This is a genomic window from Vibrio albus (genome assembly GCF_003144035.1).
Lineage (GTDB): Bacteria > Pseudomonadota > Gammaproteobacteria > Enterobacterales > Vibrionaceae > Vibrio > Vibrio albus.
Genome location: NZ_QFWT01000007.1, coordinates 114,950 through 230,292, shown reverse-complemented (window position 1 = coordinate 230,292; position 115,343 = coordinate 114,950). Strand labels below are relative to the sequence as shown.

General features: G+C 43.2%; 105 protein-coding genes and 8 pseudogenes (1 of these 113 cut by a window edge). 45 read left to right on the top strand and 68 right to left on the bottom strand.

Going from position 1 to position 115,343, the window contains the following annotated elements; all coding sequences use genetic code 11:
* The 5 genes and pseudogenes from DI392_RS14015 to DI392_RS19640 all read left to right on the top strand — a co-directional run.
* Positions 1-432, top strand: partial view of a methyltransferase family protein gene (locus DI392_RS14015; protein WP_089110951.1) — the 3' portion only. The gene continues 30 nt to the left of window position 1, outside the view; only the last 432 of its 462 coding nucleotides appear in the window; the start codon falls outside the window, past its left edge; the stop codon is at positions 430-432.
* Positions 433-637: 205 nt separating this feature from the next.
* Positions 638-1,753, top strand: coding sequence for an FUSC family protein (locus DI392_RS14010; protein WP_109320331.1), 1,116 nt, complete (start codon positions 638-640; stop codon positions 1,751-1,753).
* Between the two features lie 123 nt (positions 1,754-1,876).
* Positions 1,877-2,800: an IS5-like element ISSpu11 family transposase gene (locus tag DI392_RS14005; protein ID WP_055647290.1), complete on the top strand. Its 924-nt coding sequence runs from the start codon at positions 1,877-1,879 to the stop codon at positions 2,798-2,800.
* Positions 2,801-2,935: 135 nt separating this feature from the next.
* Positions 2,936-3,712: pseudogene (locus tag DI392_RS14000) on the top strand (M48 family metallopeptidase).
* Between the two features lie 10 nt (positions 3,713-3,722).
* Complete coding sequence (locus DI392_RS19640; protein ID WP_089110950.1) at positions 3,723-3,896, top strand: hypothetical protein; 174 nt, start codon at positions 3,723-3,725, stop codon at positions 3,894-3,896.
* A 181-nt stretch (positions 3,897-4,077) separates the two neighbouring features.
* On the opposite strand, the gene phnC is transcribed toward DI392_RS19640, so the two are convergent.
* The 6 genes from phnC to DI392_RS13970 form a co-directional block, all read right to left on the bottom strand.
* Entirely contained in the window at positions 4,078-4,857 is a 780-nt protein-coding gene (gene phnC, locus DI392_RS13995; RefSeq protein ID WP_281259830.1) for a phosphonate ABC transporter ATP-binding protein, read from the bottom strand.
* Positions 4,858-5,326: 469 nt separating this feature from the next.
* Positions 5,327-6,355: an IS630 family transposase gene (locus DI392_RS13990; protein WP_054645368.1), complete on the bottom strand. Its 1,029-nt coding sequence runs from the start codon at positions 6,353-6,355 to the stop codon at positions 5,327-5,329.
* A gap of 311 nt (positions 6,356-6,666) precedes the next feature.
* Positions 6,667-9,894: a type I restriction endonuclease subunit R gene (locus DI392_RS13985; RefSeq protein ID WP_041154773.1), complete on the bottom strand. Its 3,228-nt coding sequence runs from the start codon at positions 9,892-9,894 to the stop codon at positions 6,667-6,669.
* Between the two features lie 16 nt (positions 9,895-9,910).
* The gene (locus tag DI392_RS13980; protein WP_109320330.1) at positions 9,911-10,840 is read right to left on the bottom strand and encodes a COG2958 family protein; all 930 of its coding nucleotides are present in this window, start codon (positions 10,838-10,840) and stop codon (positions 9,911-9,913) included.
* The gene (locus DI392_RS13975) at positions 10,840-12,075 is read right to left on the bottom strand and encodes a restriction endonuclease subunit S (protein WP_041154774.1); all 1,236 of its coding nucleotides are present in this window, start codon (positions 12,073-12,075) and stop codon (positions 10,840-10,842) included. The genes DI392_RS13980 and DI392_RS13975 overlap by 1 nt, the downstream gene beginning before the upstream one ends.
* On the bottom strand, positions 12,065-13,768 hold the full coding sequence (locus DI392_RS13970; protein WP_041154775.1) for a class I SAM-dependent DNA methyltransferase: 1,704 nt from the start codon (positions 13,766-13,768) through the stop codon (positions 12,065-12,067). Before DI392_RS13970 ends, DI392_RS13975 begins: the two co-directional genes overlap by 11 nt.
* A 109-nt stretch (positions 13,769-13,877) precedes the next feature.
* Between DI392_RS13970 and DI392_RS13965 the strand changes: the two genes are divergently transcribed.
* The 6 genes from DI392_RS13965 to DI392_RS13940 all read left to right on the top strand — a co-directional run bounded on the left by DI392_RS13965 (position 13,878) and on the right by DI392_RS13940 (position 20,706).
* Positions 13,878-14,474, top strand: coding sequence for a tyrosine-type recombinase/integrase (locus DI392_RS13965; protein WP_041154776.1), 597 nt, complete (start codon positions 13,878-13,880; stop codon positions 14,472-14,474).
* Between the two features lie 93 nt (positions 14,475-14,567).
* Complete coding sequence (locus DI392_RS13960) at positions 14,568-15,986, top strand: SIR2 family protein (RefSeq protein ID WP_014232712.1); 1,419 nt, start codon at positions 14,568-14,570, stop codon at positions 15,984-15,986.
* Positions 15,983-18,022 carry an ATP-binding protein gene (locus DI392_RS13955; RefSeq protein WP_014232713.1) on the top strand — a complete coding sequence of 680 codons (2,040 nt, stop codon included), beginning with the start codon at positions 15,983-15,985 and terminating at the stop codon, positions 18,020-18,022. The genes DI392_RS13960 and DI392_RS13955 overlap by 4 nt, the downstream gene beginning before the upstream one ends.
* A gap of 257 nt (positions 18,023-18,279) precedes the next feature.
* On the top strand, positions 18,280-19,584 hold the full coding sequence (locus DI392_RS13950; protein ID WP_109320329.1) for a DUF3644 domain-containing protein: 1,305 nt from the start codon (positions 18,280-18,282) through the stop codon (positions 19,582-19,584).
* Between the two features lie 48 nt (positions 19,585-19,632).
* Positions 19,633-20,169, top strand: a complete 537-nt coding sequence (locus DI392_RS13945; protein ID WP_041154778.1) for a hypothetical protein — start codon at positions 19,633-19,635, stop codon at positions 20,167-20,169.
* A 96-nt stretch (positions 20,170-20,265) separates the two neighbouring features.
* Positions 20,266-20,706 carry a hypothetical protein gene (locus tag DI392_RS13940; RefSeq protein ID WP_041154779.1) on the top strand — a complete coding sequence of 147 codons (441 nt, stop codon included), beginning with the start codon at positions 20,266-20,268 and terminating at the stop codon, positions 20,704-20,706.
* Between the two features lie 255 nt (positions 20,707-20,961).
* On the opposite strand, the gene DI392_RS13935 is transcribed toward DI392_RS13940, so the two are convergent.
* The 4 genes from DI392_RS13935 to DI392_RS13920 form a co-directional block, all read right to left on the bottom strand.
* Positions 20,962-21,684: an NYN domain-containing protein gene (locus tag DI392_RS13935; protein ID WP_041154780.1), complete on the bottom strand. Its 723-nt coding sequence runs from the start codon at positions 21,682-21,684 to the stop codon at positions 20,962-20,964.
* Positions 21,685-21,746: 62 nt separating this feature from the next.
* On the bottom strand, positions 21,747-22,466 hold the full coding sequence (locus tag DI392_RS13930; RefSeq protein ID WP_032073007.1) for a hypothetical protein: 720 nt from the start codon (positions 22,464-22,466) through the stop codon (positions 21,747-21,749).
* A 145-nt stretch (positions 22,467-22,611) separates the two neighbouring features.
* Positions 22,612-22,872, bottom strand: coding sequence for a hypothetical protein (locus DI392_RS13925; protein ID WP_046224235.1), 261 nt, complete (start codon positions 22,870-22,872; stop codon positions 22,612-22,614).
* Positions 22,873-22,891: 19 nt separating this feature from the next.
* A complete protein-coding gene (locus tag DI392_RS13920) occupies positions 22,892-23,137 on the bottom strand; it encodes a hypothetical protein (protein WP_046224236.1) in 246 nt (81 codons plus the stop codon).
* 231 nt (positions 23,138-23,368) lie between these two features.
* On the opposite strand from DI392_RS13920, the gene DI392_RS13915 reads away from it, so the two are divergent.
* On the top strand, positions 23,369-24,463 hold the full coding sequence (locus DI392_RS13915) for an ATP-binding protein (protein WP_046224237.1): 1,095 nt from the start codon (positions 23,369-23,371) through the stop codon (positions 24,461-24,463).
* Between the two features lie 36 nt (positions 24,464-24,499).
* Here DI392_RS13915 and DI392_RS13910 read toward each other — a convergent pair whose 3' ends face one another.
* The 11 genes from DI392_RS13910 to DI392_RS13845 form a co-directional block, all read right to left on the bottom strand.
* Entirely contained in the window at positions 24,500-24,775 is a 276-nt protein-coding gene (locus tag DI392_RS13910; protein WP_014386655.1) for a hypothetical protein, read from the bottom strand.
* 208 nt (positions 24,776-24,983) lie between these two features.
* Positions 24,984-25,310 carry a hypothetical protein gene (locus tag DI392_RS13905; protein ID WP_226977600.1) on the bottom strand — a complete coding sequence of 109 codons (327 nt, stop codon included), beginning with the start codon at positions 25,308-25,310 and terminating at the stop codon, positions 24,984-24,986.
* Positions 25,311-25,393: 83 nt separating this feature from the next.
* Complete coding sequence (locus DI392_RS13900) at positions 25,394-26,026, bottom strand: hypothetical protein (protein WP_128740502.1); 633 nt, start codon at positions 26,024-26,026, stop codon at positions 25,394-25,396.
* A gap of 303 nt (positions 26,027-26,329) precedes the next feature.
* On the bottom strand, positions 26,330-26,629 hold the full coding sequence (locus tag DI392_RS13890) for a hypothetical protein (RefSeq protein WP_046224239.1): 300 nt from the start codon (positions 26,627-26,629) through the stop codon (positions 26,330-26,332).
* 360 nt (positions 26,630-26,989) lie between these two features.
* Positions 26,990-27,244: a hypothetical protein gene (locus DI392_RS13880; protein WP_046224241.1), complete on the bottom strand. Its 255-nt coding sequence runs from the start codon at positions 27,242-27,244 to the stop codon at positions 26,990-26,992.
* A gap of 215 nt (positions 27,245-27,459) precedes the next feature.
* A complete protein-coding gene (locus DI392_RS13875) occupies positions 27,460-27,879 on the bottom strand; it encodes a hypothetical protein (protein ID WP_342749707.1) in 420 nt (139 codons plus the stop codon).
* Positions 27,857-28,141, bottom strand: coding sequence for a hypothetical protein (locus DI392_RS13870; RefSeq protein ID WP_104975143.1), 285 nt, complete (start codon positions 28,139-28,141; stop codon positions 27,857-27,859). Before DI392_RS13870 ends, DI392_RS13875 begins: the two co-directional genes overlap by 23 nt.
* Positions 28,134-29,060 carry an RHS repeat-associated core domain-containing protein gene (locus tag DI392_RS13865; protein ID WP_226977601.1) on the bottom strand — a complete coding sequence of 309 codons (927 nt, stop codon included), beginning with the start codon at positions 29,058-29,060 and terminating at the stop codon, positions 28,134-28,136. The genes DI392_RS13870 and DI392_RS13865 overlap by 8 nt, the downstream gene beginning before the upstream one ends.
* 346 nt (positions 29,061-29,406) lie before the next feature.
* Positions 29,407-33,519 carry an RHS repeat-associated core domain-containing protein gene (locus tag DI392_RS13855; RefSeq protein WP_109320326.1) on the bottom strand — a complete coding sequence of 1,371 codons (4,113 nt, stop codon included), beginning with the start codon at positions 33,517-33,519 and terminating at the stop codon, positions 29,407-29,409.
* 535 nt (positions 33,520-34,054) lie between these two features.
* On the bottom strand, positions 34,055-35,140 hold the full coding sequence (locus DI392_RS13850) for an AAA family ATPase (RefSeq protein WP_046224244.1): 1,086 nt from the start codon (positions 35,138-35,140) through the stop codon (positions 34,055-34,057).
* Entirely contained in the window at positions 35,137-36,141 is a 1,005-nt protein-coding gene (locus DI392_RS13845; protein ID WP_236579302.1) for a hypothetical protein, read from the bottom strand. The genes DI392_RS13850 and DI392_RS13845 overlap by 4 nt, the downstream gene beginning before the upstream one ends.
* A 454-nt stretch (positions 36,142-36,595) precedes the next feature.
* Here DI392_RS13845 and DI392_RS13840 point away from each other — a divergent pair, with 454 nt between their 5' ends.
* Complete coding sequence (locus tag DI392_RS13840) at positions 36,596-36,970, top strand: hypothetical protein (protein ID WP_052715035.1); 375 nt, start codon at positions 36,596-36,598, stop codon at positions 36,968-36,970.
* A gap of 25 nt (positions 36,971-36,995) precedes the next feature.
* Here DI392_RS13840 and DI392_RS13835 read toward each other — a convergent pair whose 3' ends face one another.
* From DI392_RS13835 to DI392_RS19780, 5 genes are all read right to left on the bottom strand, one after another.
* Positions 36,996-37,178: a hypothetical protein gene (locus tag DI392_RS13835; protein ID WP_032073051.1), complete on the bottom strand. Its 183-nt coding sequence runs from the start codon at positions 37,176-37,178 to the stop codon at positions 36,996-36,998.
* A gap of 1 nt (position 37,179) precedes the next feature.
* Positions 37,180-37,515, bottom strand: coding sequence for a hypothetical protein (locus DI392_RS13830; RefSeq protein ID WP_181382977.1), 336 nt, complete (start codon positions 37,513-37,515; stop codon positions 37,180-37,182).
* 93 nt (positions 37,516-37,608) lie between these two features.
* The gene (locus DI392_RS13825; RefSeq protein ID WP_014386860.1) at positions 37,609-37,851 is read right to left on the bottom strand and encodes a hypothetical protein; all 243 of its coding nucleotides are present in this window, start codon (positions 37,849-37,851) and stop codon (positions 37,609-37,611) included.
* A 25-nt stretch (positions 37,852-37,876) separates the two neighbouring features.
* Positions 37,877-38,827: a DNA-methyltransferase gene (locus DI392_RS13820; RefSeq protein ID WP_046224247.1), complete on the bottom strand. Its 951-nt coding sequence runs from the start codon at positions 38,825-38,827 to the stop codon at positions 37,877-37,879.
* Between the two features lie 39 nt (positions 38,828-38,866).
* Positions 38,867-39,130: a hypothetical protein gene (locus DI392_RS19780; RefSeq protein WP_226977602.1), complete on the bottom strand. Its 264-nt coding sequence runs from the start codon at positions 39,128-39,130 to the stop codon at positions 38,867-38,869.
* Positions 39,131-39,509: 379 nt separating this feature from the next.
* Here DI392_RS19780 and DI392_RS13815 point away from each other — a divergent pair, with 379 nt between their 5' ends.
* Positions 39,510-39,785 (top strand): hypothetical protein, encoded by a 276-nt coding sequence (locus DI392_RS13815; RefSeq protein WP_032073047.1) that lies wholly within the window; start codon positions 39,510-39,512, stop codon positions 39,783-39,785.
* A gap of 4 nt (positions 39,786-39,789) precedes the next feature.
* Here DI392_RS13815 and DI392_RS13810 read toward each other — a convergent pair whose 3' ends face one another.
* The 13 genes from DI392_RS13810 to DI392_RS13750 form a co-directional block, all read right to left on the bottom strand.
* A complete protein-coding gene (locus DI392_RS13810; RefSeq protein ID WP_032073046.1) occupies positions 39,790-40,305 on the bottom strand; it encodes a hypothetical protein in 516 nt (171 codons plus the stop codon).
* Positions 40,302-40,754: a thermonuclease family protein gene (locus DI392_RS13805; RefSeq protein WP_228209261.1), complete on the bottom strand. Its 453-nt coding sequence runs from the start codon at positions 40,752-40,754 to the stop codon at positions 40,302-40,304. The genes DI392_RS13810 and DI392_RS13805 overlap by 4 nt, the downstream gene beginning before the upstream one ends.
* Before the next feature lie 67 nt (positions 40,755-40,821).
* A complete protein-coding gene (locus DI392_RS13800; RefSeq protein ID WP_017086025.1) occupies positions 40,822-41,244 on the bottom strand; it encodes a hypothetical protein in 423 nt (140 codons plus the stop codon).
* A gap of 184 nt (positions 41,245-41,428) precedes the next feature.
* Positions 41,429-43,003, bottom strand: coding sequence for a hypothetical protein (locus tag DI392_RS13795; RefSeq protein ID WP_046224250.1), 1,575 nt, complete (start codon positions 43,001-43,003; stop codon positions 41,429-41,431).
* An 18-nt stretch (positions 43,004-43,021) separates the two neighbouring features.
* Complete coding sequence (locus DI392_RS13790) at positions 43,022-43,897, bottom strand: DsbA family protein (RefSeq protein WP_032073044.1); 876 nt, start codon at positions 43,895-43,897, stop codon at positions 43,022-43,024.
* A gap of 12 nt (positions 43,898-43,909) precedes the next feature.
* Complete coding sequence (gene sppA / locus DI392_RS13785) at positions 43,910-44,872, bottom strand: signal peptide peptidase SppA (protein ID WP_014386852.1); 963 nt, start codon at positions 44,870-44,872, stop codon at positions 43,910-43,912.
* A gap of 2 nt (positions 44,873-44,874) precedes the next feature.
* Positions 44,875-46,011 carry a hypothetical protein gene (locus DI392_RS13780; protein WP_146194536.1) on the bottom strand — a complete coding sequence of 379 codons (1,137 nt, stop codon included), beginning with the start codon at positions 46,009-46,011 and terminating at the stop codon, positions 44,875-44,877.
* A complete protein-coding gene (locus DI392_RS13775) occupies positions 46,011-46,304 on the bottom strand; it encodes a hypothetical protein (protein ID WP_014386850.1) in 294 nt (97 codons plus the stop codon). The genes DI392_RS13780 and DI392_RS13775 overlap by 1 nt, the downstream gene beginning before the upstream one ends.
* Before the next feature lie 10 nt (positions 46,305-46,314).
* Positions 46,315-46,788 (bottom strand): hypothetical protein, encoded by a 474-nt coding sequence (locus DI392_RS13770; protein ID WP_014386849.1) that lies wholly within the window; start codon positions 46,786-46,788, stop codon positions 46,315-46,317.
* Between the two features lie 81 nt (positions 46,789-46,869).
* The gene (locus DI392_RS13765) at positions 46,870-47,391 is read right to left on the bottom strand and encodes a hypothetical protein (RefSeq protein WP_046224252.1); all 522 of its coding nucleotides are present in this window, start codon (positions 47,389-47,391) and stop codon (positions 46,870-46,872) included.
* Positions 47,392-47,564: 173 nt separating this feature from the next.
* Complete coding sequence (locus DI392_RS13760) at positions 47,565-47,969, bottom strand: hypothetical protein (RefSeq protein WP_014386847.1); 405 nt, start codon at positions 47,967-47,969, stop codon at positions 47,565-47,567.
* Positions 47,959-48,348 (bottom strand): hypothetical protein, encoded by a 390-nt coding sequence (locus tag DI392_RS13755; protein WP_014386846.1) that lies wholly within the window; start codon positions 48,346-48,348, stop codon positions 47,959-47,961. Before DI392_RS13755 ends, DI392_RS13760 begins: the two co-directional genes overlap by 11 nt.
* 54 nt (positions 48,349-48,402) lie before the next feature.
* Entirely contained in the window at positions 48,403-49,254 is an 852-nt protein-coding gene (locus tag DI392_RS13750) for a hypothetical protein (protein WP_014386845.1), read from the bottom strand.
* Between the two features lie 361 nt (positions 49,255-49,615).
* On the opposite strand from DI392_RS13750, the gene DI392_RS13745 reads away from it, so the two are divergent.
* Positions 49,616-50,077 carry a hypothetical protein gene (locus DI392_RS13745; protein ID WP_014386844.1) on the top strand — a complete coding sequence of 154 codons (462 nt, stop codon included), beginning with the start codon at positions 49,616-49,618 and terminating at the stop codon, positions 50,075-50,077.
* Positions 50,078-50,940: 863 nt separating this feature from the next.
* On the opposite strand, the gene DI392_RS13740 is transcribed toward DI392_RS13745, so the two are convergent.
* Together DI392_RS13740 and mobI are read right to left on the bottom strand one after the other, a co-directional pair.
* Positions 50,941-51,231, bottom strand: coding sequence for a hypothetical protein (locus tag DI392_RS13740; RefSeq protein WP_014386843.1), 291 nt, complete (start codon positions 51,229-51,231; stop codon positions 50,941-50,943).
* 24 nt (positions 51,232-51,255) lie between these two features.
* A complete protein-coding gene (gene mobI, locus DI392_RS13735; protein WP_014386842.1) occupies positions 51,256-51,810 on the bottom strand; it encodes a conjugative transfer protein MobI(A/C) in 555 nt (184 codons plus the stop codon).
* Positions 51,811-52,282: 472 nt separating this feature from the next.
* Here mobI and DI392_RS13730 point away from each other — a divergent pair, with 472 nt between their 5' ends.
* A complete protein-coding gene (locus tag DI392_RS13730) occupies positions 52,283-53,260 on the top strand; it encodes a ParM/StbA family protein (RefSeq protein WP_014386841.1) in 978 nt (325 codons plus the stop codon).
* Positions 53,261-53,273: 13 nt separating this feature from the next.
* Positions 53,274-53,549 carry a hypothetical protein gene (locus DI392_RS13725; RefSeq protein WP_014386840.1) on the top strand — a complete coding sequence of 92 codons (276 nt, stop codon included), beginning with the start codon at positions 53,274-53,276 and terminating at the stop codon, positions 53,547-53,549.
* 76 nt (positions 53,550-53,625) lie between these two features.
* On the opposite strand, the gene DI392_RS13720 is transcribed toward DI392_RS13725, so the two are convergent.
* The 4 genes from DI392_RS13720 to DI392_RS13705 are packed head-to-tail and all read right to left on the bottom strand — an operon-like array spanning position 53,626 to position 55,643.
* Complete coding sequence (locus DI392_RS13720) at positions 53,626-54,153, bottom strand: FlhC family transcriptional regulator (RefSeq protein WP_342749706.1); 528 nt, start codon at positions 54,151-54,153, stop codon at positions 53,626-53,628.
* A 37-nt stretch (positions 54,154-54,190) separates the two neighbouring features.
* A complete protein-coding gene (locus DI392_RS13715) occupies positions 54,191-54,796 on the bottom strand; it encodes a hypothetical protein (protein ID WP_014386838.1) in 606 nt (201 codons plus the stop codon).
* 1 nt (position 54,797) lies between these two features.
* On the bottom strand, positions 54,798-55,340 hold the full coding sequence (locus DI392_RS13710) for a transglycosylase SLT domain-containing protein (protein WP_014386837.1): 543 nt from the start codon (positions 55,338-55,340) through the stop codon (positions 54,798-54,800).
* Between the two features lie 45 nt (positions 55,341-55,385).
* Positions 55,386-55,643, bottom strand: a complete 258-nt coding sequence (locus DI392_RS13705) for a helix-turn-helix domain-containing protein (RefSeq protein ID WP_032073043.1) — start codon at positions 55,641-55,643, stop codon at positions 55,386-55,388.
* Between the two features lie 702 nt (positions 55,644-56,345).
* On the opposite strand from DI392_RS13705, the gene DI392_RS13700 reads away from it, so the two are divergent.
* Positions 56,346-56,732: a hypothetical protein gene (locus DI392_RS13700; RefSeq protein WP_109320325.1), complete on the top strand. Its 387-nt coding sequence runs from the start codon at positions 56,346-56,348 to the stop codon at positions 56,730-56,732.
* Positions 56,733-56,782: 50 nt separating this feature from the next.
* Here DI392_RS13700 and DI392_RS13695 read toward each other — a convergent pair whose 3' ends face one another.
* The 6 genes from DI392_RS13695 to DI392_RS13670 all read right to left on the bottom strand — a co-directional run bounded on the left by DI392_RS13695 (position 56,783) and on the right by DI392_RS13670 (position 66,755).
* The gene (locus tag DI392_RS13695) at positions 56,783-60,424 is read right to left on the bottom strand and encodes a conjugal transfer protein TraG N-terminal domain-containing protein (RefSeq protein WP_014386834.1); all 3,642 of its coding nucleotides are present in this window, start codon (positions 60,422-60,424) and stop codon (positions 56,783-56,785) included.
* 6 nt (positions 60,425-60,430) lie between these two features.
* The gene (locus DI392_RS13690; RefSeq protein WP_014386833.1) at positions 60,431-61,870 is read right to left on the bottom strand and encodes a conjugal transfer protein TraH; all 1,440 of its coding nucleotides are present in this window, start codon (positions 61,868-61,870) and stop codon (positions 60,431-60,433) included.
* A gap of 1 nt (position 61,871) precedes the next feature.
* Positions 61,872-62,876 (bottom strand): conjugal transfer protein TraF, encoded by a 1,005-nt coding sequence (traF, locus tag DI392_RS13685; RefSeq protein ID WP_245884063.1) that lies wholly within the window; start codon positions 62,874-62,876, stop codon positions 61,872-61,874.
* A gap of 119 nt (positions 62,877-62,995) precedes the next feature.
* On the bottom strand, positions 62,996-64,510 hold the full coding sequence (locus DI392_RS13680; protein WP_014386831.1) for a UvrD-helicase domain-containing protein: 1,515 nt from the start codon (positions 64,508-64,510) through the stop codon (positions 62,996-62,998).
* A 56-nt stretch (positions 64,511-64,566) separates the two neighbouring features.
* Positions 64,567-65,118 carry an Lcl C-terminal domain-containing protein gene (locus DI392_RS13675; RefSeq protein ID WP_014386830.1) on the bottom strand — a complete coding sequence of 184 codons (552 nt, stop codon included), beginning with the start codon at positions 65,116-65,118 and terminating at the stop codon, positions 64,567-64,569.
* Positions 65,118-66,755, bottom strand: a complete 1,638-nt coding sequence (locus DI392_RS13670; protein WP_046224259.1) for an Lcl C-terminal domain-containing protein — start codon at positions 66,753-66,755, stop codon at positions 65,118-65,120. The genes DI392_RS13675 and DI392_RS13670 overlap by 1 nt, the downstream gene beginning before the upstream one ends.
* A gap of 350 nt (positions 66,756-67,105) precedes the next feature.
* Here DI392_RS13670 and DI392_RS13665 point away from each other — a divergent pair, with 350 nt between their 5' ends.
* Together DI392_RS13665 and DI392_RS13655 are read left to right on the top strand one after the other, a co-directional pair.
* A complete protein-coding gene (locus DI392_RS13665) occupies positions 67,106-67,921 on the top strand; it encodes a hypothetical protein (RefSeq protein WP_032073040.1) in 816 nt (271 codons plus the stop codon).
* 385 nt (positions 67,922-68,306) lie between these two features.
* Positions 68,307-69,389: a hypothetical protein gene (locus tag DI392_RS13655; RefSeq protein WP_032073039.1), complete on the top strand. Its 1,083-nt coding sequence runs from the start codon at positions 68,307-68,309 to the stop codon at positions 69,387-69,389.
* A 67-nt stretch (positions 69,390-69,456) separates the two neighbouring features.
* On the opposite strand, the gene DI392_RS13650 is transcribed toward DI392_RS13655, so the two are convergent.
* Positions 69,457-70,350 (bottom strand): DNA replication terminus site-binding protein, encoded by an 894-nt coding sequence (locus tag DI392_RS13650; protein ID WP_046225205.1) that lies wholly within the window; start codon positions 70,348-70,350, stop codon positions 69,457-69,459.
* Between the two features lie 341 nt (positions 70,351-70,691).
* Between DI392_RS13650 and DI392_RS13645 the strand changes: the two genes are divergently transcribed.
* The 7 genes and pseudogenes from DI392_RS13645 to DI392_RS13615 all read left to right on the top strand — a co-directional run.
* Positions 70,692-71,339, top strand: coding sequence for a restriction endonuclease subunit M (locus tag DI392_RS13645; protein ID WP_109320322.1), 648 nt, complete (start codon positions 70,692-70,694; stop codon positions 71,337-71,339).
* A 119-nt stretch (positions 71,340-71,458) separates the two neighbouring features.
* A complete protein-coding gene (locus DI392_RS13640) occupies positions 71,459-72,121 on the top strand; it encodes a hypothetical protein (protein ID WP_109320321.1) in 663 nt (220 codons plus the stop codon).
* 25 nt (positions 72,122-72,146) lie between these two features.
* On the top strand, positions 72,147-72,827 hold the full coding sequence (locus tag DI392_RS13635; protein WP_109320320.1) for a nuclease-related domain-containing protein: 681 nt from the start codon (positions 72,147-72,149) through the stop codon (positions 72,825-72,827).
* Positions 72,828-73,713: 886 nt separating this feature from the next.
* A complete protein-coding gene (locus tag DI392_RS13630; RefSeq protein WP_109320319.1) occupies positions 73,714-74,316 on the top strand; it encodes a DUF6448 family protein in 603 nt (200 codons plus the stop codon).
* Positions 74,317-74,443: 127 nt separating this feature from the next.
* Entirely contained in the window at positions 74,444-74,965 is a 522-nt protein-coding gene (locus DI392_RS13625; protein WP_109320318.1) for an RNA polymerase sigma factor, read from the top strand.
* A 4-nt stretch (positions 74,966-74,969) separates the two neighbouring features.
* Complete coding sequence (locus DI392_RS13620) at positions 74,970-75,500, top strand: hypothetical protein (protein ID WP_109320317.1); 531 nt, start codon at positions 74,970-74,972, stop codon at positions 75,498-75,500.
* Positions 75,501-75,698: 198 nt separating this feature from the next.
* Positions 75,699-75,896 (top strand): annotated as a pseudogene (locus DI392_RS13615) (type I restriction enzyme endonuclease domain-containing protein); the annotation flags it as partial.
* Between the two features lie 211 nt (positions 75,897-76,107).
* Here DI392_RS13615 and DI392_RS13610 read toward each other — a convergent pair.
* Positions 76,108-79,026, bottom strand: a complete 2,919-nt coding sequence (locus DI392_RS13610) for a Tn3 family transposase (RefSeq protein WP_089139187.1) — start codon at positions 79,024-79,026, stop codon at positions 76,108-76,110.
* Positions 79,027-79,297: 271 nt separating this feature from the next.
* Positions 79,298-80,770: a group II intron reverse transcriptase/maturase gene (gene ltrA, locus DI392_RS13605; protein ID WP_089139186.1), complete on the bottom strand. Its 1,473-nt coding sequence runs from the start codon at positions 80,768-80,770 to the stop codon at positions 79,298-79,300.
* 311 nt (positions 80,771-81,081) lie between these two features.
* Between ltrA (DI392_RS13605) and DI392_RS13600 the strand changes: the two genes are divergently transcribed.
* The 10 genes and pseudogenes from DI392_RS13600 to DI392_RS13545 all read left to right on the top strand — a co-directional run bounded on the left by DI392_RS13600 (position 81,082) and on the right by DI392_RS13545 (position 93,691).
* Positions 81,082-82,122, top strand: coding sequence for an IS110 family RNA-guided transposase (locus DI392_RS13600; protein ID WP_089139185.1), 1,041 nt, complete (start codon positions 81,082-81,084; stop codon positions 82,120-82,122).
* A gap of 920 nt (positions 82,123-83,042) precedes the next feature.
* Positions 83,043-85,292 (top strand): annotated as a pseudogene (locus DI392_RS13590) (Tn3-like element ISShfr9 family transposase); the annotation flags it as partial.
* A 158-nt stretch (positions 85,293-85,450) separates the two neighbouring features.
* Positions 85,451-86,185 carry a cytochrome b/b6 domain-containing protein gene (locus DI392_RS13585; protein ID WP_041156839.1) on the top strand — a complete coding sequence of 245 codons (735 nt, stop codon included), beginning with the start codon at positions 85,451-85,453 and terminating at the stop codon, positions 86,183-86,185.
* Between the two features lie 2 nt (positions 86,186-86,187).
* Positions 86,188-86,706 (top strand): helix-turn-helix transcriptional regulator, encoded by a 519-nt coding sequence (locus DI392_RS13580; RefSeq protein WP_041156838.1) that lies wholly within the window; start codon positions 86,188-86,190, stop codon positions 86,704-86,706.
* An 85-nt stretch (positions 86,707-86,791) separates the two neighbouring features.
* Positions 86,792-87,078, top strand: a pseudogene (locus tag DI392_RS13570) (transposase); the annotation flags it as partial.
* A gap of 130 nt (positions 87,079-87,208) precedes the next feature.
* A pseudogene (locus DI392_RS13565) lies at positions 87,209-87,991 on the top strand (DUF4158 domain-containing protein); the annotation flags it as partial.
* Positions 87,992-88,121: 130 nt separating this feature from the next.
* A complete protein-coding gene (locus DI392_RS13560; RefSeq protein WP_109320336.1) occupies positions 88,122-89,453 on the top strand; it encodes a tyrosine-type recombinase/integrase in 1,332 nt (443 codons plus the stop codon).
* Complete coding sequence (locus tag DI392_RS13555; protein ID WP_109320316.1) at positions 89,446-91,188, top strand: hypothetical protein; 1,743 nt, start codon at positions 89,446-89,448, stop codon at positions 91,186-91,188. Before DI392_RS13560 ends, DI392_RS13555 begins: the two co-directional genes overlap by 8 nt.
* Complete coding sequence (locus tag DI392_RS13550) at positions 91,188-93,236, top strand: hypothetical protein (RefSeq protein WP_109320315.1); 2,049 nt, start codon at positions 91,188-91,190, stop codon at positions 93,234-93,236. The genes DI392_RS13555 and DI392_RS13550 overlap by 1 nt, the downstream gene beginning before the upstream one ends.
* The gene (locus tag DI392_RS13545; protein ID WP_109320314.1) at positions 93,233-93,691 is read left to right on the top strand and encodes a hypothetical protein; all 459 of its coding nucleotides are present in this window, start codon (positions 93,233-93,235) and stop codon (positions 93,689-93,691) included. Before DI392_RS13550 ends, DI392_RS13545 begins: the two co-directional genes overlap by 4 nt.
* 321 nt (positions 93,692-94,012) lie before the next feature.
* Here the strand turns inward: DI392_RS13545 and DI392_RS13540 are convergent.
* The 3 genes and pseudogenes from DI392_RS13540 to DI392_RS13530 all read right to left on the bottom strand — a co-directional run.
* Positions 94,013-94,431, bottom strand: a pseudogene (locus tag DI392_RS13540) (bleomycin resistance protein); the annotation flags it as partial.
* Positions 94,432-94,613: 182 nt separating this feature from the next.
* Positions 94,614-95,246: a LysE family translocator gene (locus DI392_RS13535; RefSeq protein WP_109320313.1), complete on the bottom strand. Its 633-nt coding sequence runs from the start codon at positions 95,244-95,246 to the stop codon at positions 94,614-94,616.
* Between the two features lie 631 nt (positions 95,247-95,877).
* Entirely contained in the window at positions 95,878-96,837 is a 960-nt protein-coding gene (locus DI392_RS13530; protein WP_107947007.1) for an integron integrase, read from the bottom strand.
* 74 nt (positions 96,838-96,911) lie between these two features.
* Between DI392_RS13530 and DI392_RS13525 the strand changes: the two genes are divergently transcribed.
* Positions 96,912-97,868, top strand: coding sequence for an IS1595 family transposase (locus DI392_RS13525; RefSeq protein ID WP_109320312.1), 957 nt, complete (start codon positions 96,912-96,914; stop codon positions 97,866-97,868).
* A 376-nt stretch (positions 97,869-98,244) separates the two neighbouring features.
* Positions 98,245-98,934, top strand: a complete 690-nt coding sequence (locus DI392_RS13520; protein ID WP_016898901.1) for a VIT1/CCC1 transporter family protein — start codon at positions 98,245-98,247, stop codon at positions 98,932-98,934.
* 128 nt (positions 98,935-99,062) lie between these two features.
* On the opposite strand, the gene ltrA (DI392_RS13515) is transcribed toward DI392_RS13520, so the two are convergent.
* Together ltrA (DI392_RS13515) and DI392_RS19505 are read right to left on the bottom strand one after the other, a co-directional pair.
* A complete protein-coding gene (ltrA, locus tag DI392_RS13515; protein WP_223195456.1) occupies positions 99,063-100,400 on the bottom strand; it encodes a group II intron reverse transcriptase/maturase in 1,338 nt (445 codons plus the stop codon).
* A gap of 865 nt (positions 100,401-101,265) precedes the next feature.
* Entirely contained in the window at positions 101,266-101,529 is a 264-nt protein-coding gene (locus tag DI392_RS19505) for a hypothetical protein (RefSeq protein WP_146194535.1), read from the bottom strand.
* A 179-nt stretch (positions 101,530-101,708) separates the two neighbouring features.
* Here DI392_RS19505 and glgC point away from each other — a divergent pair, with 179 nt between their 5' ends.
* A complete protein-coding gene (glgC, locus tag DI392_RS13510; RefSeq protein ID WP_109320311.1) occupies positions 101,709-102,965 on the top strand; it encodes a glucose-1-phosphate adenylyltransferase in 1,257 nt (418 codons plus the stop codon).
* 316 nt (positions 102,966-103,281) lie between these two features.
* Here glgC and DI392_RS13505 read toward each other — a convergent pair.
* Together DI392_RS13505 and DI392_RS13500 are read right to left on the bottom strand one after the other, a co-directional pair.
* A pseudogene (locus tag DI392_RS13505) lies at positions 103,282-103,563 on the bottom strand (recombinase family protein); the annotation flags it as partial.
* Positions 103,564-104,010: 447 nt separating this feature from the next.
* Positions 104,011-104,460 carry a Cd(II)/Pb(II)-responsive transcriptional regulator gene (locus DI392_RS13500; RefSeq protein WP_025590161.1) on the bottom strand — a complete coding sequence of 150 codons (450 nt, stop codon included), beginning with the start codon at positions 104,458-104,460 and terminating at the stop codon, positions 104,011-104,013.
* A 170-nt stretch (positions 104,461-104,630) separates the two neighbouring features.
* On the opposite strand from DI392_RS13500, the gene DI392_RS13495 reads away from it, so the two are divergent.
* The 3 genes from DI392_RS13495 (at position 104,631) to DI392_RS13485 (ending at position 108,069) form a co-directional block, all read left to right on the top strand.
* Complete coding sequence (locus tag DI392_RS13495) at positions 104,631-106,835, top strand: heavy metal translocating P-type ATPase (RefSeq protein ID WP_245884061.1); 2,205 nt, start codon at positions 104,631-104,633, stop codon at positions 106,833-106,835.
* A 93-nt stretch (positions 106,836-106,928) separates the two neighbouring features.
* Positions 106,929-107,450 (top strand): disulfide bond formation protein B, encoded by a 522-nt coding sequence (locus DI392_RS20035; RefSeq protein WP_109320310.1) that lies wholly within the window; start codon positions 106,929-106,931, stop codon positions 107,448-107,450.
* Positions 107,437-108,069: a DsbA family protein gene (locus DI392_RS13485; RefSeq protein ID WP_102969726.1), complete on the top strand. Its 633-nt coding sequence runs from the start codon at positions 107,437-107,439 to the stop codon at positions 108,067-108,069. The genes DI392_RS20035 and DI392_RS13485 overlap by 14 nt, the downstream gene beginning before the upstream one ends.
* A gap of 68 nt (positions 108,070-108,137) precedes the next feature.
* On the opposite strand, the pseudogene DI392_RS20030 reads toward DI392_RS13485, so the two are convergent.
* From DI392_RS20030 to DI392_RS13470, 3 genes and pseudogenes are all read right to left on the bottom strand, one after another.
* Positions 108,138-108,431, bottom strand: a pseudogene (locus DI392_RS20030) (ATP-binding protein); the annotation flags it as partial.
* Between the two features lie 223 nt (positions 108,432-108,654).
* A complete protein-coding gene (locus tag DI392_RS13475) occupies positions 108,655-109,290 on the bottom strand; it encodes a recombinase family protein (protein WP_031847521.1) in 636 nt (211 codons plus the stop codon).
* A 473-nt stretch (positions 109,291-109,763) separates the two neighbouring features.
* Positions 109,764-110,180, bottom strand: coding sequence for a DUF2913 family protein (locus DI392_RS13470; protein ID WP_109320309.1), 417 nt, complete (start codon positions 110,178-110,180; stop codon positions 109,764-109,766).
* A 265-nt stretch (positions 110,181-110,445) separates the two neighbouring features.
* On the opposite strand from DI392_RS13470, the gene DI392_RS13465 reads away from it, so the two are divergent.
* Both DI392_RS13465 and DI392_RS13460 read left to right on the top strand, forming a co-directional pair.
* Positions 110,446-111,390 carry a DNA-binding protein gene (locus DI392_RS13465; protein WP_014386794.1) on the top strand — a complete coding sequence of 315 codons (945 nt, stop codon included), beginning with the start codon at positions 110,446-110,448 and terminating at the stop codon, positions 111,388-111,390.
* A 2-nt stretch (positions 111,391-111,392) separates the two neighbouring features.
* Positions 111,393-111,881 (top strand): hypothetical protein, encoded by a 489-nt coding sequence (locus DI392_RS13460; protein WP_032073030.1) that lies wholly within the window; start codon positions 111,393-111,395, stop codon positions 111,879-111,881.
* Here the strand turns inward: DI392_RS13460 and DI392_RS13455 are convergent.
* From DI392_RS13455 to DI392_RS13440, 4 genes are all read right to left on the bottom strand, one after another.
* Positions 111,878-112,666, bottom strand: a complete 789-nt coding sequence (locus DI392_RS13455) for a hypothetical protein (protein WP_014386791.1) — start codon at positions 112,664-112,666, stop codon at positions 111,878-111,880. The two genes, DI392_RS13460 and DI392_RS13455, sit on opposite strands and share 4 nt — an antisense overlap.
* Position 112,667: 1 nt before the next feature.
* Positions 112,668-113,636: a tyrosine-type recombinase/integrase gene (locus DI392_RS13450; protein WP_014386790.1), complete on the bottom strand. Its 969-nt coding sequence runs from the start codon at positions 113,634-113,636 to the stop codon at positions 112,668-112,670.
* Between the two features lie 57 nt (positions 113,637-113,693).
* Complete coding sequence (locus DI392_RS13445) at positions 113,694-114,242, bottom strand: protein-tyrosine phosphatase family protein (RefSeq protein WP_014386789.1); 549 nt, start codon at positions 114,240-114,242, stop codon at positions 113,694-113,696.
* A 150-nt stretch (positions 114,243-114,392) separates the two neighbouring features.
* Positions 114,393-114,674: a hypothetical protein gene (locus tag DI392_RS13440; RefSeq protein ID WP_014386788.1), complete on the bottom strand. Its 282-nt coding sequence runs from the start codon at positions 114,672-114,674 to the stop codon at positions 114,393-114,395.
* Positions 114,675-115,343: the final 669 nt, after the last annotated feature.

The following is a 115,343-nucleotide window of genomic DNA, read 5'->3' as shown; positions in this document are numbered from 1 at the left end:
CTGGCGCTCTTGCTGCTGTTTGCGCTACTGTTGCAACTGACATCCTATTACTTACCCTCTTCAAACCTGCATCCGACCTTTAGTTTGGGGCTCGCTGTTTCTCTGTTGACTGCTGGGCTGGTTATTCCTTTGGCAGGAGTACTGAGCTTCAAACGCCATGGAACCACGCCGGATCCCAGGGTGCCGGAACAGAGTTCGGCCTTGGTGACCTCAGGTATTTACCGCTGCTCACGCAACCCCATGTACCTGGGGTTTGTACTCTTGCTGCTGGCACAGGCCGTCTTTCTCAACAGTCTCTGGTTACTGTTTTTAATCGCCCTTTTTGTTGCTTATTTGCAACGCTTTCAAATCCTTCCGGAAGAACGGGCAATGCAGCAACTCTTTGGTGACAGCTACCGCTTGTATTGTCAAAAAGTCAGACGCTGGATTTAGCTGCTTATCTAGCGAAGAAAAAGCATGACGGAGCCAAAGATGCTTACTCCCAGAGCACTATAGCCGTGACCCAGCTCACAACCATATTATCCGCCGCTAATTCAGCTTCCCAGTTTGCATCTTTAGCTCATCCCCGAGACGCTATCGCCGCGCATCTCTGGCATAATTGCCGCTGACGGTCAACCACATTTTTTGAGACACTGCCATGCCTCTGTTTGCCAGAGCCTCCGCCTTCGCCGATTTTATCTACCGCCATTCCCGTGCCGTACACACGGTAAAACTGGCCTTGGCGCTGTTTATTGCCGCCGCCATCAACGCCATCTGGTCTTTGCCTCATTTTGTCTGGAGTATGGTCACCATAGTGATCATCATGATGGGCCTGCCACAGGTGGGCGGCGCTATCGAAAAATCGCTGCAGCGGGCTGTAGGCACCTGCCTGGGCTCGGCTTATGGGGTCTCTTTGGTGATCTTGATGAACGGCTATTGGGATCTGATGGGGTTGCTGATCCTCGGGGTCAGCATAGTCTGTTATCTCAACGCCGGCCGTTACAGCTATGCCTATCTGGTAGCTGGGTTCACCATGATCATAGTGATAGGTGACGCCAACCACGACACCTCAGAAGCTCTGTGGCGTACCGCCAATATTCTCATCGGCTGCGTGATTGCCGTGCTGGTCTCCCTGTTTGTGCTGCCAATCAAGGCCAAACAGGACTGGCGGGCACAACTGGCAAGTTCACTGAAAATCATGACCCAAGTGTTGGAGCAGCATCTCAATGCCGGCCAGGAAGAGCCGAAAAATGCCCGTAAGTCGCTGGAGACGGCAATGAAGGCGGTGCTGGCGCAGAAAAAGCTGCTGTTTTCGCTGGAATGGGAAAGCCAAACATTAAAGAAAGAGGCCCAGACTCTAACCGAGCTGGCCAACAAACAGATAAGGGTGATCACGCTTTTGGAACTACTGCTGCTCACCCGCTGGAAGGCCGAAGAAGATGCGGCTTATGCCAGAGTTAAGCAGGTGGCCAGTGGGCTGCAGCGAGAGTTCGCCTATCTGGCGGACTATGTGGCCGGCAACACGCCCGACTGTCCTAAACTCCCCTTGGGACTTGGTTATCAATTGCAGCAACAGCTGCTTAAGCAACTGCCATCTGAATCGAGCGACGACTCGCCGGAAGCGGCGCATCAAGACTTTGCGCTCAGCGGTTACAGCTGGCTTATCTATCAACTTGCCCAGGCACTGTTGGCCATTCATGGCGAGCTGGCCAGTCTGGATCTGGCCTATAAGCGCAAAGCATCTGCCCAGCGCCAGTTGGATATTCCCGAGTAATTGGCCGAGTAATCAGCCAATTGCCGGGCGTTACAGTCGCAACGGCTTTGTTTCCTAAATCAGTTGAACTAAAACCATAGCTGGTGATCTGATCGACATAGCCCATCAACTCGCCCATCAATCGTGTCAAAACCTCGATATAAAACAATCAACTGGAAGCAATACAATCAAGCCCTGATCAATCGTGGCTCACTTACCTTCTGGATTGATGAGGACGCTATCGCCCAGTGGAAAGCTAAGGCCGAGCAACCAAGGAAAGGTCGACCACGCGTATTTAGCGACTTAGCCATTACCACCGCGCTGATGGTTAAACGTGTTTTCTCGATGCCACTACGAGCGTTACAAGGCTTTATCAACTCGGTGTTTAAACTGGCTGATATTCCGCTTTCGTGCCCACATTACACTTGCATCAGCAAACGCGCTAAAACCGTCAAGATTGCTTTTAAAACCAAGACGCGTGGCACCATTGAGCACTTGGCTATCGACTCGACAGGCTTGAAGGTTTATGGCGAAGGTGAGTGGAAAGTGAAGAAACATGGCACAGATGGCAAGCGCCGCGTGTGGCGTAAGCTGCATATCGCTGTCGATACCCATAGTCATGAAATTATTGCAGCGGAACTGAGTTTATCCGGTGTCACTGACGCTGAAGTTATGCCGAATTTGCTCAAGCAAACCCATCGCAAAATCCGCAATATCTCAGGTGATGGTGCTTACGACACAAGAGCCTGTCACGATGCCGTTCGTAGAAAACGGGCTTTAGTACTCATTCCACCGAGGGAAGGCGCCGCGCTCTGGGAACAAGGTCATCCGCGTAACTTAGCGGTCAGTTGGCAACAGCTTCATGGTTCAAACAAACAGTGGAAAAAACGGTATGGTTATCATCGGCGGTCAATCTCAGAAACAGCAATGTACAGAGTGAAGCAACTACTTGGTGGCAGATTGAGCCTGCGAAATTATAACGGTCAGGTAGGAGAAACTTACGCGATGATAAAGGCGTTGAACAAACTCACTGGGCTAGGCATGCCTGAAACTTACCGTGTAGTTTAATATTCAAACGATTATGAGGAGCTTTGCTCGCTGAATCGATTTAGGAAACAAAGCCGATTTAGGGGTCGATAAAGCGCAAGTCATTGCCGAAGAAGTGGTGCAAATCACTCGCTTAGGTTTAGCTGGTCACCATTAATGGCATCAACACTCTCTGACGAACGTAACAAAGAGGAATACAGCTTCATCTATGGAGATGAGGCTGTGAGCTATGAGGTGCTGCGTAAGCCTATCAAACAAGGAAAAAAGCGAAGTATTACCATCAAGGTGCAACCCAACTGTGATGTCACAGTTAGTACCCCAGAAGACGCTGAGCTTGAGGACATTCACCAAGCGGTAATGAAACGTGCCAAGTGGATTTATGATGCCCTGAAAGAGTTTCGAGGTCATTTGGAGTACGTGCAGCCCAAACACTACGTTAGCGGTGAGATGCAGTTCTATCTTGGGCGTCGTTATGTATTGAAGATCGTGGAAGATTCAGAAGCCTTACCAACGGTAAAAATGACTCGCGGTAAGTTACTTGTCAACTTGACGAGGTTTAACGATGACAAAACTTCCATGGTTAAAGCTTTGGTGCGCAACTGATACAAGGTTCGTGCTGAACGTATTTTCCATGAGCGCCTATCTGAGTTACTACCTCAAGCGACATGGGTTGATGGTATCCCCAGCTTTCGTGTACTGCCCATGACAAAGCAATGGGGAAGCTGTTAAGCCAAAGGGAACCTGATGCTCAACCCTCATCTAATTAAAGCGCCTAAAGAGTGTATTGATTACGTGATTCTGCACGAGCTTTGTCATATCGCTGAGCACAACCACAGTGAGAAATTCTGGCGCTTATTAACAAGCGTGATGCCTAATTGGAAAGCAGTAAAAGCCCGTTTAGATGGAATGGCGGAGCTGTATTTGAATGAGTAAGGATTGTTGAATGACATGCCCAACTTGTGAAAAGCATATTGGCTGGGATTGGCTCGAAGATGAGTGCATCGAGCCAAACGAAGCCTTTGACTGCCCACACTGTGATGAAACCTTGCGCTATGAATTGGATGAAGGTACTTACCTTGGTGCTCAGCATGTAACGATTGAAGTTGTGGATGATTAGGTAAATTATTTATATCCGAGTGCCTATTCATTTAAGGTGAATAAGTATTTTCATTGTTCCATGAAGGTTTCGATGCATCGAATCTTTACTCTAACCAATAAATGTCCAAAAACGATTCTGAGATTAAATATCCTTTATAAGGAGCAGTGCTTATCCTGTAAGCACTGCTCCTTATAAAGTTTCAATCTTTAATGTAAAAGTGGCGAACTTTATCGTCAGAGTTACAAACTTTGTTGTCCACCGACATCTCGTCCAGGTGTTTCGATTTCAGGTTTTCAGGAGCATCGTCAAAAACGATATGAGCGTTCGAAAGGCCGATGATCCGGTCTGCAAAACGCTGGGCGTATTCCAATTGGTGCAAGGAAATAACCGCGGTGATTCCATCTTCCTGACAAATATCGCGCAGTAGGCCGAGTACCTTTTCAGAAGTGGCCGGATCCAGGCTGGCAACGGGCTCATCGGCAAGAATCATGGATGGTTGCTGCACCAATGCTCTGGCGATTCCAACCCGCTGCTGCTGGCCGCCGGACAACTGATCTACTCGGGAAAGCGCTTTGTCAGCCAGACCTACGCGGTCGAGGCATTGCAGAGCCAACTCCAGGTCCTGCCGGGGCAGGGGAAGCAGGCTTCGCCAAGTACCGTGATACGCAAGTCTGCCTGTCAGCACATTCTGTAACACGGTGTATCGTTCGATCAGCTGGTGATGCTGGAACACCATGGCGGTGCGGCTGCGGTGCTGTCGCAGGATTCTACGGTTGGTCAGTTCACCAAACTCGCCAGACACAACCTTCCCGGTTGTGGGCTTAACCAGGTGATTCAGTGAACGAAGCAGAGTGGATTTACCCGCGCCTGAAAGTCCCAGTAGCACGGTGAATTCGCCCTTGTGAAAGTGAACGTTGGTGGGTTTGAGCGCGAGGACGTTTCCCGGGTAGGTTACGCCCATACTCTCGACTCGAAGCATCACATTGGTTGATTGAGTTGGGGCCACAGTATCACCTTTTGCAATAAATAAGCTCGCCGTATTGCGAGTTACAATTGAACGATAAAGCTGAGAGATGACAACGTCGTGTCACTGATGTGACAGTTTGATGAAGTGCTTTTGGTTCGCAAGGATTTTCCGAAGGGCTCTGTGAAATACATGGAGCTCAGCCAAAGTGGAACGAGCCACCCAGGAGCTTAAGCAACAAAAATTGCGTTCCACCGTCAGTCGGCGAATCTCACGGTACAGTTCGTCCGTGCTGAGTTCATCGAATTGCTTACCGACTATACTCTTGCCTTCGAGGAGGTCGGACGCGCTCTCCAATAGGTCGCGCTTCCAGGTGCTGACTATGGTGGGGTGGATCTGGAAACGGGCAGCAATTCAAGGTGTGGCCTTAAGGGTGGGCAAGGACAGCCTTGCACTTACTAATTCGAAATAAAGTAAGCGAACATTACCCGGAGATATAAGCCAAATCCGGATGGCCAAAAAACGATTTCAATAGTCGTGGCAATTTTTGCAAACGTCGAAGCTGCCGGTAAACAGTGCTCCGAAGTTGTTCTTTGCTGTTAATGATCTTTTTACCGACGTGATGGTATTTGATATAGCCCCAAACAGACTCGTCAGGATTCAGCTCCGGCGAGTACGGCGGCAGGAAGAACAACCTGAGCTTGCCGTCGAGACTCTCAACATAGTCTCGAACCCGACGAGCATGATGAACCGGGTGGTTATCGAGGATCAGGAAAACCGGCTTGTCAACGTCTTGCACCAGAGCCTTGAGGAAACCAAGAAACGCATCGGTGTTCATGTTGCCCTGAATGGTCTTAAAGCGAAGCTCGCCGCGAGGCGAGATGGCCGAGATCAGATTGATGCTGAAGCGACTGCCCGTATTACGGATGATCGGAGTTTCACCCCTGGGTGCCCAGGTGGTGCCACTGTGATAATCAGACCGAATGCTGGCTTCATCGCCGAAATAGATGGTGGCGCCGACTTTTTTTGCTTCCTTGCGAATTTCCGGGTAGGTCTCTTCTTTCCATTGTTTCACGGCCTCTGGCTTTTGCTGGTAGGCCCGATGCAGGGGTTTCTGAGGCGTCAGCCCCAGGTTTCGAAGCAGACGACCGACCGAGACATCGCTTAACCGGACGTTGAACTTTTGCCGGATGAGCTCACGCACTCGGCCCCGAGTCCACAGGGCAAAATCAAACTTCAACTGGTCCGGCGTAAAGGTCGTTATCCAGATATACAGCTCCCGGATCTGAGCACCGCTCAGTTTCTTGGGACGACCGGAAATCTGCTTGGCCTTGAGCGCGTCAAAGCCACCCTCGCGGTAGGCAGCCAGCCATTCATAGATTCGTGCTCGGCTCATCCCCAGCGCTTTGATGACGACTTCTGGACTCTCGCCATCCATGACCCGTTGAACGGCGCGAACGCGAATGGCTTCTAATGTTTTGTGATCAAGTTTACGACCGTCATCGTGGCGCATGTGTGTAAATATCCGATAAGCTTGGCGAACGGAGCCTACATTATAAATGATGTTCGCTTACTTTCGAACCCATTAGTAAATGGCTTTATTTTTTGTTAGCGTTTTCGTTCCATTGGGCGTCACACCCCCTTATAAAGGATATTTAATCTCAGAATCGTTTTTGGACAAAAATCATTTAGGGTCGATACACTAAATAACCCTCTATTCATTATTTAATGTACTCTGACCGAACCAATACCCTCACTAAAGTGGAAGTCAATGATAAATAAATATGCAAAAGGCAAGGTTTTCCCCCCTTGCCTCTATTAAAATTATGCTGCATACCACCCATCAGCTAGCACTTCTGCTTGATCCAGAACCAGCTTAATCGCCTCTTCAGCGGCATCAGGTGGGTACTTCCAGCGGCGTAATAAACGACGTACAAGGTTGCGCATACGAGCACGGACACTCTCACGTTTCTGCCAGTCTACCGTAGCGGATTTACGCAGTTGGTGAGTGAGTTCAATGGCGAGTTGACGAAGGTTGTCATCGCCTAACGTTCGCACGGAAGCCTCGTTGGTGACCAATGCACGGTAAAACGCAATTTCATCAGTGGAAAGCCCCAGCTTTTCCATCATCTCAGCGTCAGCTTGCATCTCTTTGGCCCACTGGATCAGCTCTTCAATTACCTGTGCGGTTTCAATGTTGCGATTATGATATTTCTGCAAAGTCGACATAATACGGTCGGAATATTTCTTTTCCTGCACAACATCGTTTTTCATTCTTGCTTTCACTTCGTCGCGCAACAGCTTTTCTAGCAGTTCTACGGCTAAATTCTTCTCTTTCATATTGGCGACATCTTCCAAAAACTCAGGAGAGAGCAAGCCAATATTCGGTTTATCTAAACCAACCGTTTTAAAGATATCATCCACTCCATCGGCAACCACCGCGTTATTCAAGATCTGGCGCAAAGCAGAATTACGCAATTCATCACTGCGCTTTTTATCAACTGTTGAGTGTTTTAAGAAAGCGGTCTTGATCGCTCCGTAAAAGGCGATTTCACTCTTATAACCATCAACCTCATCCAAGGTATTACACAATGAGAAGGCTTTCATCAACGCAGCCATGACATCAAGGAAACGGCGTTTGCCATCACGAACTTCTTCGCCTTTGCTGTTGCGGTGTGAGAGACCTGAGATATGGTTCACGGCTCCCGGAAGCAGTTGCAGTGGTTTGGTTTCAAAATCCGGACGATAGTTGAAGATGTCACCATCAACAGGCGTGGCAAACATACCGCGAATTACGTCGATTTTTTCCATAAAGACTGCGAAAGCTTCAGCGGTATCAACGGTTGGCTTTCCCTTACCTTGGCTATTGGTATAGGTCTTCAGTGCGTTTTTGAGTTCATTGGCAATACCAATATAGTCAACAACTAAACCTCCGGGCTTATCCTTAAACACGCGGTTCACTCGCGCTATCGCCTGCATCAGGTTATGACCTTTCATTGGCTTGTCGATATACATGGTATGACAACAAGGCGCATCAAAACCTGTTAACCACATATCTCGCACAATAACCAATTGCAATTCGTCATCGGTATCTTTGTAACGTTTCTCGAACAGCTTTTTGGTCTTCTTATCATGGATATGAGGCTGCATTTTGGCCTTGTCAGCAGCGCTGCCTGTCATAACAATTTTGATCGCGCCTTTGTTTGGATCATCGCTGTGCCATTCGGGTTTGATGGCCACGATGGCATCGTATAAATCCACACAAATCTCTCGACTCATGGCAACAATCATCGCCTTACCCGGAAAAGTTTCACAGCGAATGGTAAAGTGCTCAACCAGGTCTTGGGCAACTTGTTTGATTCGCGGCTCTGCACCAACGAGTTTCTCAAGTGCTGACCACTGTGATTTTATTTTCTCGCGACTTTCCGTTTCTTCGTCTTCGCCAATTTCCTCTTCGACCTGATCGTTAAGCGCTTCGATTTCATCTTGATTTATATCGAGCTTGGCTAAGCGGGATTCGTAGTAAATCGGCACTGTCGCGCCGTCATCGACCGCGTCTTGAATATCGTAGATAGAAACATAATCACCAAAGACACTGCGAGTATCTTTATCATCCATTGATATCGGTGTACCTGTAAAACCAATAAAAGCGGCATTTGGCAGCGCGTCACGCATGTATTTGGAGTAACCATAAACATAACGCTGATCAACCACGTTGCCATCTTCGTCTTTAACATCTACTAGGCGAGCTTTGTTGCCATACTGGCTACGGTGTGCCTCATCGGAAACCACCACGATATTCGAGCGTTCAGAAAGGATAGGATGTGCCATTTCTTCGTCGAGTAAAGCAAACTTCTGTACAGTAGTGAAGATGATGCCACCGGATTGACGATTGAGCAGTAAATCGCGCAATGAGTCACGGTCTTCTGCCTGCAGAGGAATCTGTTTTAGCGTTTCTTGCGCCATCGTAAAGGTGTTAAATAGCTGGCCATCTAGGTCATTACGGTCGGTAACCACTACTAAGGTTGGGTTATTCATTTCTGGTTGTTGCAGCAATTTACTTGCGTAACAGACCATCGAAATGCTTTTCCCGCTGCCTTGGGTATGCCAAACCACGCCCGCTTTTTTACTTCCGGGCACCACGGTATTGGCGTAATTTGCCCGTGGCTCAGTAATTTGGTCAGACGTTGTGGCAGCCGTGACGGTTGCCTTAACAGCAGCTCGGACGGCATGGAATTGGTGATAACCTGCGATTTTTTTGATGATCTTGTCGCTATCATTTTCGAACAATACGAAGTAGCGAATGTAATCGAGCAGCAATTCTGGCTTAAAGAAGCCACGCACCATGGTTTCTAATTGGAATTCGAGTAATGGCTTGTCGTCTTCGTCCTCGATGGTTTTCCATGGCAAAAAGCGCTCTTTATTAGCCGTTAACGAGCCGACTCGCGCCGTCCATCCATCTGAAATGACCAGCGCTTCATTGAACACAAAGAGGTCAGCGATTTCTTCTTTATAAGTTTGGATTTGATTGTAAGCATTCCAAATATCGGCGTGATCATCGGCTGGATTTTTCAGCTCAATGACCGCCATTGGCAAGCCATTGATAAAGACAATCACATCTGGCCTACGATTGACTTTGGTGCCTGTGATGGTGAACTGATTAACCACTAAGAACTCGTTATTCTCGCGGTTCTCAAAATCAATTAATCGAACATGAGTATGCTTGGTCACCCATTGTTCTTGCTCCATTACCGAGTATTCAACAGGCACACCTTCGATTAAATATTGGTGAAAGAGTTTGTTGTTTTTAATCAGTACAGGCGTTTGCGGTGTGGCAACGATTTTCGCTACTTCGATTAAGGTGTCACTGGGCACATTTGGGTTTAAGGTTTCCAAGGCAGAGACTAAACGCGCCTGTAGCGTGACTTGCTGATAGTTTTCACGTTCAGGCATATCACCATCTGGTGCGATGTCATAGCCATTTTGGTATTGGTAACCTAGCTCTTTAAACCAATCGAGGCATTGTTGTTCTAGTTGGTCTTCAGTAATCATTAAGCCTTTATCCTTATTATTTATTCCATGTGCTCTTAATCAACCGTCCGGTTTGGTTATAAATGCCAACCTGCTCAATGTAATGGTGGAAATCCCTATTTTCAGAGACGATTCGGTTTGCAGATTGCCAATCCACGTTGACTCTCTCTTGAGCTGGAATGAGTATTTGGCTATCAAACAAAGATTCAGTATCCAGAATCAGCACGCCAATCCCGTGCAAGCTCGACAACATTTGCAGCTCACCTTCAACGTCGCTATTTAAGCCTGTGGCAACAAGGTAGCCGAAATTGGCCCAACTCGAATTCGATACTGCTTGGAAAAAGTATTTTCGTACGTTGCCTTTAGTAAGATGTTTCTTCACTTCAAAAGACCAAAGTCGAACCGAGCTATGATTCCCATTGCGCACACAGCTTCTCACAATTTCATCCCAACCTTGGTCGAGCGGCTCTAGCGCCACCACATCCGGATGTAACCAGTGATTGCCACCGTTGCCATGAGAGTTTTTAGATTTACGCTCGTCAATACGCTGACAGTAAAGGCCCAGATCCTTGCTAAGGTACTCAATCAACATTGGGTAGAGATCGTGTTCGCTTAAGCTTTGCGGCACGAGAGGCGTATCGATGTCTGATTCATCTGCATCGCTAAGATCATCTTCCTGATGAGCAGGTGTAGGCTTCTGCTCCCAGTAATAAACCCGAGGTCTTGGTTTGTCACGAGTGGCGACATTAGGACAAACGATTTTCGCTCTTTCAGTACGTTCCCCACCAATTTCTGCCGCGAGCTGGGCGATAAGCTTGTCTTCGGTGTTGTATCGAGGGTTTGCTTGCTTCTCAGCGATTTCTTCTGGATATCGAAGCACAAATTCTTTGGCTAAATCCCGAGCAGTAAACTTCTTGTCGGGGTTCGCCTTGAGCGTTTCGATAATCATTTCTACTCGGGTTGCCATTATTCGACCTCTGCTAATTCTTGAGCTTGTCCTAACTCGATTTCGCCGGAAAGCAATTTAGGAAGCAAGGTATCTCGCAGTGCTGCAAGATTGATATTTTGCTGTTTATTGTTCGCCACAGTTCTGAAAAATGATGCAAAAACTTCCTCTAGCTTTCTACATAACTCTTCATTAGGAACAACTATCATCAATCGTTCGAAGTCTCTTGGGTAAATATGTGGCTGAGCTGCTCCAGTTTGCATATCAAAAATCTTTTTCTGATTATACCTAAGAGCTACATACTGTAAGAAAAACAGAGGGGTGGTCGATTGGCTTATGTAAGAGCAATCTGAAGCCCAAATGTTTTCAAAATACAAATTTACATACCCAGCGTTTGCACCAGAAGCACTAATAGTTATAGCTGGCCCATCTACATTATGGGCGTTGTGAAAATATGCTGGCTTTAACCCGCCAGCCACAACAGGGACATCACCGTCAACAATGGTTTTCTTGGTGATGTTTTTACCTTTAGTTATTTTCACCCACTCAGAAAATGGTTTTACTTCCCAACCATCTGGGATCAAACCAAGCTCAGACTCAACGAGCTTTTCAGGGAATAGCGAGGCAGTGGCAGCATCCATCCCCTCTGGCAGCTCGCCATTCATTTTGGCTTTAACTGGATCGAAATCGACAAACCACGATTTGAAGATAGCTTGTGCCATTTGTTCTAGGGTTTGGTTGGTTTGTGTATTTAGCGCCATTTTTGAGGCAATATCAGACAATGACTTCGCAACCATATCCTCATTGCCAATTCGAGGAATATTCAAGGCTTTTAATACAGGAATTCGAACATTACTAACTGTGGAACCTGTTCCTTCATTCCAAGCTATCTGCTGCTGGACGTAAGGAGATTGCAAAGCCCAAAATAGATATTGTCCATTTACATCAGATTTTGGACGTAATAATACCTGCCTCTGTCCTAAGCAGCACTTTAAGCCTTCTGGTATCATGCATACTTCACCCATCGGGGCTTCACGCGTAAATACGATATCACCTGCTTTTGGGGCTGCTCGTTTTATTCGTTTTTGATAATCTTCTTCGTTAGTAAAACTAGGAGCGGAAAGATCTAGAACACCATTTTTGATATTCTGATTTCGTAAGACAATAATCCCTTCATCAGTCCATTTTGGTGTTGAATGAGGACAGTCAACTACAAGTTCGCACAATGAATCTAGAGTCGCGGTTTCAAAGCTCATAACCCAACTCCACTAGGTTCTTCTTGATCTCAGCTTCTAGTGTTGCTGATTCTGCAAACTGTTCACTTAACTTACTGGTTAGAACAGTCATCTTTTCAGCAAATGGAACACCATCATCTAGTTCTTCAGCAGCACCAACGTATCGTCCCGGAGTGAGCACAAAATCGTGTTTCTTAATCTCTTCTAACGTTGCTGATTTACAGAAGCCTGCTTGGTCTTCGTAAGCGACACCATTTACTTCCGCACCCGTTTTCCATGCATGGTAAAGGTCAGCGACTTTCTGGATATCATCTTGGGTAAAATCTCGAAGCACACGGTCTTTCATATAGCCAAGGTTACGTGCATCAATAAACAACACTTCACCTTTACGATCACGTAGTTTTCGGCCTGATTTATCGGTACGGGCTTTCTTGTTTTTGGTTAAAAACCAGATACAAGCAGGGATCTGGGTGTTGGTAAACAGTTGTCCCGGAAGCGCAACCATACATTCAACCAAATCGTTCTCGACTAAGGCCGCACGAATTTCACCTTCGTTGTTGGTGGTTGAACTCATCGAGCCATTGGCAAGTAACAAGGCTTGAGAACCATCAGGAGCTAGGTGGTAAAGCATATGCTGCATCCACGCAAAGTTTGCGTTACCCGACGGTGGTGTGCCGTATACCCAGCGCGGATCATTATCATCGACACCCGTATTCCACTCTTTCATGTTGAAAGGAGGGTTAGCCATGATGAAGTCAGCACGCAAATCAGGATGTTGGTCATTGGTGTAGGTACTGGCAGGTTCCTTACCAAAATCATAATCCAACCCACGGATTGCCATGTTCATCGCAGCAAGCTGCCATGTGGTGTAGTTGTATTCCTGACCGTAAATAGAGATTCTTTGTTTTTGCGTGAGTGGGTCAATCTCTTTTTGGTTAGCGCGGCGCTCAATAAACTTCTCTGATTGCACAAAGAAACCGCCCGAACCCATTGCAGGGTCATACACACGGCCTTCAAACGGCTCAATCATCTCAACAATCAGCGAAACGATTGATGCAGGCGTGTAGAACTGACCGCCTTTCTTACCTTCAGCAAGAGCAAATTGGCCTAGGAAGTATTCGTAAATATGACCAAGAATATCTTTGCTGTTAAGCGACTTATGATTGAATGGGATGGTCGCGATGAGGTTAATCAGCTCATTAAGTTTTGACTGATCAATTTTTAGAGCGGCGTAGTGCTTGTTGAGTACACCTTTTAGCTTCTGGTTGTCGCGCTCAATCCCCTCCAATGCATTATCAATCAGGTGACCAACAGACGTGATTTTCTTCGTTTTACCATCAATAACCAAATCGGCACCACCAATAACCATCGGGCCATTGTCTTGCAGGAACTTCCAACGAGATTCTGTAGGCAACCAAAACACGTTTTTCTCTTTGTAGTAATCGCGCTGTTCCAGCTCAATCGCGATTTCTTGTTCAAGTTCTTCAGCCGTGTAACCTTCAGGATCGAGGAAGTACTCGTGATCAGGATTAGCAAAGTCTTGTTTTAGCTCTTCTTGGCGCAACATGAAGGCGTCAGACACGTATTTAACGAAAATTAAGCCAAGCACCGCATGTTTGTATTGAGAGGCATCGAGTGACGCACGGAGTTTGTCTGCGGCTGTCCAGAGCTTACTTTCCAGCTCTTTGAGGAATAGTTGTTCTTGTTCGTTCATTGCTGATTTCTTGAATTCGAAAAATTTACCTTATGATACCAGTAACTAAGCAAACTTCCTTGAGTTCTGCCTTACTTAACAGTGATTTTTATGAAGTAAGGAGCACATTATGGCTGCTTGGAATAAAGGAAAAAGAGTTGGACAGAAGAAAGCGTTCAAATTGGAAGACATTTGGCGCATTCGAATTCGATTGGAGCTTGAGGAACGGTTATTTGAATTGGCGTTGTTTAACCTTGCCATCGATAGCAAACTCAGAGCATGTGACTTGCGTAACCTAAAGGTACAAGACGTTAGCCGCAGTGGTTGTGTGATGTCACGAGCTATTGTGAAGCAACAGAAAACCCATCAAGAAGTGCACTTCGAGATCACGCCTAAGACCCAACAAACCTTATCTCAATGGATTATTAAGAATTGTCTGACGCCAACCGACTACGTGTTCCCAAGCCCACGTCGTCAAGGTCAACCAATCTCTTACCATTACTACACGACTATGGTTAACAGATGGGTAACGGATATCGGTTTAGATAAATCTCAGTACGGCACACATTCGCTACGTCGCACCAAGGCTTCTTTGATCTACGCCAAAACCAAGAACTTACGTGCTATCCAGTTACTTCTTGGACATGCTAAGTTAGAAAGTACGATTGAATACCTTGGTGTTGAGATTGAAGATGCGCTAAGGATTTCGGAGAGTTGCGAGACGTAAGATTCAATGCCAACGGCTTAAGTTGTAAACATTAATGGCAGTTGTTTGTGTCCCCAACACTATATCTTTCATACAAATATAAGAAGTGTATTTATGACTACTCAGCACATTAAAGTTGGCAGTGTTCCCGATATTATTGAGCTAATGCCAAACCCCAATGAGCAAAGTGATTCTTATCCTTTTACCCTCTCAACGAATAGTACATGGGGAGAACAAGGTTCCGAAGTATCGATAGAGAAATTGCGTCAAAATATCGAGCCTTGGTTAACAGCTCTTTTTCAATCCGAACATTTAAATCTATTGATCGGTGCAGGTTTGAGTACGTCTATTCAAATGTCGGCAACAGGTGCGCCTCCTGCTGGAATGGGGTGGATCAGTGATCTAGCCGTCTGTCAAAGCGAAATAAATGCATTCGCTACAAAAGCTGCCACAGCGGCTGGTCGCGATAAAGGAAATATAGAAGATCAAATAAGAGCTATTAATGAACTTATCAAAGGGCTTGAAATTCTAACAGTGTTAAATAACCCACAACCTGAAAACCCTCCAGCTCCTTTTGTAGCCTATAGAGACCTAAAAGCTGATTTAGATGCAATTAAGGGGGAGTTGTCTCGATGTCTAGGTGAGTTTTCAAAATCTGTCAGTAACGGAGAACACTTAATTAAAAGTGCTGAACCAAAACGAAAAGAGGAAACTTTCAACTATCTTGTGAGCTTCTTAATGAGCTTTGCAAGTAGAACCGCTACACGCGATAGATTGCATATTTTTACAACGAACTACGACCGAATTATCGAGGTTGGTGCTGAACTTGCAGGTTTAAGACTCATAGATCGTTTTGTTGGAAGTATCGCTCCCGTTTTTAGATCCTCAAGATTAGAAGTTGATTATCACTATAACCCTCCGGGAATACGTGGTGAACCAAGATATTTGGAAGGAGTGGCTCGTTTTACCAAGCTTCACGGTTCTCTTGATTGGCACGAACAAGATGGTGCGATTAGGCGCTTTGGTTTACCTTTTGGAGCACGCTCTGTTGAACCGTTTTTAGAAGCAGAAGGTCACGAAAGCAATAGCTATGAACAACTAATGATTTACCCTAATTCAGTCAAAGACAGAGAAACCGCAGAGTACCCCTATGTAGAGCTATTTAGAGACTTAGCAGCAGCGACTAGCCGTCCAAACAGTACATTAGTCACGTATGGCTATAGCTTTGGTGATGAGCATATAAACCGAGTAATTGAAGATATGCTTACCGTTCCATCTACCCATCTCGTCATCATTGCTTTCGGTGACCCGCTCGGAAGAATTATGAACTTCATTAGTAAAAGTGGAAGAAAAGCTCAAATCACTTTACTAATGGGTGACCATTTAGGTGACCTCAAAACTTTGGTTGATAACTATCTACCTAAACCAGCCATAGATAAAGCATCAATAAAGATGGCCGAACTACTAAAGCAGCGAGGCTTTATCCAGTCAGAACACTCAGGTAATGCAACTACCACCGAGGTAACACTATGAGTTACTTGCCTATAGAAAGACTAGAGCAGCTACGAATCGGAACCGTTGGTTTTGTATCGCCTAGTGAAATTAGAGTTTCCTTAGAAATTGATTCTCCAGACTCAGTGTCTCTTCAAGGAGGTTCTCCTCGCAACTTTCCCCGGATAAATAGCTATGTACTGATAAACAGTGATGATGGGTTTCTCGTTGGTCAAGTTGAGTGGATCGCAGTAGAACACTCGCCATATCCAAAGAGAAGAGGCTTGCAAGATTTTGGCTTGATAGATCTACCTTTTCCACTAAAAAAGCTCAGTATCAACCCCGTTGGGACATTGAGAAGCGATAGAAAAAACGATGGCTTCAGATTCACTAGAGGAACAGATGCATTTCCTTCGGTTGGTGATTCAGTACTCCTACCTACTGATAAACAATTAAACTCAATAATCGAATCAGGTGAAAACAGAAGGGTTAAAATAGGAGATAGTCCTCTAGCTAACAATGCAGAAATAAAAATCGATCCCGATAGGCTTTTTGGGCGACATATAGCTGTTTTGGGCAATACGGGTAGTGGTAAGTCTTGTTCTGTGGCGGGGCTAATTCAATGGTCTTTGGACGCAGTTTTACAACAGGGAAAGACCCCAAATGCTCGATTCATAATACTTGATCCTAATGGGGAGTACAGCCGAGCATTTGGCCCAAAGTCAAAATACAAGGGTAAGTTATTACGCGTAGAAGCTAACTCTGATGATGGTGAGCTAGATCTTAAAGTACCATCATGGCTATGGAATAGTTCTGAGTGGGGAGCGTTCACTCAAGCAAGTTCAAAAGTTCAACTCCCATTGCTACGACGAGCTTTGAGGGCGATGAGAAATGATGTGTTGTCAGAAGATGACGTAACAATTCAAGCAAAACATTTTTGCGGAATACTTCTCGTTTCAATAAGGCAACTAGCAAGTCAAGGGCAGATATATGTGAATGCTGGCCCTGCCAAAGGCTTAGTTGAAAGTTTAACGTCATGGGAAAGTAGCCTTTTAACACTAAACGAAAAAATCGACAACCAACCTTTCGATAACCTAATAAGTACGATAAATGCGTATCTATCCTCCAGAAGAGGAATACAGTGGCCTGCTAAGCCTGATGTCGGTGATACAGACAGGTTGATTGCTGACTTAAAACAAGCTCATGTTGCACTTGGCGGCGATGAACAAGAACTTCTCCCGAAAAGTGAAGATACGCCTATTCGTTTTGAAGGTGATGACTTCGTAGCATATCTCGAAGCTTTAGCACAAGAAACAGGAACAGAGCAATTCGTGGAATTTCTTTTGACTCGAATTCGCACAATGTTAGGTGACACCCGAATTAGTGCCGTCACTAAAGATTCGGAGGAACCTATCAGTTTAACTAATTGGTTAGATACTTTTCTTGGGAAGGACACTCATGGTGCTATCACAGTTATCGACCTTTCACTCGTTCCAAATGAAATTATCCATCTTGTAACAGCAGTAATCTCTAGAGTGACTTTTGAAGCTCTTCAACGATACAGGAAAATGAATGGAAAACCATTACCGACAGTAATGGTTGCAGAGGAAGCCCATACATTTATCAAACGATACAAAGAAGAAAGTGAGAGTCAGTCAGTCTCTGATGTGTGCTGCAAAGTCTTTGAAAAGATCGCTCGCGAAGGGCGGAAATTTGGTTTAGGTCTAGTAGTATCATCCCAACGACCTTCTGAGCTATCTCCCACTGTTCTGTCTCAATGTAATACTTTTTTATTGCACAGAATTAGCAATGATAGAGACCAAGAACAAGTCCATAGGCTTGTTCCCGATAACATGAGGGGATTATTAAGAGAGCTACCATCACTACCATCACGACATGCAATTTTACTCGGATGGGCTTCTGAACTCCCCGTTTTAGTTCGAATGAAAGAACTTACTGAAGAACAAAGACCACAATCTGATGATCCAGACTTTTGGAACGTATGGTCTAACTCCACAACTGAGCCACGTGAAGTAAACTGGCAGCCAATCGTTGAAGAGTGGCAAAACCGAGATTAATTTATCTGTTAAAATAGCGCCAAAGATATGCCTTACAACACGAATTAAGGTTAACTAATCTAAGGCGCTTTTGTCCCCAAGCTAGGCGTCGTGAGACGTCTCTGGACAATTTTGATTTGGGTCTTGTTTTAGAAGTTCGTTCCTAAAGCTGATGCTACTTTCTAGGAAAATCCCGTTCTTTGATGCCTCTCTCTGAACTGCTCGTTGATATTCAATAATATGCATTGCAATAGTCCCATCATATATTTGAGTGCAAAATGGCTAAAACCGATATGCAGCTATTGCTGTACCAATTCTTACAGAAGCATCAAACTGAGAGTTCTACTTTCACCAAAGAAGAGCTTCTTGAGCAAGTGGGTTGGAAACCCAGTACATTCAAGTCTTACTACGGGAAGGGACAGATCACCCAGTTCTTAGCTGAGATCGAAGCTAATACGTACGAAGCAATAAATGTACTAGACGTAAGTTTCATCGAGTTCAAAAAGCGTTTATCTCAAAGCAAACACTATCAAGAGTTAGGTCATAAATGTAAATCTAACTTAGCGAAAGCTCTGCTCAAAAAATCCAAAGATAATATGATGCTCGCCTTAGAGCTTTATAACAGACCATCACTTGAAAATAAGTTAGATGGATTTGTCATGATGTACTCAACAGCTTGGGAACAGCTACTTAAGGCAATTATCATTGAGCGTGATGGTGAAGAATCAATATTTGAGAAATCGAATAAACAAGGCGTTAAGAAAACAATTTCTTTGCGACAATGTTTGGATAAGTTGTTCAAAGAGAATGACAATGTAAGGAAGAATATCTCTCGTATAGCTGATTGGCGTGATGGTGCAGTTCATCTACTTATGCCAGAGCTTCAAGGATTAGCCTCTCGAATTTTTCAATCAGGCGTTCTAAATTACTCATCCAAGTTTCAAGATTTTGCTGAGATACCATTTATGCAGTCTCAGCATGCTGGCATGATATCTCTAGTTGGTGATTTCAAAATGCCACCAAAAGCGATGTTAAGCTCATTATATGGTAAAGCTGCGGAAGATATTCTTGAATTAGCTCAAACGGTACAAGACGAAATTGAGCAAGAAGATGATATTGAGTTCGCCATACCTATTAACGTATCACTTGTATACGCTCGCAATGAAAAAGATAGTCAGATAATACTTGCTGCTGCTAATGGTAAAACTCAGGACTTGGAGCGGTTGAAAAAAGCTCTCATTGTAGAAAAACGAGTAGACCCAGAGAAAACTCATACTTTTACTCAAAAGACTGCTATTGATGCAATCAATAAAACCCTTCATGCTAACTACGATACCGCAAAGCTAGAGAAGTGTTTAGTAGCTCGAGACAAGAGAGGAAAGCCAACGATAAACAATCATTGCTTCCAAGCAGCATTAAAAAAGCTAAATTGGAAAGCAACGTCTAACAAACACCACCACTACCAAAAGATATCCAATACACACATTTATTCTCAAGATGCGGTTGATGATCTGGTTAGACATATTACAACGAAGGATGACTTTATTAAGCAAGCGAAGGCTCAAGCTTCAAAGAAAAAGTAGCTTTCTGTAAAGCGCTTCATTGTCCTTAAATGAGAAAAGATTAAACCGATGACATACACAATAACTGAACATAAACATCGCTTCTGTGCATGGGCAGCTTCCAGAGCGTCAAGTGTCAAGGAGACAAGGTTTACGGTAGAACAAGGTAAACAACTTATCGAGTCTATAGGTCTAGACACATTGGTTGACAATCCAGATAAACTACCAGCAAGAGTGGACATTGATAAACAGCACCGCCTATGGCGTGAACAACTTATTGCTGAAGCAAGTAAAATAGGATTGACCTTTACTCATGGGGTCGCCGCCAAATTAATCAACATGTACTTAAAATCGGCTTTGGTTTGCGGGGGACATGATTCGCACGTAAAAGTCGTCGATTTGCACCCTCCCATAGATGCTGTGTTGTTGAACGCTTTGTGCCGAAGTAATTTCGGAGGACTGAAGTTTCGCTGGAAAGAGGCTGAGCTAGCAAGGTGGTCTAAATTTTCCTCAGATCAATATGAACAAGTGATCCAATCAATCAGAGAAGTAATGGGCAGCCGCGCGTTATGGGAAATTGAAAAATTCTGGAAAGGGCACCAGTAATGAATGAACTAAGGCGCTTTTGTCCCAGTTCAATTGACTGGTCGAACTTTATAGCCCTAGTATAAGCACTTAACCTGTAGTGCATTAGGAATCTCAATGGAACCATCAAAACCATTATCTTGGGTCAAAGGCTTAAAAAATGCGTATCAAAGTCTTGGTGCCATTCAGCGAGATCAATACTCGTGGGTGGCGAAAACAGATTTAACCTATGTTTTTTCGGCAGAGATAGACCACATACATCCTGAAGACAACAGGTACAATCATAAGGATGGTACTTTTAGTAAAAGGGTTCCAGCCATGAGTATAGCGCTGGGCCACGAGCCATTAAGTATTAGCCATTCAAAAGAGCTGTTTGAAGCCGTCAGGGATGCGTTTTCTCAGTCACTAGAATGCTATGTAATCTTGGTAAAAGGCACTAAATTTGGTACCTCCAAAGGAGGGATTAAAGCAGGTCATGACGACCATTTTTGGATAGTCGAATGCCTAGATGGCACAGTCGAGAATGGTTACGAATTCAAGCTTTGTCGAATACGTTAAATCCTAGCCCAGCGATGTTAACCAAACTCGCATTTGTCCCGAAGTGACTCAAAATCATCGTCAGCATATCTCCGGGCAACTGATTTCTAACTACTCACCTTTAATGAATAATTGTGCAAACACATATATTTCTCTCACATGAATTTTATTGAGGAAAATTTTGAAGCAGGACGACAAGAAATTTAAAGAGCGAAAATGACAATGGGGCATTTTTGAGTTACCCGATTGCAGTATGTCGTCAGCGAAGGCAGCACATCATTTTTGTTTGCTTGCCTTTGTTATCAGCTGAAACTCCATACCAGTGCGTTTAGTGTTACGGGTTCTATAGCGCGTTGGATATTTATCAAAAAAGTCAGATAACTTCTTCAACCCGTAGTTTCGAGGGTCAAAATCTGGCTTCAGTCTCTTTAAGTACTTGCCTATTTCACCTAGTTTTGCCCAGCCCGATTCATCTCGATAGTTCTGCCAAGCTTGATGCATTAATCGCCATAATTCGCGTTCTGAGTCTTGATTAGAGCTTGGTTGTGCCTCCCCAAGATCAACATCAGCGTTTAAGTTCTCTATCGCTACAAAGTCATCACAAGCGTTTTTAAACGAAGTCGGAGTCATCGCTTTTCCTACACCGATGACGTGTATCTCCGACTCTCTTAATCTCGTAGCAAGACTTGTAAAGTCACTATCACTGGATATCAAAGCAAAAGCATCAAACCTTTGGCTGTACAAGAGATCCATTGCATCAATAATCATTAAAGAGTCTGTCGAGTTTTTTCCAGATGTATAGGCAAATTGCTGCTTAGCTTGAATCGCTAACTCATTCAAAGGCTGCTTCCAGTTTTTTAGTTGTTCAGCAGAAAAATCGCCATATGCACGTTTAACGATGATCTGCCCAAAACTAGAAAGCTCTTCAATAATCAGGTTTAGCTTTGAGTGTGGAGTGTTTTCTGAATCAATTAATACAGCGATTTTTCTGTTACCCATAATCCGTGCGTGACCATCCTTTATGTAGTTAGTTGCACTATCCAATTTTATTCCTTCCAAGGTTATTGTTCGCGCTCAAAAACAGTTACTAAGGTGCGACGCCCATTATCGTTAACAATAAGGTATGTGAATTTGGAAGTTGGATGCCCCCAAGCTTCTACATTGTCGGCAGTACCGTATTTTTTCGCTTTATGGGCCAAAACATTTGCAGGCAAATTTCGAATTCTCAACTCAGGATGTTTAAGTCGATTGACTAAACTCGCCCAGGGCTTTTTGGGATCTCCAGTGCTCAATCGCTCTTTATACTGTTCAACAGCGTGAGCGGTAACATAAACGGTCCCCATTGCTGGTGTTTCAACGGCATCATGCGTATTTGCATATTCCTGGCGATTTGCATCTAAGAGCACTGTTACACATGATTTTGGGTCGGCCATGAACTCACGACTTTGTGATACCTCTATTTGCACTCCAGCCATTCGGTTTTGAAGAAATGCTGCAAACTTTTGTGCATGTTTTTTCGTAGATTTACCACGGGCAAGCTTTTTGATTGCTCCCTTTGACACAACGAGTTTGTAGCCAGAACCAGAACCCGGCTCTCGACCCATTACTTTTTCTTCAAAGAGTAGGTATTGAATGGCTGATAATTCTGAAATCAAATCAGAATCTTCATGGGAAAAGTCGATTTTTACATCAAGAATTCCACTGCGTTTAGTGCCCACACGCCAGAATACTCGGCTCGTTTGGTCATCTAGTTTTTCAGAAAGAGTGGTTAGAATCATCATAGTCTTATCTCCGGTATTTAAGATCCCTTCCGGCATCGCCGTAAGGACCTCATTTAGTTAATATTCATACTTACTTTATCATGCTTTTTGAAAACGCAACCCCTCCCCTCCACTTTCACATGTGAAAGTCTAAGTAGAAATCCAGCTAGTACGCCCAACTGTCAAAATCTGTATGGGTGAGAATTTCACCGTCTTTGGCCGGACGAACATAAACACTTCCATAACCCCCTTCTGTTCCAATCGCGTAACACGCAATAGAAAATGCAATTTGAGGGTTAGGTATAGTGGCAACTATTTCTTCATTGATTGTTACGACAGAACAATGACCCGTGTACGAATCTGGCAACTCAGAAATTGCGGTTGCTGCATCGAGCGTTTCACTTCCATCCGATATCAGAATGCTCATATTTAGCTACCAAACTGTACTAAAATCCAAAGAAACTACCACCACCAGCAAGTCCTGCCGAATCGCCAACAACAGCAGCATAAATGGCAGCAGCTATTGCCGCAACGATGACAAACTTAACGATGGCAAAGCCAAAAGAGAACAGCCTCCATATTAAAAAGAACCCAATCACAGCAGCAATCCAGCGCCAATCAAAGGGTATATCACCTAAAGAACTATCAAGGGCTCTCTGAACTTCATATAGCCAGCCGTTTATCATATCCATAAGATCAATCTCCAGAGCATCATGCTCTTAGTGTACCGACATGACATTTTTTTAAGAGATGAGAACTTGCCCTTTTTTGTGCAAATTGAGGGACATGACAAAGAGCTACTTAGTAAAAGAGTGATCTGCTTTAGGATGGCAATCCTATTTGTGGTAAGTTGTGTTAAATTATCTACCACAATTCTATTTTGTGGTATCATTGATAACACAATTTACCAAAGGAGCACGACAATGGATATCTGGCACTATCCTCGTACACAGCTTGCTACGTTTATCCTTAACGGGATGGACAAAGGTCTTCTTCAACGTGTTTCAATCTTCGCTCCACGTAAGCGAGGAAAAACTCAATTCATTCAAAAAGATATCATTCCTATGGCTCGTGAACTTGGTGTCTTACCTATCTATGTAGATTTTTGGATGCAAAAAGACGACCCAGAAGGCATCTTCATTAAATCCGTCATTGATGCTTGTGAAAGGAATGAAGGATTTCTACATAAGCTTGGCAAAGCTCTCAACTTCAAAAAGTTAGGTTTTAGTGCAGCTGGTGGCAAAGTTGAAGTAGAGCGTTCTCAGGGAGAACTGAGAGCTGACTTGTTCGCTGTATTTCAACGCTTAAACGAGCTGGATATGCCTGTTTTACTGTTGCTTGACGAAGTTCAACATTTGGCTACTCGCAAAGAATTTGACTCGTTTACGGCAGCTCTACGCAGTTTTGTAGTGAACAGAGAGGATAACAACGTCAAATGCATCTTCACAGGTTCAAGTAGAGAGGGGTTAAGTCGCTTATTCAAAGACAACAAGGCTCCATTCTACAACTCCAGCCAAACCCAGATATTTGAAGAGCTGGATATGGATTTCGTTGAATTCGAGTTGGCCGCATTCAAAAATGTCACTGGTGGTGTCGAACTCGACAAACACAAAGCCCTAGAAATCTTAATCAAACAAAATCGCGCTCCCGCTCGGTTTGTTGAAATGTTAAAGAATATGGCCCTGAACATGGTTCATGACCTAGATATTGGTGTCCATCGTTATGACGTTGATCGTATCGAGTCAGAGGACCACTTTTCAAAAACATACGAACAACTGAAACCTATCGAAGTGGCGATCCTAAAGCTTGTTGCTGCCAATGAGTCAAAAGGTCTTTATACCAAAGCAGGACTAGACAAAGTAAAAGCTTTCACTGGCGACCCAGAAACAGACGTTACAAAATGGTCGGTGAAAAATGCAGTCACACGATTGAAGTCGCTTGAGCTAATTTACAGCCCAGAGCGTGGGAAGTTGGAAATTGAGAACCACGATTTTCGTGATTATATTCTTGAAAAATAAGTGCCTTTCGGCATGTTAAGACTATTAGCCCATGCTTCATGCGTGGGTTTTGTTTATGAGTTGTACTTCTATATTCTCAAACCCCATGTCTCTAACCTGATTTACCAGGATATCAAGCCTCCACACTCTCAAGTCACTGGTTCTTCCATGTCTAATTGCATACGCGATTCCTTTACCACTATCAATCCCAACCAAATGAAACTTGTTAGGATGCAGTTTAGATTCCTGCGCAATTAGTTTGGTCATTGTTCGAGTCTCCGCGAGACGGCGGAACTCACCTTCTTTTACTTGATGAAAAACGACTCCAGACATACATATCACCATTATGTTGACTACATATGCTCATTATGTCGATTTAAAGGGGGAAATCAAAGAGGTTTTATTGCTGGGGCACGATAAGTAATAAGCTGAGGTTCGAAGCAGAAACGCCATCAGCCAGGTCAGTGATGTAATTTTGCACAAACTTTAACTAATTGTCCAAAGTCTCAAACACATCCCCCAGCAATATAGCACAATTAGTTCAACTGACAATATTAGCCCCTACCAGTTGAAGCGTGTCAGTGAGGGAACCACCACTAGCATCAAGCCCTAAGCGGTCAACGGTTTCACTACTAACAAGAGCTTGTACAACATTGGCAAAGTCGCGTGAGCTTAATTGTTCAATACTAAGCTTTGTCTTACAGCTACTTTCCACTGCGGCCTTGTATTGAATGGTGTATTTCGCGTTAACTGGGGCCATAGAGTGCATCGCCATTAGATACGCATCAACTTCTGTTTTAGGGAAAACATCCGCTTGAGCTGAAAATGCAGTTAACGTCGCTAGCAGTAGTCCAATTTTCTTCATCATTCTTGTTCCTGTTACATTGTTCAAAGTGGCATTATTTACTCGACTGATTTTCAAGCTAAATATTACATTCAGTCAAGCACTTATCACTTTTCGAACATGGGTAGTAATTCCTGAACGCTTTTTTCACAAGCGGCTTGTCTACGGCCACTTTCGTAAAAGTAAGCCCATAGACTTTGTGGCATCCCCTCAAGAAACTCGATAGGAAAAGGATTAGGTGTTTTAGCCCAATAGTTTTGCTTCTGGTCAGAATAACCTTGTCGTTGCGCATCTTGCTGAAATAACGTGTACAACGCTTTTAGTTCATCATCATTATAGAAACAATGATAATTACCACCAACTAGTTGGTTAGTCCCTAGTTCTATCCATAGAGGATACCGGGAAGAACTACCGAAACAAATTAACTGATACTGTGGCTTCGATTGTCTTACCTCATCTTCACAAAGCTCTACTTTGCTGGTGGTAAATGTGTCTTTCCCTATTAAAAATGGATTGTATTGATACTGACTAGCCATTTTATCTCCTTGATATTCATATTCGCGCTGGGTTTGCCCGGTTCCGGCATCCACCTCGGCCAATAACTCGCCATCGAGGCCGTAAACATAGAGCACATCTACGCCACCAGCTGGCTTAACCCGCCTTATGTTCCAGCGAAGAACCTCATCACTTCCGCTGGGTAATGGAATAGGTGCCCACCCTTGTCGAAGAACAAGAACCAAATAGAAGCTGCCACACAGAGTACCCCCGCAAGAATCATTTCTATTGATGTTCTCGAATAAATAGTAAGCCTGCTCCTATTATCGAATTTAATCACCCTGTGTTTAAATAAAGCCACACACCCAACATATATACATCTTATCCCTGTAGGAAACGCAATAAACACAACGCCAACCGTCATAAATGTATATAAAAACATATCTACCCAGTTATTGATTTCCATAAGCTGTCCCCAAAGCCGCGCTAATAAATCGCCATCTAGGCCATAAAGATAGAGCACATCCACGCCACCAGCGTCACCCGCCTTATGTTCCAGCGAAGAACCTCATCACTTCCGCTGGGTAATGGAATAGGTGCCCACCTTTGTCGAAGAACAAGAACCAAATAGAGAACGCGATTGCAAAAACTCCCACACCTACAATCTCAAAAACATTCTTGCCAAGACGATAAATGTCTGTCCCTTTGTCATACTTGATTTTTTTATGCTTTATCACACCTGCGATACCCACATAAGTAAAATTTATTCCCAACGGAATAAGAACCACAATTACCCCTATGAAGTAGGCTGTATATAGGTAAAAATCTACCCAATTATTGATTTCCAAAAGCTGCTCCTCTTACCGCCCACCTCGCTTAGCGAAATACCCTAGCTTTTTCAGGCCAGGCAGATATTTTCTTTTAAACATCAGCGCTCCTGGAACAATGGATAATGCGTAGCAGACAAAAAAGTAGACGAAGTATATGTCGTCGGCTTTAACCATGTTACGAAATTCGCTTGTGAAATCTGCGCTCCAAAACAATGGCGATACAAGAAGTGCAGCAAAAAATAAGTATGCCGACCCTCCTCCTATCACCCTAACTACCTTTGCAGATCTTCCTGTCATAGAAAGGATACCGGCATAAGCAATAAATCCAGCGACAAACACCAGCGAGTACGTCAAAAAAAAGCGCGGTATTAAGCCAGATCATTTCCTGGCACCATTCTTTTTCTGTCTGATGAATTGGAATAGAGCTTGGATTCCACCAACTCCGCCCATGACAGCCCCTATAATAAAAAACGCCCAAAAAACCATTTCGTACTTAGATTCGTTCTCATATAGCTCAAATATCTGCGCAAGCCATTGCGCGATAAATCCTCCAATTGACCCAATCCCCACTCCTATAAGAAAGATGGGAACAACAAATATCAAAATGAATGTTGTAATGCTTCTATTTTTCATAGCTGAAACCCTTATGGTAGATTGGCAATCACATTACTTGCTACGTTCCCGGATGTAACACCCAGCGCGACCCATTAGGCCATAAAGATAGAGCACATCTACACCACCAGCAGGCTTAACCCGCTGGTGGGCCAGTCAGCTAAAGAGAAATCCGACACCAACACTTACCAATATCAAACTGCCGTTGGAACAATGCCAGAGCCTGAACCACACCATCAACTGCCTAAAAAAAATGTCATTACTTCCATTGGATAGAGAAATAAATTTCCGCCTTTAGCAAAAAACAAATACCAAACAGAAAAAATAGCGGAACCCCCCCCAGCAATACATACTTCAAGTACGTTTCTTGCAAAGAAATACTTGTAGTGCTTTCTTTCATATTTAGGTAGTCTCATTTTTATTAGGTTCTTCAATGTTAACCAAAGAAAAATAGCCCCTACAGGTAGGATAATCACCACCACCCCAAAAAAATAAATTGTGTATATAATAAAATCGAACCAACTATTGATTTCCATAAACAGTCCCCAAAGCCGCGCCAATAACTCGCCATCTAGGCCATAAAGATAGAGCACATCCACGCCACCAGCAGGCTTAACCCCGCTGGTGGGCCAGTCAGCCAAAGAAAAATCCGACACCAACACTTCCCAATAAAAGAAGAGAAAAAACAAACTGAAACAAGGTTATCTTGTTCCGGAGATAGTTATTTACAAGCAAAGGAATTGGTGTCACAACCAAAATAAACACGCCTGCTTTAGCTATCAGGGACATTATATCCCCAACTCCATTGTTAACCTCGTTAACATAGAGCAATGCACCAATAGCAAAGACAACAATCAAAGCTATCAGGCTATATGCACCAAATATCACAATCTTCTGAAAAAACTTTTCACTATTCACCTGAACACCCACATTTATCTTTTGATCCAAACGATGCCGCAATCCCACCAGTGACACCACCCGCTACAACACTTCCTGTTATTGCCCTGCCATCAGCATTGAAGACCTCTTGTGTTTTTTTGTGCTTATACAGGAACAATGTGTACCATCTGCGCTCTGTCACAGTAATGTATTTACTTGGGAACAAGGATTTACCTAAGACTTGTCCGGCCTTACCAGATAGCGCAGCTATTCCGCCAGCCATCCCCATACTTGAGTAGCTAAACTCATCTCCAACGAAATATTGCTCTGCAACATTACCCGCTAAAGCAATTAAGGCTCCGTCGATTACAGATGCTCCAGAGCTAATCGCACCAGCACCAGCACCTATAGCGATAGAAGCTAGATATTCAGCTCCTGAAATACTTCCACATTTATATTTTTCCCAGTAACTAAAAGCAGAAACCCCTCCACCAGCAATAAATCCCGCTAACTGTGGAACAAACTGCCCGGTGGGATCACTCCATACCAAAGGATTTCCACGCACATACCCATAGGTATCCATTCCATCGAACAAGCCAAGGCGGTCTGATTGCAGGTAACGCCCCAGAGACGGGTCATAGTACCGATGCCAGTTGTAGTGAAGCCCAGTCTCTGCGTCGTAATACTGGCCGGGGAAACGTAAGTTGAATTTGATTTGTTCTGTCGTGACAGTCGCTTTGCCGAACGGAGAGTAACTGGCTTTCCATACCGTGGCCCCTGTTTCATCGGTCAATGCTTGCGGCGTACCCAAATGATCGTTATGGACGTGATAAACAGTGCCATCCACCAGGTAAGCCACCAGCTGGCCGTCAAGCCAAACATATTCGCGCTGGGTTTGCCCGGTTCCGGCATCCACCTCAGCCAATAACTCGCCATCGAGGCCGTAAACATAAAGCACATCCACACCACCAGCGTAACCTGCCTTATGTTCCAGCGAAGAACCTCATCACTTCCGGAAGGTAATGTAAGAGGTGGCCACCTTTATCGAAGAACAGAAACCAAATAGAAGCTCCAATACAGAAAATACCTAAAAGAACTAGCTCTATAGATGTGTTTGCATACACTGACACATTGCTATCTTTTTTGAATTTCACAATCTTGTATTTAAATAGTGCAACAAGACCTACATAAAGGCATCTTATCCCTAATGGAATTGCTATAAGCAACCCACCTAAAGTCATGAATGTGTACAAAACAAAGTCAAGCCAATTATTGATTTCCAATTGTTGTTCCCCCAGCAGAACCTATAGCCGAACCATACGATTCGTAGTTAAAACTAACCCTTTTTTCAAATCCACCCCGATTATGTCTCGTGGTCTCAAAATATTTTTGCCTAATATTCCCCCTCCAAAACCAACTGCTCCACCAAACGAGCCAAGAATTGCACTTCTTCCTACCTGATATAAATCAAGGCTCTTTTGATACCTTTGATCACAACCAGAAGACTTTTCAGTTAACTGAATATACATATTGCCAATAGCGCCTGATGATGCACCAAAAAATACAGCTCTCCTTAGAGTGCTTCCAAACCCTCCAAGTGTCCCCGTAGCACCAGCCACAAGAAGTCGCCCCGCATCAAACGAACCAGTTTGATATTGTCTGTATCCTTCAAAGCCTATGTTAACCATTGCCCCAATAATTTGCGGAACCCATAAACCAGTAGGATCGGTGTAAATAGCAGGATTATTCAATGCATAGGCATAGGTGTTAATCCCACCAGCCAGCCCTATTGGGTCACTGGTGATATACATCCCTGTATTCGGGTCATAGTAGCGATGCCAGTTGTAGTGAAGCCCAGTCTCAGCGTCGTAATATTGGCCGGGGAAACGTAAGTTGAACTTGATTTGTTCTGTCGTGACAGTCGCTTTGCCGAACGGAGAGTAACTGGCTTTCCATACCGTGGCTCCGGTCTCATCGGTCAATGCTTGCGGCGTACCCAAATGATCGTTATGGACGTGGTAGACGGTGCCATCGACTAGGTAAGCCACCAGCTGGCCGTCAAGCCAAACATATTCGCGCTGGGTTTGCCCGGTTCCGGCATCCACCTCAGCCAATAACTCGCCATCGAGGCCGTAAACATAAAGCACATCCACGCCACCAGCTGACTTCCTCACTCGTTGATGAGCACTGTTATAGTGATAGATTGATGTTTCGCCATTGACCGTAGCCTCAGTCAATCTATTGAAAGCATCATAGACAAAGACATCCGTTCCTCGGCCAATCGTGTTTCCGTTTGCATCATAGCTGTAGGTGATCGAGCCAATACTTGTTTTGGTTAGGCGATTGCTATTGAACACAATGCTGTACGAATCTTTCACGCCGTCGCGGTAGATAGCCGTCCGGTTGCCGTTGTAGTTGTAGGTGTACTCTCGGGTCCCGTAACCACCAGTAGCCTCAATCAAGCGGCTCAGCTTGTCGTAATTGAAAGTTTGGCTATAGCTACTATCCATTAAGTCTGTAATTGAATCGACATTGCTATTGGCCGTATAGAGATAACTGCGGTGCATTGCACCAGCAACCTGTACAGACTCCAATTGATAGTTCATGTCGTAATGGCGCTCTTCCCAAAGCCCATTTCCATGAGTCAGATCAGTTACAGGCCCAAAAGGTTTCCGTACCAAGTCAGAGACTAATGTTCTGCTGTTAACACCATTCTTCAATGTAACGCCAATGACCTCACCAGCTACATTTCGCTGATATACCGCTTTGCGGCCACTCGGGTACTCGATACTCACCAACTGCCCTGCACCATCATAGGTGTAATTGGTTAACAAGGTGCGGCCATCCACAATTAGTTCTTGGCTGGCTATCTCACCACTGGCTGTGTAACTGTATTTTGATACGCCAGAAGCGTCTGTAATGGAAGTAAGCTGCCCTACCCCATACAGCGCTTCTGGCTCATCGTAGCGGAATGTCACACTAGCATTAGGTTGACCATCCACAGTGATTGAAGAAAGGCGATTAAGCGCGTCGTAGTGATAAGTGAAAACCTGACCTTTGGCATCTGTTTTACCGATCAGGTTTCCAGCCTTGTCATAAGTGTAATGAGCCGTGCCTGTGTCTGGGCTTTGTACTGAGAGAACATCGCCATATCCGTTGTATGAATAGTAAGTTCTCCGCCCTCTTGGATCAGTGACTCTCGTTACTAAGGCATTATCGTTATACTGCATTGCAGTGGCGCGGTTAACAGGGTCAATTGATTGGAGCAGGTTGCTAAAACCATCATAGCGGTAGGCATAAGCATTTCCAGAAGGATCAACTTTGCCAGTCAGGTTGGCTGTCTTGTCATAGGAATAGGTATAAACATTGCCCGTTCCATTTGTTGTTGACGAAAGCCAACCATTCAAAGTGTAACTATGCAGTTGCTTCCAGTGAGCAATACCACTGTTATCTTTCAGCTCAACTTGCTCAATATTTCCTAGTAAATCTCGATTAATGCTTTGTCTATTTCCATTTGCATCAATCACGGCCATAAGCTGCTGAGCTGCATCGTACTCATAAGTGAAAGTGCTGTTGGTTGGTAAGGTGATAGATACCAAGAGTCCTGATTCATCGTAAGAGCACAATGTAGTTCCGTCTGGACCAGTAGAAGAAATCAATTGACCTAACGTGTTGTAGTTAAGCGAGTAGCTTACTCCATTGGCATCTGTGACGCTCTGAGCCCTTCCATGAGCATCGTAATTGTCAAATGACACTACGTGCCCAAGAGAGTTGATAACTCGGCTTAGGTTGGCTTGAGCGTCGTATTCAAAGCGCGTTACATCATCAACATCCACCCGAGGACCATCCACTGATTTCAGTTGTCCAGGAACACCGAGAGAGTCTGGATAATATTCAAATGTCCACTGCCTGACATCTGAGTTGGTTCGGTCAATCAATTTAAGCGTTAACAGCCGCTGGTGGTCGTCATAGGTAAATTCTTGGACCAAGTATGACGATGTAATTTTGGTTGGTTTTGGGAACTCTGAATGCCATTGTGTTGTGATCGTATCACCAGTCGAGCTTGTCCTCGAAATTTCAAGTCCTCTTTGGTCATATTGGTAAGAGAATGATTGGCCTTCTTCATTGATAATAGACTTCAACTCACCGTTGGCATCGTAGCCAAACGACTTCGTACCACCAGCAAAACCAGTACATGCAGCACCCTGTATACTGTCAGGCTTTAGTTTTCCGTTATAACGACTAAACAGATAATGTTGTTCGTGACCTAGAGCATTCGTTACCGTAACCGAGCCATCAGGGTTGTATGTAACACTTGTCCTATCAACACCACTGCTATGTTCGCTAAGAACAGCGCGACCCGAAGGATCATAAGACCACGTAGCAAATCTGCTTCCCTTTTCATCCGTAAGGCCAGTCAAAAGGCTTGGGTTTAAACTGTCTTCATAGTGGTAACGTCGCTGATTGGCATCCGGTTTATGCACTGCAACTAACAATTCATTCGAATAATCGTAAGAGAAGATTTGTCCAGCAGGGTCGATCATCTTTATGATCTTCCCTTGATCATAACTAAACCTTAAAGTCCGGCCAAAACTGTCAGAAACAGAGTCTAACTTACCGTTGGTATAATTCAGATCCAGCTCATTTCCCGATGGATGAACAATACGTATCAACTGACCATTACTATCATATAGTTCGACAACACCATCAGCTCTCTGATATCTCCAACCAGAATCTTTGTATAACCGATCATCACTTTTCCATGTTGTCATCCAAACCGCATTTGTCCGGTAGAATGCTAACTCTTTCCCATCTGGCCGATGCAAGACAACCATATTCTCTCCGTGACTTTCTTTGTCAAAAATCACTTTGTTTGAATAGTTGTGGCTCCATCCAATACCAACATCGCTTTGTTTACCACTCAACGCTAACTGGCTGTTGTAATGTCTTGTGAATACAAGAGGCTCCATACCAGCGCTTACATAATCGGTTTCTTGCTGATATTTATTACCAGTAGCTAGGTTGATAGGGTTTCCAACGCACAATTCTGTCTCTGGTTTACCAAGATCTCTATTGAGAAGTGGAGAATCAGTCATCTCCCCAGGAATTATGAATTTTGTCAGTGTAGTTCCAGAGAGAGCTCCAAAGTAACAAGTGTCAGGGTCATAACTACCTGGAGCATCACTACGATGCATACACAGCCATGAGATTAGTCTTCCATCACTATACGTTTCACTCGGGTATAGCTTTTCACTCACATAGCTGTGTGTGCTTGCGAGCTCGTTAATTCTATAGTCCCTTAAAAATTCATGCGCTTGCTCTGGGAGATCAAATCTCATTGCATCAATTTCTGAACTACCACTGGCATTGATACGCCACTGAGCAGAAACAGCACTAGGAACTATAAGTGCTAACAAACAAGCTCTTGCAATTAAGTTAGTATGAAAATGATCCACTGGTTTCTAAAGTCCATTAATTACCTTCTACACGGACTCTATTATCAACTTAATCAAAGAGATTAACTTCATGCTTAACTGCCCTATACGGGCGCATACAGACATGAAACAATGGCTAATATGGAAGCGGGTTTTAATTGAATCGCTCGACTTTGTTTTACTGCTCATAGCAGTGAAACGAAGTTGAGTGATCAGCGAAGCCGCATCAGCGGTGAACGCTACTGATCATATATAGATCCATAGGATCATAAGATCATGCAGCGTGTTAGGTAGCTTAATATCAGGAAATTTCCTAACTTTAAGCTTTGTTTCTGTAAGCTAAAGCTTAATATTAGGAAATTGAAGCTTAATATTAGGAAGTTCATCTCTATCACATAGCTTAATATTAGGAAACACACCTATATCTAAGCTTAAAATGAGGAAACGCCTTAATCCGTATATATAGCTTAATTTTAGGAAAAAGGCGTTAAGCAATAGCTTAATTTAAGGAATTGGATTACTTGGAGGACTTACCAGTACGAAGTTCGGAGAGCTCTGATGCCATGCCACCACCAAATGGGCCATGACTGGTTTGTTGGGCCAAGCGCTTCGATTCCTCAGATAGAAGGGAGTCATCTCTGTGTATCAATCCTGGCTCTTCTGAAAGACGCGATAACCGTCTTTTAACTGGTTTATCTGCTCCTGGCTTTTTCTCATTATCACTATCACCGTCTAATTGATCATTTCTAAGTTGGATAACGACTTCTTGATCAACGTGCAATAGTGAATTGTTACTCCAGTGCAGCCTTATCGGTTTTCTCCACTGCTGGTCAAAAGGCACATAGTTAGCTTTGATATGACGCAAACGAGTCTCTTGTACCGTTCCATCTTTCTTGTCTATCAACTGATCTAAATACAGATGAAGTTTTGACTTTGAGAGAGTGGAAGATAAACCAGAGCCAGAGACGCTGTTGATTATCTCCTTTCCTCTGCTCACATCTTTTGTCGGATGGTGAACAACAAGAACCGCGACATTCGCTTCATTGGCAAGCCTCTCCAAAGCAATTCTGATGTAATAGTCATCATCTACTACGTCAGCTGAGCCAATTGCATCACGCAATGTATCTATAACTACCAAGTCGTACCCTTTGGCCGTGGCAATAAGTTTTTCCAGTGCACTGGATGCTTCTTCCCACTCTTTAGTATGTTTAGATGAGCCTGAACTACAAATTGGATCAGAATGCTTGTATATCCCAATGCTCGATTTTAATCGGTCTTTGATGCTGGTGGAGAACTCAGTCAAATGTGCTTTGATACGCGGAAGTGTTCCGGGCAAGGAATCTTCGATCGGCCATATCAAAGTTCTAAGCACTTTGTTTTCCTCATCCCGTACACCAATTAATGGGTACTCTGGCAAAGCCATCTCATAAGCTATTGATAAAGACAAATAGCTCTTACCAGAATCAGGTGGAGCGATCAGAAATCCGACACTGCCTCGAAACAAACCTTTCAAAATCTGTTCTTTGTTGGAATTGGCTAAACTTTCATTAATGTCTTCTTCGCTTAGAGCGATAACATCCTCATTGTGGAGTGTTGTTGTCATGTCGTTACCTCTTCTTTCTCTTCATCGCCCAGGTACAACAGCATAATATCTTGCTTACCATCGTCACGTACTTTCTCTTGGAGTAGCAATCGGAAATCTCGCAATAACACATCCTTTTTCAAAATGACTTCGGCCATAGTGTTATTGATATGGCGACTCAGATGCTGTTTAGACACTCTAACCTTGTTGGCATAGTAATCTTTAATAAGGTGACTCAGATACTTACCATGTACATATTCACGCTTATGAGCATCAATATATTTACAGAAGTCAGTAACAGCATGTTTGCCCGTTAGCTGCGGGTAGACTTTTAAAAAACGTTTCCGGCTAATAGCTCCCTCTTGTCGCAAAGACGCAGTGAAAGTCTTATGCACTCCAACTATGAAGTGAGTGATCGTATCTGCCCTGATAGATCCTTTATTTTTAATCCCATCCAGAACCAGCAATGGAATGTAGTTGCTGTCCACCAGCTTCATTCGCGTGTGGTAGTGAGGTAGCGTTTCACCATCCTTCTCGTAATCCAAGACCAGTAACATTTGTGATAGCCTTTGAAGTCTTGTCATTACTGTGTTCTTGTTGGCCTTTTGATTTTTCAGGTTCAAGAACTCAAACAGTGTTGTGAAGTCACAAAGGAAGTAGTCGTATACCCCACTAAACATTTTTGTATCGAGAAGGTTGTGGTATTGGTGTGACAACTTATCCAGTTCGACATTAATCTGCGCGAGCTCAATAGCCTGGCGAAGCGTTAAGCCAGATAGGTCTACGTACATCCCCCCTACACTAACGATCCCTTCCAGTAGATGTCTGTCATCGGCCAAGCAGACAGCACTGTATACGTCGATTCTAACGGCATCGAATTCACGTTTATTAGTCCCCTTCTTCCAGTATGGCTTTGACAAGCTGGTGGATAGAAGAGGCTTTTGTGCCAGTAGCTGTTGCTCAAGTTCAGCCTTGTTACCACTGATCCTTGTAATTAAGTCTCGCGGAATTCTACCTGGCAAAAAGATGCAATCCATTAACGTAGTAGTCGATGGCCTGCTGCCAAATGCCTCGTTGACTATCTCAGCAGGGAAATACCCTTCTAAATTGTCTGTGTTACTACTCATTTTTTAATACCGTAATGTTTTTTTGAAGCATACCACATACCTTAAAAAGAGGAAAACAAGCCAAATAGATGTGATTTATACCTTAAAAAAGGACAATAGAACGCTTTACATTTCACGTTATAGCTTAATTTTAGGAAATGTTCGACCATACCTTAATTTTAGGAAAAGCCAGATCACGCTCTTAGGCATTGCTACATAAGACTTTCACATGTGAAAGTGGGCTAAGCGTGTTTCTGGGTCACGGTTGCATTTTTTAATTCCATGATATTATGGAAGTGTAAGTTGAATTGAATGAGGGCTTGACGGTGATGCCGAGATAGCTTTCCAGAGTCAATTAAGGAGACGAAAAATGAGACACATACTTAACCTAGTTGCTTTAGCAGTGATTCTTCTTGGCGTTGCTATGATTGAAACTAACGATAATCAATGGGGTTTGGCTGTAATCAGCGTAGCGGTTGTTTTCTGGTTGATGCCTCTGCTTAGGCTTGTTCATAAAAATGCAGTAGTAATGGTCGTCTTTTGGTCTGGCGTAGCTTACTTTTCATGGCAGGTTGCCGTAGTTGCTCTTTTGGCGTTTGTTGTTTTTTCGGCCACAGCTTCAATCAAGCGCGTTCCAAATACTCCTGCTATTAAAAAGCAACGGTTTATAGTTAATCCTTCTTCTGGTCTGGTGATGAAGAACAAACACTTTGATATCGCTGGCAATGGATTTGCCATTCTCTAGGAGCCATCCTTGCCTCCTAGAGCCCTTAGCAATCTACTTCCACTGAGCCGAGATTGGCAATCTCAATTCTCGTATGACTTTTCCCGTTTGCACTAACAGCTGATATGAGTATATGAGCTGACAATTCAGCTGACTCGTCCATAGTTAAGCCTTGCTCAATACAACTCTGAATGAACATTTCCGCAAGCTCTTTCTTTTTAGGGTCCATTCTATTTGTTCTCCGTGATAGTAATTGCCATAGTTAGATGCTGATTTTCGCTCTCTGGCGCACCTTTTTTAAAAGGAATGATATAGCCGGATTCTGGAAAACCTTCGGCTACCGTGTAAACAGTATCGCTCCCCTCTTCTGTTGGCTTTTGGGCAAATAAAGCTAAAGCTTGCCCTTGATGCTCTTCGTTTAGTAGCCAGAAGGATTGGTTTTCATGTGTGTGTAGCTCTCCATTTGGATGACGCACAAGATATTGTTCAGAGCCATATGCGTCACGCTTCTCTCGTACTTGAACGATATAACCAACAGCATGGTCGAAATCATACTCACTACACATATGTACGACAGGCCCTTTGCTGAACCTGTCGAACATCCTGGTTATTGCACCAACGGCTTAGTCCTGCTTTATCACATTGCTCTGGCATTCTTGCTATCCCAGATTTTTTTGATGTTGCAGAGTATTGAAACGCAACTTGCTTTTAACCAAGCAAAATGTGGCACCTAAGATGGTGCTTGCGGCTAAATAAGCAACGGAGATAAGCGTGATGCGATCCCAATCTAAAGGTGAAGTAGAACCAGTAAAATGGGTTACAGCAGCAAACTCCAGAGCCAGGACTAAAATACAAAGCATGGATACAACCAGTGTGCTTGGTGTGTTTGAAGGTTTGTTCATAATGTACTCTCCAGTAATCACGAGTTTATTTAACACTTCGACCGACACAGGCCAAAGCAGGATTCATCCAAAAGCCAGCAAACGAGCTAAACAACTCAGCTTGTGTTCGCACGTACTCTAAAATTAAGTCACATGCAACCCAACGTCGCCCCGCTCTCTCCGCTGCCAGTCCGGTTTTATTGCTACCAGAAAAGAGATCAACCACCAGCTCATCTTCATTGGTTAGGAACTCAATAGCGAATGATGGAATGTCTGTAGGAAACATTGCAGGGTGTGGTGGTAAACCCAATTCCTTGGCTATCTTCCTTACTGCTGATGTATCAGCACAACGATGACCTCGTTGGATTATGTTTTTAGGGATCTTGCCTTGCGTTTTATTGGAAAAGGCATTCCCTCTTAATCGGTAAGCACCATCACCGTAAGTAGCGATACGACTATCGCCCCCTTGTTCGAGTAATTTCTTATGTTGCTCAGTGTGCTCTACCAAAACTCTTCGGTTATCAGAGCGAACTCGGTCTGGATCGTTCGTAAACCAGTAAACAGGTTCCCACGCGGAACAAAGCTGCATACGGTTAACGCAAGCCCATTGGGTTGGAGCTGGTGGCTTGGATGTGTTTATCCAGGGCCAACGGTCCATTAATGAAAGCCCTAATCGATCATTTAGAGCTAAGACCATACGTTCAAGGTAAGTTGAACGCGAAGGGCGTTTACTTTCAAAAATGTCGTTACTCACGTTGAGTACCACAGAACCCCCTGGCACCAAGTTTTCTACAATTGGTTCCAAAGACTCGGTGATAAAGTCCACCCATGCCTGTTCACTAACATTCCCATACCCGCGCTCGATTTTTAAAGGATACGGAGGGGATGTCACACAAAGGTGGATCGGTTCTCCAAGCTCTGTGAATACCTTTTTGCTATTTCCCCAAATAGCGATGCCTAGATTTGTTGAATATGCGACAAGCTTTACTTCGCCCATTGCTTCATGAAGCCCTTTTTTATTTTTGTTTGCCAGCTTCTATACGCCACGCTCACCGTCCACTTTTTGGATGATATTCATGGACTTTAATGTTTGCTGAAACCAACGAATTTTTCTTTTGATAGGGCTGTGTTGTGCCTTGGCTTTGCCGATTTCGGCTTTAGTATTGATTTCAGCCTCTGATAGCCCGGCTATACTTGCTACCTTCGCATATAGCTCGGCATTGGTCATTGGACCATCAGCTTGTGCATAAGCTTCTTCCACATGGAAAAGCTCCAGCTGCCCCTGCATGTTTGGTTTCATTTATGCTCCAGACCAATATTAATAATTCATAGAATCATTTTATAGTTCTTTAAATGAAATGGCAATATCTAAATCCTGTAGAGATGTCGGTATATCTCTTCGATGGAATTGAACTAATTGGATAATGGGAGCTCTTTAAAGTGATTCATTGTTGAGTTTATGGCGACTTAGCTAGGGTAACGTTTTGTAAAATATGAGATTCCTGCCAACTTATGCCACAGACTTTCACATGTGAAAGTGCGAGTTGGATCTTCTTTATCTATAATGAGATCCTTGCGATGTTCTGACAGAACATTTTATGTTCATTGATAAGATCTACTATATTAACTATTACTTATCGTGAACCTTTGAAAGCAACTTATTTATTGGGTAAATATTAGTGTTTAAATTAAATACACTGCACGAAGCTGTGCCTGGCGTGGATCTAGATAGCCTGCCAGACATTAAAGCAGTAATAGGCCAAGCAGAACCGCTTGAAGCAAGTATGATGACGGTAATTGCATATCGTGAAATGCATAACGCCAACATTTTGAACCTTAGTGAGCGAGAGCGATTTTTTTTGAGTATGTCTTTGATGAAATGCTTTGTGGAGAAAGGGCTTCTATCGTCAGGTGATATGATGAAGTACCGACTTTCACATGTGAAAGTCGGCTGAGGATTTAGTGGATTTGTGTCGGTTGCTGGCACATTGGACAAACGTTACCGCGATAGTTAGGCAATACCAAAACTCTACTTGCCACGTTAACTAAGATTTTGTAGAGCAACATTCTCGCCGTTACCAAACCAACTGCAAAACACCCACCGTAACCAACAACTCTATTTTGAGCAGCTTTTAAGTACTCTTGCCCTATGAGTTCTTCTGCGTTCTCGTAGTTTGTAAGTTCGGTCATAGTTGTTAGATAGACACCTCTAATCTCTTGGGCAAGGAATGCCGCAACACAAAAGATAATGATGGTACACAGTATTCTTACATGGGTTAAGCGGGATATCCCCGCTTTAAACTCATAGTAGATATTGAATACAAGGGAGAACATAAGAGCAAAAAGTAGTGGCTCTGGAAGCGTCAGCTGGTGGAGGTATATCCGGATCAGGCTGATATAGACAAAAATACCAAATACATTCAAAGCCAATGTGCTTACATCCCTACCCAGTTGGTTGTTAATGGATAGTTTCACTTTTTACGTCTCCATTCCCAAGGTGGCATTCTTTCTGCCTCCGGCAATGCCCATAAGCCTACACCATTCTGTTTTGCCTCTTGCTCGTAAGAAAACAGTTCAGTGCTTTTTGCATACCGCCTGTATACCCATGCGTTACCCGTTTTTACCAGTTGTCCGTTTACCCACAAATCATCGACGTAGATATGACCAACAATGCGGCCATAACGATCAACGTCGGTTTGTTCTACACGAACGACTTTCCCACCCACTATAGAAAGAAGGGCTTGTTTTGCTTTCTTTCCCCAGGGTTGTTTCGACTCGGGTGTGTCGATTTCTGCAAGTCTAATACGGTGTTCTTTTTTACCATCGGTACACTGATAGGTGCCAGTGCATGAGGCATCTGTGAGGACTTTTATAGTGTCACCATCGCTGACTCGTACCACCTTCCCATAAAAGGTTTCAGCCATAATTGGTGCATTAAAAACGAAGTAGAGAAGGGTGGTAGTTAGAATTTTTTTAAGCATGATTAATTCCTTACTGTTGTCCTGATAGAGCATTCCACATTTGTTTGTGTAATGCCGAAATAGCGGTATAGGCCCCTTTCATTTCTGGTCGCTCCAGTTCCTTCAAGAACCAAAGAGACCCTAAGAGAATCGCTAAACATCCACCAGCCAGCATTAGATCATTGAACGTCATGAATAGGCTGTACCCAGACAAGCAGACATTGCACAGCATCCAAATTTTAGTGAAGAGCAATCCAGTTGAGTGATAGGTTACAAGCAAGTACGAAATGAAAGATGCGCATACTAGAACTAAAATTGGACCTCCCAACCACGTCGTCCATGTTTGAGTACCAAGAGGCGAGGGTAGTTCTAGTAACCATACTCCAGCACTCCAAATTACAGCTGATGCCATCATGTAGGCTGCTGCCATTTTTATCATCATTTGTGGTTTCATAACACTCCTTACCTATTCCACTTTCACATGTGAAAGTTGTTTTTAGGTTGTTTTTTCATTTAATTCCGATCCATAGCTGTGACGGATACTGTCATCGTTGAACCAGAAGCCCTTTTTGGATGGGGACTTAGTAGTCTCCAATCAAAAAGGCCCCAATTACTGGGGCCGCTTTCACATGTGAAAGTCAATTTGTGCTGATAGAGATAAATACTGACTTTGTGCCATTTACATCTTTCAGCCATGACATTGCACCATAATCTCCATCGACCATCGCGCTGTACCGTTCCCGCACACCTAGACCACACAAGAGGTCATCAATCGCTGTTGTTGGGTCACAGGATGGACGATATGTTTCTTGCCAATGGATATCTCCAGATTCGATGTATGCCTCTTTGATATGGAAGTACTCGCCATTCCAAGTTGTATATAACTTGTCGTCATTTCCAGAAAACAAACGTGGATATATAGCACCGTTTGAATTGAGCTCTGTGACGTTACTTGCTATGGATTGTTCTAATGTGGCAAACATTAGCTTCTCTGTTCTGATGGTATTGCCAACAACATTGTCGCGTTGACGCCACACAGCATGAACATCTCCATTGGTACTGGTTAAGCTAGCTTGCCCTGCATCGGCACTTATATTGGGAATGCCTGAGATAGGAGAGTAACCATTGTTGTCACTACGCCATGTTACGCCGATTAGGTCAGAAGAACCCGACCCTCGGCTTTCAGACCATAGCGCATAGCTAGTAAGGTTAGTGTTGATAGATGCTAAACCACTCTTGACTCCATCATCATCAATAACGCTGCGTTCCACTACAGGCGTATTGAATGGACCAAGTTTGACGGTATGTTTGGCTAGGACATCATTTTCATCATCAGCGCCCTTTTCGATACTTAGGATTTCAAGTACGCCAGGAGAAGTTTCTACTGAATGTATCGAGATAGCACTTTTAACTTCACCGTCACTGTTTGTTTTTATATTTCTCGAAAGTTCTGTCGTTGCAATGATATTGGCTTTTGTGCCGTCGTTGCTTAACCAGGCTATTGCCAATGCATTTGTATCGGAGCCAAAAATCGGAGTTTGCCAGATAACGATGCTTTGTCCTGACGGGTCAGTGAAGAGAGTGTTGTCGGTGATTTTTACTCGACTTTCCTCATTCGTAGCTGCCGCGTCAGTCATAAGTACATGATCAACTTCTAATGGTGGGGACCATTCTTGTGTTGTTGCGTCGTAATAGGAAACGTTCAGTTTCTGGTTGTTACTATTGTCTCTCTGTACCCATGTAATATAGGCATTACCATGATTTGAAAGGCTCATTTGAACAGAGCTCTTGTAGTGGTTTTCATCGACAATGAATGGTTGCCAGTCTGATCTTAGTATTTCACCAATATCGGCACTTATCTTGACTTTGTTAGGTACATTGCCATTCGCATAGTCTTCGATAGGGGCTACAGAAGCATATAGCTCATCCGGTTTGTCATTGTTGGCTTCTTCGACCCAGGCACTGTATAGAACAGCCGAACCATTTTCGTTTTGTAGCTGGATGACAGGAAGTGTTGCATCTCTTGTTGGAGAGCTCAGTAACACTTCTTTTTGCCATTCTCGCTTAGCGACCGTTGTTGTTTCTGTTGAGTTGTCTTGGTTATTGCTTTCACTACCATTGCCATTGGAAGTAGTTCCAGTGCCTCCACTGGAACCACCACATCCTGCCAACACTGATAGTAGAGCAGCTGCTAAAGCTGTTCTTCTTAACATCAATTACATCCTCTGTTGTTAGTTGTTTTCGGATTCAATCATCATTTTTCGAATGATGGCCGCGATAGCTTGTGATGGCTGTGCCCCACGAATAAGCTGAGTTTTCCCAGTTTGGTTATCTACGATGAAAGTCGCTGGTGTACCTGAAATGCCATTTTCAGTAGCTTGCTTCACATCTGCTGCTATTTTCAGGTCGTAACGGCCAGAAGCTAAACACTCTCGAACTAGGGAAGCATCGGCACCAACACTCTCAATAACTTCTGCCAAATTAGGCACTCCACCACCATTGCCTTGTGATTTGGCAAATACTTCGTCTAAGAACACCCAGAATCCACGGTTGCCTTTTTGTTCAGCAACACATTCCGCTGCTAACGCTTCTTTTTCTGCCGCTGGGTTATGAAAACTCAATGGCAGATGTTTCCATTGCCAGTTGATATTCCCGTTACTTGCATCCACCACTTCTTTTGGTGTGTCGTGGAATTTTTTGCAGAACGGACACTCCAGGTCAGAAAATTCCACCAGCGTGAATCGAGCGTTCAGGTTTCCATATATGCGTTTATCGTCAGGCACTTGTTCGGGAGCTGATTCGTATTTTGCGTATTTAGCCTGAATATCCTGTTCGCGTTTCTGTTGAACGAAATGTTCCAGTGCTTTTTGAACTGCATTGTTAAAGCGCTCTTCTGATTTAAAGCGATAGTCACTTTCTAGTTGAGTAATCTTCGACTGGAGAGAATCGCGCTCTTGAATGAGCAACTCTTTGGTCTGGTAAATTTGATATCCCACTGTAGCGACAGACGCTCCCAAAATTAGGGTCATAGCAGCACCAACGGCCAGTAGCTTTTTCTGCATTGGACTGAATGATTTTTGTTGTTGTGGTGTGGTTTGTTCTGACATTACATTTTGTCCTTAGTAAACTTTTACAGTTGCCAATTCATGAATCAGGGTTGAAGCTTCCATTTTTGCGCGTTGTGTTAAGCGCTTAACGATGTCTTCACTTGGTGAGTAATCAACGAGGTTTGTTTCTTCTATAACATTGCGAGAAATAGAGTGTAGGCTTCCTAAACCATCAATTAACCCAATCTCAAGTGCTTGCTCTCCATTCCAGATCAATCCAGAGAACACTTTTGGATCGGCTTTGAGTCGTTCACCACGGCTCTCTTTTACTCGCTCGATGAACTGCTGGTGGGTTTTCGATAGCACTTCCTTCCAGAAGCTAGTTATCTCTTCTGAAAGAGGGGAGAATGGGTCTAACAAAGCTTTGTTTTCACCAGATGTTATAGCTCGTCTTTCAATACCCAATTTTTCCATGAGCCCGGTAAATCCGAAGCCAGAACTGATGACACCAATAGAGCCAACCATACTTGCTTTGTCCGCATAAATTTTGTCTGCGGCCACGGCGATGTAATAGCCACCAGATGCACCGATATCATCAATTACAGCGATAACTTGTTTTTCTGGGTATTCTGCTTTTTGAGCTTGAATCTCTTCGTATATTCGACCTGCTTGCACAGGGCTTCCACCAGGACTGTTTATTCGTAGAACGACAGCTTTTGCATGGGGATTTTTGAAAGCAGCCTGAATGGAAGGTATTAGATGATCTTCATCTGCAAGTGAACCCGCAGCGATTTCTCCTTTGATATTAATGAATGCAACATGTGGAGTGTCAGCTTTGGATGTCTGCCAAGGTAGTCCTCCTGGATTTGAAGCTACGGTTAGAAATGCAACTATCATAAGGACAAAGCCAAGGGAGCGAATCAACTGAATCCCTCTTCGCCATCTTCTGTCTTTTACCTGTTCCTTATGGAGGGTAAAGACCAGATCTTTAATCATGTCTTTTTCCCATGCTTCTGGTTTATTGTTTTCACTCATGTTTATTCCTTAGTTGTGGTTTGTTTTCGACCTGGGTGAGGTGGAACCAGAAACAGCTCCCATTCTTCCTCGGTTAATTTGTTCTCTTTCGCTAATTCAAGTTTGTCGGCTTGTTTTAACCTCTCTGATAACGTGGATTCCGCTAACCCGAAATTAGTAGCGACTGCCGCAACGGAAGGGTATCCCTTGCCATTTATCACAATTTCAACATCGGCTTTTCGATTAGGGGGAATAGCGTTGAGTACCTTTTCCCAGTCCATATCTGAAAGCTCGTTACATCGTGCCTTTTCCAATAATTCTCGATGTCGAAGTCTCTGGTAGAGAGCCGAGTACGTTAAGTTAGCGGCTTCGGCTAGATGGTTTAACGTGGGGTAGGAATCACCTTTATAGGTGATAGGTTTGTTGGCCGCCTTTGGGCCCTTGTTTGGAGCTGGTGGTTCAGATAAGACTGAGTTCCAGTTCTCATCTGTCATAGTGTTGGTTTGGTAGGCTTTTAATAGCCCTTTATCCCTAATCCTTGAATAGAGAGTCCTTTCTGCTTTACCAGTTTGTTGGGCCAGTTCGGTTAAACTAGCGTAGGGTTTTCCTTTGACGTAAATAGGTGAACTCTTTCTTCGCCTTGCTTTACGTTTTTTAGTCTTTTTTTCTGGGCAAAATGTGCCAGCTTCTCTTTGTTCTATGAAGACAGAGCTAGTTTCTGCGTTGAAGAACTCATCCGCTATTCTATTTTTAAGCTCCGTTGCCCTGGCTATGACGACATCAAGCATTCGATCAACAGCCACAGCATTTGCTGCACTATACGGAACCAGCTTTCCTTCGCGGTTGCGTTTAAGGCTAAGTGCTTCTGCTTCTCGGCAAAGCTCTGTACATTGAATAGCGAAATGTCCGGTATCTTTCATTAGGTATGATGAAATGATGCCGCTCATTTTCCTCGTGAATCTTGAAGTCATATATTGAACATGCCCATCCATCAACTCCTGGCTTTCTATACCAAGCTTTCTGGACAGCTCTTCAATATCTTTTTGTTTATAACGGAAAGCCGAGTGTTTTAAGCTTTGTGCATTACGAATAAGCTCTTGACTCGCGCCATGTCTCTCCAAGTCGGATATTAGGAATGGGGCCAATAGATCCATGCGCACTACACTCCAACTCCAATGACCTTCAAGACAAATAGGCATAGCATTGAATAGAAGGGGGTTAGCAGTAGAGATGCCATGACCATACCGAATACTCGTGCTGGCATTTTTTTAGCGTACATAACCATCCAAGGCATCATTGCACATAAGGCAGCGATCATTGCTCCACCAGCGCCAAGCTCAGGGAAAAGCACTGATTGGATAAGGATAAACAGGCATTGAGCATAGCCAGCTTGATTCAATGGCTTGTTACTAAGGTTTTCTTCACTTTTTTCTGGTGTTTGAGTTCTTTCCACATTTCGCTCCTTACGCCAACTCTGGTTCACCGAAGTATTGACGGTATAAGTCGTGATCATTCGCTAACAGACGCTTGACTGTGCTTTCATCAATCTCATTAATTGCCATGATTAGGATTTGGTCTTTCCCAATCACACTCATATCTACAGTGAACCAAGTGCCTCTGACCGATTTAGCAAGAATTTGTAGGTTCCAAGGCACTTTTATCTCGTTGGCCGCAGTGATGTTTGAAACCTTAACAACCGTTGCATCCTTCCCGAGCCAGCGTTTGTTATCAATGACAAGATCCATATTGTCGAACGCTGATTTGGCTGCTTTTTTGCGGATTTCTATGATGGAGTTTGAGCCTCCATTCTTGGCCGCAAGCCAAAGAACTACCCCTAATGCTGTACAGGCGACGATAGGTTTACCTGCAAGACCAGCAATTACTCCGCCGATAGATATCAGCAACATCATTGCTTTATTGATTCTTGTTAATGGCATAAGCCCTCCTTTGCCATGAGAGTAACGGATAAACAGCAAAAGCTTCTCACGGCAACATGCCCAATAAGGGCAACTGAGAACTCAATGAAACAATCCCTCACACGAACAGGACGTCTTTATTAGTCCTTGCCTAATAGCCTGATATTTGTAGTAGAGAGAGACGACTTTTTTTTCATTCAGTAACTTTGTTCTGATGTAACGAACCTTGTTCTTTCCGTCGGGCTGTGGGACAACCGTTCTAACGTACCCGTAATCGGATACCTCTAAGTTGTATTGATTTTTAAGAATCACTCGGTATACAGATAGCTGGATTACATCCGATTCAAAGATCCTGTTATCTTTCCTTAACTTGGTATCCAGAGGGATAAGGACTTTCTTTTTTGATAAAAAAACCTGATCAACTCTTCCATGCAGAGGTACAGGTAGTGTTGTTGCCACATCTTCTTCACAAAGAAACAGAGTTGCGTTTCTCAACTCTTTTGGCATGTTTTCTTCACTCCACCAGCTGAGCACCTCATGCAAATGCTTTTTCCGCCATAGGTCTACTTTGGCAATTAGAAATGGAGCGACAATCAGTGAAACTAACAACAAGACTATATTCATAAGATACTCTCGATTACTTTATAGTATCATTATATAGCCCCTTAAATATTTGTCACGTAGCCACTTAGGAAGTACTAAGCATTTAGGTTCGGTATGAGGGAAGGGGTAGCGTGAAAGACTTTTAGGGCAGGGAAGAGCCCCGTGTAGAAGGGGCTATTGCAGCTGGTGGAGCACTAGTGAAGCAAAGAGGGGACTTTCACATGTGAAAGTCTACCGTCAGACATCATATCTAAGGTGTCTACATCTAAATTTGAGTCTCTTAGCCCTTTTCCTTCGTAGACGATATCTGGTGTGCAGCTTGATTTAAATACGCCGTGGGGAATATGATCGAAATCCCCAAGCCACATTCTAAGTCTGAGATCAACGATGTAGTCTCCTGGCAATGTAATCCAGCAATGAGGGGTTACTACGTCTCCTGACGACTTTTCTGTTACATAGCCGAACATGCAACAGTGTTCAACGTTGGCTTGTTTCAGAAGATGGCTTACTAGATAAGTCATTCCATCACAGTCAACCTGACAGTCCTCCAACACAAACAGAACTGTTTCTAATTCAGAAAACCATTCCTCATTGATCATTTGAAAGTTCCTTTTTATTTATCTCATTCTCAAAAGGGTACGGCTTTCTTCTTTCCGCCAATTCAATGTCTGCTCCGCACTGTTTACATAACCCCTGTTCCTTTGCACAGCTGTCGCAGACTGCATCAGTAGCAGTTGAGCCGAACTGCATTGTTTCTTCGCAAACACCACAAGGTTTTGATGTTATCGCAGCTCCTCCTATTCGTTGAGAACGAGCGTAATAGCAACATAAACACAAATGCATGGACTCTCGTTTTTCCTTTTCGACGTCAGAGGTAATCCTTTCGGCAAGTTGGAGTATGTGCTGGATTTGTTCTTTAGCTCTTTTGTTTCTATATGAAATTGTTGAGCGTGTAATTTGTTCTTTCTGCTGCTGCATGTCTACCTCCTGAAAAAGGCAATCTCCCTAAGCAAAATGCTTGGGGAGAGCTAATTAGTTCTCTGGGTGTATGAACAATAGAGGTTCGCCATTGTCGAGTAGATAAGGCGTTTTAAATTTAGATTCACCTACCTGTATGTTCCCAGATGCTACGTAAACATAAGCCCAAGAGGGAAGTTTTCCGCTTACAAGTGAATATATTTTGTCGCTTGGGACATGGCTACCTTTGCCGGGAGTAACTCGGAATCGGTTGTAGTAAACACTGTGGTTTGATTCAAAAGCATACGAATCAATTTCATCGACTCCGACAAAGCTAGGGGCCTTTGCTTCGCGGGGCTCAAAGACTTCGGTTGCTATGTAGCAGAGATCCACATTTGTCATGCCTGGTTTGTATATGGGGCAACCGTACTCTTCACTGTGAAAGTAGAACTCTACTTTGCGTTCGGAATTGCCATTTGTTGCTTCATACTCTAATCCCATTTCTTCTAGCGTTGATTCAATGGCCGTTTTCATTTCAGACAAAAGTTTCTCTTGAGCATTTTTGGTGGATGACGCTTCGGACTTTGGCATCCATGCAATTACGCTGTTTCTGGATGCTGTGTCGGGCTGCTCTAAAAGAGAGGTGACAAGCCCCAATCCTAACCCTGATGTTAAATCTAGGTTCGCACCGAAGGAGGAGGTAAACAAAAGAGAGTTTGTCGCAGCGCTGCCTGCAAATTGCAAAGACTCGTAATTCTCTCTTGGGACGTATTTGTCACTTACATCGTACAATCCACCAGCCTGCGCGATGTTATATGCACGACTGTGTGATTCATCGTATGACACTGGTTGGGAAGTTGACGCACAACCAGTCATTATTACCGACATTATTGACACGCCTAAACCTATTAGTTTTCCATTTATCATTACCTAACTCCTAAGTTGTTTTTAGGTTGCTTTTGTGTTCCTTTAGTGAACAATGCAACTTTACCTTATCTATCAAAACACTACCTTAAAGGCACTTTGCTTTTCTTGACGGCATTCAATCTATTTTTATGCATACCCAGCATTCAATCTAAATGTCGTCTTTGGGTTGCTTTTCGATATTTCACATTGAAAAGCCAAGTCCGTTTTCGGTTTGCCTTTTAAGATCATTATATGACCTTATAAAGATGATGCAATACACTAATTCACGGCTGGTTAAAGTAAATGTCAGTACGGTCGATTAAAGAAAATCAGTGTCCTATGCTTTTTATTGGACGCTCAGAATTGGCTTGGAGAGCCTTGTATGGAATTTGTCGTTATTACTTTCTTTGGATTAGCTATATCCACGCTGGTGGTGCAATACACTTCTCGGCGTACTAACGGAACAACGCTAAGTTATTCCCAGTCTTTTAAGGTCGTCTTAATTCGCAGTGGAGTGGCTGTGGGGGCTGGGTTTTTGATTGGTAGATTGTTCTCAGTAGCGATTTCAAAAGGCTTTCTGAATAAGGATGTTTTGATAGAACAACCTCTGGTTGTTGCAGGTATAGTTGCGTTTTGCGGCCTAGCTTCGTTCCTGGCATTTCAGTGGGGTTACTCAAAGATTTCCGGCAAACAGGTCTCTCTGTTGTCAGCTCTCAAGTTCGCAGTCAAAGAGATAGGGTACTTTATGTTACTGCTTGCTGGAGTGTTTGTTCTTTCGTTAGCTCTGTTTGGTATTGTGGAGGTTATGGCGAGTAATGGTTCTGAGTTGTCTATCCGGTCTTGATTCGATGTGTGATGTTATTTCGGTGCTCGGAAACATCACCAAACCGGGTTCTAATTCATTGATTAGCCTCTAGTGCTATTTATCTTCTTTGCTTTCACCAAAGCAGTTCCTATGGACCGAAGGAAACACAACTAGGTAGTACCAAGCATTACATAAATCCTTCGGTATCTTCAAGACATTCATATCTGCATCATTTTTTATGACGTTCATCGTATGGCGATAGTGAGCTGGATACCGCGTTTGCAAAGGTAATAAAGCTCGCAATACTTGAGAATAGAACTTCTGAGCTGGCCGCAAGGCAAGTATACACATTGATTTTCTGGATTAACGTAAGACCAGCAAGTGGTTTCGTTAACTCTAGGACCTGCACTGTTGGAGTCTTTTAGGTTGCTAATTGGTAGAGCTCCCTAATTTGGTTTTGGGGTAGGTTTGATATTGATTCATAGACATAAGGCGCGATCGGTTAACTGATCGGGTCTGTATGTTAATTGGCTTGGTGTGTTCTGGTGCGTCATTTGTGTTTTGTCACGCTATGTTCTGCTGTGACATTGTTAGAGCTCTCGTCTCGTTCGAATTTTACCTGGCAATCATGTTTAGTATCCGATTGGTGATTTGTAGAGGGCAGCGTTGTGTTTGGGGGTAATCACCTAATGGAAGTAAGCCGAGAGGATGTAAGCCATTATTTCGACTCTGACATTAAAACCTTTGCTGTGTCTCAATGCTGCTCTTAACAACGTGCAAATTCTGTGTATCAGTAAGGTTTGTTGTGAGGTGACAAATGATGTTTTTATCCACAGAAAAAGTGGATAAGTTTTGTACTAACACCAATTCCTCTGTGTCTTGTGAGTGCAAATTACCCTTGCTTAACTTGCGTATAAAGCTACTAGTGATAGCAATCCCATAGCGAACGCACCGCTTAAACATAGTTGCAGCACACGACGGCATTTAACTTGTTTGTCTGTCATAAAGCGCTGTGTGGCACTCTCATAGGAGAAGTGAGCAAATTCACCTCGCAATGTATCACTGGTTCCGTTAAAAGCGTTAGAGAGCTTTCTAGGCGCTCTCTCGTTGATCCTTTTACTCACTCGTGATCGTTTGATCATTTTTTCACATTTGCCTAATTTTGCCATTTCAGTGGCTGATACAGAATTCATGTTGGTCTCCTTGGTTCATTGTTCTTATAGTTCAACCTTTCGCTTATCAATAAGTTTTTCGTAGTCATTCAGAAGCCTACGGATCTTCATTAGTACATTTGAGCGTTGTCTTAGCACTGCGTAGTATTCTTCGGTCATTTTTATGGACTTGAACTCATCGTCAGTGGCTTTTTTGAATGCTGACAAGTCGTATTGATTGCCTGTCCCTTTCTTGAGGTATGTTGAATACACTTGGGATTTACCCCCCTTTGGATCTGGCTTGAAACGGTTTAAAAACCATTCGGCAGATAGGCTTCTTCCATTCATTCTTGCCCTAGTTCCGAATCGCCATTGATTATTTTCGTCCTCTTCTTCTCTGGCTATTCTGTTTGATGCCCAATGTACGTCTGCTCTTTTCTTTGCTTCAACGATAAGAACTTTCATCTCTTGCTCTAGTGCGGTTTGTATCTCTAGAACAAAGTCTCTTGATATTGCTTCAATGTCATCAAGGTACAGTTCAGATCTTTCATCCTCATTTTTGGGATCTAACAAAAGATCCCAGTCTATATTTGCCTTCTTACTGGTTTTATCCGTACTCATTTCTTAGGCTCCTGAGCTGGCTTTAGCGTGGCTAATAGCAAAATTCCTAACCAATTCCTATCCAAATACCTATCTATCTGGAGGATTTAACTCTTTTATCCAGATAGATAGGTACTCTCTTACGATAGCTCGTGAATTATTTTTGTCAACGCTCTATCTATCTGGATAATTTGTTACCAATATCCTAGATATTGCAATCTTTATGATTATGTATCGGTTTTATCCAGATAGATATAGGATTTCTACTCATAAATATTTCACTATACACCAGCGAGGTTATTAAAGAGTCTTGAGCAAATGCTTCGATTGTTGCTTTTTTTTGGTTTTTTTAATCGAAAAGCAATCTAAACGCCCCTTTTGGGCAATTGTGGAGGCGGTCTTGGTAAATGTCGTGATGTAAATTGTCTCTCATCGGCTGAATTGCATCTAAAAGCCATCTTGTGATTACTTTTTGATTTAATAGGAGTGGGGCATGTTTGTTCTTGGTCTAGATATTGGATACTCAAACTTAAAACTTGCATACGGAGAGAAGGGGGAAGAGCCTAAGGTTGAAGTTCTGCCTGTAGGCGCTGGGCCAGCAGAGCTTATGCCTCAGCAGTTAATGGGAGGCGCGTCTAATTGTATCCTGGTGGACATAGACGGAGAAAAATGGGTCGCTGGGGTAGAGCCAGATCGATTGCAGGGTTGGGAAAGAGAGTTACATGGTGATTATCCCTCAACCAAATCGTATAAGGCTTTATTTTTAGCTGGCTTACTTTTGAGCGGACGTTCAGAGATTGATGTTCTTGTAACTGGTCTTCCTGTTGATCAGTTTATGGATAAGTCTAAGAGAGATGCACTTGTTGAACGTCTTACTGGTGAGCATCAAATTTCACCTAAAAGAAAGGTGCTGGTGAAATCAGTTGTAGTCGTGCCTCAGCCTGCCGGAGCGTATATGGATGTGGTTAGTTCTTGCGATGATGAGGAACTGTTAGAAATCATAAATGAAGGTCGAACAGTTGTTATTGACCCTGGGTTTTTTAGTGTTGATTGGGTCGCTCTCGAAGAGGGGGAGGTACGTTATCAATCTTCTGGTACGTCTCTGAAAGCAATGTCTATTCTTCTACAGGAACTAAATAGACTAATACAAGAGGACTATGGTACGGGACCTGGATTAGAAAAAATCGAAAAAGCTATCCGCTCGAATAAGAAAGAATTGCTTCTACACGGTTCGAAAGTTCCTCTTAGTGAGTACTTCGATAAGGCTGCGTCTAAGGTTGCTCCAAATGCATTAACGCCTATGAAGAAGTCTATGCGTGAAGAAGGTATGGCTGCTGATGCTGTGTTGCTTGCTGGTGGAGGAGCTTCGGCTTACAAAGAAGCTGCAAAAGAACTGTTCCCTCATTCAAAGGTTGTGGTTCCTTCCAACGCAGTGGCATCGAATGCTCGTGGTTTTTGGTTCTGCGGCTAGTTAAGGGGGACATATGGCTAGTAGTGATTGGGATGGGAAAATTAGTAATTTCAAAGTCTCAGAGCAGGCATTTCCCGAGCTTTATCAAGAGCTATCTCAAATGCATCATAAGGAACGTTGTGACCGTCTTAGATGTTTAGCTATGTTAGGTATGTATGCTCTTAGAGGTGGGGCAATGACTACAGTCCAACACTTTAGCCCTCCACTTGAAGAGCAGGTTGAAGAGAAAAATAATAAGTTAGACAAAGCTAGGAATGGGTTGAAAGGTAAATTGCTGCAAAGTGTATGACGCAGATTGTAAATAGAGCGTTGTTCCAATAGAAAAGGGGTGAGAAATCTCACCCCTTTTTTAATCAATGAGCAAATCAAGCATAAGAATAGTTGCTTTCATGGGTGAGCGATTCTTCTTCATTTTTTCCGCTACATGCTTGGTTTTTACAGAAAGGGCAATCCACACTTGTTCTTTGATTAACTGATGTGAAGTAGTTGCACTTGCAGCTATGACAAGTTTCTATCATAGCTTCACCAGAACGCAGCTCTTGGGCTAAACACCACGCATCGGTGATGTCGAGCATCTGCCAACGAGTTCCTTTCATTCCAGGCGTCTCATTTCTAATAGCGCAATACATTTGGTAAGCCACATGGAGTGCATCAATGTTTATTGAACGAAGGGCCGCTTCGCCAGCTATATTGTAATAAAGCTGCATCAATAGAGACGCTTCAATCTTTGATGTATGGCTATGAATCAAAGTTGCACCTCCACGCGCAGTTCTACTCTTCCTGCAAATTTCAAGACCTTCATCTTCTAGCTCTTTGTACATTCTACGTACTTGCTTGTAGGTAAGTCCTGTTTCTACCATGATGATCTTGGTAATGTATCCAGCCAAAGCCATGTTCCTAGCCGATATCCATCGGGCCAAAGAGTTTGAATTACAACTCATTGCCGCCTCCCGTTGTAGTTATAGATTGTTGATGCTTCTTTAAAATGAGGTGTGTAACCCTTTGTTCGTCACTGTCCAGAATTTCTCTCACCAGCTCAGGTGAAAACCTGATCGAAAATGGCATGTCCTGGCTACATGCTAAGTTTCTTAGTTGATTATCAGAGGCTTGAGATACGATTTTTGTAAGGTTGACTGAGACCCCGAAAGTTTGCGCTGCAATATTAATGTCTTGCTGTGACACTTTTCCCATAAGCAGCCAATATGCAGCCCCAAATCCAGAGTCAGAAGAAGGCGTCAAACAAATTTGATCGAAGGATTGCTCCAAGTGTGAGATATAGATTTTTTCTGGCGAGGAAAGCTTAAAAGAAAGGATTACACCTGATGATAAGAGCTCTAATTGATGCTTTGTAGCATCCGCAAGTGCTTCCACTGTTTCCAGTGGAAGAGAAAATTGCTCCGAGACTTCTCGTGGGTGGATTTCTGCTAGGTGCTTCAACAATGTCCATAAAGACAGATCAAATTCGTAAACATTTCTATCAGCCTGGGATTCACTAAGAGAGGCAATATTCATATTGTAAGAACATGAGTAGTCCATCCTAAATGCCCTCAGTATCCAAGTTTCTATAAATGGCAAGGATTCGACTGCCGTAATTTCTTGCTCTAGCTTCATCAGACCAGGTGTAATAACGACCGATGCCTAGCTCCAAATCTCCAGGAGCGGACGAAATGCACTGGGCTAAGTAACCAGCTCCGACGTCAACGTTTTTAGCAGGGTCCAAGAGCTCATCTGGAGAACTTACTTTATCTCCATGCCAACGCAGATTGATTTGCATCATACCTACGTCAACATTTCTTCCGTGCTGAGCGAGAAGTGCATCGAGTTTTAACTTGGCTGATTCGAGAGAGGTCTCGTAATGAGGACCACCTTTGAGTGTCCTTAATGCCCAAGGCCAAGGGCTAATGTTTCCATCACCTCGACCTGTAGCTGACTCAGCCAACGCAACAGAGTACAAAAGCTTCGCTTCTACACCGTGTTTTATTGCTGCCTTTTCGAATACTGTACCAGTTAAGTCAATCGCGTTTGCTACGCTAGACATCCCGAGCAACGTAATTGCTATAAACTTCTTGACCCTTGCCATATATGAAAACCCTTATTTTCCTAGCCAGTCCTTCGGGGTGATCCCTTAAACTTTCAATTTTTCTTTTGGTAATCCGTCTTCGTATCTTTCCGGCCATATCTCAGTAGGCTTTTTGTTTAACGCTTGTGCGATAACGTACTCCCAGCGCGGGGACGGTTCGTACAAAGTGTTAGAAAGTACTTGTCGAGATGTTTTGTGCTCCCTTGCCAGGGATGCCAGGGATTTCCCTTGTATCTTTAATTGATACTTTATCCAACTGCGTTTCTGTTCTTCGTTTTGGGGAATTTCGCTATTCAAATACATCCTTTGTCTCTCTATTACCAAACTCTTTTTAAAGTTGCTTTCTTGTCGTTTGTTGACATTTCTTGACGTATTATGACCTTATTTATAGGATCATAAAGTGAGCCTATCAACAGAAAAAAACTTTAAAAATAGTTTTATCTTGCGTGGTAACGTTTTTTGCAGTAAGCGAATTGAAATTTGAAGTTTAATTTTTATGCAGGTGCTTTTGACCTGCTAGAATTTTATGCCCAGTTGGGTTGGAGTCATGGGCTATAGGCGTACCATTCGGGGGAGTGGTACGAAGAGGCAGAGTACCAAAAAGGAATGTACTCTACGTGTGTGTAGTAAGCTAAATAAGGTTTAGGAACCGAGCGGGCGCTGGTTCCTAATAAATTCACAACTAACCCTAAGGGTGATTCTTATTAATACTCTGACTTGCAGATGGGATCAGATGCAATTGCAACCATTACATTTGACCGAATAGGGTGCATTTTAACCACTAATAAAATTATAATCAACTGATTTCACAAATGGTTCTTTATTATATTTAGCGTATTCATCACATTTTTGCTGAGTGAAAGTCACATTTTTCATATTTTTCTATATGAAGATGGCGTTATAGGCACTTTCACATGTGAAAGTGAGTAGTAGAAGACGGATTCATGGTTGCATTATTTGATTCTGTGTTATATTGGTATTATGAAATTCGTTGAGGGTAAGAGCATGAAGCATGTCATTAATATTATCGGTTTGTTTCTGTTGCTGCTGGGGTTTGTTATGGCAGCGGATACTGCTTGGGGATGGGCTTTGATGTCTGTTCCTGTAATGTACTGGACGTTGGGGTTTGTGTTATTGGTTCATAAAAGTCCATTTGCAGCGATTGTTTTCTGGTCTGCTGTCGCATACATACAGTGGCAAGTAGCATTGGTAGCAATGATGGCTTTTATTCTTTTCGTTGGGATGCGCGCTGTTTATTCTGGTGGTGTTAATAAAATAGGAACTGGGAGATGCGCAAAGAAAAAACGACACAATCCCGCTACAGGTTTGCCAATGATGGGCCACAAAGGTATGGATGTAGATTCAAATGGTAATCCTTTTAATACCTTCTAAATAAAAAGGAGCACTTGGTGCTCCTTTTGGATTCGGGTGAAAGGGAAGAATTAATCGAATTGCTGATTTGCAATGTTGTAGCCACGAACGGCAGTAAGATAACTTCCTGATCTATCTCCAGCGTCACCTGCATTTTGTAAAACATTCACAAGTTGGTCTGTAAACTCTTGGTTTTGTTGAGATAAAACAGGGCTGCCATCTTCATTCATCATTACTGAACCATTAGCATCAGTTTCAGCATACTGCATTTTTAAGTTGTTAACAGCTTGACTCATTCTATCTTGGTTAGTATCAAAAGATTCAGCATAAACAGCCGCTTGTTCGTTTGTTAAACCGTATCTCGATGTCCCGAGCTCAGCCATAGTTTGCTTGAATTCATCTCCATATTGTTCCATGAAATTAGCTGCTGCACTACCGCCAGCTTCCGCTGCCGACGCTGCCGCTGCTGCGTAGAATGCCCCTCGTTGTTCTAAGCTCATTCCTTTAGCTGCTTCTGAGAGATCCGACTCTCCCGTTAACCACTCTTTGGCTGCGTTGTAACCGCTAGCTGCTGCGCCAATAACATTACGACCTAATTTTGCCGCTGCAACTGCCATTTCTCCGCCAAAGCCGTACTCTTCGGATATATAGTCGTCACCACGTTGAGTCGCTTCGATAAACTGGTCCCTTTGTTCTGGTGTCATGGTTCGCAACTGATCCATTGCATTTGAAAAATCGCTCGCTGTCGCCTGTCCACCAGCTACTGCTGCACCACCAACTTGCTCAGCTCTTCGAGCCAACCAGTCTCCAGTATTGTCTACTGCCCCCCAAGTGGAAGCGCTCCATGACATATCCGGCAAAGCATTGAGCATATTATTTCTTGCTTTTTGCTCTTCTGGGCTAGAAACAGCTCGGTTAGTCTGATTTGCAAGATTGCCTAATTGTTGGAGGTTTGCATCATGTTCGCCAGTTACCGGAGTAACAGGAGGTGTTGGTGGCGTTTCTGTTACCGGAGCTGTGCCAGACGTACTGATTGTGTTCTCCCTAAAATTGGAAGGTAAAACAGGACCGCTTCCAACGTTGCTGCCAACTGTCTGCCCTAAATTCTCTGGCACAGTCGGAGGAGTGAGGCCGCTGTACTGTAGAGGGTCGCTTTCAAATCCGCTATTTCTCCCGGTAGCTAAGTTGATTGCACTAACAGCAGCTTGGAAGCCTCCAACTTGTTGCCCTGGCTGATAGTTGTTGGTATTTGTCATAGCTGTCAGTCTAGCTGCCGCTTTAGCTACACCTGGGTCCATGCCATAACCACGATATCTTTGTTCGAGATTTGCCGCTTCTTTTCGAACTGAGTCCGGTGCATTTTGATAATGTTGGTTGAGGTAATCCATTGCTTCTGGCGAGCGAGCGACTTCGCCACCCAATGTTTTAAAGTCGCTATTTGTCATCGAGCCCATAGAGTTTTGCAATTGATCCATTGTTGTATATGCATTAGTGGCAGAAACAAGCTCTTGTGCAGACTTAGATAGATTTTGAGATAAATTATCACCCCATGACTGTTTAAAGGATTCGCCACCTTGTCTATTAATGCCATGAGCTAATTGATTGGTAAGTGCCTGAGAATCAGTCTTCCCCCATGAAACATTTTTCATGAATTGCGATACATCACTGGCAGACCATGTTGACGTATCTGTTGCAGACGATTCCGTTTTTCCCTGGGCTTGAGCAGTTAGACCTACAATATCACCACCACCGCCTTTGGCTCCATCCTCTTGAGAAGGTATAGTTGCCAAACCAGTTCCTTTGGAGGGACCTTTAACTGCATTTTTTACTGCTGCACGAGCGGTGCCCATCAGTGGCATTACCATTGCCGCAGCTTCTTTTACATCTAAAGAGCCTGTAGCCTGCATTGCGAACGCGCCTTTTACAGCATCGGCATGTTGATCATCAACTTGAAACTTATCCATGAAGCTTTTAGCTTGTTGATTAACCAACTGGCTTTGTTGAGTGTTTTGTGAACCGATTGTTCGGCCAATGCTAGAAAGACGGGAGTATGCTTGGTCTTGTGATACGCCATGAGAAAAACCTCGGCCAAGGGTGTCTGAGAATGCTTCTGACTTCTGGCTTTGTACTGCCCTTGCTGAGCTAACCCCGCTTCCAATAGATGAGCCAAGAGAAAATGAACTGATCATGCTTTCCGCTCCTGTTGCCATCGTCCCACTAAATTGGTTGTGGTTATATGCAGGTTGACTGTTCATTACTGGGCCTTGATTCAAAGCGTCAGGCGACTGAATTTTCTCATTGACATGATCAGAACCGTTAACCCTGTTAGCTAGACTGGTAAATGCGTATGTTGATCCTGTCACTATGAATAGTGAAATAATAGGAGTGGCTGCTGCTAACATTCCCCCCGTAGCGATCCAGTTCTGTAGAATGTCTCCTGTTGAGGATAATGCATACATTGAGTTTAAGCCTGGTGTAGACAGGCTTGCCATTTCATTAGTCGCTGCTGTATGAATGAATAGGTTTGTTATAGATAGAACTGGCATCCATAGCTGTATCCAGAGAACCGTTTGGAAGTATTTTCCTGCCAACGTCATTCCCATTGAACCCATAACGATGATAAAGCCCATTATAGGAGTTATCGCGTAAACAAAACCTTCAAAGAACGTTAACATCGGTCTGACGACTGACATGAACATAGATTGCTCTGCTGCCCATTGAGTGTTTCGCTGTTGAATCGCTTGGTTAATCATCAATGCAGAACCATAGTCTTGAAGGTCCTGGTATCGTCCGGCAGCTGCTTCATAATACAAAGGCTCTAGTAGAGCGACTTTTGTATATTCTACTGCTGAGGTGGAAATTGCTCCTACTGCTTGTAATGAGTCAGCTATCTTTGTTAGAGCATTTACACCTGTATAGGTAGGATCTACACCAAGTAGATTGTTTAAAGCGTTATTTACATTGGACCCACTTAGGTTATTTAATGCCCCAACAATGCCAACCCCCTCAGCTGTAGACCATGCCTCACTACAAGTAAAATCACCACCATCGGGATTCGACGCGTTTAGATATACACGCGTTCCGTATAGTGAAGAATTGAATTGTAAGGCTTGATCTAAAGGGAGTGTTAGAAGCTCATCTAAGCTCATCAGGTTGAGATCTACTTTTGTTAGCGTACATTCTCTAATGTAATTAGAAACTGAGCGACGAACATCAACATAGCCACCACCTTGCTCTTGGTTTAGGGCTGTAAAAATAGCGCTATCGTACACACCGCGTCTTACATCATTCAGTAGCTTGAGTGTTTCAGAAAAGTGAGTTTCAGTAACATTGGGTACGATAATGCCGTAACCAGTCTCAAATAATTTTGTTAGGGTGTAGCCAACATTCGATATAACACCTCCGGCAAAGCCTATACCAATCGGCACGTTTGCCACAGGACGAACTTGCCCGGTGTAAGCATCTTCAATCTTGACTAATGAAGTCGGTACGAAGAAGCAGGCGTATAGTAGCCACCCCATAAAAATTTGCTGAATATTGATCTGTTTTGCCCCTTGGAAAACAGATTGAACGGTTATCATCACTACACCAATAAGCAACCCAACACTGACCATCTTGGTGAAGTCATTGGTCCCCGTGATCATGGCTACAGCAATTAATATCTGCTCAAGAAATGCTGAGTCGCCAATGGAGTAAATAGTAAATTCAGGCATGAAGTTTTACTCCTTTGTTCTTGGTGCTTTAGTTAGCGTCGATAACATATATTTTTGCTTTCGAACGTTATTTAGGAGGTTGTTGTACTTTTCGATTTGAGAAGAGAGATCTCCATATTGAGCTGTAAGAATTGAGTATTCGGCTCTCATGTTGGCTTGAGATTCACGTAATACTTCCAACGCTTGCTGTTTATAAGGACTATCACTGTTTGATATAGCAATAAATGCAGCTCTGAAAAGCTCATTAGTAAATGAATACATCATTGCTAGAGAAATCGCTCCAGACGACTCTGAGGCAAATAACATTGCAGAGTCTTTAGATAGAACAGAAAGATTTCGGATGATTGCACCTATACCAACAGGTAAGCTAGCTAAAAAGTTTTGCTCGCTAGTTGATAGTGTTCCAGCATTACTAGCAAACTTGAAAATAATACCTGTAGATGTACTTGAACCAATAAGCATATCTTCAATTTGGCTCTTTATGCCTGTGATGTTGACGGTTTTAACACCGCCACCAGTTGCCCCAGCGCTTAGGCAATTTTCAGTATCTGAACCACATGAGTATATTTCAACGTTACTACCAGTGATTAGATCTGAAATTTGGATTTTATTGCCAGGTAAAGTGGTGATTGGTGTCGTTTTTTCCGTAATACTTGCGTGTGAATCATTAACAATATCACCGATTATTACTGTTCCCGTCACAGACATTATGGCTTCTAGTAATGTGTTGTCTCCGTATGTGAACCATGCGTTTGCATTATTTTTCTTCAATTGCTTCCAGATGATATTACCAATCATTTTCTTGTACTCATCTGGGTTGTTTGATTTCAATTGTTCGAGTGGTGTAGAACCGCCTTGCTCTTGCTTAGATGAGAATACATCGTCAAACAGACCCGTTGTGGTAGCTGTAATGGAAGCGTCAGTTTTGTGTTTAACATCGAATGAAGAGGTAGCGTCATTTACGATACCTTGTGCAAGTTGACAAGAATTACCCAAATATTGGTTTAATTGTTGTATTTTCTTTTGGAAGTTTTCTATCCATTTTGCACCATCAGGAAAGACGTTATCCAATGCTAATTGGAATGCGTATCCCTTTGCATTTGCAGCTACCGAACGCAGCAAAGTGACGATTTGTTCTGCGTTAACAAAGCTCAATGAGCCCCCAAATAGGTCAACACCACCACAACCAGCTTTCCATGATGGAGGTGTGAATGACACTAGGTTTTCATTAAATATGCGTGTTTTCGTGGTGTATCGACCACCAGCCAGAACCCCTCGACGCTGTGTTTCAAATACACCTGGTTGAGTGACATTGCTCATTTCATTGAAAAGGGCGTCCATTTCAGACTTTAAGCCGTTAGCTGTAGATATACTCGGTACTGTCCACAGAACGGATGCTACGCAAATAGCGAGAGCTTTCTTCCGCAGCTTGTTCTTTCTGAACATCTTATTTCTCCTTAATTTTTTCGCGGATGAAGTCCATCAATTGTTCCGGCGGGATATAGTTCCCTTTATCATCCGTCATGATTTCTTCTAAGGAAGCCTCACCTGTTTTATCGGTAAGAATTTCCGCAATGTTGTTGTCGGTATTAACCAGTGCTCTTGTTTTGTTGAATTCGTCATCACTGATCCAACCTGCTCGGCGAGCAGTAACTAGAATTCGATTGGCTGTATCTGGAAGTGACATTACCCCTTGCCCAACAGGAGCAAAACTCCCATCTGGTGAAGCTAAGAATAAAGCTGGGTAGGTGACGACACCTAGCTGTTCGGCATGGCCGTTATCTACTTTGAACTCGGGGAAAATGTTTCCTGGGAAAGGGGTGCCGTCAGAAGATACTGCCACGACAGTAAATCCATATCCTTGCTCAAGCATTTTGACTATTGGAGCCTGTATTTCGCACATTTCGCAGTTTGGCTGGTAGAAGAAAAATAGACCCATACGACTTGCTACAGTCCCAAGTAATGTCTGCCTTTCCTTCCCAGCCTTACTATCTACTTGCTGAGATGCGAACGTGGCATAAGGTCTTCTGGACACTTCATCAAGATAAGGATCACCTAAAATAGCCAGTTCATATGCATCTTGCGCTTGTTCTGAACGATCCATTGCGAATCGCTGCATGTAAGCAAAAGCTTTAGCGTTCTCAATGGTTGGGTTATCCCACCAAGCATCTTTGTATTTAGGTAAGTTCTCTCTAAACCACGCAGCAGAAAAATATTCAGGTCCTTCACTCTGGGCCATCTGTTCTTGCTCAGGAGGTGGTGGGGGAGGTTGCACTGCTACTGGCTTAGGTTTAGGTACTTCTTTTTCTTCTGGCTCGACTTCATAGAAAAACCATCCTTCCGCCTTTCTATCGTAAAAGCCGGGCCTACTGTCTTCTGCTACGGAGATATTTGGCATTGAGGCTATCAATGCCAGCGCTAAAGTAGCTTTCTTTAAAGTCTTGTTGTTCATGTCACCACACATATTTTCCCATTCAGGCATATGGTAACGGGGGGGAGGATTAAGGAATGCATCTGAAACCTCCCATTTAGGGCAATTAGGGGAGGTTTTATTGTTGTATTTTTGGTCGATTAGGCTGTTTTTATGTGTTCTGACTGATTGTTAGTTGCTTCTTCCTGCTGAATCTTTTCAAGTTGACGCTTATGGGTGATGTACCTGATCACCATTTCCACTGAAGCGTTAAGCGCAAGTGCTCGCATGGCTCTCGTGCTTGCAACGTAAAGTAGATTGATCTCATCATCCCGTGCCTCAGGTTCTAGCTCGGGGTCCAAAACGTCAGGGAAGTCATCAAATAGTTGGACATAATCCCACTCCAGTCCCTTTGCTCTATGACTGGTAGACACAGTGACATTTGCAACCAATTCGTCTTTTACGGTGTTAAGGCGTAATATCGCAAGATGTTCAGGAAGATCTTCGTAGGCTTCGATAATTGCCATCGCTCTAAACATCTCGTTGTCTTGAGTCGCACGAGCTATCTCGGTGAACTCTTGATAGTCCTCATAATCATTAAGTATCTGCTTGTTTCTGACACGTTCTCTTTCTTCACGTGAGAACCAAAAGATATCTTCCAGATAGTCGATTTGGTAAGACTCTATACCACCAGCCCAGAAAACTTTATGTCCCGCACCTGTGTAGCCCAAAGCAGTTTGAATAACTCCCATTACCGTGCGGTGTAACACAGCATGATGCCCGATATTTTGAGGTAGCATCATAAGAACCTGATCTTTAGCTCCGCGCCCAATTACCGGCTTGGTCTCTCCTTTTAGTTCGAGAAGGGCATTAGCAACCATCGCTACATTAGGCCCAAATCGGAAACTATGTGTGAGGTAGAGTTGATCTGCGTTCGAGAAGCGGGGGTTATTCATCGCATCATTTGCACCTCTGAAACGATAGATTTGCTGGTGGACGTCTCCAACAAGAATAGTCCTTGAGCGCTGCCTAATTACAATGTCACTAGTTACTGGGTTAGCGTCCTGTGCTTCATCAAAGAGGATTACCTGGTATCTCAATGATAAATTGGGGTGAGATAATTGGTACAGCTTTAAGTATCCATCATGAACCATAGGGAAAGGATCTTGAGGTTCACACATCCTCTTCCAAATATCTTCTGCACTTTGAACGACTTCTATTACGTATCTCTCTTGCTTTGTTGTTAGTAGTAATCCAGTATCTGCTCTTTCGAAATGGTCATACAGAATTTGGTCATCTGCGCTGCACATAAATGCATTTAGCGTATCCAGGCAGTCTCTTGCAAGAGTCCAGTTTTTTGTGTTTAACGCTTGTGCTATATCGGTCAGGCGAATGTTTCCCACTAATTTGTGCGCAAACATACGTCCAACAGATGCGAATGCTAGTTGATGAGAGGTTTTGCACGTAACATTTCGGGGAAACTTTTCCGCAGCTTCATCTCTTATCGCTCGGTTGTACGCGATATACAGCATTCTTAGGCGAGGATTAGCAAGAGCATATTTGATGAGGGTTGTTGTCTTTCCCGTGCCAGCATAGGCCCTAACTATCAGTTGGTTTCCTTGATAGTTGGTGATTCGGGCTTGCTCTGGGGTATCAGGTGGTAATGTTTTGTTCATCGCGTGTACTTCACTATGGGAACGCCCCAGAATAAAATCCGGGGCTTACGATGGAATTAGTTGGACGTTTCTTTAAGGTCACGAACTAGCCGCAGATATATATTAGATTGTGCTAACGATGCGAACTCAGTTCCTTCATTGAAATCAATAACTCGCGCTTTCAACTGAGGGTTAACCTTGCTGTCAGGAGTGTTTGACCAATAAAGTACTTTTGGGGTGCTTTTGAATACCTCCAATCTGATCGCAGGAGCTGAGCATGACCTTTCGACAATGGAACCAAGCTCTTTAATGTTGGGTAGTCTCCAGTCAGAGTACCCTAGTAAATTGCTGCTGTTAGCGTCGTCCACAGCTAGTAACGCATCAGACCAAGTAGGAAATGATTTTAGAGTTCCAATGCAGTTATCGGCACTATATCTTTGTCCCATAGTGCAAGTGGTCCACATCAAGCCTGTTGCGGCGTCAGTAACTGTGCCGTCTTTATGTACTGTAAATTGCTCTATATTGGTGGTGGGAGCGATAATATCTGACTTACAAGTCTGTGCGTAAGTTTGAGTTGATATCCCTACAAGACAAAGAATGCTTGCCGCAACGGTTAGTTTGGACTTCATCACTGTTTCCCTCCTCTTGCTAAACGAATGCTCGCCGAGTTGCTTTGTTTATGACACAACTTAGCTTGTCCATTGCTTGAGTCCATGCACCATGCTGTACCTTCACCATTTGAACTCGGGGTTCCAGACCAAATCGGTGCGCCACCTTCGTAGTTATAGAAATAGTCGGTATCGAGCAGTGTTTGACTGTTTTCATAATTGGCAATAGAACGTAGCTCTTCAATGGAAGGTAATCGCCAATCTTTATAGCCACAAACGGCTAGCTCGTTGGCCGCACGAATGTAGTCATCGGTACTACATGATGTGACTTTTACATAGCCAGCGTTATCTGTCGTAGGGAACGCGCATTGTGCCTTATCGTGAACAGGAGCATTACGGTTTTGGAATTCTAGTGAAGCGCCACCAGCACTGCCACCGTCATTAGTTCTATCTTTGCTGTACCAGGTGTATAGGTAGTTTTTAGCTTGCCAGTTTTGATGCCAGTGATAATAAGGGTAAGGAACATAATCCTTTGAGCTTGGGTTTCTGCTGGCACGCCAAGCATCATTTACTAGGGCTTTGAATTCTGCTTCCGAAAGTGAAGATGGAATATCAGTAATTGCATCACCTTTGTTTTCCCAGACGATCCCTGTTCGGTTATCCAAGACACATGACCATGCCGTCGCTGTATGAGGAAGGTGGTTTCCGGAAACGTCTAATTTTGTAAAAGAGAAACCTGCATAACCATCTAAGTAGTTTGGTGAGTCAGTATCAGCGCCAAATTCAGCATCTTGCCCAGGAAGATCATTAGGTGCGCCTTGGGCATCGAAGTCATTCCCATTTACATATCTGGTGACGCCAGTATCGTTTAACACTAAGTCTCCAAGGATAATAACACTGGTCTCAAACTGTTTGCTGAGTGTGGCATTGTTAGCCTCGGTAAGTTTAATTTTTATTGTTTCACCGCCTTCGGGAACGTCATCTTGAACAATATTTAACTCAAGAAACTGCTCAGTAGTTCCAGCCGGGAAAACAATAGTGCTGTCACTGATGACACTATAATCTTGGCCGTTAATAGCTAATCCACTGAGTTCGTAACTGACGCTTACATCTTTTCCTGATGAAGTGTTTAGTTGTAGCGGAATTTTAACGCGACCACTTCCTTCTGATGTGGTTCTGATTTCTGAGGTAAATGATATTTCTGGAGAGGAGTCATCATTGGTGATTGTTACGGTAGCAGTATCTCTCTCTATGCTGGAGGCACCAGAAACATCGAAAATTTGAACGGAGAATGTTTCATCATATTCATCCTTTACATCACCAATGATAGGGATGATCAAATCAACCCGAGTAACGCCATCTTGAAGCTCAAATTCTCCAACAGTTTCCAGGTAATCTTGATCTGATAATGCAGTTCCAGGGGTAGTTCGGTATTTACCTTTAATTACACCATCTTTACCACCGCTACGAGTAACACGCACTTTGGCATCACTGTTACCTGAATTTCCTTCTTTTATCGAGATGTTATCAATTTTAATAGAGCCAGATTTTGTTCCTGGGTTGGTGTTTGTATTGGAACTACTTCCTCCATCTTCTCCACCGGAACCACATCCGCTTAATGCTGCAATCAAAGCAATTGCCAATGCTGAACGTTTCATTAATGTATTGCCCTCTTTAATTAGACCTGTTTGAGGTTTCCAGTCTAATAGGGTAGGTGCATAGATTATGACTCTGTATCAGCCCATTTTGGGCAAATACGTCGCAAAGGTTAGAGACTTCGTGTAATGGTCCATTTTGGGCAGTTTGGGAGTGGAAAAATGGAGTAACGAAAAGGAAAATCTAATCGTCAATTTGGTTTCGCGCTGAAAGATGCTCAAATCTCTGACCAGTCCTTCGACTAGACCGCCCTGTGAAAAAGGTGTTTTTATCTAAACCAATATGTTTCGTGTAAACCGGAGCGATGTTAGGTAATCAGGGCATCCTATAAACTCGCTCTATTGGAGTTGACATGAAAAACCTATCTAATGACGTAACTTTTGCCTCTAAAGAGGCTGCAAATTCATTTGCTGATAACCTTTCCTCAGTTTTGAAACAAGACCATAGCATCTCGCTCAAACCAATAAAACTGCTTCACGCCACGGCTAAATGTCTCGGGTATAAAAACTGGAATCACTGGTGTGGCTCTGCATTTAGCTCCAAATCTGATCTCATGTATTTATCAGGTGATAATGGGGATGATGAATTCTTTGTTTCTCATGAGGAGCGCACTCCAATTCAGTTCTTAGATGCGTCTTGTATTGATGAAGTTAGAGCTAACGATAGCGAAATAGCTTATTTATGTGGTAGTAAGGTGCTGTCTACACTAGAAAAAGCTATCGAGCATATGAGGCCGGATGACGAGTACGACTTCCATATCGAAAACTATGGAGGTGTGATCCATTCATTTGTTGTTGCCAAGCGTTTTATGATGACTCACGAAGAGATCGCGGAGCGAGCAAAGTTATCCATTTTATCGCAATTAAAGCGTGAACCTGATTCTTATGAACTGAAAAAACAATCTCAGCTTGATTATTTTGGGGTCTATGATAACCCTCGTCTTAATACACTTTACTACCGTCTCGATAATGCCATTGGTGCTTTTTTTAATGAGGAACTGGAGCACAGCATTGGCTTTCACTATTTTTCTCCCGTGGAGCAATTCGCTTACTTTGATAGTGAAGGCAATCATAAGGTAATGGATCGAGATGAGCTTATGGAATTTTTAAGTTCTATTGAAGGAAACATCCCTGTATTGGCTGGTGTTTACAGACCTCTCTTTGGATAGGCTCCACTATCAAATTGCGTAATTACCAACCATCCGGAAATTCCGGATGGTTGGATTTTGAACAGATGGATTTTGGTTCCCTCATCTATGAGGGAACCAAATTTATGTGTGTGAATGTATCAGTTCTCTGCCTGATTGCCCTCAACGGGCAGTTCTACAGTGTGTCATTTGATATGTACTTGCTATCATTCTGGGGTCATTACGATTTCGCGCTGAAATATGCTCAAGTCCTTGACCAGTCTTTTGACTAGACCGCCCTGTGAAACAGGTGATTTTATCTTTGCAAATGTCTAACCGTGTTAATGCAGATTCATTTAACTGGGGGCTTGGCAGGTAATCAGGGCAACCTTTCATAGATACCCCGTTAATTTGGAGTTGCTTTAATATGAAAACTACCACGATATCGTTTGGCTCGAAATCAAACGCTGAATATCTCGCAAGAAAACTGTCATCAACATTGAAAGATGATTTTAATGTTTCGCTGAAACCAATCAAACTCCTTCATGCACTAGCTAAGGCTCAGGGTTATAAAAATTGGAACCACTGGGCTGGGGCTGGGCTTTCTGAAAATACAGATCAAGCTTTAACTGAGCGACCACCTATCGCTTATGACTTAGATCTTCCTGTGCCTTTTTTAAAACGAGCTCCGGTTGATGCGAATCCTGACGCGGCAACATCCTATATAGTTGAAATATTGGATATTAATCTTTTTGACTCAGTACGAGTTATGTCAAACGAATTATCCGCCGAGCTTTGTGAGAGGAGAAGAAAAGCATACTCGGAAAACCCCAGCATCACAGCAGGTTCAATGACTGTGTACACAGTGGTTATAACAGGCAAACGCTACACTAATGGACGCGGAGGTTATTGGTACTATGACCCTGAGGTTAAGTATTTTCACCTTCCAAAGGATTCTGATTCAGGTACTTTTGTCACTGAAAAATATTTGAATGAATTGAGGAGCGTTCAGTCCAATACAGTTGTCGAAATGATGCCGCCTGAATACGATGGTTTAGGTCATGCTGTTATTTGCGACAAGTGTGGTTTGAATTACGTGCCAAACTTGGCTGAGGATAGAGTTCTACATCATCAGTTCTGTACTCTATTGTCTTCTGCTAGTGAGTATTTCGGGAGACCTTTGTTTACTTATGAAATGTTTGAAAAGGCCAAATCCGTTCAATTGAACGATCCTAATCCAACTATCGCTGACCAAGCTGCTTTATATAAAAACAAATTGTGGGGATATTTTTCTCGCTCAGTGCAAGCCTGGATGAGGCAACGTGATTTTAAGGAACATCCTCCCTTTTTTGTTTACTCACAAGCAATGATAGCTTCGGACTTGGATGATGGTCACGTGTCTCATGATGTAGCTCAGTATGTTGCTAAAGATATGGGAATTGAGCATCTTGAACAATCTCCAGCAATGCCAAGCGGCTCATCGTATTGGGCTATTGACGACAACATCTAACAATCCTTAAAAGCATCAGTTGTTCGGTTTAACCGAACAACTGATATCAATTTCTTCTGTCTTCGTTTTACGTTGAATCTTCTTTATTTAACTTTTTGGGAGCTATCTGCTCTATTTGTCGGCCAGCGAACGTGCCAAGGATAGTTGAGCTTTGTTTGTCCGAGCGTTGCTTTCTCTCCACTGCGGCCACAAACGAAGCGATCTGTCCAGCCTTGAAGGGTTCATCTTGTACCACGATGATCGGCAACGGAGCAGTCATGGTTTTCTGCCCAGAGAGTTTTACCACATTGGCCGCTGGCTGTACTTTAACATCCCGACGAATTCTCAGTGTCATATCAGGGGCGCTGGCGACTTTCTTGATGAGCTGGGTCAGGGGCAACTCGTTCTCAGGGTTGGCTCGCTCCAGTTCTTTGATCATTTGGCTTATTAGTACTGCTTTGTCCGGTTGGTGCAAAGCATCTTTTCTCTGCCAACTGAACTTCACTGATTTGACGTCCGCATCGACTAGGCAGTGGATTTGTCTGTAGAGATGTTTTGTCATGACGCCGGGGCAGTTGTCATGGATTGCCTTGAACCGTGCTTGCCGGGTTTCGTTTTCAGTGATCACCAACTCCTCGATGTCGGCCTTGCTTTGGTTGATGCTATGTACCAACTGAACAATCTCAGCGCTGTTGGGATTAGAGGGCAGCAGGTGGATCACGCCAACATAACGTCTGGCAGATTTCTGTGAGTAGGGGTGTTTGATGTGCAGATCCACGTAGCCTTCACCCGCCAGCTTCATAGCGGCCATGCCGGAATGGTGCTCGGGCATGATGAGTTTTATTACCTCATGCTCATTGCCTTTATGTACTGGAGGTATCCGGCTCACTATCGCCATGCTTGGCATAGTGCTCGTTAGTAGTTTGTTCAGACGAGACAGATTAAATGTCACGTCGTCAAAGAGCGTTTTTATCTGGCTCATCATTTATTCCTTGCGTTGTTCTGACGGATCATTGATTACATTTTAGCCGTTTTTAGACCATCATGCAAAGTGGGGTATAAGCCTCGGTCGTCGCTAACGCTCCTCCTTCGGCTTTGTTGAGCCGGGGCTCGCCCCCGAATTTAGAAAGAGAGAGATAAATAGAGAAAAAGAGAGAAAAAAAGAGAGGTCTAGCAAGGTGGTTAGGGGGGGGGTGTACTTTCAGTTTTCTCGGTGGTGGAGGGGATTGGAGCTGTATCCGGTATTGCATGATGGTCTAAATTGCTATGTTTATGGGATTATATTATGATACTGTGAGTTGAGTTAAACAGAGGGGAGAATGAATGTCGCAAGTGCATAGCGAAATCCGCAAGGCAGTTCAGGTAATAGAGGCGGCTAGATATCGTATGGGTGTTGCCGAGTTTGTTTATACATTTATCGACCACTGGGCATATCAGCAGACCGGGCTGTACCCTCCATCATCAAAAATGCCAAAAGAACTGGAACCTACGGCTATCGAATTATCGCATATCTTGAGTGCGGCCATGAGAAACTATCCTGGTATTGACGTTCTCGGCATGTTTTTCTCCGAGTGTGGTTACTACAAACAAGGACAAAACTTCTTTCCTACTCCACCAGAGCTGGGGCGTTTACTCGCAGCACTCGTAGGATCGCCTAGTGACCATCACAATCAAGAACTTTCTTTCTATGAGCCATGCTCCGGCACTGGAGCGATTGCGATGAAGTGGATAATGGACAAGATTCATAACGACGGTAAAGAAACGTTGGAGCAAAGCGTTTTAGTGCTTGAAGACGTTGATCGTACTATGTGTAAGGCAGCGTTGATTCAGATTATTAATCTTCTAAGTAACCTTGAGGTGAAGGTTAGAAAGTTGAGTATTAATGCTGTTGATGTACTAAGCCGTGCGCCCAAAGGCTTAGTGTATATCCTTGAACCTCAACCTTTAACCTATCTAGATAAAGTAGGTTAAGCATGTCTGGCCTTCATTCATCCCGAAACTTGCCCTTTATGGGCATTTTGGAATACCGAACCGCCACGATAGCCTGTGTAAAATCGAATTCTTATCATAACGCAGTGGAGAAGTATCATATGCCCTCATTATCTATAACTTATTCTATGGAATGCACATCCCAACTTGAAGATACTGGCGAATTTGCCTCTGTCTACAAAGGGGAGGTGTTCAGTTTTGACCACAATTCTGATGAAGAAGTAAAAGTTGGGTGCGTCCAATTTACACTAATTAACGTTTATCATGCTATAGATGAATGGGGAGACATTCATGAAGCTTTAGACCTTGAGGCTCGTCTCTACAATTACTCTTGTTTATTCTCAGATCATAACGAATTTTCTGATTGTATTGCAGATGCAGGCATGGATCTGGAAGAACTACAGGTCTTAATCGTTGATCACATTTGTTTAAAAGAAGAATTCCGTGGCCTTGGAGTGACACAACAAATCATTTCAGATGCTGAACGACGTTTTGCTCATAATAGAGGCTTGACCGTTCTTATGTGTGTTCCTTTACAGTTTACTAACTTTACTGATGATCCTTATATTGCTGAACAGGTTTCTTCTTTCAATGAAAACTTCGAAACAAGCCAATATAAATTAGAGTGTTTCTACAGAACTATCGGGTTTAGACCGATAGTTCCTGACCCAGAAGATAGTAATAGTGCGCATTTTATGGCTCGTCCATCAAGCGTTGACTATTACAAAGTTTTATCTGACGACACGGAAAATAAGAACTTATAAAAATCTCATCATTATAGGACCTATCATGCAGAGCGACTTTTTTTCTAATCTATTTATTGGCGCTTTTGGAGAGCTTCTAAATCAACCGACAACGTGGATGTTGATTTTGGCTGTAACACTATTATTTGTTGCCAAAGTATTTTCACGCCATATCAAAGGGAAAATAGGCGAGTGGGCTTTATCAAAAATATTAAATAAAAAATGTGGTAATAACTGCATAGTACTTGATGATGTTACTCTTGAAGTTTCCGATGGAGATACTACTCAGGTGGACCATGTTGTTATTTCCCCAACTGGAATATTTGTCGTTGAAACAAAACATTATAAAGGCTGGATTTATGGCAAGGAATCAGATCAATTTTGGACTCAAAAGATATTTAAACGTAGCTACAAGTTTCAAAATCCGTTCAGACAAAACTATAAGCATGTGAAAGCAATTCAATCTCTTTTGCCTAGCATTCCCCAGGAAGCGTTCTACTCGATTGTAGTTATGGTAGGTGAGTGCGAATGGAGGAGTAAAAACACACCACAGCTACTATTCACATCCGGTTGGAAGGCCGCAGATTATATTTATGAACAATCCAAGGAAAGCTCTTTTATCGACATTAATAGTGTTTATGAGAGTCTAGAGTCTGCACGTTTAGAAAAGGGGCTTAAAACTAACTTTAAGCATGTGAAAAACCTCAAAGCTAAACATCGTGCTTGAACTTAGCACTCAGGGCAGTGTAGTAGCGGTTTGCATCCTACACTGCCATCAGTCACACTCCTTTTCATGTTCTTTGTGAACGGCTCTTTTCATTGTGGCAGGGTGAACATAAAGGTTTGCTTTACTCTCATCACTATCAAGAATCTCAATATAGAAATGACCATGTTCTTCGGCCAACGCTGGTATTTGCTTCCATTTTGAAGAGTTTACAGATAGAGCAATTGGGGCTACTTGCTTCCCATTATCGTCAAAGCCATTATCAATGTGATCAGCTGTCGCTGAACAACAAAGATTGAAACTTTTCTGTTACGCGGGGCAGATTGCTACGTGACACTATAGCAAAGAACTGACAATAAAGATCAAAACTCAATTTCACTCAATAGGCCAACTCAAAGCAAGAAGTAACAATAAAGTTCGAAACTTTTCGACGCTTTTTGTCATAGTTTGTCTTTTGCTGTAGCAAGCTTTTGCCCCATTATTGGTTTCGTCTAACAAATTTGCGATTTCAATCAGTCGCAATTTACCCAAATATAACTCATGTGACGTTAATAATAGTTATGCGGTGAGAGTGAAATTTTAATTGGATTGGTAAGTCGTTTCGGGACATAATCACGTTAGACCTATTACTCTAGTCTCGATGCTTCGGATAAAGTTTAGTATTGCAAACCTTCTGGGTGAGCTATTTACAGGAAAGCCAACACTACTTTAAGCTGTTCGATTCATAATTCACTTTCAGTTTGCATGTTTCGGAGCATTCCGATCACCCATTTCCGCTGTTTTTCAAGCTAGTTGCTTCGACAAAAAACTATTTTTTACTGTCACACTTCGATCTTCACATTCGTTCTATTAGATAACAGCACAAAAAATCTTATCTGAGGAGAATGATATGTTATTCAATCAAACCAAACTAAAAAAGCTACTAACTCACTCTGCCATAGCTGTAGCGATGCTTACGTCCTCGCAGGCGGCTTTCGCTCATTGTGACACTATGGAAGGCCCAGTAATCAAGACAGCTCAGGCAGCTCTAGATAAAGGTGACGTAACACCATTATTAAAGTGGGTAGAGCCAGCGGAAGAACAAAATATCGTACACGCATTTGAAACAACATTAGAAGTCAGAGAAGAGTCTTCACAGGCAAAAGACCTTGCGGATATGTACTTTTATGAAACTCTTGTTCGCATTCATCGAGCTGGTGAAGGTGCACCGTACACAGGCTTGAAACCTAGTGTGGAAATTGACCCTGCGGTTGCTCTTGCAGATAAGGCATTGGATTCTGGCTCAGTAGATAAGCTTGTCAAAATTTTAACTAAAGCGATGGAAAATGGTATTCGTGAGCGTTTTGCGCATGCATCTAACAACCAGAAACACGCAGATGATAGCGTTGATGAAGGTCGCGAATTCATTGAGAGTTATGTTGGGTTTACTCACTACGTTGAAGGTCTGCATGGTCTCATTAAAGGTGGTGCAGCTAACCACAGTGAACACTAATCCCATGAATAACCTTAGCTATAGACTGAAATAAGATTGTTAGGCTGGCAACTGCATACCTTGTTGTCAGCCTTCTATTATTAAGACAGGAATCAGATCCTATTATAGTTTGTTGGGGACTTAGAGCATGACAGACGAGAAGCTAATGCTGGCTTATGCTAACGGTAACTTATCAGCATTTCAGACTCTATATCAAAGGCATAAAAGCCGTATATTTGGTTTTCTCCTGAATAAATTAAGAAATAAGGAAGAGGCAGAAGAAGTATTTCAAACCGTTTTCGTTAAGCTACACACATCGAGAGAAAAGTATCACGAAGAAATTCCTTTTCTACCCTGGGTATTCACTATTTCAAGAAATGCTGTAATAGACCATGTAAGAAAACACGAAACGTATACAAAACACGTTGATTCTTACACTGAACACTTAGAGTTGAACAACGACAGTGAAACCTCTAACTACAACGATTTCGATGTAGACCAGCTTTCCTGTTTAACCAGCAGCCAACGGGATGCGTTGTCGCTTCGTTTCAATGAAGGCTTAACATTCAGAGAAATTGCAGAACAGACACAAACCTCGGTGATAAATTCTCGACAGATAGTAAGCAGAGCAATAAAAAAATTACGCTCCCTTATGAAAGATAAAGGATAACAGCATGAATATGAACAATGACGAGAAAAATGCGTTCAGAGACTTCGTAAAGTTCCTAAAAACAAAGCCTGTTGTACCAGACCGGCGAGTCGATGATGCTATTCTTCAAATGGTAGAAAAAGACCTTTGCCTTCCAGTTTGGCAAATCTACGCAAAAATGCTTTTCATCAGTGTGAGTACTGGACTGATGTCACTTACAGTTTGTCCTCAATTTGGCATAGGACAAGAGACTTTTATTTTCCAAAGCCTTCATGCTACTGGCTCCGATATTGTACTTCATCTTTTTTGCGGTCTATTTTTTGTAACCGTTGGAGCATCAGTTAGTGCAGCAGTTTTGAAAAGAAGTGAAATTCAAGCAATTAGCCAGCTGAAATATGCCTTTTTCCTCGGATATAGCTTTGTTTCTTTCACGTTACTTATCGCTTTCGGAAAGGATGCTTTTGTTATTAGCTCCTTATTCTGGGTATTAGGGGCAATCCTAGGCAATATACTAGGGTTTGAATCAGTCGTTAAATTGAGGCTTGCGTGGGAGTAATCCACTGGTTTGGCAGACACTTTTTCTTCAGGAGTTGGCGTTCAAGGTACTAGCACCAAAACCATCAAGTCTTGCGTGATGCTTGCTACTGGGAGATTCCGAGTATCTTGCAATGACTGTTTATCATTAGCCTGATTTGGACAAAATTACTGACGCAATCTGCAGCTGAGTTTTAGCTCTAACACGCAAAGGGACAACTTAGCGATTGAACTTACTCAGCAACTTCGTAAATCTGCAACGGTTGACTGGCAAAAGCGCGAAAGCGTTCGCGCTCGTATGCGTAACCTAGTACGCCGACTGCTGCGTCGATGGAAATATCCACCTGATGCCGCAGAGGAAGCCATCAAGCTTGTGTTAGAACAAGCAGAAGTTCTAGCTGACGGCTGGTATAAGTAATAACAAAGGCAAGGTTTATACCTTGCCTTTTGAATATCTATGCACTTTTCATTTGATTAAAAATCAACGAGCCGCTCTTTTCGGTCAAAAATAGTAATCAAAATGGAATAAATTAGAGCTAATGATCTAAGTAATTTCTGTCCAAAAAGGGGTCACACGACGATTCGGAAAATATTGTACGCTAAGAGCATAACATAATGACTTTAAACGATTAATTATCCAGTTCTGGCCATATGTAATCTCCCGTTAAATTTATATGTTCCCACCCTAAAGGAGATAAGTGGCTAAGCAATGCATCATCGATGATTTCCCCACGGCTGCGGAGTGTTTCTAATGCCTGACTGATGTACTCTGTATTCCATAAAATAATTGCAGCAACAACCAGATTAAGCCCACTGGCGCGGTAACGTTGGTTTTCAAAGCTCCGGTCTCTTAATTCCCCCAATCGGTTAAAGAAAACTGCCCGAGAAAGAGCATTTTTCGCTTCACCTTTATTAAGGCCAGCCTGAACTCGACGTCTAAGATTAATATCTTGCATCCACTCCAGAGTAAATAAAGTGCGTTCTATACGCCCTAACTCCCGCAATGCCAGTGCCAATCCGTTTTGACGGGGATAGCTACCGAGCTTTCTCAGCATCAGAGAAGCTGTGACCACTCCCTTTCCGATTGATGCAGATAATCTGAGGATATCGTCCCAATGCAAGGCGATATAATCAAAGTTCACATCCCCACCAATTAGCCCTCCTAATGTCGGATAATCCGATTTGTTACCGGCTATATACAGACGCTTATCTGAAAGATCACGTATTCGTGGAGCAAATTTGAATCCCAATATTGGCATGAGTGCAAATACATGATCAGTGAATCCAGCGGTATCCGTATAATGTTCTTCAATGTTGAGTTCAGATTCATGGTTAAGAAGGCCATCCAGTACATAGGTGGCATCTCTCGCAGGGGAGTTGATGATCCGGGTATGAAACGGCGCATAGTGGTCTGAAATGTGAGTATAAAAAATACTTCCCGGCTCTGAGCCATATTTAGCATTAAAGTGTCCCTTGGATTCTCCCCGACCTCCCGCATTAAATCGCTGCCCATCCGAAGAGGATGTCGTACCATCACCCCACCATTGAGAAAAATGATGTTGATGCTGTGCATTTGTCAGCTCAGCCAATGCTTTACTGTAAGTATCGTCTCGAACATGCCAGGCCTGTAACCAAGAGAGTTTAGCGTAAGAAGTACCAGGGCAGGATGAGGCCATTTTTGTCAGACCTAAGTTGATTCCGTCTGCAAGAACAGCAGTCATTAACATTACTCGGTCAGATGCGGGTTGTCCCCCTTTCAAATGAGTAAAATGGCGTGAGAAATCTGTCCATCTGTCTACCTCCAGAAGAAGTTCAGTTATTTTCACTTTAGGCATAAGTGCTGATACCTTCCTAATCAACTTCTCAGCCTCATCTGGAACAGAGTTCGTCAACGGTGTAATGCGCATTCCGCTGGCAGTCACTATCGTACCGGGAAGGTTGTTGTCAGCAGCATGGAGTTCGACTCGTTTCAATGCGGTGACTAGCTGGTTCTTTTTCTGTTCAAGGAATAACTCACCGTCAGTTTCAATATCCAGCCCTAACTCTTGTTGGCTAAACAGTGCGCGATATTTGTCGAGAGGAAGCAGGTAATCTTCAAAGTCCATAAACTGTCGGGAATGACGAACCCATATGTCACCCGAACGAAGCGCATTTTTCAGTTCTGAAAGGACACAAAGTTCATAATACTTTTTATTGATTTCTTCCTCAGTAAAGACAAGGGAGGCCCATCGTTTTCGAATAAAGTCAGTCGGTACGTCTTCGGGTAACTTACGCGCTTTGGTCAGGTTCAGTTTACGAAGGACATTAACCGCATCAAGCAGAGACTGGCTGACTGGAGCCGCCTTTAATTCCAGTGCATCAAGAAACGCCGGAGTGTAACGGCGTAACTGAGGATACGCATCAATAATGAGCGTAAGATGATCAAACTCTGGTTGGCTAAGTTGCTCTGCGCTTTTGATACTATCAAGAAAGACCTGCCAGCCAATGGAGGTTTCAATAGCATCAAATGGATCACTTTTTGATTCTCTGGCTTTCTGAATAAGGCGTCCGGCCTGTGACAGTACCTTTAGTTGCTCATTAATTTGCTTGCCTGAGCTTTGAAACTGTTCAGCATGTTTTCGTCTGGCAACATTCTCTTTACTAGCCATGATTCGGTCATGCATATCTATGAGTTCATCAATCAAAGTGGCTCTTGTATCAAGTACCACAGCCGCCAGTGTTGCGTGTCGTCTTAACGGTTCGAAATCCCTGAGATGTTGTGGTGTCATTTGACCACCTTCACGGGCTATTTTTCTGAGCCTATTTTGATGAACCATTTTTTCCAGACCATCAGGCAGAGATAGTGCCTGAATATATTCAATTCTCTCTATATGTTTTAGAACGTGCTTTGCATTGGGAAAACCATGTGGCTGCCGTAACCAGTTAATAAACGTCTGGCTTTGCTGGTTCCGCATCAGTAGAAGTCGATCCAACTGCTCTTTTTGACCTTCAGACAATTCCGATGTCAGTGCACGATATACTCTCTTCGTTCCGAGAGTGATCGCTTCCGCGCATATCCTTTCCAATACCTCCATGCCAGGAATAACTACCTTTTGGGTGCGTAGATAATCCAACAACGTTTTGGCAAGCACCATACCTGATTCGGTTTGGACCGAAGTCTTTAGTAAATATTGTACGGACAAACGAAAATGGGACAGAGTAAAAGAGGCCATCCCTAACCAGTTCATCAGCTCAGTGAGATGTTCCCTGCGGGTCGTCTTTCTTATCGCATACCTCTTCCAATGTGTTATTGGTACACCGAGTTGTTCACTTACGAAAGACAGCAGGTGGGCTGGAGGTTCTTCATCTGGAGGAATGGGTTTTCCGGGATATCGCAAGTAGCAAAGCTGAATAGCAAACCCAAGTCTATTGTGTTTCCCTCTCCTTTGGTTAATAAGGGCAAGGTCGGCATCGTTAAATAGGTAGTGTCGGACAAGATCATGATGCTCTTGAGGAAATGCCGTTAATGTTTCACGTTCAGATAACGTGAAGAGGGTTTTGCGTGGCAATCTTATTTCCTCCGGTAGCTATGTCAAAAGGACACACACTTAGCTAACCAGATAAATGCCTCAATTAAAACCCGATGCTGACAATCCGGTTTCATAGGTGTGAGGTACGACAGAATCGCTTGGTGATCACACACTGAAAATCAGTATCGTAACTCGGAAATGTCGGATAGGCGACACCTGTTACCAGATGCCGCCCTCCTGAGAACCGTACGTGCAACTTTCACTGCATACGGCTCAAGCCTCCACTAAGGCGTTAGTGTTACCCAGCAATTCACAAAGCTGTTGCAACAGGTTCAAACCATGAGTTACGACCTGTATTTTTCACCTTACGTTCATTGAGAAAACCTTCCCAAAAAGGATCGAACGGGTTCGCTTGACTCATGATTTTTACATGTCGCTTGATTGGCACTTGACCGATTTGAAACAGTCGGATCACGCCATACAGCCCATCCTTTTTAAACCAGCCATGGAAAATCCATTGCCCTTGATAGTTTAGAAAGTACTTGTGTGCGATCCATTTACGCCCCTTGTTTGGGTGACGCCTGACTGACCATCGCCATAACGCTAGAAACACCTGATGGCCAACATAGCCGAAGGTTTGTTTAGCAACACAATGGCGATAGTAATTCGCCCATCCTCGTAGTTTTGGATTCATCATCTTGATGAGATCGGCTACTGGGATTGTTGCGTGTTTTCTGATGACGTCACGCATGTTTCGTAAGAATGATAATACGTTGGACTTGCTCGGTTTAATGAGCAGTTTTCCTTTGTACTTTCTGGCGTTAAAGCCAAGAAAGTCAAAGCCATCATTAATATGAGTCACATGCGTTTTCTCTTCAGAAAGCGTTAAACCTCTTTCTTGTAAGAAAGTCATCAGTTGCGGCTTAATGTCATTCACAAAAACTTCCTTTGAAGACCCAGTGATAACAAAGTCGTCAGCATAACCTATAAAGTTGACTCTGCTGCCTGTTTTGCGAGCGATAGACTTAGTTAACTTTTCTAGTCCGACAAGAGTAAGTAACATCAGGGTGGGTGAAATTATCCCGCCTTGTGGTGTTCCCTCTGCCGTTTTGTAGAACAGCCCCTTGTCTATATAGCCACATCCCAGCCATTGCTTGAGCATCCTTTTGTCTGTCGGGATATTATCAAGTAGCCACTGGTGACCTATCTTGTCAAAACAAGCTTTGATATCCCCCTCAAGAACCCATTGTGCTGCTCCCTTTTTGCATAGGCATTTGAAGCACTGCTGTATTGCATCGGCTGCGCTTCGATTGGGTCTAAACCCATAGCTGTTAGGGTCGGCAATTGTTTCAGATATAGGTTCTAGTGCGAGAAGGTGTAACGCTTGTTGCGCTCGGTCTATCATACACGGGATACCTAATGGTCTAAGCTTGCCGTTTTTCTTTGGGATATAGATTCTTCTGAGCGGTTTGGCTCGATAGCCTTTTCTGCTCAGTAAGCTGACTGCCGCCATTCGACGTGCATCGGTGTTCCAGATGTCGCCGTCAATTCCTGGCGTTTTACTGCCTTTGTTTTGTGATACTCGACGAACAGCGAGAAGTTTTGCTGCTTTCGAGTGAGTCAGTATCCACTGTAGTGCTTTTGCCTTACCGTGTTTACCTTCTCGGATTGCTTTTGCAATGCGCATCTGGAGCCTTAACACATGACGCTCAACCGCTTTCCAGTCGATGGATTGCCATTGGGCGCTGCCAGAAGGGGCACTCACTTCATGAGAAGAGATCATCTGCGTTCCTTCTTAAATAAAGTTTTCCAAATCATCTTGCAATGGGAGACCAGTTGGAAGTGGGCACACTTTCGTGTCAGACATTCGTCTGTATCTGCATCATTACAATGCAGCATTCGCTTTTTCCAACCTCCTTTACCAGCACCGCTATCGGCTCTCTTCACAGACAGCTTTCCCGAAGGAACGATACTGGCTTACCGTGTTCCGCATGTCGCGCAATATCAGGGTAGATGCCCACTATAGATGTATGGACTCCTCTCCCCCCAGGGAGTACGGTACAGATACATCTGATAAAACTGTGGAGAGCAGATATGGAAGACAATCTTTTACTTGCAATCGACTTAGCGAAAAACTCATTTCAAGTTTGCTATATGAGAAACAACGGTGAAGTTCTTTTAAACAAAGCTATTAGTCGTAACAGTTTGATTAAACTGCTAACTGGAAAGAAGAGGTTTTCCTTGGTAGCCATGGAAGCTTGTGGTGGTGCTCACTATTGGGCCCGCTTAGCCAAAGGAAACGGCCATGAGGTAAAAATCATCCAACCTCGATCAGTTAAAGGGCTACAACTTAAGCAAAAGACGGATAAGAACGATGCTTATGCAGTAGGTGTTGCTGCTCTTCTCCCTCATATATTCAGTTGTAATTTGATGTCTGAAGATGAGCAAGGGTTGCAGTGCTTAGATCGAGCTCGAGCATTACAATTAGCACAGCGAACAGCTCTCAGTAATCAGATGCGTGGGTTCCTAAACGAATATGGCATCGTGTTGCCTAAAGGAATAGCCCCTTTAGTAAAACGGATCCCAGAAATATTAGAAGATGCCGAAAATGGCTTGCCTGATAGTTTACGCCAGGTACTAGCTTCACAAGCTGATATCCTAGCGATGCAAACAGAACAAATAGAATACTACGACTGTTTGATTGCAGAACACATCAAACAAAACAAAATTTGCCAAAAGCTGAGTAAACTGGAGGGTGTCGGCCCAATTGTAGCGTTAGGTCTAATGATACGTTTAGGTGACGGTAAAGAATTTACACACAGTAGGGATGCATCTGCTTGTATTGGATTAACACCGAAACAACACTCTACAGGTGGTAAAGAACGGATTGGGCATATTTCTAAAAGTTGTGCAGATAAGCGCTTGAGAAGTCTCTTGTATCAAGGAGCAATGTCCATAGTGTACAAAGTAACACTTCGTGCTCCAACAACAGAGAAAGAACGATGGCTAAAATCTATCGTAGAGCGGCGTGGTAAGAAAATAGCCGCAATAGCTATGGCAAATAAAACTGTTAGAACAGCCGTTGCACTCATAAAAAGTGATAGTGACTACCAACCATTGCCGATTCAAGCGTAATTATCGTTAAATAAAATTTTAATTCAATGGCTTGCATAAAATAAAGCGATAAGAAAACCAATGGAATTCAGCTCCGCACTAAAGTATTCGGATACTGCACTATAGACTTGAACCATTGGGGCGAACACATCAAAGGGCAGGAATAGCTATCCAAAAAGAGCCCGTATATAAGTGCGCAACTATCGTCATATTTTAAAGGCATTGATTAAAACGAGGAGTCCATATAAGTGCGGAGAGTGCAGTGACCACGAAAAAGTACTGTCCAACCTCTTTCCAACTCTCATTGCCTTTTGGCTACAGCGTAATAACCACTTCCGCTGCTTCATCATATAACGCACCTTGAATGGATTCACATATGTTCATCATACTGACTACCTAGCACTTACCCGAATTGTGGTTTTCAGGAGGAACGTCCTCTCACGATTCTTTTCCCACTCAGCCCAACTGCCAAGTTTCGTTACATTGTCCGAGCCGCTGCTTTATTCAGGCTCGTAGGTTCATCTGGTGATACAGACGGTTCACTCATAAAGCGGTGAACAACGCTTCATACGACTTCAGGTCGCACGGACAGAAATGGTTTAGAGTATTTACTTAAATTAGCAAAGGACGAATAACTTCTGGTATGGAAACTCAGTGTCCAATCTAACAGGAGCAATTTAGTTAATAGAAATGCAGCTTCATCGCGACGCTCTATATGTATTGGCTTAACAAAGGTGCTGCCAGCTTCAATGCAATACCACACATGATGCATGAAATCGCAGAATCTAAAATTCGCCATGTTGGGGTTCTAGGGATTTTCCCCTCTAAAAAGACATAATTCTCTGTAGACCACACCAATAAATGGCTGCGGAGGTGGGTTACTACTTATAAGTGTGGCAAATTAGGTAAATATCGTACATTTAATACGGAACAGCCCTGATATGGCCATCAAAAACGAAATTACTATTCTCACGAGAGCAGAACAGGCAAATCTTTATTCCCCACCCATTTTTTCAATCGAAGAACAACGTCTGTACTTTTCTCTGAACGATGCGGAATTGGCAGTTTTTCGGTCAATTCGTCTCAGAGCTCATAGATGTTACTTTGTCGCGATTTTGGGATACTTCAAATCAAAGCCCGTCATCCTAGATATCGCTTACTCGCAGGTTTCTAAGGATTTAATGTTCATCAGTAAAGAGCTGCTTGGCGGCAAGGGGCTCAGACCATTCACTCCCTCACAAAAACAAAAAGATCGACTCTACGCAAAAGTATTAGACCTTGCTGGTTATCACAAATGGGACGAAAGTCAGCACTTCAATTCTCTTTTCGACCACCTTGTTCAGGTGGGCAATGCCTGGCTGGAGCCGCGTTACCTCTTTGATACTGCTATTGAATTCCTAACCAGTCACAGCATTGCTATCCCTAGGTACACCGTACTCCAGAGACTGATAAGCAGAGCGATGCAGCAGGTCAGAAAAGACCTGGCGCACCAACTTAATCAACTCACCAGTCCTGAACTTCACGTCTTTCTGGACAGCATAACAGCCATTGATGACGGACTAAGCCTGAACCAGCTCAGAGGCGGTGCAAAAAGTCTGACCGTACCTGAACTTAAAAAAGAGCTTGCCCTTTATCATCAGTTAGCGCCATGGCGCACGCAAATCAATGGCGTTATCGATGGGCTTAATCTGTCTCTTAAAAATCGACAACACTTCGGTGAGCTCATCAACTATTACGGTAGTAAACTCAAACGATTCAAACGCGCACAGCAGCATCTATGGTTGCTATGTCACCTGACAGAGCGGATACAACTGGCACTGGAACGGTTAACTGATGGGTTCATTTACCATATCCGCAAGCAACAAGAAGCTGCCAACACCTTTGCACAACAAGCAGTGTTCCTGTCCTGGCAGTCAGCCGCGGACAATGTCACGAAAGCGGCAGAGTTACTGCATCTGTTTGTGGATGAGAACATTGATGATAATCAACCCTTCTCAGTAGTCAGACAACAGGCATTGAAGGTCATGAATGACAGGGATATCCAGACCCTCTGCCTTTACCTGAAAAAACAGAAACGGACCGTGGAAGAGTACCAGTGGCAACATTACGATGAACAATGCAATCTCCTGGAGCAACTGTTAAGGCAGGTGTTCTTGTGCCTTGAATGTGAGGCCGGTAAAGGCTCAGAAGCCGTCGTCGCCCAACTTCAACAGATGCAGACGGAAATCGCATTCGGTGGACCACTGAAGACGATGGATACGTCGCTCATCCCGAAAAAGCACCTCCCATGGTTGGTTAAACAGGATAACGTTAACCCGCAACGTTACGAATGGCTGCTCTACCGGCAGTTAACCTCACGACTGAATGGACGCATTTATTTGCCAAATGTTACCAAATACCGCGCACTGGAAGACGACCTGATCCCCCAGACATCGCAGGATACCTTGCTGGCCTCATCAACACTGGACAGACTAAAACAGCCCGCAGAGTTATTGTTACAGGAGAAACAACACCGGCTGGAAAGTGCACTCAAAGACGTTGCTCTCCATATTGATGAGGGAGACAATCGAAATGTGATCATGAAAAATCGTACCGGTACCCGCTGGCGTCTGCCGACCAAAAGCGCTACATCTCTGGTCAACAATCCCTTTTTTAAGCGAATGCAACCGGTCGGTATCGCGGATGTACTGCGGTATGTAGAGCGCGAAACCGGGTTCATGAAATGTCTGACTCATGTACTTCCGATACAAAAACAAGGGTTCACTCATCAGGATGATTTACTGGCCATTCTGATTGCCAACGCCACTCACCGTGGTGTGTATGGCATGGCGCAGATCTCCGATCGAAGCTATGAACACCTGAGTACGGTGCAGGCCAACTATATCCGGCCTGAAACGCTGCATGACGCCAGCGACGTGATCAATAATGCGGTTGCAGCGCTACCCATCTTCCGCCACTACCATATTCAGGAGGACCAGCTGCATGCCAGTGCGGATGGTCAGAAATTCGAAACCCATCTGGAAACCTTTAAAACCCGGTACTCCTCTAAGTATTTCGGCACCAACAAAGGGATCACGGCCATGACACTGGTGGCCAACCACAGCGCCCTCAATGCTCGGATCATCGGTTCCAACGAGCACGAATCACACTATATTTATGACCTGTTACAATCCAACAGCAGTGAAATCAAACTAAAGAAATTATGGAAAACTAGGCGTAAAAATGCTATTACGTTGCCATATAAGACATAAGTACGATAAAACTTTTGGTTTATAGGGCATCGATATGATTGATAGTGTTCGAAGATTTTCTAAATTGAACCCTCTTTTTCCACACTATTGGTGAAATAATGAAAACTCGAGTTTACGATTTACCTACAAGGTGCTTCCATTGGCTTTTTGCTGGTTCTTTTATTGCCGCCTTTACCATCTCAAATACAGTTGATGATGACAACCTGGCCTTTTCTTATCATATGATTTTTGGCTTAATAATGGTCTTCAGCGTATTATTGAGGGGGATCTGGGGAATAATTGGCAGCAGGCACGCTCGGTTTACCGATTTTTCCTTGAATGTGTCCGGATTGGTTGCATATCTTAAAGGAATATTAACCGGAACAAATAGAACGTGGGTCGGTCACAATCCTGCATCTAGTTGGGCTGCATTGGTAATGATGATATTGGCCTTGGGCTTAGGGGGAGTTGGTATTTTGATGGCTACCGGAGTTGTAGGGGAGTCTTGGAAGGAGGTTCACGAGCTATTGGCCAATACTTTTATCGTTGTGGTCATTTTGCATATAGCTGGTGTTATTCTTCACCAACTCAAACATAAAGATTCGATCGGTATGAGCATGGTAACGGGTTACAAACGAGACTTAGCCGAAACCACTGAGTCTGTCTCTAGGCATTTCGGGATTGGTCTCTTATTTTTGTTTTTGATCGCAGGCTTTTCGGCATACTTAGTTGGGAATTTTGACCAACCCTCAAGGACGTTATCTGTGTTCGGAACTAAGCTTCAGCTAGCAGAAAATGAAGGAAATGAGCACGAAGAATATGAGAGACATGAAGAGTATGAAAAACACGACTGAGAATGAGAAATAAAGAGCGAGTTTTTTTATTAGCCACCTTCGGTTTAATTGGCGCTATGGTCGTTACTGACTTAATCACAGACTTTGATGAAGGCGTGCCATTTTGGCACGTCTTTATTGAGGCAAGCGCTGGATTAATGGCAATTATTGGCGTTATTTTTGTTCTTAAAAATATGCTGAATTTAAGAGTAAGTTTATCCAAAGAAAAACTAAATTCTGCTGCATATAAGCGTGAAGCTGAGCAATGGCGTTCTCAGGCGAAAGAACACATAGATGGAGTGTCCCTGATGATAGAAAATCAATTATCAGCATGGGGACTTACTCCGGCCGAAAAACAAGTGTCTTTTTTGTTGCTGAAAGGTTTTAGCTTGGTTGAAATTGGTGAGTTTCGGAATACATCAGAGAAAACCGTAAGAACTCAGCTTAGCGCCATTTACGCAAAAGCAGGTTTAAAAAATAGAGCTGAGTTTGCTGCATTTTTCTTGGAGGATTTGCTTCCTGGCTCTAATGTAAAAGCATGAATTTTCTCGACAACCATTAACGGGTTCTACCCAGATTTTACGGACACATCCATAAAGAGGCATACTGTGCCTGAAAGGAGTGTCTATGACCAAACGAAGAAAGTATTCCCCAGAGTTCAAACGCGAAGCGGTATTACTTGCCCAGCAGCCCGATGCCAGTTGTCGCCAGATTGCATTGGATATCGGTATCAATCCCAATCTCCTGAGTCGCTGGAAGCGTGAAGCTGAGCAATCTAAAGATAAAGCATTCAAAGGCAGCGGCTCCCCTCGTGATGAGGAGATGGCAAGATTGAAACGAGAACTTGCCAAAGTTAAAAAGGAACGGGATTTTTTGCGCGAAGCGGCAACGTTCTTCGCCAAAGAGGGGTTCTAGGGATTTTCCCCTCTAAAAAGACATAATTCTCTGTAGACCACACCAATAAATGGCTGCGGAGGTGGGTTACTACTTATAAGTGTGGCAAATTAGGTAAATATCGTACATTTAATACGGAACAGCCCTGATATGGCCATCAAAAACGAAATTACTATTCTCACGAGAGCAGAACAGGCAAATCTTTATTCCCCACCCATTTTTTCAATCGAAGAACAACGTCTGTACTTTTCTCTGAACGATGCGGAATTGGCAGTTTTTCGGTCAATTCGTCTCAGAGCTCATAGATGTTACTTTGTCGCGATTTTGGGATACTTCAAATCAAAGCCCGTCATCCTAGATATCGCTTACTCGCAGGTTTCTAAGGATTTAATGTTCATCAGTAAAGAGCTGCTTGGCGGCAAGGGGCTCAGACCATTCACTCCCTCACAAAAACAAAAAGATCGACTCTACGCAAAAGTATTAGACCTTGCTGGTTATCACAAATGGGACGAAAGTCAGCACTTCAATTCTCTTTTCGACCACCTTGTTCAGGTGGGCAATGCCTGGCTGGAGCCGCGTTACCTCTTTGATACTGCTATTGAATTCCTAACCAGTCACAGCATTGCTATCCCTAGGTACACCGTACTCCAGAGACTGATAAGCAGAGCGATGCAGCAGGTCAGAAAAGACCTGGCGCACCAACTTAATCAACTCACCAGTCCTGAACTTCACGTCTTTCTGGACAGCATAACAGCCATTGATGACGGACTAAGCCTGAACCAGCTCAGAGGCGGTGCAAAAAGTCTGACCGTACCTGAACTTAAAAAAGAGCTTGCCCTTTATCATCAGTTAGCGCCATGGCGCACGCAAATCAATGGCGTTATCGATGGGCTTAATCTGTCTCTTAAAAATCGACAACACTTCGGTGATGTGTGAGTAGAATAAAGTTTCATACCATGACAGGTTAGTGTAGGAAAAACATCTTACACACATAAATAAATCTGGAAAATAATTACGCACTGACCATACTGTATGTATGGTCAGTGGTTTTCTAGGTAAATTTATGTATCTCATACAATCAAACAATGTCTACAAACAGACAGAGTTATCAGTCAGTGATAACAACTGTCAATGTTCTCCTGTTGAGGGGAATATTGGCTCACTGCCTACACTGTTTAATCAAGATGGTTCGTTCAACCACGAAGCAAATAGTTACCTCTTCTACCAAAAAACCATCAAAGTAGCTAAAGACCTATCCCCCTGCGCTCAAGCGTTACATGCTTACTACCAATTCCTTGAAGACAAACAATTAGCATGGGATAAATTCCCTCCCGTCAAAAGACTAAAACCAACTTATCTTTTTCGTTCTCACCTGTTAAAACAAATCAAGAATGGTGAATTAGCTCACAGCACAGCAAGCGTCCGAATGAATCAAATTGTTAACTACTACAAGTGGTTAATGCATGATGGTTGCTTGAAAATCAAGAACGAGAAAGAGGCTCCTTTTAAGATGGAGTTTGTATCCGTTCAAAGCACTGGGATGCTGGCACACATATCGCCAACGTTTACCGTGCAGACCAGTGATCTACGAATTAAAGTGCCGAGGGACAGCAGCAGCAAGAACATCAGGCCGCTTACTCCCCTGAGTAACGATTCGCTGGACATATTGACCTCGTATCTGCCTCAAGCATCCATTGAACTACGCCTTCAGGTGCTGCTTTCTATTGATACCGGAATGCGGATCAATGAAGTAGCCACACTCACGCTGGATGCATTAAAGACTGCGATCCCCCTTGCTGAAAGTGAGCACCGCTATGAACTGACGATTTCACCGCAGTTGTATGGTGTTCAAACCAAATATGCCAAGCAAAGAACCATTGAAATATCAGCTGAGCTACTAGCCCAGTTAAATGAATACCGCACCTCTGAGCGGCGCCTACAGCGTGTGACAAAGCTAAATCATAAACTGGATAACTTATTTGAAGTGGCATTGGGGCTGAAGCAGGAGGCAGTTGATGCACTAGAGCGTTGTGAGAGTCACGAACCCGTTTTTGTCAGTGAGCAAGGTAATCCGGTCAGCGCAAAGTCCATTGAAGCCAGATGGTCAGAGTTGCGCAGCGTAATCAAAAAGTCGCACCCCACTTTTATGCACCGTTTCCACGATTTTCGCTCGACCTATGGCACTTATCGCCTCAGTGACCTGCTTGAAGCTGGACTCCTTGACCTTGAATGCATGGAACTGCTGATGGCTTGGATGGGACATAAAAATGAATCGACCACCTGGAAGTATTTGCGCTTTCTAAGACGGAAAAAGGCTTTCAAGGTCAAGTTTGGCATCCTCGATAGCATCATGCACAGCGTATTGCATAACGAACAGGGAGGTAGCAATGAGTAAGGTGGAATATCTAAGCGGTTGGCAGCCAGAGCTGTGTATCCAATTAGACATAAATAGTATTCAAAAAGCGGACTTTAACCGTTTTCTGGTCAAGCACTTTCCCTCAACGCAGTTATTGCAACAGGGCGGGCAATTTGAAGATGCTGAACGAGAGGGCGTTATTCTTCAGTTAAGACAAAGCTTCGATAAAGAGATTGAAGAAGGTGGCAGTCATTTCACCCTGTACAACGTCTTTTCTACCGCATCCTTGTATCTCAGGTGGTGCGATAAACAGAGCGTCAACGCATTCACCAAATGCTCTATTGAAGGCTATATGTCTCACCAAAATGACCGAGTGATGTTAGGTTTGATGAAAGGCTCGACCTACGCGCGGATACGCGGAGAAATGAGTATCCTGTTTATCAAATATCTTGACCTGTCGCATCACTACTTCGATAACGTGGTGGCCAGGGATTCCAGCGATACAGAATCTTACGAAGCCTACACCCGCAGCGATTTAAACCAACTGCTTCCCTTTTTACGACAAGTCTTTAAGCAGACGCAAAAGCAATTTATTGCATTCCCAGAAAAGCATTTTGATGCCTACAAAAACGTGTCCACCATGACCTTTCACTGGCAGGGTAAGCAATACCCCTTGTATGGTGGAATTAGCAAGATGATGTGCGCAGGAGCGTTCCTGCTGGCCTATTACACCCATAGCAATACCGGAAACTTGTTGCAACTGCGCCAACCAGACAATGCTTCAACCACACTGGACGAGGTATGGTACACCATGCCTGCCTTTAAACGCCGTGCGTTTAAAACGATTCAGGTGGAAATGTGTGGCCATGAGTTAGATATTCCAAAATACGCCTTAGACTTTTTCGATAAGTTGCGTGAAGCATCCATGCTAATTGATACTGGTGAACAGCCCCTCTTGCTGCAAACGGTCACTGCCAATAAGGTACAGCCAATAAAGGCTATAACACTCCGTAGCTTTGCAGACTGGATGGAAGCGCACTTTTCATTTACTGACCAAACGGGTCGTCGATTGCGTCCGATGATAAGCCGCTTCCGCGAAACCGGTGCCCAGTTAACCGCATTTCATCAGGGCGACATGGCGAACGACATCATGCTGAACAACACGCCCAACACCCGCAAGAAGCATTACAGTGAAGGCAATAAAACAACCAATAATGGCATGATGCAAGATACCATGGCGATAAGAGAGGAGCAGGCCAAAAGTAAGGTTAACACCTCGCAAGCGAGGCAGAATCTGGCAATTGATGTGCTAGTGATTGAACAAGAAAACAGCATCAAACTGCCTAACCTCAGTCGAACATCAAGCGGGTCAAGCTGTAACAACCCGTTTGGTGAAAAGTCGGAGAAATATACCAGACAAGCCCGACGCCACGGATTAGCCAAAGAGGGGGAGCGATTAGCGTGCGCCGACCTGTTAGCGTGTTTTGGCTGTCCAGAGCAAGTCATTGTTCAGTCGGTGGCAGATATCTGGTGCCTGCTCTCGTTTAAAGCCTGCATCGAAGAGTCGCTATACCTGCATTTAGATGCCAGTCATTATCGCAACAACTTCAAGGCGATTATTTCCTTCATCGACCAGAAAATACTACCCAACCTCCATGCCAATGTACTTAAGCAAGCCGAAGCGCGTCTGAATGACGATGGCTTGCACCCAGCGTGGGGCGAAGCCGATTCCATTCTCAACCTCATTCCTCGCGTTGCTAAGGGGGCAAAATAATGCAAACCGACCACCTTTATGAAGCCAGCTTTCCAACAGCGCACAAAATTCAAGATACTGATTTGATCAGGCTGTATCATGAACAACGCTTTGATGAACTGGATGCGGTTATCGTCTGCAGGGATAAAGAAGGTGCGGTCACGGCAAGCTTCGGCGATAGCGACTGGAACTGCCTGCCGTTCTCCCGAAAAAAAAGCAAAAATAATTTACCATTTGCAGAGTTCGAACGGTCACCGGCACTGCAACGGGAGCTAAAACTGCTCACTTTTGGTTGGCTGTTTAACAAGAACCCGAAACAACGAAAAGCAACTTCCTTTTCTAGCACTAAAACTCGACAAGCAAGCATAAAACTCGCCTATCGCTTCCTAATACAAAACTGCCTCAGTTCATTACAAGCGCTATCTAAACCCAGTCACTGGAAATCTTTTGAGGCATATCTTATCAACAACGGGTACGCACAAAGCACTATCGAGCAATGTTTTATTGCTATCAACAAAGCTATCGAGTTCGCACCGTGGCATCAATTAGCGCTAGGCTTTACCGCGCCGATTAAGGCATCTGTTGAGGCAAAAAAACTTTGCGACCTACACAAGCAGCAAACTCTGGTTATCCCTGAGCGCTTATGTGATGAGATTTACGGTAAAGCGATTGAACTTATCGAAGAAGCCCATCCATTTCGGGCGCTAATTGCCCAAACCGAAAATGCCATGCAAGACAACTATCTAGAAGGTAGGCGTGTCCTCGATGAAAAGATTGCGCAAGGAGCCATGTTCACGTTTTTAAAAACTGATGTAGGGATTGATAACCACAAATTTGCGTCGGACCTTCAAGAAAATAAGCCCAACTCCGTTCTCGATATCATTGCACCATTAGCCGAAAAACTGCCGAATGTTAAGTTGAGCAACGGAACTGATTTCAAACGTTACCTTGGGCAACTGATTACCAGTAGCTACATCGTATGTGGCGGGTTCAGCGGAATGCGGGACTCCGAATTAGACAAGCTCACTCCTGACAGCTACTACAAGGACACCTTTGAAGGTCGCGACTACCACATGCTGCAATCTCACACCTTTAAGCTGGGAGAAAAACGCGAAACCTGGGTGACAGCAGCGTCTTCAAAAACAGCTATCGAACTGATGTCAACACTCACAGAGCGCTGGCGCTCAGAGGTCGTTTACCCCAATGACAAATATACTGACTCCATTTGGCTTAATCATACCTATCGCTCTAAAAGTCCAGTATTAATTACTGACTGGTCCTCCCGCTTACAGCGTTTTTGTCGGCAATTCGGCATGGTGGTGAGTGAAGAAGATTATCAGGAATGCCTTGAGTCTAACCCGCGCTCGTTAGAGCGAATTAAAGAATCTGTCACGGTTGGTCAGCCTTGGCCCTTAACTCCACACCAGTTCAGGCGCACACTGGCGTTTTACTGCATTAAGAACCGCTTTAGTACATTAGTCGCACTGAAACAGCAATTTAAGCACCTATATTTAGCCATGACCGAGTGGTACACCAATGGCGGAAAGCTGGCGAGCTATCGGGACTTAATGGTAGACGAAAAGGTAAAAAACCTGCTCACTGAAATCAATGCAGAATCAACGGCGAACAAGATTTTTAAACAGTGGCATTCGGACGAAAAACTCGCGGGAACTCACGGTAAAGCAATCATGAAAATGCGCGGCGAAATACCGAGTATCTATAGCTCTTGGGAGATCATCTATAGGGCGGTTAAGGACGGCAAGTTAACACTGCACGGCTCATTGCACAGCTATTGTAAAAATGGATACAATTGCGATATGGATGGTGTTGTCATGCCTCAATTCTGTGTCGATTGCGGCTCAGGCAGCAGCATCATTGACGAGGAACAAGCGCTGTGGTGGCAGAAAAAGCACAACAGTTTGGTTGCTTACATGGAATCCGACGAAGATATTTCGGTGAGTGAGCGTAGCCACTACATCACCCAAGTAAGAGCCGCAGAGATAGTCATGGCTGATTTTGAACTGCCATTTACCCCTTTCGAACCTGACTTAAAGGTAGCGAACTCATGAGTAAGAGCGAAAACACATTGCTAGCGCTTGAAGCGGCTCTAGAACGCATTAAACAGGGTAAACCTAAGCGTATCCCTGCCCATCGCAAGCTCAGTGTTCGCGCTGTTGAGGAGGAAGCGAGCCTTGGCAACGGCAGTGGCTATTACTACCCCGAGTTTGTTGATAAGGTTAGACAGACTAAAGCTGAAATCGCGGCAGGCAATGGTGAAATAATCCGGCCAGAGATCCAGACCGTGCGCACTAAGCTCAAAGAGCAAAAGCGTATCAAGGATAACTACAAGGCTAAGTATGAAACGGAGCGAGAGAAGTTAGCCTTATTTGCGGCTGCGCAGCATCACTTGAATGATAAGCTGGTTCAGGCATTAACTCGTGTGGATGAGTTGGAGCATGAAAATGCAGAGCTTCGGGAGGAGCTTTCTAGGCTGAAAAGAAGCCAGATCGTGCCAATCAAGTAATCCACCAGTAGCCCACTGATATATTGATGTGGGCTACCAAACACTCCACACGACTGCCACTTCACACGACTGCCACTTCTTCCCTAGCTCACTTTTGGACAGAAACGTGTTAGCTGCTTTGCTAATTTAGGTTATTACGGATAACTTTTCGTACCCCAAAACGTCAAAGACCACCGTTGTCAGCGATGGTCTGTCTGCGCGGAATTGGACAAAACCTTTCACTGACAATCTATATCAGACTGGTCGCTTTATGCAAAACAACCTCAGAGATATGCATTGTTTCCCCTTTACTGAAGAACTTAGGCTTAACACCGAGGTGCATATTTGTTTTTTTTCACCAAGGTACTGAGTAAACCGAAGCAAGTATCCATCAGGATCTTGAACTAAGAACTCTAACTGGCCTGCCAAAGCTGAACCAGTGTCGTACCATAGTTCGTCAATATCGCGATACAGAGATATATTAGCTTTTTTATCCGTTCCAATATGAGCTGAATGTCGGTAAGTTCGATTTGAAAATTAACCCCTCTACCAAGCGGATAAACTAGTTAACCGACATTCCAACCTGTCTCATGAAACTGCTCGATCATTATCTGTACTTGCTCTTGCTCAAGATACGCAAAATTAGGAGCACTCCTTTGGTTGCGAACCTTAAAGCCAAGTATTTCTGTATAGAAACGAAGAGATTGCTCAAAATTCATTACTGTCAACTCTGGAACCATAACGTTCCAATATTGGCTCATCTTATAACCTTATGTATTGTCTTAGATTGAGGGCATTATAATCAATTTACTAAACGGCTTCAGGAAGAATGAACATACGCTTATGAAGTTGAGTGAACTACGTTGCGCTATGTACATGATTGGGAGGGAATACCCCAAGAGGATAAAATCCGCCAACGAGAAAGGCGGATTGTTGAAAAGCTTTAACTGGTTGCAGCAGCTAATTTTATACCTAAACCAGCAAACATTGTTCCGACAGCTCGATCCAACCAGATGCTTAGCTTTTTACTACTTCTAACTCGCTCAGAAATCTTGTCTGCTGCAAGAACATATGCAGCTTCCACAATGATGGCAACAGCAATAACAATTAGCCCTAGGTAGAATAATTGGAACGACACAGAACCCGCATCTTCACGGACGAACTGTGGTAGAAATGCCATAAAGAAAATGGCTACTTTGGGGTTTAGAATGTCGATTAGTACCCCTTGCTTAAATGCTTCAAATGCTGTTTCTCTATTCTGATTCGAGTTATCAGTATTTAATTCAAAGCCAGATGATCTAAATGATTGATAGGCCAGATACAACAAGTAAGCTGCACCAACATACTTAACTATGCTAAATGCTAATGCAGAAGACACCAAGATCGCAGATAGACCGATAGAAGCTGCAAATACATGGAAAAGCGCTCCCGTACATACACCTATAGCCGACGCTAAGCCAACCTTCTTACCATTACTGATTGTCTTCGTCAGGATATACAACAAATCTGGCCCTGGAGCGACATTTAGGGCAAAAGCAGTGGTTAGAAACAATAACCAAAAATTTAAATCAGACATACTTACCTCAAGAAACACAAAGCTCTAACCTACACCTAATATTCATGTGACGCAACCAACAAAGGGGCTGTGTCGCATAAGTATGCACTTTGAAAATCAAGAGTAGTTACTGCAAAATTGAACAGTTTTGGGAGATTCCGTGCAGTGCTGTTCTGGTGTCTGCCATAACTTCACGTATCGCAAACTCCGCAGCGTAACTCGTTGCTGAGTAATAGCACTAAGGCGGTTTGGGGCATAAATGAGTTTGATGGCGCGATCCATCAGCCCACCCACCTTGAGCCTCGCTTTTTGGGAAGTGACAAATTATCTGGAAATTGGTATTCTAAAATACTCGAATTTTAGGAAAAACAGTCAAAAACTACTGTTTTTCTGGAAAAGGCTGAGAAGCCTTATCACACATACCTTTCCAGATTTATTTCAGAATCGACCTGTCGCGGTAGTTTCATACTGAGTATTAAAGATTCATACTTAAATGGCAGCGATCAGAGTACACTGCCATTTCTAAAACGTTTATGCCCCATTATGATTTAGAACAATTACTCATTCGAACTTTGTGTTTCTGTGTTTGCCTCATATTTACTAATGCGGAAAGCAAAAGATAAGGCCCTAGTAACTTGTTTTGTAGTATGCCTTAAAGACTGTCAAGAGGACTTATGACCCCAGTATGATGGCCACCAATCACATGGGTATATATCTCGGTCGTTTTGACATCACTGTGTCCCAATAACTCTTGGATGGTACGAATGTCATGGCCTTTGAGTAATAAAGATGTTGCAAATGAATGGCGGAAAGTATGGGCGGTAACGCGCTTATCTATACCACAGTTAGTGGTAGCTTGCCTTAATGCACGTGAAAAAGCCGTTGGATGAATATGGTGTCTGCACACATAGTTGTCACTTGGGTGCATACAACGGCGGCTAGCAGGAAAGAGATATTGCCAATGAAACTTAGAGGCGTTACTGCGGTATTTTCTGATGAGAGAGATGGGCAATGAAGCAAGTCCAAAGCCATCTGACAAATCCGCCTCGTGGAGCTTTTTTACCTGTTTCATTTGTGACTTTAGAACATCAATCAATCCGTTAGGTAGCATACAAACTCGATCTTTTTGCCCTTTACCTCGGTACACAAAGATAGATTTAGTGGTTAGATCAATATCTTTTACCCTAAGTTTTAAGGCTTCCTTTAATCTTAGCCCTGAGCCAAATAGGATGGCACCAATTAAATAGTGGTAGCCTGACAAATTGCTGATGATCAGTTTTGCTTCTTCGTTAGACAATACCTGCGGTATTCGTTTAGGGGCTTTTGCATAGGGAAATTGTAACTCATTGGGCTCAATTTTTAACACATGGCGACAAGCAAATACAATGGCACATAGAGCCTGTTTCTGGGTGCTCGCCGACACTTCGCACTCCACTGCTAAAAAACAGAGAAATTGTTCAATCAAAGCGGGGGTTATATCAGCGCCATGACGAATATTGCAATGTCGAATGAAATAGCGGTTCCAATAGAGGTAGGATTTTTCTGTTTGATAGCTGTAATGGCGTACCCTGATCTCTGTCCGTATAGCCTCCAAAAATGTTAATTGCCCCATAACCGTTACCTTACCAATGTACTGTGTTTATATAAGGGCTATCCATTTAGCGCCACCAGTGTCAATATGTAGTGATGAAAACTTCATCGTATTTATTAAAAGCTGGTGTAGATTACCCTACAAGTTGGGGCGAATTTGTTGATTGGTTTCATGATGAACAATCCTGCATTAGCTACCTTTACAAACTTCGTTGGCCAAACGGATTCATATGCCCAAGCTGTTCAAGCCATCAATCACCTTATCAGTTAAGTAATGGCAAGTTAAAATGTCATGCTTGTCGTTCTCAGTGTTCAGTAACATCAAGTACACTTTTTGACAAAACAAGAACCCCCATGAAAAGTTGGTTTGCTGCCGTCTGGTTTATTACAAATCAAAAAAATGGTGTCAGCGCTCTTGGAGTTCAAAGGTTATTAGGTCTTGGGAGTTATCAAACCGCTTGGTCATTAATGCACAAGTTAAGGTATGCCATGGTTGATCCTGAAAGGGATAAACTGTCCGGCATCGTAGAGGTTGACGAAACACTAATAGGTGGCGTTGTTCCCCAATCATCTATTAAAAATCAACAGGGTAAGCGTAAGGCTGTAGTTTTGGTAGCAGTTGAGCTGCTATCACGCTCTGGATTTGGCCGGATACGTTTAAGGCAAGTGGAAAGTGCAACCAAAGAACATATCCATCAATTCATTCAAGATGTAATTGAACCTGGTAGTACAATTTGTAGTGATGGCTCTCAAGCATACAAACAAATAGACAAGAAAGGATATAAGCATAACCGAATAGTGCATTTAGGTTCATCTGTACCTGCACATGAAACAATGGCTGGGGTGCATCGAGTCTCATCATTATGTAAAAGATGGCTTTTAGGTACATATCAAGGCGCGGTAAAGGCTAAGCAACTTGATTATTATTTAGATGAGTTTACATTTCGCTTCAATAGAAGAAAGTCAGATTCTCGGGGATTATTATTCTACAGGTTGCTTGAACAAGCAGTGCGTTCTAAGCCGATAACGTACCAATCAATTAAAAATCGATAACCACAATATATAGTGGTTGGTTGTGCTAAGTGGATAGCCCTTGTTTATATACAGTTATAGTTGAAGTTGAGATAATTGCTATGAAAAAGATGCATAAATCGTTGGATTGGCGCATCGATAATACTAACTGTTAAACATTAACTCATTATTATCAATAGTTTGTAATATATATAAAAGTGCTATGCAGACCTCGTAAACACCTATGCATCTTTTTTATCTGCTAAATTGTCATATTTAACCTGTATTTTTTGTTAAATAATATATTTACAACAAACACTTACAAGTGATATTTTGACGAAGAAACTTACAAGAAAGCAGGAGGTTATCCTGCTGCTAATCAATAAGCTGTTAGCTGAAAAATATATCGAGGTAATAAATGACACACCATGAAATGCATAGATCTCATAGAGTAGGCTGGTTGCGAGCGGCAGTTTTAGGGGCCAATGATGGTATCGTATCTACAGCTAGCCTTATTATTGGTGTGGCGGCAGCAAGCTCATCACAGGAAAGCATTCTTTTAGCTGGTATTGCTGGCCTAGTTGCAGGTGCGATGTCAATGGCAGCAGGTGAGTACGTATCTGTAAGCTCTCAGTCAGATACAGAAAGTGCTGACCTTGCACTAGAAAAAAAATCATTAGCCAATAATTTTGAGTTTGAAAAAGATGAACTCGCAAAAATATACGAAAATAGAGGGCTCGAACCTGTATTAGCAGAAAAAGTAGCTGAACAGTTAATGGCGCATGATGCTTTAGGGGCGCATGCCAGAGATGAAATAGGTATATCAGAAACAGTTAGCGCTCAGCCAGTTCAAGCTGCTTTTTATTCGGCTGGTACATTTACAGTAGGAGCTGCGCTTCCACTATTAGTGGCTTGGGTTATTCCTGGAAACTTATTAATAACAGCTGTTTCTGTGTTATCTCTAGTATTTTTAGCAGTTCTTGGCGGACTTGCAGCTCGTGCTGGTGGAGCATCAATTGCTGTTGGTGCCTTTAGAGTAACTTTTTGGGGAGCTCTTGCCATGGGTTTAACTGCAGTAGTAGGTAGTGTCTTTGGCGTCGTTGCTTAATAAGTAATTAGCCAATGGCGCTATATCATCTAAATTCAGCTAATCGGGTAGCCGGAGGTATCTAACCTCCAGCCCCCACACCACCCTGCATGCGGCTCCGCACAGGGCGGTTCATTTAGAACCCTTAACTAAACTTTCTGGTTAGGATAATGAACTGCGATCCATCCATCTCTTAGTGAATATAATCCTGCTTTCTTCAGATACTCATTACTCAGTGCTTGCTGTATCCCCGGTGTTTTAGAGCTACGCCAAGGGCCTTTACTTGTGATACCACAAGCAACAGCGGCTTGGATCCTGACGCCACGCTTAAGTAAATTTTGCACCTTAGTCCGTGGTTTTCGCCACTGACGCCAGTAGCACATACGTATGCGACGACGGATCCAATGGTCTAAATCGACACATCCTTGGTAAGCATTGGCTATGCCAAAGTAGTTGATCCAGCCTTGCATGTACTGCCGCACTTTAAACAATTGATATCCCATACTAACTCCCCAATTTCGGTTCGTCAGTCGTCTCATCTTTTGTTTGAAAATGCGTAATGTTTTAGCATGCCACTGGATCTTTCCTCGGTTAAATGTAAACCCAAGAAACTTGCTTTGACCGACCTTAACCACTTGGCTTTTCTGTTCATTAACGGCCAGTTTTAGCTTAGTGGCCAGATATTGAGTAATGCTCTTGAGTACCCGCTCTCCTGCTCGAATAGACTTTACCAAAATGATGAAGTCGTCCGCGTAGCGGGCGAATTTATGCCCTCGGCTTTCCAGCTCTTTATCCAGACTATCCAGCATAATGTTAGAGAGTAATGGCGAGAGTGGGCCGCCTTGAGGCACGCCTTCAAAGCTTGCTTCAAATTGGCCATTGACCATCACACCAGCTCGAAGGTATTTACCAATAAGCGCCAACAGACGCTTATCCTGCACCTTGCTTCTAAGTTGAGTCATCAAGAGATCATGATTAACTCGGTCAAAGAACTTAGACAGATCAACATCGACGGCAAATTTGCGTTTTTGTTTGATGATATCCCTTACTTGCAGTACCGCTTGTTTGGCATTTCTGTTCGGCCTAAAGCCAAAGCTGTTGGTCGAGAAGAATGGGTCAAACAGTGGCGTGAGTATTTGAGCAATGGCTTGCTGTATCACACGGTCAATGACGTTAGGGATCCCCAATTTGCGTTTACCGCCATCGGGTTTGTCGATCTCTACGCGCCTGACCGCTGAGGGTTGGTATTCACCTCGCTCTAATTGAGATTTACACAGTTGCCAGCCGCCTTGTTGCATCCAGAGCGGGAAGGCTTCGATAGTCATGCCATCGATGCCCGCAGCGCCTTTATTGGCTTTAACTTGACGCCAAGCTCGGTGTAGATTTTCAGGTTCGAGCAGTTGTTGGAATAAATCGTTGTTGAAGGCCGGTTGCATATCAATACGCTGCTGATAGTAATCGTCTGGCGACGTAGTGGGTATCGACAAGTTTGACAAGACTCCTCCTTCTTCTAAATGTTCAGGCCTTCACCATATCCCAACCATTACGATGGGCGTTGGGCTACTATGCCGTCTGCTGACTTCTGCTTAATCACATGCCAAGTTACCCCGTCATGCGCTATCGGTTTCCATCTGGTTCGCTCTTTTCAGTCGATGAAGTTGAAAAGCCAAGGCACTTATAAACCAGAGCCTTACTGGTTAATGACCGATCGCGTGTTAAGCAGATCTCCCCAGATAAGAACATGAACTTTCTTTGCACTGCTGCATCATTTACGGTGGCCATTAGATCACGTGGTTTCGTCGTCTTGTGCCAACTCACCTCTAGCCTACGCCTCATATGATGTTCTTGTTCATCAGCTCGCAAATTTGCTAGCGGCTTCCTCCAGACCAAACCTCGCGATTAAGCCCTTGCCATTCGCTAGTAGTTAACGTTTAATAACAGTATGTTATTCTCTTTTAGAAAGAGTAACGGTGATCTTCCTACAGAGGACTTTCACCTCATTAGTTCATGCCCATGCTGGGCGTACACAAAGCGTTTAAATCGGATTCATAACTGTTGGCTTGGTTCCGCTGCGCTTCACAGTTTAAGCCAACAGTTACTCACCGCTTAACGCTGCGTTAATCCATAGAAATTTTAATCCTAAACTTACGAATTAGATTTGGAAACCTAGCTCGTTTCTGTCCAGAAACGTGTTTGAATGGGGCCAATCAATCTGTGGATGCTCAAGACAACCAGTATGATACTTTATTACTCAGTTGTAGCGTGACTCAGATTTTGTAGTAGGAATTAGTATGAATCTTTATTTCTGGGTGAGTATCATTTAGAACGGTACAAACAGGGTTACTTGACTGCTTAGTAACGAACTACCGCGACAGGTCGATTCTGAAATAAATCTGGAAAGGTATGTGTGATAAGGCTTCTCAGCCTTTTCCAGAAAAACAGTAGTTTTTGACTATTTTTCCTAAAATTCGAGTTTTTAGAATACCAATTTCCAGATAATTTGTCACTTCCCAAAAAGCGAGGCTCAAGGTGGGTGGGCTGATGGATCGCGCCATCAAACTCATTTATGCCCCAAACCTTTCTAGCACAAGGATCAGGACTCATTTCTTTTGTCATAAATTGGCCTATTTTTGGTAATGCTAAAAGTGGCGACGATACTGGTGGCTATTCAAGTAATAATGCCTAACTTCAGTCACAGTTTATTCAACAATTACCCTATATAATAACTTGAATATAATCAATACACTGCTCTGATTATAACTACAAGTATATAATTCGCCCCCATGGAGGTCTCTATGCCCCAGAATTATGATAGACATATCAGCAATTTGACCAAAGACACTTACGCTTTGATATTGGCTGGTGGTCGAGGTAGTCGTTTATTTGAACTCACCGATTTTCGAGCAAAACCTGCTGTATATTTTGGTGGTAAGTTTCGTATTATCGATTTTCCACTATCAAACTGTTTCAATTCAGGTATTGACCGCGTAGGTATCGCTACACAATACAAGTCGCACTCGTTGATCCGTCACATTAGCCGCGGTTGGGTAAGCCTTAGAGCTCAACAATTTGTTGAAATTTTACCTGCTTCACAACGAACGGGCGATGACTGGTATGCTGGTACAGCGGATGCGGTATATCAAAATATTGATATAATTCGTTCACATAGGCCCAAGTACATTCTAATTCTGTCTGGTGACCATGTATATCGTATGGACTACGGCACTCTACTAGCGGAGCATGTGGCAAATAACGCAGATATGACAGTCTGTTGCCTAGAAGTTGATATTGAAGAAGCTGCAGGTAGCTTTGGTGTTCTAACCGTAGATTCCAAAAACAAAATAGTCGCTTTTGATGAGAAACCAGCTCAACCTAATGAAATTCCGAATAAACCGAATAAGTGTTTGGCTTCAATGGGCAATTATTTATTCAATGCTGATTTTCTTTTTGACCAGTTATTAAAAGATGTGGATGTCCAGGGATCCACCCGCGATTTTGGCCACGATATCATTCCTTCAATCATTAATAAGAGTAATGTTTTTGCGTACTCTTTCAAAGATCCAGACAGTGAAAGTCAGCCCTACTGGCGTGACGTGGGTACACTTGACTCATTTTGGGAAGCCAATATGGAACTTGTTACTCCTAAACCACAACTTGACCTTTATGATAAAGACTGGCCGATTTGGACATATCAAGAACAGCTTCCACCTGCTAAATTCATTTTTGATAACGATGAACGCCGTGGTATGGCCGTAGATTCAACGGTTTCTGGAGGGTGCATTATTTCTGGTTCAACTATTAGAAAATCATTGTTGTATTCAAGTGTCCATGCCCACTCATACAGTCTTATTGAAGAGTCAGTATTGTTGCATGGCAGTCACGTTGGTGAACACGCTAAACTGAAGCGAGTTATCCTTGACAGTTATTGTTGTGTCCCGGCCGGCTTGAGCATTGGCTATGATAAGGAACAGGATGAAGCCAATGGTTTTCGTGTTACAGAAAAAGGAATTACCCTAGTGACTAAAACTATGCTGGAAAATCTTGCTAAATAAACGTACTGAACAACTTTTTCTCGAAATACGAGTCAAAGGCATCGCAATGGCGATAAATATGGCAAGCGAGTACAACTAGTCTGACACCCAAATTATGGTCTTATCTTCACCACTCGGAGATAAGATCACGTTTCACCTGAATATATGCCCTGCGGCTAACAATTTTTTCATCAGCAGAAATCGAGAAATTGGTATGTTAAAAAGTGAACCTTATGTACTAGTAGAGCAGCGCAACTCAAAGCTGCACCTTTCCCATTTAGATTTATTACTCATAGGGGTCTGAAGCCCAATGGAACGAAAACGTACGCTAAGCTTCTTACCCCGCTGAACGCTCACTTGCCAACTTTTTAGCAACCCGTATTACTGTACGACCTGAAACATTGGTAAGTTTGGCGGTATCACTGATACTCAGCTTGTTGACTACTCGTAGCTGATAGATTTTTTCGTGTAGTTCTGAATCGGCTTGCCGCCCTCTGTATTTCCCTTCCTCTTTGGCTTTCTTTATTCCTTCAGCCTGACGGCGGCGGCGATCTTGGTAATCTTTTCTCGCGATAGCAGCTAGCATATCCATCATCATGCTATTTATAGATTTGATCATGGGGTTTTGCGCCCATTTCAGCGAAAAGTCCAATGTGAGCCCTCAGCCTTTTATTTATAAGGGCTGAGGGCTACGGCATATTTTCTTTCTTAGCCCTATAAAATACGAACATATGACAAAATCGCTTGGTGTTCACAAGATTTCTGAACCATTTTTGAGAAGGTTTTGGACAGAAACGTGCTAGCTGCTTTGCTAATTTAGGCTATTACGGATAACTTTTCGTACCCTAAAACGTCAAAGACCACCGTTGTTAGCGATGGTCTATCTGCGCGGAATTGGACAAAATCATTCATTATTGATAGAGTTATCAGTTGTGAATTTATGCAATGTGCTCCTAAGAATATGCAAAACTTGGCTGGGAATGTTGATAAATGAGTATCTTGAAAGAAATATTCTAATTCACGCTAAACACCATCACAACGACACGGACATGTGAAGCCTGTACTTTTAATGAACCCCACCTAAATGCTTGCTTTTATTGCGGTTCGTAGAGACAACCTTTTCGTTAGCATTTAGTTTTTCTACAATGCCACATTCTTCCAGCGAACGCCTAGAATCGCATTCATTTCTCAATTTTTTCAACTCGCTCTCTAATAGTTTCAACTCTTTAACTCGATCTTGCACATGCTCCAGATGCTGACTAATAACATTATCAATGGGAGAGCAAGATGTACTATCTGAGCTCATCGCTTGCAACAGCGTTCGTATTTCATCATGGGCCATATCCAAAGCCCTGCAACGGCGGATAAACAAAAGCCTTTCTAGGTGAGTGACATTATAACGGCGGTAATTGTTCTCCAATTCTCTTTGAGCTTTAGGTAATAGCCCTTGTTTTTCATAGTATCGAACGGTTTCCACCGGACAGTCCGCTTTTTTCGCGAGTTCACCAATTTTCATCTATGCCTCTTTAAGTCTTGACTCTGTAGTAGGATCAGGTTTTTTAATGTTGATTATAGTCAATGATAGAGATGATGAAAATGAGTGATTGTACGGACAAACATCTTAGTGAGGATGCTAATACATGCTGTAGTTCAACACATAAGCATTCTCATATAACAAAAGATAACATGGGTGCTCACCAACATGCTGAAACGGTTCTCCAGCATGATAAAAATGGCTGTGATTCATGTTGTACGTCTGCTCCTAGCAAACTTAAGAGCTTATCTGGCTCTGAAAAGATCGGAAATGATGTCCGTACTGAAGTTCGTATTATGCAGATGGACTGCCCCGTTGAAGAGCAGTTAATTCAGAAAAAACTTGGTGGGATGAATCAGGTAAAGAAACTTGAGTTCAATTTAATGCAAAGGGTGCTAACTATCACTCACACACCAGACTCCTTGGATATGATACTAGTTGCTATCCGTTCGCTTGGGTTTGAACCAGATGTATCTGATGACAGTCAGATTCACAAAGTTCCTCATGAAAAGGAGAAACCATTGTGGCCATTGGTTTTGGCTGGTATCTCAGCGATAGGGTCGGAAGTGGCACATTGGACTGGGATACCGGAGTGGGTTCAAGCCACATTAGCATTAATTGCTGTACTGTCTTGTGGGTTAACAACTTATAAAAAAGGATGGATATCTATACGCAATGCTAATCTCAACATGAATGCATTGATGAGTATCGCGGTTACTGGTGCATTTATTATTGGTCAATGGCCAGAAGCGGCCATGGTAATGGTATTGTTTACTATTGCTGAACTAGTTGAAGCAAAATCACTCGACCGAGCTAGAAACGCTATCAGCTCATTAATGAGTTTAACACCTGATACGGTGATAGTTCAGCAATCAGATAACTCTTGGAAAGAAGCTGATGCTCAAACCGTGCAACTTGGTGACATTGTCAGAGTAAAACCGGGGGAACGTATTGGTCTCGATGGCAATATCATTAAAGGGCAAACCACCATCAACCAAGCCCCTATTACTGGTGAAAGTATGCCTGTCGATAAGATTGAAGGTGACTCAGTTTTTGCAGGAACGATTAATCAGGCTGGAGCTATTGAGTATAGAGTGACCGCAGCAGCTAACAATACAACTTTGGCACGCATTATTCATGCAGTAGAAGAAGCTCAAGGTGCTCAGGCTCCAACTCAACGTTTTGTTGATCGTTTTTCTCAAATCTACACACCCGCTGTCATTGCGATTGCATTCGCAGTTGCTGTGTTACCACCCGTTTTGGGGTATGGTGAGTGGTTAGATTGGATTTACAAAGCGCTTGTTATGTTGGTGATTGCTTGTCCTTGTGCACTTGTTATCTCTACGCCTGTCACTATTGTTAGCGGCCTGACAGCGGCAGCACGTAAAGGCATCCTGATTAAAGGAGGTGTGTATCTTGAACTGGGGAGAAAATTAGAAGCACTAGCTTTAGATAAAACTGGGACGATTACCCACGGAAAACCAATGTTGATTGACGTAATGACTTTCAACGAATGGACAGAAGATTCCGTTTACTCAATAGGGTTTAATCTTACAAATCTATCTGACCACCCAGTCTCTACCGCCATTGCCACCGCGCTATCTACTCAAAAAAGGCTTGATGTAGACGATTTTAAAGCTATTGCTGGCGAAGGCGTATCTGGAACAATCGCCAAACATAAATATTACTTGGGTAATCAGAATCTTGTAGAGAGACATTTTACTATCCCCACGGACATTAGAAGCCATATTCACAAGTTAGAAAAACAAGGTAAGACCGTGTCATTGCTTCATAACGGTATCCAAGTTCTGGGACTATTTTCAGTGGCAGATACTGTAAAGGAAAGTAGTCGTGCCGCGGTTCAACAACTCCATGAGTTGGGCATAAAAACGATTATGTTGTCTGGAGACAACTCACATACCGCATCAGCAGTTGCGTCTCAAGTCGGTATTGACGAAGCTCATGGCAATCAGCTTCCAGAAGATAAGTATCGTACTGTTGAAGCTTATTCCAGTAACGGTGTTATAGGTATGGTGGGAGATGGCATTAATGATGCGCCTGCACTGGCGGCTGCAAATATTGGATTCTCAATGGGAGCTATGGGAACTGATACCGCCATTGAAACATCTGATGTCGCATTGATGGATGATGATCTACGAAAAATCCCGACATTTGTCAGCTTGTCTAAACGTACCTACCAAATACTGATACAGAATATTAGCTTTGCTCTTGCTATAAAAGCCCTATTTTTAGCCCTAACTTTTGTTGGCGTGGGTACTATGTGGATGGCAGTTTTTGCTGATGTTGGCGCAAGTTTACTTGTTGTCGCCAATGGGTTGAGGCTGCTGAAGAAGTGATGGCTTAAACTACTCATTTTGATAAATATCATCATGGATTCGCCTTTAATAACAATAAAGAATGATATACATTTTTATTAATATGGAGTTACTTTGAAGACATTAACTAACTCGACATTTGTTGGGATATTCTTACTTTTATCGAGTGTTGGGATGGAGCTATTTGGCCTCTTCACACAATACTACCTAGGCTTCGAACCTTGTGCGAACTGTGTTCAGATTCGACTATTTATATTGTTTCTTGGTATAGCGGGTATATTACACATCTTTGCAAATCAGAATGACATAACTAAGATTTCGACGTTGTTGTTATCGCTCATCGGCACCTACTTTGCATTGCAGTTTTCGTGGGATAACCACTTGATTGAAACAGGTCAAAAACTTTCAAGTTGTAGCTATGGCTCTCCATTTCCGAGTTTCATGCCTTTAGATTCATGGTTCCCAACCATGTTCGAAGCTAAAGGCCCATGCGGGACACCATCTCCACTGTATGGAAACATAACTTTTACTGACCTATCGATTTTTGGCTTATCCTTGTTGCTCGCAATGATAACGATAACACTTGGTGCAAACCTCTATAAGGTTAAGGAAAAAATGCATAATGAACCAAAATAAAATCGTACTTTCAATTACTTTGCTAATGGGAGCACTGCTCACTGCTTTTATGTTTAGTTGGTATCAACAGCAAAATAATGTTGATATTTCAGTTAAAAACAATGAGCTCGAACGGCAATACTCAGTAAGCTTTGGTCCCGAAACAGCCAAAGTAACCATCGTAGAGTTTTTTGACCCTGCTTGTGAGGCTTGCAGAGCATTTTACCCTTTTGTTAAGAAAATCATGAACGAAAACCCAGACGATATTCGCCTCGTATTGCGTTACGCTGCGTTTCATGAAGGCTCAGATGAAGTCGTATTAATGTTAGAGGCGGCAAGGCGCCAAGGGCTTTATAGTGAGGTGCTTGTATCTATATTAGCAGGACAAAACTCTTGGGCTTCACACAGTAAACCAAATTTAGCAAATGTCTGGAACATTGCTGAAAGTGCAGGATTGGATATTTCTAAAGCTCGCGAAGACATGGAAGATCCAGACATAATTCAAGTACTTGAACAAGATACAGCGGATGTAAAATCGTTAGGGATTCAAAAAACGCCAACATTTTTTGTAAACGGGAAACCTTTAGAGAGCTTTGGTTCACAGCAGCTCTATGACTTAGTGCAAAGCGAGCTCAAATAGGCGCAATACCTCATTAAGTACCTTGAAGATAAACACCGTCAAGGTACCTTAGGTGTAGAGGAATGGTGTCAATGTATGGCAATCGTAAATGTACACTTCAAACCATGAGGTTTATTGCGACTTAACAGTAGATTTCCACCGTAATTGTTCGCCAATGCTTTCGTGATAGAGAGGCCTAATCCGACATTAGAGTAATCTGCACTTCTTGCTGAGTCTAGACGAGTAAAGGGGTTTATGACCTCTTTTAACTTCTCGATCTCGATACTCACACCCGTATCTGAGATCGTAAACTCAATTAAGTCGGAATGTTTGGATACACCCAATGATATCCCACAAGATTCACCGCCACTTCTCTCTTTATAGTCAGTACAGTTATATGAGTATTCATTTTAAGTTTACCTGTATAAATTCGGCATTTTGCTCAGTTCTGGGAGTTTCTGAGCACCGCCCCTCAACCGTCAGCCATGAGGAAAAGTACTGCTATACCAGTGGCACGATCTGCCACTGAGTAATTGAGTTAACACCAAATGGGGCATTTCTTGTTTAGGGGACTAAAGCCCATAAGGAACAGAAACGTTAAGCTTCTTATCCCAATGAACGCTCACTTGCTAACTTCTTAGCCACCCGAATTACCGTTCTAGTGGACACATTCGTCAATTTAGCGGTATCACTGATACTTAACCCATTGATAACTCTTAACTGATAGATTTTTTCATGAAGCTGGAGATCTGCTTGTCTTCCTCGATATTTTCCCTCTTCTCGAGCCTTCATGATCCCTTCAGCTTGCCGCCGCCGTCGATCTTGGTAATCTTTTCGTGCAATTGCAGCGAGCATATCCATCATCATCCCATTAATAGCCCTGATCATCGAACGAGTGAACTCGTCGGGAATGTGTGGCGCAAAAGCGATATGGCTAGTTGGTAAATCGATACTGATTACCTTAAGTTCCTTTTGGTTCAGCATTTCTTTTAATTTGAACCAACTTTCTTCATCAAGTCGAGAAAGACGATCAATTTGCTCTATTATGATCGCATCACCAATTGCAGCATCATCAAGTAATCGGAGTAATTCAGGTCTTTGTAATGAGGCTCCCGATTCATTCTCAATATACCAACCTGCTATTCGAAAGCCCTTTTGCTGTGCAAACTCCTGTAAAGCACCTTGAGCACGTTTTGCATTCTGATCAGAGGTTGATGCTCTTAAGTATCCAAAGATGTACATAAGCCCCTCAAAGTGACATTTAGATTATGATCTAAACAAGTGTGACAAATAGGTTATGACAAATCTACTTTTCGTGTCAATTTTTACGTGTGACTTATAAGTATACCTAAGCGTCATACCGTTCTAACTGTTTGATTTAATGCTTAACGTACGAAACCGTACCGTTGGGCTTCACACCCCGTCTCAGATTCAACACCTTTTGGGCTGTAGCCGATCAACTATTGCAAAGGTCAAAAAGCAGGGTAACTCTGACAAAGACTTCACTTTGTAACAAGGAATTAATCGAAGCAAATTTTTCCTTTAGGAATATAAGGTTATGCTCTTAGCGTACAATATTTTCCGAATCGTCGTGTGACCCCAAAAACGATTCTGAGATTAAATATCCTTTATAAGGAGCAGTGCTTATCCTGTAAGCACTGCTCCTTATAAAGTTTCAATCTTTAATGTAAAAGTGGCGAACTTTATCGTCAGAGTTACAAACTTTGTTGTCCACCGACATCAGCTAACAAATAAACTCTATTCGAAACGACAGCAGTATTTTCTTTAAATAACTCACTGTAAATAGCTAACGAACTCTCAATTAAGTTGAGGAATCCGTAAAACTTTTCAACATCATTGCCATAATTATTAACAAGAGATTTGAGCCTCCACAATTGCTCTTCCAACTTGTCACCTTTCTGCCCAGCGTAAATAAGAGCTTTAATATCTTTTCTTGTCTCCTTGTATGCTGCTTTTTTGAGTAAGGATTTCAGATAACGCATAACAATCGCATTTCGCTGGTGGAGAGGCACAAACCGACGTGTATCGCTACATTCCATATAAAGGTGTAACAATGTATTGATTACTAAGTCATTTACCAATTGTGGATAATCACCACTTTTTCTTCTCATTTATCACACCTCGCACTTAAAGAGTTGGTTTAGAACTGGTGTACCGAAAGTACAGTAATCGGTACACCTTACAACCTGTTCATTCTCGATTTAAACCATAATAACATCCTTAAATATCAGTCTGTTATGATTATTTATCTAGATGCAAAACAATCAAACTGTACCGCCATTCAATTCTAACGTATTAAAGGTACACTTGTTTGTAACTGTACCGTATTTGGCATACTATTGACGGTATACTTGATTTTTTTGAAGAGAAATGATTATGGAAAAGCGGCAACAAAGTCCTGCATTGACTTATTCAGACGTAAAAGGTGTCTGTGACCGTCTACATGCTTCCGGAGAAAAGATAAGCGGCAATCGAGTGATCGCAGAACTTGGCAGAGGTTCCAAAGGAACGGCTCTAGGCTTTGTTAGGCAGTGGCGTGAAGAGCTCGAAGCATCCCAGGCTCATTTAATGGAATCAATGGGATTCAGTGATGCATTTGCTGACTCATTTATGAAAGAGATGGGCAGGTTTCAAACTGCTATTGAATCTCGCTTTGAAGAAACGCTACGTGCTGCTAAAAGTTCCGAAGCAGAGGCTCTTTCTGCCTTAGCTGATGCTGAAAGCAAAATAGAGCGCCTTCAATTTGAAGTTCAAAAGAAAGAACAGTTGGCACAGGAACATAGCGAACAACATGCAGCGGCCAAATCATCTTGGACTACTACTGAACAGACACTGCGTGATCAACTAGAAGAAAAGAGTAGGGTGATTGTTGAACATCGAACTCAGATTGACCGATTAACCACAGACTTAGCCAAAGCGGAGATGCGTCTTGAGGACAGCAGTAAGCTGGTAGAAGAGGCTCAATCTAACCGTGAACAACTACGCTCTGAGTTAAAAGATATCCGCGAAAAACTCACCCAAGCAGAAACACAAAACGCGACTATAAGTGCTCAAAATGAAGCACTCCGTGAATCTTTAAAAGCAGAGAAAGAATCGCATCAAACAACTCAGGATAGAGTTAACCATCTTCAAGAGCGGCTTATGCAATCAGAGAAAGGGTTGGGGCGACTGGAGACAATTAGCGAAGCTCTCGATACCGAAAAAGCAGCTCACGCGGCCACTTCAAAAGCAAAAAGCAAACTTGAATCTGATTTGAATTCCGAACGCAAAGCTCATATCAGTACAAAGAAAAAATTGTCGCAACTTGAGGTGAAAGATTAGTTATGAGCGAAACTAAATTGTTTGGTGAAGCTTTTAAAATCTATAACAAACACCAGCGTGTTGTAGTTCAGTTCCAGTATACAGAGACCCAAAAGGATGAATATCCTTCGGTCACAATCGAGATTGCGCCACTTCTTGGCACTGATGCAAACTGGCAGGAAAAAATTTCCGTCCAGTTGACAAGGTATGAGCTTACCAGCTTTACTCAGGTACTGTTCGGCCTTGCTCGTTTATCTGAGGGGGCTTATCACGGTTCTAAGCGTAACAAAGGTTTCAAATTACAACATAATGGACCCGAAGGGATTTCACTATCCTTATCAGAAGCAGGGCAGGTTAAACAGTGTTTGTTTAATCCGCAAGAACGTACTGAATTAGGTTCGTTTATCATTCGACGTCTTGCTATGGGATGGAAAATGACGGTTGCTGATGTGTTGGCAATACTCCGCCAAAGCGCTTTGCTTGAGAGAACAGCTAAAAAAACAGAGAGCTAGCGTTTTGAAACCATAGCGATCATCAGCAATATTACCCACCAAGGCATAGAAAATACAATTGTGGCAGACATAATAGATACACTGTAAAGCCAATAACCAACCACCATTTCGGTTAGTGGATAATAAGCCTCGAAAATGAAGACAATCCCCGTTAATAACACTCCTACGGCTATCGCTCCCTTCCATGCGCTCTGCATATCAGCTTTGCTTGGTGTCGAGTGAAACGCCACAACGCTGCTGATCAGCATCCAGAGCCAGAACTGAGGCTCCGAGCTCACGGAAAGAATCGCAATACCAGCACCAGAAATGCCGTACTGCACAGCATAGAAAGCATCTTTGACTGGATCGCCCGTTATTCCCATAGGAATTTCTACTATGCGCCAAGCCAGCGTATCCAATAAGCCTGGAAGCATTAGCTTTGTAGTTAAGTATATGACTGCACCAGCTCCTATCAAAGGAGCAATACCAATAAAGAAAAGCCCGACATTTTGCAACGGTGACAACACGTTCCATTGATGCTCGACGTATCCCAAGCGGCCATGCCCAGCTGTGTATTCAAAAAACTTTATTTTGGTTATTCGGTGCCGAAAAAGGAACGCCGCAATAGCATGACTGAGTTCATGAATAGGCACTCCAATAGCTGCTGTAGCTAAGTACACCCCCCGGCTGGCTTTATTGCGAAGCGCAATAGGGGTTAACAACTTTCCAATAAGGTTTTGAATAATGACCACCAGCACAATGGGCTGCAAACCAACTAAAAACCATGTCAGAAATGATACGAGCATGTTAAATTACCAACCTCTTACTTGCATTTCGCATTTGCTCATCTTTGATGCGAATATACCTTTGAGTGGTAGTAACGCTAGCATGTCCCATCATATCCTTTAAGGTCATGATATCAACGCCAGTTTCCAATAAGTCGTTCGCGTAAGTCCGACGCAAATCATGAGGAGAGCAATGCTCTAACCCAGCTTCCATTCGTCGAGTTCTCAAGATTTCGTAGATTGCCTGATCTGTCATTCGACTGTCTTGTACATCATCATGTCGTCGAATTCTTGGAAAAAGAGGCCCAGGCTGTTCACCTCGAACATCATTAACCCACAATTTTAATCTTCTAAGCGTTCCGTCGGGCATAAAGGCCAATCGTTCTTTATTACCTTTACCCATAACTGTAATTGCTTGTTCTCGCCAATTTATATGGCCTAGATCTAGGGCCACTATTTCACCTCTCCTTAAACCGCAGCCTAAAAGCACCCCAAAAATTGCACTATCTCTAACTCCTTTACATCGTGAGTCTTCATCACACACTTTGAAAAGCTGGGCAACTTCATGACGTTCTAGCGCTCTCCCTTTGGGAATTCTTTCGCCACGCACATTCTTTATTTGCTTGATATGGTGATAACTTTCCATATCAATCTGCTTCATTGTCCATGCTTCAAGAGCGACGCCTTTTAACCCAGCAAGATAGGTGTTAATGGTGTCTGGAGCTCTTCCTGCATCAATAAGCAAGTCAATAATACCCTGGACATGGTGGCGTCTCATTGTCCCCCAGTCACAATGAAACATGCTTTGGTTGCCCGTCATTTTGGCTACATTATTCAGGAAGTAACCCATTTTTTGACGGCTAAGCTTTGAGCGGAGACTAAGTAAATAGGCTGATGCCGCGTTAGTTTTTATACTGCTCTTAATCTGTTCTGCGGTGATCAGCTCTCCTTGTTGTTCCGCAGTTATTATGTTGTTAGCGTGATATTCCATGTTGGTTTCTCTTCTTTTCATGCACGTTGTATCGAGAGTAGGGGCCACATTCACTGATTATTTTTTAAGCCCTAAAGCTACCATCAATAAATCTACGAACTTCTGGGATATTGTTGGTTGCTTTTCTTCTTTAGGAGCTTTAGCAGCTTGTTCATATTGCTGGATCAAGGGTTCAAACCGTACTGGATTACATAGCAATTTATATACAGTCATATTTGGGCTCTCAATTGGTTTATTGCTTTCAAAACCGAACTGATCCACCAGGTATTTAGCAACAGCTCCACTGCGTGAACGACCAAAATAGCAGTGAACGTAGATTTTATTCACTCCAGAAGAGATTAGTTGAGATATGAAATTTTTTAGTTTCTCTGCCTGTTCTGAATCAATATAAGAACAATAGCGCATTCGAAACTCATCTTTATGGATGTGGATAGCGTCTTCACTATAGCCTCCATCAAAAAAAGAATCTCTGTATATCAGCTCCCAGGAACCTAGTTCAGCTAAAGGTTTTCCCGGATCGGTGATAGAAATCATTGCTACTCCGGGCTCTGGGTGAATAGTCTCAGCCTCTCTCTGGCTAACAAAAATAACTTTTCCGTTACACATTGGCTTCTCTTCGAGTGTTCTTTTGGGACAATAAAGGGAATTTTGTCTTTGTTTTGTTAGAACAGCTTTGTATCTGGCTGTTTTTTAATTACTTTTACTCTTTGTTCGTTTGGTGCAATCTTGGTTTTGCTCGCTGTTTCACTAGAACAGTCAATACCTGCTTGCGTCTTTGGGGTGGGAATCTAATAGTTCTTTGGCCTGGCGTTCACCTTCTGCTGTATTAACTGGAAGGGTTGTATAAACACCATAATGGCGCATGTCTACAATATAGTCTCTACAGCATAGAGCTACATTATGAACTTTGCCCTCTGCATCGAGACCACCAAAGGTATGACATGGCTGAGTAAACATTCGCTTGCACTTTGAGCAACGAGCGCTGTTTTTGTTGATCACTCTACTTAGAACTTTTTCAAACTTTGTTTTATTTAGCATATGTTACCTCCAGAACCTAAGCATCTTCCGTGACCGCGTAACAAATAAAATCCATAGCTCCTCGTTAACACCGTGCTCAAGAGTATGTTTTTTCATGTCCTCTTTTAGTTTATAGAACTCCCTTTTAAACAAGACATGCCGTATAAGGGTAACTGCAAAACCAAGAGTTGAAAGTACTGCTGCTACTAGTGCCATTTCAGTTAAATCCACGATTTTCCGCCTCCGTACCTTGTTGTGCCGAAATATGAAAATAAAAGTGTGTAGGTAAAATAAAGTTTGCCAACATACAACTCTATGTAGAATAGAGTTCGCCAAAATGGATAACGCCACTGCTAAACCACCCGGTATATCATGGTTTTAGAATAGGACGGCTATCGTTCCTTTTATCCACTCAAAAAGGTGCTTATACGTGACTTTATGCCCCTCGTGCGCGAAAAGTGAGTCGCAAACTATTCGACCTTTAAATTTTACAAGCTCTACTTTGGAAAAGGTACATTTTCGTAAGTAGAGAATTTAAGGTTAATATTACACCAGTTATTGGTTGTTTTGGAACAATAAAGTTATGCATCCTTGAAAGTGTAACGTCTGTCTTAATGGTTAATATCTACGGTTGTAAGGGTGAACTGAACTAAAGCATAGTTCTTATAGAGGTAGTGCTTTCTGTGCTGA

What these genes read in the sequence shown, in the direction of transcription:
- sppA (WP_014386852.1), bottom strand. Translation starts at nt 44,872, where the DNA reads ATGAGTGAAAACAATAAACCAGAAGCATGGGAAAAAGACATGATTAAA.
- DI392_RS13625 (WP_109320318.1), top strand. Translation starts at nt 74,444, where the DNA reads ATGACAGACGAGAAGCTAATGCTGGCTTATGCTAACGGTAACTTATCA.
- DI392_RS13675 (WP_014386830.1), bottom strand. Translation starts at nt 65,118, where the DNA reads ATGAAGTCCAAACTAACCGTTGCGGCAAGCATTCTTTGTCTTGTAGGG.
- DI392_RS13835 (WP_032073051.1), bottom strand. Translation starts at nt 37,178, where the DNA reads ATGGACCCTAAAAAGAAAGAGCTTGCGGAAATGTTCATTCAGAGTTGT.
- DI392_RS13440 (WP_014386788.1), bottom strand. Translation starts at nt 114,674, where the DNA reads ATGCTAAATAAAACAAAGTTTGAAAAAGTTCTAAGTAGAGTGATCAAC.
- DI392_RS13645 (WP_109320322.1), top strand. Translation starts at nt 70,692, where the DNA reads ATGTCGCAAGTGCATAGCGAAATCCGCAAGGCAGTTCAGGTAATAGAG.
- DI392_RS13680 (WP_014386831.1), bottom strand. Translation starts at nt 64,510, where the DNA reads ATGAACAAAACATTACCACCTGATACCCCAGAGCAAGCCCGAATCACC.
- DI392_RS13790 (WP_032073044.1), bottom strand. Translation starts at nt 43,897, where the DNA reads ATGTCAGAACAAACCACACCACAACAACAAAAATCATTCAGTCCAATG.
- glgC (WP_109320311.1), top strand. Translation starts at nt 101,709, where the DNA reads ATGCCCCAGAATTATGATAGACATATCAGCAATTTGACCAAAGACACT.
- DI392_RS13850 (WP_046224244.1), bottom strand. Translation starts at nt 35,140, where the DNA reads ATGACAACAACACTCCACAATGAGGATGTTATCGCTCTAAGCGAAGAA.
- DI392_RS13970 (WP_041154775.1), bottom strand. Translation starts at nt 13,768, where the DNA reads ATGAACGAACAAGAACAACTATTCCTCAAAGAGCTGGAAAGTAAGCTC.
- DI392_RS13930 (WP_032073007.1), bottom strand. Translation starts at nt 22,466, where the DNA reads ATGATGATTCTAACCACTCTTTCTGAAAAACTAGATGACCAAACGAGC.
- DI392_RS13770 (WP_014386849.1), bottom strand. Translation starts at nt 46,788, where the DNA reads ATGCCATTAACAAGAATCAATAAAGCAATGATGTTGCTGATATCTATC.
- DI392_RS13445 (WP_014386789.1), bottom strand. Translation starts at nt 114,242, where the DNA reads ATGTGTAACGGAAAAGTTATTTTTGTTAGCCAGAGAGAGGCTGAGACT.
- DI392_RS13740 (WP_014386843.1), bottom strand. Translation starts at nt 51,231, where the DNA reads ATGAATTCTGTATCAGCCACTGAAATGGCAAAATTAGGCAAATGTGAA.
- DI392_RS13690 (WP_014386833.1), bottom strand. Translation starts at nt 61,870, where the DNA reads ATGTTCAGAAAGAACAAGCTGCGGAAGAAAGCTCTCGCTATTTGCGTA.
- DI392_RS14010 (WP_109320331.1), top strand. Translation starts at nt 638, where the DNA reads ATGCCTCTGTTTGCCAGAGCCTCCGCCTTCGCCGATTTTATCTACCGC.
- mobI (WP_014386842.1), bottom strand. Translation starts at nt 51,810, where the DNA reads ATGAGTACGGATAAAACCAGTAAGAAGGCAAATATAGACTGGGATCTT.
- DI392_RS13650 (WP_046225205.1), bottom strand. Translation starts at nt 70,350, where the DNA reads ATGAGCCAGATAAAAACGCTCTTTGACGACGTGACATTTAATCTGTCT.
- DI392_RS13905 (WP_226977600.1), bottom strand. Translation starts at nt 25,310, where the DNA reads ATGATGAAGAAAATTGGACTACTGCTAGCGACGTTAACTGCATTTTCA.
- DI392_RS13760 (WP_014386847.1), bottom strand. Translation starts at nt 47,969, where the DNA reads ATGATCAATGAGGAATGGTTTTCTGAATTAGAAACAGTTCTGTTTGTG.
- DI392_RS13525 (WP_109320312.1), top strand. Translation starts at nt 96,912, where the DNA reads ATGAAAACTTCATCGTATTTATTAAAAGCTGGTGTAGATTACCCTACA.
- DI392_RS13925 (WP_046224235.1), bottom strand. Translation starts at nt 22,872, where the DNA reads ATGAGCATTCTGATATCGGATGGAAGTGAAACGCTCGATGCAGCAACC.
- DI392_RS13990 (WP_054645368.1), bottom strand. Translation starts at nt 6,355, where the DNA reads ATGCGCCACGATGACGGTCGTAAACTTGATCACAAAACATTAGAAGCC.
- DI392_RS13965 (WP_041154776.1), top strand. Translation starts at nt 13,878, where the DNA reads ATGGCTGCTTGGAATAAAGGAAAAAGAGTTGGACAGAAGAAAGCGTTC.
- DI392_RS13450 (WP_014386790.1), bottom strand. Translation starts at nt 113,636, where the DNA reads ATGGAATATCACGCTAACAACATAATAACTGCGGAACAACAAGGAGAG.
- traF (WP_245884063.1), bottom strand. Translation starts at nt 62,876, where the DNA reads ATGAACAACAAGACTTTAAAGAAAGCTACTTTAGCGCTGGCATTGATA.
- DI392_RS13985 (WP_041154773.1), bottom strand. Translation starts at nt 9,894, where the DNA reads ATGATTACTGAAGACCAACTAGAACAACAATGCCTCGATTGGTTTAAA.
- ltrA (WP_089139186.1), bottom strand. Translation starts at nt 80,770, where the DNA reads ATGATCTCTTCTCATGAAGTGAGTGCCCCTTCTGGCAGCGCCCAATGG.
- DI392_RS13745 (WP_014386844.1), top strand. Translation starts at nt 49,616, where the DNA reads ATGGAATTTGTCGTTATTACTTTCTTTGGATTAGCTATATCCACGCTG.
- DI392_RS13495 (WP_245884061.1), top strand. Translation starts at nt 104,631, where the DNA reads ATGGGTGCTCACCAACATGCTGAAACGGTTCTCCAGCATGATAAAAAT.
- DI392_RS13920 (WP_046224236.1), bottom strand. Translation starts at nt 23,137, where the DNA reads ATGGATATGATAAACGGCTGGCTATATGAAGTTCAGAGAGCCCTTGAT.
- DI392_RS13980 (WP_109320330.1), bottom strand. Translation starts at nt 10,840, where the DNA reads ATGGCAACCCGAGTAGAAATGATTATCGAAACGCTCAAGGCGAACCCC.
- DI392_RS13665 (WP_032073040.1), top strand. Translation starts at nt 67,106, where the DNA reads ATGAAAAACCTATCTAATGACGTAACTTTTGCCTCTAAAGAGGCTGCA.
- DI392_RS13725 (WP_014386840.1), top strand. Translation starts at nt 53,274, where the DNA reads ATGGCTAGTAGTGATTGGGATGGGAAAATTAGTAATTTCAAAGTCTCA.
- DI392_RS13750 (WP_014386845.1), bottom strand. Translation starts at nt 49,254, where the DNA reads ATGATAAATGGAAAACTAATAGGTTTAGGCGTGTCAATAATGTCGGTA.
- DI392_RS13655 (WP_032073039.1), top strand. Translation starts at nt 68,307, where the DNA reads ATGAAAACTACCACGATATCGTTTGGCTCGAAATCAAACGCTGAATAT.
- DI392_RS13825 (WP_014386860.1), bottom strand. Translation starts at nt 37,851, where the DNA reads ATGAACAAACCTTCAAACACACCAAGCACACTGGTTGTATCCATGCTT.
- DI392_RS13880 (WP_046224241.1), bottom strand. Translation starts at nt 27,244, where the DNA reads ATGAAAAATAGAAGCATTACAACATTCATTTTGATATTTGTTGTTCCC.
- DI392_RS13820 (WP_046224247.1), bottom strand. Translation starts at nt 38,827, where the DNA reads ATGGGCGAAGTAAAGCTTGTCGCATATTCAACAAATCTAGGCATCGCT.
- DI392_RS19505 (WP_146194535.1), bottom strand. Translation starts at nt 101,529, where the DNA reads ATGACAAAAGAAATGAGTCCTGATCCTTGTGCTAGAAAGGTTTGGGGC.
- DI392_RS13940 (WP_041154779.1), top strand. Translation starts at nt 20,266, where the DNA reads ATGGAACCATCAAAACCATTATCTTGGGTCAAAGGCTTAAAAAATGCG.
- DI392_RS13695 (WP_014386834.1), bottom strand. Translation starts at nt 60,424, where the DNA reads ATGCCTGAATTTACTATTTACTCCATTGGCGACTCAGCATTTCTTGAG.
- DI392_RS13730 (WP_014386841.1), top strand. Translation starts at nt 52,283, where the DNA reads ATGTTTGTTCTTGGTCTAGATATTGGATACTCAAACTTAAAACTTGCA.
- DI392_RS13805 (WP_228209261.1), bottom strand. Translation starts at nt 40,754, where the DNA reads ATGGCTGAAACCTTTTATGGGAAGGTGGTACGAGTCAGCGATGGTGAC.
- DI392_RS13535 (WP_109320313.1), bottom strand. Translation starts at nt 95,246, where the DNA reads ATGTCTGATTTAAATTTTTGGTTATTGTTTCTAACCACTGCTTTTGCC.
- DI392_RS13765 (WP_046224252.1), bottom strand. Translation starts at nt 47,391, where the DNA reads ATGAATATAGTCTTGTTGTTAGTTTCACTGATTGTCGCTCCATTTCTA.
- DI392_RS13975 (WP_041154774.1), bottom strand. Translation starts at nt 12,075, where the DNA reads ATGAGCTTTGAAACCGCGACTCTAGATTCATTGTGCGAACTTGTAGTT.
- DI392_RS13830 (WP_181382977.1), bottom strand. Translation starts at nt 37,515, where the DNA reads ATGTGTAGTGAGTATGATTTCGACCATGCTGTTGGTTATATCGTTCAA.
- DI392_RS13630 (WP_109320319.1), top strand. Translation starts at nt 73,714, where the DNA reads ATGTTATTCAATCAAACCAAACTAAAAAAGCTACTAACTCACTCTGCC.
- phnC (WP_281259830.1), bottom strand. Translation starts at nt 4,857, where the DNA reads ATGCTTCGAGTCGAGAGTATGGGCGTAACCTACCCGGGAAACGTCCTC.
- DI392_RS13560 (WP_109320336.1), top strand. Translation starts at nt 88,122, where the DNA reads ATGTATCTCATACAATCAAACAATGTCTACAAACAGACAGAGTTATCA.
- DI392_RS19780 (WP_226977602.1), bottom strand. Translation starts at nt 39,130, where the DNA reads ATGAAACCAAACATGCAGGGGCAGCTGGAGCTTTTCCATGTGGAAGAA.
- DI392_RS13620 (WP_109320317.1), top strand. Translation starts at nt 74,970, where the DNA reads ATGAATATGAACAATGACGAGAAAAATGCGTTCAGAGACTTCGTAAAG.
- DI392_RS13465 (WP_014386794.1), top strand. Translation starts at nt 110,446, where the DNA reads ATGGAAAAGCGGCAACAAAGTCCTGCATTGACTTATTCAGACGTAAAA.
- DI392_RS13500 (WP_025590161.1), bottom strand. Translation starts at nt 104,460, where the DNA reads ATGAAAATTGGTGAACTCGCGAAAAAAGCGGACTGTCCGGTGGAAACC.
- DI392_RS13910 (WP_014386655.1), bottom strand. Translation starts at nt 24,775, where the DNA reads ATGTCTGGAGTCGTTTTTCATCAAGTAAAAGAAGGTGAGTTCCGCCGT.
- DI392_RS13960 (WP_014232712.1), top strand. Translation starts at nt 14,568, where the DNA reads ATGACTACTCAGCACATTAAAGTTGGCAGTGTTCCCGATATTATTGAG.
- DI392_RS13545 (WP_109320314.1), top strand. Translation starts at nt 93,233, where the DNA reads ATGAGTAAGAGCGAAAACACATTGCTAGCGCTTGAAGCGGCTCTAGAA.
- DI392_RS13715 (WP_014386838.1), bottom strand. Translation starts at nt 54,796, where the DNA reads ATGGACTACTCATGTTCTTACAATATGAATATTGCCTCTCTTAGTGAA.
- DI392_RS13720 (WP_342749706.1), bottom strand. Translation starts at nt 54,153, where the DNA reads ATGGCTTTGGCTGGATACATTACCAAGATCATCATGGTAGAAACAGGA.
- DI392_RS13915 (WP_046224237.1), top strand. Translation starts at nt 23,369, where the DNA reads ATGGATATCTGGCACTATCCTCGTACACAGCTTGCTACGTTTATCCTT.
- DI392_RS13670 (WP_046224259.1), bottom strand. Translation starts at nt 66,755, where the DNA reads ATGAAACGTTCAGCATTGGCAATTGCTTTGATTGCAGCATTAAGCGGA.
- DI392_RS13475 (WP_031847521.1), bottom strand. Translation starts at nt 109,290, where the DNA reads ATGTACATCTTTGGATACTTAAGAGCATCAACCTCTGATCAGAATGCA.
- DI392_RS13635 (WP_109320320.1), top strand. Translation starts at nt 72,147, where the DNA reads ATGCAGAGCGACTTTTTTTCTAATCTATTTATTGGCGCTTTTGGAGAG.
- DI392_RS13580 (WP_041156838.1), top strand. Translation starts at nt 86,188, where the DNA reads ATGAGAAATAAAGAGCGAGTTTTTTTATTAGCCACCTTCGGTTTAATT.
- DI392_RS13555 (WP_109320316.1), top strand. Translation starts at nt 89,446, where the DNA reads ATGAGTAAGGTGGAATATCTAAGCGGTTGGCAGCCAGAGCTGTGTATC.
- DI392_RS13945 (WP_041154778.1), top strand. Translation starts at nt 19,633, where the DNA reads ATGACATACACAATAACTGAACATAAACATCGCTTCTGTGCATGGGCA.
- DI392_RS13755 (WP_014386846.1), bottom strand. Translation starts at nt 48,348, where the DNA reads ATGCAGCAGCAGAAAGAACAAATTACACGCTCAACAATTTCATATAGA.
- DI392_RS13955 (WP_014232713.1), top strand. Translation starts at nt 15,983, where the DNA reads ATGAGTTACTTGCCTATAGAAAGACTAGAGCAGCTACGAATCGGAACC.
- DI392_RS13485 (WP_102969726.1), top strand. Translation starts at nt 107,437, where the DNA reads ATGAACCAAAATAAAATCGTACTTTCAATTACTTTGCTAATGGGAGCA.
- DI392_RS13710 (WP_014386837.1), bottom strand. Translation starts at nt 55,340, where the DNA reads ATGGCAAGGGTCAAGAAGTTTATAGCAATTACGTTGCTCGGGATGTCT.
- DI392_RS13600 (WP_089139185.1), top strand. Translation starts at nt 81,082, where the DNA reads ATGGAAGACAATCTTTTACTTGCAATCGACTTAGCGAAAAACTCATTT.
- DI392_RS13840 (WP_052715035.1), top strand. Translation starts at nt 36,596, where the DNA reads ATGAGACACATACTTAACCTAGTTGCTTTAGCAGTGATTCTTCTTGGC.
- DI392_RS13950 (WP_109320329.1), top strand. Translation starts at nt 18,280, where the DNA reads ATGGCTAAAACCGATATGCAGCTATTGCTGTACCAATTCTTACAGAAG.
- DI392_RS13470 (WP_109320309.1), bottom strand. Translation starts at nt 110,180, where the DNA reads ATGAGAAGAAAAAGTGGTGATTATCCACAATTGGTAAATGACTTAGTA.
- DI392_RS13700 (WP_109320325.1), top strand. Translation starts at nt 56,346, where the DNA reads ATGAAGCATGTCATTAATATTATCGGTTTGTTTCTGTTGCTGCTGGGG.
- DI392_RS13795 (WP_046224250.1), bottom strand. Translation starts at nt 43,003, where the DNA reads ATGTTAAGAAGAACAGCTTTAGCAGCTGCTCTACTATCAGTGTTGGCA.
- DI392_RS13935 (WP_041154780.1), bottom strand. Translation starts at nt 21,684, where the DNA reads ATGGGTAACAGAAAAATCGCTGTATTAATTGATTCAGAAAACACTCCA.
- DI392_RS13520 (WP_016898901.1), top strand. Translation starts at nt 98,245, where the DNA reads ATGACACACCATGAAATGCATAGATCTCATAGAGTAGGCTGGTTGCGA.
- DI392_RS13460 (WP_032073030.1), top strand. Translation starts at nt 111,393, where the DNA reads ATGAGCGAAACTAAATTGTTTGGTGAAGCTTTTAAAATCTATAACAAA.
- DI392_RS19640 (WP_089110950.1), top strand. Translation starts at nt 3,723, where the DNA reads ATGACATGCCCAACTTGTGAAAAGCATATTGGCTGGGATTGGCTCGAA.
- DI392_RS13800 (WP_017086025.1), bottom strand. Translation starts at nt 41,244, where the DNA reads ATGAAACCACAAATGATGATAAAAATGGCAGCAGCCTACATGATGGCA.
- DI392_RS13705 (WP_032073043.1), bottom strand. Translation starts at nt 55,643, where the DNA reads ATGTATTTGAATAGCGAAATTCCCCAAAACGAAGAACAGAAACGCAGT.
- DI392_RS13585 (WP_041156839.1), top strand. Translation starts at nt 85,451, where the DNA reads ATGAAAACTCGAGTTTACGATTTACCTACAAGGTGCTTCCATTGGCTT.
- DI392_RS13550 (WP_109320315.1), top strand. Translation starts at nt 91,188, where the DNA reads ATGCAAACCGACCACCTTTATGAAGCCAGCTTTCCAACAGCGCACAAA.
- DI392_RS13640 (WP_109320321.1), top strand. Translation starts at nt 71,459, where the DNA reads ATGCCCTCATTATCTATAACTTATTCTATGGAATGCACATCCCAACTT.
- DI392_RS13455 (WP_014386791.1), bottom strand. Translation starts at nt 112,666, where the DNA reads ATGCTCGTATCATTTCTGACATGGTTTTTAGTTGGTTTGCAGCCCATT.
- DI392_RS13530 (WP_107947007.1), bottom strand. Translation starts at nt 96,837, where the DNA reads ATGGGGCAATTAACATTTTTGGAGGCTATACGGACAGAGATCAGGGTA.